General features: G+C 72.8%; 114 protein-coding genes, 1 pseudogene and 1 riboswitch (1 of these 116 running past the window's edge). Of the genes and pseudogenes, 59 read left to right on the top strand and 56 right to left on the bottom strand.

Annotated features, from left to right (window positions below; translation table 11 throughout):
- The 4 genes from ABZ272_RS12490 to ABZ272_RS12475 form a co-directional block, all read right to left on the bottom strand.
- Nucleotides 1–292, bottom strand: the 5' portion of a protein-coding gene (locus ABZ272_RS12490; RefSeq protein ID WP_355050028.1) for a VOC family protein. The gene continues 89 nt to the left of window position 1, outside the view; 292 of the gene's 381 nt are visible here — the first part of the coding sequence; its start codon is at nt 290–292; its stop codon lies beyond the left edge, outside the window.
- Nucleotides 293–315: 23 nt separating this feature from the next.
- Entirely contained in the window at nt 316–921 is a 606-nt protein-coding gene (locus ABZ272_RS12485; protein ID WP_355050027.1) for a DUF4291 domain-containing protein, read from the bottom strand.
- 50 nt (nt 922–971) lie between these two features.
- Nucleotides 972–2,009, bottom strand: coding sequence for an L-dopachrome tautomerase-related protein (locus tag ABZ272_RS12480; RefSeq protein WP_355050026.1), 1,038 nt, complete (start codon nt 2,007–2,009; stop codon nt 972–974).
- A 111-nt stretch (nt 2,010–2,120) separates the two neighbouring features.
- Nucleotides 2,121–2,531: an MmcQ/YjbR family DNA-binding protein gene (locus tag ABZ272_RS12475; protein WP_355050025.1), complete on the bottom strand. Its 411-nt coding sequence runs from the start codon at nt 2,529–2,531 to the stop codon at nt 2,121–2,123.
- A 144-nt stretch (nt 2,532–2,675) separates the two neighbouring features.
- Between ABZ272_RS12475 and ABZ272_RS12470 the strand changes: the two genes are divergently transcribed.
- Complete coding sequence (locus ABZ272_RS12470; RefSeq protein ID WP_355050024.1) at nt 2,676–4,478, top strand: acyl-CoA dehydrogenase; 1,803 nt, start codon at nt 2,676–2,678, stop codon at nt 4,476–4,478.
- A gap of 3 nt (nt 4,479–4,481) precedes the next feature.
- On the opposite strand, the gene ABZ272_RS12465 is transcribed toward ABZ272_RS12470, so the two are convergent.
- Together ABZ272_RS12465 and ABZ272_RS12460 are read right to left on the bottom strand one after the other, a co-directional pair.
- Entirely contained in the window at nt 4,482–4,658 is a 177-nt protein-coding gene (locus tag ABZ272_RS12465) for a hypothetical protein (protein WP_355050023.1), read from the bottom strand.
- A 233-nt stretch (nt 4,659–4,891) separates the two neighbouring features.
- Nucleotides 4,892–5,605 carry a spermidine synthase gene (locus tag ABZ272_RS12460; protein ID WP_355050022.1) on the bottom strand — a complete coding sequence of 238 codons (714 nt, stop codon included), beginning with the start codon at nt 5,603–5,605 and terminating at the stop codon, nt 4,892–4,894.
- A gap of 126 nt (nt 5,606–5,731) precedes the next feature.
- Between ABZ272_RS12460 and eccB the strand changes: the two genes are divergently transcribed.
- Nucleotides 5,732–7,102, top strand: a complete 1,371-nt coding sequence (gene eccB, locus ABZ272_RS12455; protein ID WP_355050021.1) for a type VII secretion protein EccB — start codon at nt 5,732–5,734, stop codon at nt 7,100–7,102.
- 45 nt (nt 7,103–7,147) lie between these two features.
- Here eccB and ABZ272_RS12450 read toward each other — a convergent pair whose 3' ends face one another.
- From ABZ272_RS12450 to ABZ272_RS12435, 4 genes are all read right to left on the bottom strand, one after another.
- Nucleotides 7,148–7,753 carry a class I SAM-dependent methyltransferase gene (locus tag ABZ272_RS12450; protein WP_355050020.1) on the bottom strand — a complete coding sequence of 202 codons (606 nt, stop codon included), beginning with the start codon at nt 7,751–7,753 and terminating at the stop codon, nt 7,148–7,150.
- A 61-nt stretch (nt 7,754–7,814) separates the two neighbouring features.
- Nucleotides 7,815–8,681: a carbohydrate ABC transporter permease gene (locus tag ABZ272_RS12445; protein ID WP_355050019.1), complete on the bottom strand. Its 867-nt coding sequence runs from the start codon at nt 8,679–8,681 to the stop codon at nt 7,815–7,817.
- The gene (locus tag ABZ272_RS12440; RefSeq protein WP_355050018.1) at nt 8,681–9,631 is read right to left on the bottom strand and encodes a sugar ABC transporter permease; all 951 of its coding nucleotides are present in this window, start codon (nt 9,629–9,631) and stop codon (nt 8,681–8,683) included. The genes ABZ272_RS12445 and ABZ272_RS12440 overlap by 1 nt, the downstream gene beginning before the upstream one ends.
- Entirely contained in the window at nt 9,628–11,022 is a 1,395-nt protein-coding gene (locus ABZ272_RS12435) for an extracellular solute-binding protein (protein ID WP_355050017.1), read from the bottom strand. The genes ABZ272_RS12440 and ABZ272_RS12435 overlap by 4 nt, the downstream gene beginning before the upstream one ends.
- Nucleotides 11,023–11,138: 116 nt before the next feature.
- Here ABZ272_RS12435 and ABZ272_RS12430 point away from each other — a divergent pair, with 116 nt between their 5' ends.
- Genes ABZ272_RS12430 through ABZ272_RS12410 form a run of 5 tightly spaced genes read left to right on the top strand, consistent with a single transcriptional unit; the run spans nt 11,139 to nt 15,355 of the window.
- Nucleotides 11,139–12,176 (top strand): zinc-binding alcohol dehydrogenase, encoded by a 1,038-nt coding sequence (locus ABZ272_RS12430; protein WP_355050016.1) that lies wholly within the window; start codon nt 11,139–11,141, stop codon nt 12,174–12,176.
- Nucleotides 12,177–12,998, top strand: coding sequence for a sugar phosphate isomerase/epimerase family protein (locus tag ABZ272_RS12425; protein ID WP_355050015.1), 822 nt, complete (start codon nt 12,177–12,179; stop codon nt 12,996–12,998).
- Nucleotides 12,995–14,335, top strand: coding sequence for a hypothetical protein (locus ABZ272_RS12420; protein ID WP_355050014.1), 1,341 nt, complete (start codon nt 12,995–12,997; stop codon nt 14,333–14,335). The genes ABZ272_RS12425 and ABZ272_RS12420 overlap by 4 nt, the downstream gene beginning before the upstream one ends.
- A gap of 57 nt (nt 14,336–14,392) precedes the next feature.
- Nucleotides 14,393–14,791, top strand: a complete 399-nt coding sequence (locus tag ABZ272_RS12415) for an NUDIX domain-containing protein (RefSeq protein WP_355050013.1) — start codon at nt 14,393–14,395, stop codon at nt 14,789–14,791.
- A 60-nt stretch (nt 14,792–14,851) separates the two neighbouring features.
- Nucleotides 14,852–15,355: a DUF2267 domain-containing protein gene (locus ABZ272_RS12410; RefSeq protein WP_355050012.1), complete on the top strand. Its 504-nt coding sequence runs from the start codon at nt 14,852–14,854 to the stop codon at nt 15,353–15,355.
- A 22-nt stretch (nt 15,356–15,377) separates the two neighbouring features.
- Here the strand turns inward: ABZ272_RS12410 and ABZ272_RS12405 are convergent, their stop codons facing one another.
- Nucleotides 15,378–16,691, bottom strand: a complete 1,314-nt coding sequence (locus ABZ272_RS12405) for a hypothetical protein (protein ID WP_355050011.1) — start codon at nt 16,689–16,691, stop codon at nt 15,378–15,380.
- A 49-nt stretch (nt 16,692–16,740) separates the two neighbouring features.
- A complete protein-coding gene (locus tag ABZ272_RS12400; protein ID WP_355050010.1) occupies nt 16,741–17,256 on the bottom strand; it encodes an NUDIX domain-containing protein in 516 nt (171 codons plus the stop codon).
- A gap of 64 nt (nt 17,257–17,320) precedes the next feature.
- Here ABZ272_RS12400 and ABZ272_RS12395 point away from each other — a divergent pair, with 64 nt between their 5' ends.
- A complete protein-coding gene (locus ABZ272_RS12395; RefSeq protein ID WP_355050009.1) occupies nt 17,321–17,812 on the top strand; it encodes a type II toxin-antitoxin system PemK/MazF family toxin in 492 nt (163 codons plus the stop codon).
- 27 nt (nt 17,813–17,839) lie between these two features.
- On the opposite strand, the gene ABZ272_RS12390 is transcribed toward ABZ272_RS12395, so the two are convergent.
- Nucleotides 17,840–18,490 carry an NAD(P)H-dependent oxidoreductase gene (locus ABZ272_RS12390; protein WP_355050008.1) on the bottom strand — a complete coding sequence of 217 codons (651 nt, stop codon included), beginning with the start codon at nt 18,488–18,490 and terminating at the stop codon, nt 17,840–17,842.
- A 152-nt stretch (nt 18,491–18,642) separates the two neighbouring features.
- Between ABZ272_RS12390 and ABZ272_RS12385 the strand changes: the two genes are divergently transcribed.
- The 4 genes from ABZ272_RS12385 (at nt 18,643) to rox (ending at nt 22,102) form a co-directional block, all read left to right on the top strand.
- Nucleotides 18,643–18,987 carry a metalloregulator ArsR/SmtB family transcription factor gene (locus ABZ272_RS12385; RefSeq protein ID WP_355050007.1) on the top strand — a complete coding sequence of 115 codons (345 nt, stop codon included), beginning with the start codon at nt 18,643–18,645 and terminating at the stop codon, nt 18,985–18,987.
- Nucleotides 18,971–19,444, top strand: coding sequence for an SRPBCC family protein (locus ABZ272_RS12380; protein WP_355050006.1), 474 nt, complete (start codon nt 18,971–18,973; stop codon nt 19,442–19,444). Before ABZ272_RS12385 ends, ABZ272_RS12380 begins: the two co-directional genes overlap by 17 nt.
- Before the next feature lie 149 nt (nt 19,445–19,593).
- Nucleotides 19,594–20,532: a phosphotransferase gene (locus ABZ272_RS12375; protein WP_355050005.1), complete on the top strand. Its 939-nt coding sequence runs from the start codon at nt 19,594–19,596 to the stop codon at nt 20,530–20,532.
- 142 nt (nt 20,533–20,674) lie between these two features.
- Nucleotides 20,675–22,102 (top strand): rifampin monooxygenase, encoded by a 1,428-nt coding sequence (gene rox / locus ABZ272_RS12370; RefSeq protein WP_355050004.1) that lies wholly within the window; start codon nt 20,675–20,677, stop codon nt 22,100–22,102.
- Nucleotides 22,103–22,106: 4 nt separating this feature from the next.
- On the opposite strand, the gene ABZ272_RS12365 is transcribed toward rox, so the two are convergent.
- On the bottom strand, nt 22,107–22,754 hold the full coding sequence (locus tag ABZ272_RS12365; protein ID WP_355050214.1) for a GGDEF domain-containing protein: 648 nt from the start codon (nt 22,752–22,754) through the stop codon (nt 22,107–22,109).
- A gap of 270 nt (nt 22,755–23,024) precedes the next feature.
- Here ABZ272_RS12365 and ABZ272_RS12360 point away from each other — a divergent pair, with 270 nt between their 5' ends.
- The 7 genes from ABZ272_RS12360 (at nt 23,025) to ABZ272_RS12330 (ending at nt 28,823) form a co-directional block, all read left to right on the top strand.
- Nucleotides 23,025–23,264 (top strand): DUF397 domain-containing protein, encoded by a 240-nt coding sequence (locus tag ABZ272_RS12360; RefSeq protein WP_355050003.1) that lies wholly within the window; start codon nt 23,025–23,027, stop codon nt 23,262–23,264.
- Between the two features lie 139 nt (nt 23,265–23,403).
- A complete protein-coding gene (locus ABZ272_RS12355) occupies nt 23,404–24,291 on the top strand; it encodes a helix-turn-helix transcriptional regulator (RefSeq protein ID WP_355050002.1) in 888 nt (295 codons plus the stop codon).
- A gap of 124 nt (nt 24,292–24,415) precedes the next feature.
- Nucleotides 24,416–25,459 carry a LacI family DNA-binding transcriptional regulator gene (locus ABZ272_RS12350; protein WP_355050001.1) on the top strand — a complete coding sequence of 348 codons (1,044 nt, stop codon included), beginning with the start codon at nt 24,416–24,418 and terminating at the stop codon, nt 25,457–25,459.
- Nucleotides 25,460–25,461: 2 nt separating this feature from the next.
- Entirely contained in the window at nt 25,462–25,656 is a 195-nt protein-coding gene (locus ABZ272_RS12345; RefSeq protein ID WP_355050000.1) for a hypothetical protein, read from the top strand.
- Nucleotides 25,657–25,751: 95 nt separating this feature from the next.
- Nucleotides 25,752–27,230 carry a protein kinase gene (locus tag ABZ272_RS12340; RefSeq protein ID WP_355049999.1) on the top strand — a complete coding sequence of 493 codons (1,479 nt, stop codon included), beginning with the start codon at nt 25,752–25,754 and terminating at the stop codon, nt 27,228–27,230.
- A gap of 14 nt (nt 27,231–27,244) precedes the next feature.
- Complete coding sequence (locus ABZ272_RS12335) at nt 27,245–28,120, top strand: alpha/beta hydrolase (RefSeq protein ID WP_355049998.1); 876 nt, start codon at nt 27,245–27,247, stop codon at nt 28,118–28,120.
- A gap of 58 nt (nt 28,121–28,178) precedes the next feature.
- On the top strand, nt 28,179–28,823 hold the full coding sequence (locus tag ABZ272_RS12330; protein ID WP_355049997.1) for a histidine phosphatase family protein: 645 nt from the start codon (nt 28,179–28,181) through the stop codon (nt 28,821–28,823).
- Between the two features lie 27 nt (nt 28,824–28,850).
- Here ABZ272_RS12330 and ABZ272_RS12325 read toward each other — a convergent pair whose 3' ends face one another.
- Genes ABZ272_RS12325 through ABZ272_RS12315 form a run of 3 tightly spaced genes read right to left on the bottom strand, consistent with a single transcriptional unit; the run spans nt 28,851 to nt 30,565 of the window.
- Nucleotides 28,851–29,348 carry a DinB family protein gene (locus tag ABZ272_RS12325; protein WP_355049996.1) on the bottom strand — a complete coding sequence of 166 codons (498 nt, stop codon included), beginning with the start codon at nt 29,346–29,348 and terminating at the stop codon, nt 28,851–28,853.
- Between the two features lie 48 nt (nt 29,349–29,396).
- Nucleotides 29,397–29,840: a VOC family protein gene (locus ABZ272_RS12320; RefSeq protein ID WP_355049995.1), complete on the bottom strand. Its 444-nt coding sequence runs from the start codon at nt 29,838–29,840 to the stop codon at nt 29,397–29,399.
- Nucleotides 29,841–29,884: 44 nt separating this feature from the next.
- Nucleotides 29,885–30,565: a carbon-nitrogen hydrolase family protein gene (locus ABZ272_RS12315; RefSeq protein WP_355050213.1), complete on the bottom strand. Its 681-nt coding sequence runs from the start codon at nt 30,563–30,565 to the stop codon at nt 29,885–29,887.
- A gap of 100 nt (nt 30,566–30,665) precedes the next feature.
- On the opposite strand from ABZ272_RS12315, the gene ABZ272_RS12310 reads away from it, so the two are divergent.
- From ABZ272_RS12310 to ABZ272_RS12290, 5 genes are all read left to right on the top strand, one after another.
- Entirely contained in the window at nt 30,666–31,457 is a 792-nt protein-coding gene (locus ABZ272_RS12310) for a DedA family protein (RefSeq protein WP_355049994.1), read from the top strand.
- A 534-nt stretch (nt 31,458–31,991) separates the two neighbouring features.
- On the top strand, nt 31,992–32,576 hold the full coding sequence (locus ABZ272_RS12305) for a hypothetical protein (RefSeq protein ID WP_355049993.1): 585 nt from the start codon (nt 31,992–31,994) through the stop codon (nt 32,574–32,576).
- Between the two features lie 111 nt (nt 32,577–32,687).
- On the top strand, nt 32,688–33,107 hold the full coding sequence (locus tag ABZ272_RS12300; RefSeq protein WP_355049992.1) for a protein-tyrosine phosphatase family protein: 420 nt from the start codon (nt 32,688–32,690) through the stop codon (nt 33,105–33,107).
- Nucleotides 33,108–33,170: 63 nt separating this feature from the next.
- Complete coding sequence (locus ABZ272_RS12295; RefSeq protein WP_355049991.1) at nt 33,171–34,403, top strand: D-alanyl-D-alanine carboxypeptidase; 1,233 nt, start codon at nt 33,171–33,173, stop codon at nt 34,401–34,403.
- Between the two features lie 91 nt (nt 34,404–34,494).
- A complete protein-coding gene (locus ABZ272_RS12290) occupies nt 34,495–35,343 on the top strand; it encodes a peptidylprolyl isomerase (RefSeq protein ID WP_355049990.1) in 849 nt (282 codons plus the stop codon).
- Nucleotides 35,344–35,469: 126 nt separating this feature from the next.
- Here the strand turns inward: ABZ272_RS12290 and ABZ272_RS12285 are convergent, their stop codons facing one another.
- Nucleotides 35,470–36,492, bottom strand: coding sequence for a LacI family DNA-binding transcriptional regulator (locus ABZ272_RS12285; protein WP_355049989.1), 1,023 nt, complete (start codon nt 36,490–36,492; stop codon nt 35,470–35,472).
- 214 nt (nt 36,493–36,706) lie between these two features.
- Between ABZ272_RS12285 and ABZ272_RS12280 the strand changes: the two genes are divergently transcribed.
- Together ABZ272_RS12280 and ABZ272_RS12275 are read left to right on the top strand one after the other, a co-directional pair.
- The gene (locus tag ABZ272_RS12280; RefSeq protein ID WP_355050212.1) at nt 36,707–37,726 is read left to right on the top strand and encodes an acetylxylan esterase; all 1,020 of its coding nucleotides are present in this window, start codon (nt 36,707–36,709) and stop codon (nt 37,724–37,726) included.
- Nucleotides 37,727–37,804: 78 nt separating this feature from the next.
- The gene (locus ABZ272_RS12275) at nt 37,805–38,677 is read left to right on the top strand and encodes a M15 family metallopeptidase (RefSeq protein ID WP_355049988.1); all 873 of its coding nucleotides are present in this window, start codon (nt 37,805–37,807) and stop codon (nt 38,675–38,677) included.
- A gap of 10 nt (nt 38,678–38,687) precedes the next feature.
- Here the strand turns inward: ABZ272_RS12275 and ABZ272_RS12270 are convergent, their stop codons facing one another.
- Nucleotides 38,688–39,875, bottom strand: a complete 1,188-nt coding sequence (locus tag ABZ272_RS12270) for a spore photoproduct lyase family protein (RefSeq protein WP_355049987.1) — start codon at nt 39,873–39,875, stop codon at nt 38,688–38,690.
- Nucleotides 39,876–40,076: 201 nt separating this feature from the next.
- Here ABZ272_RS12270 and ABZ272_RS12265 point away from each other — a divergent pair, with 201 nt between their 5' ends.
- Together ABZ272_RS12265 and ABZ272_RS12260 are read left to right on the top strand one after the other, a co-directional pair.
- A complete protein-coding gene (locus tag ABZ272_RS12265; RefSeq protein ID WP_355049986.1) occupies nt 40,077–41,357 on the top strand; it encodes an RICIN domain-containing protein in 1,281 nt (426 codons plus the stop codon).
- Nucleotides 41,358–41,907: 550 nt separating this feature from the next.
- On the top strand, nt 41,908–43,107 hold the full coding sequence (locus ABZ272_RS12260; protein ID WP_355049985.1) for an RtcB family protein: 1,200 nt from the start codon (nt 41,908–41,910) through the stop codon (nt 43,105–43,107).
- Between the two features lie 43 nt (nt 43,108–43,150).
- Here ABZ272_RS12260 and ABZ272_RS12255 read toward each other — a convergent pair whose 3' ends face one another.
- The 6 genes from ABZ272_RS12255 to ABZ272_RS12230 form a co-directional block, all read right to left on the bottom strand.
- Nucleotides 43,151–43,942, bottom strand: a complete 792-nt coding sequence (locus ABZ272_RS12255) for a maleylpyruvate isomerase family mycothiol-dependent enzyme (RefSeq protein ID WP_355049984.1) — start codon at nt 43,940–43,942, stop codon at nt 43,151–43,153.
- Nucleotides 43,943–43,989: 47 nt separating this feature from the next.
- The gene (locus tag ABZ272_RS12250) at nt 43,990–45,483 is read right to left on the bottom strand and encodes an MFS transporter (RefSeq protein WP_355049983.1); all 1,494 of its coding nucleotides are present in this window, start codon (nt 45,481–45,483) and stop codon (nt 43,990–43,992) included.
- Between the two features lie 33 nt (nt 45,484–45,516).
- On the bottom strand, nt 45,517–46,152 hold the full coding sequence (locus tag ABZ272_RS12245) for a TetR/AcrR family transcriptional regulator (RefSeq protein WP_355049982.1): 636 nt from the start codon (nt 46,150–46,152) through the stop codon (nt 45,517–45,519).
- A gap of 109 nt (nt 46,153–46,261) precedes the next feature.
- Nucleotides 46,262–47,197, bottom strand: coding sequence for a Gmad2 immunoglobulin-like domain-containing protein (locus tag ABZ272_RS12240; protein ID WP_355049981.1), 936 nt, complete (start codon nt 47,195–47,197; stop codon nt 46,262–46,264).
- Between the two features lie 15 nt (nt 47,198–47,212).
- Entirely contained in the window at nt 47,213–48,646 is a 1,434-nt protein-coding gene (locus ABZ272_RS12235; protein WP_355049980.1) for a HAMP domain-containing sensor histidine kinase, read from the bottom strand.
- Nucleotides 48,647–48,659: 13 nt separating this feature from the next.
- Nucleotides 48,660–49,340, bottom strand: coding sequence for a response regulator transcription factor (locus ABZ272_RS12230; RefSeq protein ID WP_355049979.1), 681 nt, complete (start codon nt 49,338–49,340; stop codon nt 48,660–48,662).
- A gap of 161 nt (nt 49,341–49,501) precedes the next feature.
- On the opposite strand from ABZ272_RS12230, the gene ABZ272_RS12225 reads away from it, so the two are divergent.
- On the top strand, nt 49,502–49,825 hold the full coding sequence (locus tag ABZ272_RS12225) for an L-rhamnose mutarotase (protein WP_355049978.1): 324 nt from the start codon (nt 49,502–49,504) through the stop codon (nt 49,823–49,825).
- Between the two features lie 55 nt (nt 49,826–49,880).
- Here the strand turns inward: ABZ272_RS12225 and ABZ272_RS12220 are convergent, their stop codons facing one another.
- Nucleotides 49,881–50,489, bottom strand: a complete 609-nt coding sequence (locus tag ABZ272_RS12220) for a hypothetical protein (protein WP_355049977.1) — start codon at nt 50,487–50,489, stop codon at nt 49,881–49,883.
- A 230-nt stretch (nt 50,490–50,719) separates the two neighbouring features.
- On the opposite strand from ABZ272_RS12220, the gene ABZ272_RS12215 reads away from it, so the two are divergent.
- Complete coding sequence (locus ABZ272_RS12215) at nt 50,720–51,388, top strand: hypothetical protein (RefSeq protein ID WP_355049976.1); 669 nt, start codon at nt 50,720–50,722, stop codon at nt 51,386–51,388.
- Between the two features lie 9 nt (nt 51,389–51,397).
- On the opposite strand, the gene ABZ272_RS12210 is transcribed toward ABZ272_RS12215, so the two are convergent.
- The gene (locus ABZ272_RS12210) at nt 51,398–52,219 is read right to left on the bottom strand and encodes a DUF3152 domain-containing protein (protein ID WP_355049975.1); all 822 of its coding nucleotides are present in this window, start codon (nt 52,217–52,219) and stop codon (nt 51,398–51,400) included.
- Nucleotides 52,220–52,359: 140 nt separating this feature from the next.
- Here ABZ272_RS12210 and ABZ272_RS12205 point away from each other — a divergent pair, with 140 nt between their 5' ends.
- Together ABZ272_RS12205 and ABZ272_RS12200 are read left to right on the top strand one after the other, a co-directional pair.
- Nucleotides 52,360–52,860, top strand: a complete 501-nt coding sequence (locus ABZ272_RS12205) for a SigE family RNA polymerase sigma factor (RefSeq protein WP_355049974.1) — start codon at nt 52,360–52,362, stop codon at nt 52,858–52,860.
- On the top strand, nt 52,857–53,606 hold the full coding sequence (locus tag ABZ272_RS12200) for a hypothetical protein (protein WP_355049973.1): 750 nt from the start codon (nt 52,857–52,859) through the stop codon (nt 53,604–53,606). Before ABZ272_RS12205 ends, ABZ272_RS12200 begins: the two co-directional genes overlap by 4 nt.
- A gap of 79 nt (nt 53,607–53,685) precedes the next feature.
- On the opposite strand, the gene ABZ272_RS12195 is transcribed toward ABZ272_RS12200, so the two are convergent.
- Complete coding sequence (locus tag ABZ272_RS12195) at nt 53,686–56,505, bottom strand: ATP-binding protein (protein ID WP_355049972.1); 2,820 nt, start codon at nt 56,503–56,505, stop codon at nt 53,686–53,688.
- 204 nt (nt 56,506–56,709) lie between these two features.
- On the opposite strand from ABZ272_RS12195, the gene ABZ272_RS12190 reads away from it, so the two are divergent.
- Both ABZ272_RS12190 and ABZ272_RS12185 read left to right on the top strand, forming a co-directional pair.
- Nucleotides 56,710–58,467, top strand: coding sequence for a M28 family peptidase (locus ABZ272_RS12190; protein ID WP_355049971.1), 1,758 nt, complete (start codon nt 56,710–56,712; stop codon nt 58,465–58,467).
- Nucleotides 58,468–58,599: 132 nt separating this feature from the next.
- Nucleotides 58,600–59,106 (top strand): hypothetical protein, encoded by a 507-nt coding sequence (locus tag ABZ272_RS12185; RefSeq protein WP_355049970.1) that lies wholly within the window; start codon nt 58,600–58,602, stop codon nt 59,104–59,106.
- Nucleotides 59,107–59,212: 106 nt separating this feature from the next.
- Here ABZ272_RS12185 and ABZ272_RS12180 read toward each other — a convergent pair whose 3' ends face one another.
- On the bottom strand, nt 59,213–59,911 hold the full coding sequence (locus tag ABZ272_RS12180) for an SDR family oxidoreductase (RefSeq protein ID WP_355049969.1): 699 nt from the start codon (nt 59,909–59,911) through the stop codon (nt 59,213–59,215).
- A gap of 191 nt (nt 59,912–60,102) precedes the next feature.
- Between ABZ272_RS12180 and htpG the strand changes: the two genes are divergently transcribed.
- On the top strand, nt 60,103–62,019 hold the full coding sequence (gene htpG / locus ABZ272_RS12175; protein WP_355049968.1) for a molecular chaperone HtpG: 1,917 nt from the start codon (nt 60,103–60,105) through the stop codon (nt 62,017–62,019).
- 222 nt (nt 62,020–62,241) lie between these two features.
- A riboswitch (cyclic di-AMP (ydaO/yuaA leader) is annotated at nt 62,242–62,412 on the top strand.
- Nucleotides 62,412–63,080, top strand: a complete 669-nt coding sequence (locus ABZ272_RS12170; RefSeq protein WP_355049967.1) for a transglycosylase family protein — start codon at nt 62,412–62,414, stop codon at nt 63,078–63,080. (Overlaps the previous riboswitch by 1 nt.)
- A gap of 75 nt (nt 63,081–63,155) precedes the next feature.
- Here ABZ272_RS12170 and ABZ272_RS12165 read toward each other — a convergent pair whose 3' ends face one another.
- The 6 genes from ABZ272_RS12165 to ABZ272_RS12140 all read right to left on the bottom strand — a co-directional run bounded on the left by ABZ272_RS12165 (nt 63,156) and on the right by ABZ272_RS12140 (nt 69,169).
- Nucleotides 63,156–63,512, bottom strand: a complete 357-nt coding sequence (locus ABZ272_RS12165) for a hypothetical protein (RefSeq protein WP_355049966.1) — start codon at nt 63,510–63,512, stop codon at nt 63,156–63,158.
- Nucleotides 63,513–63,615: 103 nt separating this feature from the next.
- Nucleotides 63,616–64,803 carry a DNA polymerase IV gene (gene dinB / locus ABZ272_RS12160; RefSeq protein ID WP_355049965.1) on the bottom strand — a complete coding sequence of 396 codons (1,188 nt, stop codon included), beginning with the start codon at nt 64,801–64,803 and terminating at the stop codon, nt 63,616–63,618.
- A gap of 57 nt (nt 64,804–64,860) precedes the next feature.
- Nucleotides 64,861–65,298 carry a VOC family protein gene (locus ABZ272_RS12155; RefSeq protein ID WP_355049964.1) on the bottom strand — a complete coding sequence of 146 codons (438 nt, stop codon included), beginning with the start codon at nt 65,296–65,298 and terminating at the stop codon, nt 64,861–64,863.
- 90 nt (nt 65,299–65,388) lie between these two features.
- A complete protein-coding gene (locus tag ABZ272_RS12150; protein ID WP_355049963.1) occupies nt 65,389–66,054 on the bottom strand; it encodes an N-acetyltransferase in 666 nt (221 codons plus the stop codon).
- A gap of 273 nt (nt 66,055–66,327) precedes the next feature.
- The gene (locus tag ABZ272_RS12145; protein WP_355049962.1) at nt 66,328–67,902 is read right to left on the bottom strand and encodes an FMN-binding glutamate synthase family protein; all 1,575 of its coding nucleotides are present in this window, start codon (nt 67,900–67,902) and stop codon (nt 66,328–66,330) included.
- A 136-nt stretch (nt 67,903–68,038) separates the two neighbouring features.
- Entirely contained in the window at nt 68,039–69,169 is a 1,131-nt protein-coding gene (locus ABZ272_RS12140) for an N-acetylmuramoyl-L-alanine amidase (protein WP_355049961.1), read from the bottom strand.
- A 172-nt stretch (nt 69,170–69,341) separates the two neighbouring features.
- Here ABZ272_RS12140 and ABZ272_RS12135 point away from each other — a divergent pair.
- Nucleotides 69,342–70,064, top strand: a pseudogene (locus ABZ272_RS12135) (hypothetical protein); the annotation flags it as partial.
- Nucleotides 70,065–70,783: 719 nt separating this feature from the next.
- A complete protein-coding gene (locus ABZ272_RS12130) occupies nt 70,784–72,103 on the top strand; it encodes an MFS transporter (protein WP_355049960.1) in 1,320 nt (439 codons plus the stop codon).
- A gap of 78 nt (nt 72,104–72,181) precedes the next feature.
- Here the strand turns inward: ABZ272_RS12130 and ABZ272_RS12125 are convergent, their stop codons facing one another.
- The gene (locus ABZ272_RS12125) at nt 72,182–72,601 is read right to left on the bottom strand and encodes a YchJ family metal-binding protein (RefSeq protein ID WP_355049959.1); all 420 of its coding nucleotides are present in this window, start codon (nt 72,599–72,601) and stop codon (nt 72,182–72,184) included.
- 97 nt (nt 72,602–72,698) lie between these two features.
- Here ABZ272_RS12125 and ABZ272_RS12120 point away from each other — a divergent pair, with 97 nt between their 5' ends.
- Entirely contained in the window at nt 72,699–73,406 is a 708-nt protein-coding gene (locus tag ABZ272_RS12120; RefSeq protein WP_355049958.1) for an MBL fold metallo-hydrolase, read from the top strand.
- 12 nt (nt 73,407–73,418) lie between these two features.
- Here the strand turns inward: ABZ272_RS12120 and ABZ272_RS12115 are convergent, their stop codons facing one another.
- The gene (locus ABZ272_RS12115) at nt 73,419–74,525 is read right to left on the bottom strand and encodes a magnesium and cobalt transport protein CorA (RefSeq protein ID WP_355049957.1); all 1,107 of its coding nucleotides are present in this window, start codon (nt 74,523–74,525) and stop codon (nt 73,419–73,421) included.
- A 70-nt stretch (nt 74,526–74,595) separates the two neighbouring features.
- On the opposite strand from ABZ272_RS12115, the gene ABZ272_RS12110 reads away from it, so the two are divergent.
- Together ABZ272_RS12110 and ABZ272_RS12105 are read left to right on the top strand one after the other, a co-directional pair.
- The gene (locus ABZ272_RS12110; protein WP_355049956.1) at nt 74,596–75,126 is read left to right on the top strand and encodes a hypothetical protein; all 531 of its coding nucleotides are present in this window, start codon (nt 74,596–74,598) and stop codon (nt 75,124–75,126) included.
- Between the two features lie 24 nt (nt 75,127–75,150).
- Nucleotides 75,151–75,618, top strand: coding sequence for an NUDIX hydrolase (locus tag ABZ272_RS12105; protein WP_355049955.1), 468 nt, complete (start codon nt 75,151–75,153; stop codon nt 75,616–75,618).
- A gap of 227 nt (nt 75,619–75,845) precedes the next feature.
- Here the strand turns inward: ABZ272_RS12105 and ABZ272_RS12100 are convergent, their stop codons facing one another.
- Together ABZ272_RS12100 and ABZ272_RS12095 are read right to left on the bottom strand one after the other, a co-directional pair.
- Nucleotides 75,846–76,460 (bottom strand): class F sortase, encoded by a 615-nt coding sequence (locus ABZ272_RS12100; RefSeq protein ID WP_355049954.1) that lies wholly within the window; start codon nt 76,458–76,460, stop codon nt 75,846–75,848.
- 88 nt (nt 76,461–76,548) lie between these two features.
- Entirely contained in the window at nt 76,549–77,043 is a 495-nt protein-coding gene (locus tag ABZ272_RS12095; protein WP_355049953.1) for a hypothetical protein, read from the bottom strand.
- Nucleotides 77,044–77,346: 303 nt separating this feature from the next.
- On the opposite strand from ABZ272_RS12095, the gene ABZ272_RS12090 reads away from it, so the two are divergent.
- Nucleotides 77,347–78,591, top strand: coding sequence for a lycopene cyclase family protein (locus ABZ272_RS12090; protein ID WP_355050211.1), 1,245 nt, complete (start codon nt 77,347–77,349; stop codon nt 78,589–78,591).
- 10 nt (nt 78,592–78,601) lie between these two features.
- Here the strand turns inward: ABZ272_RS12090 and ABZ272_RS12085 are convergent, their stop codons facing one another.
- Nucleotides 78,602–79,711, bottom strand: coding sequence for a serine hydrolase domain-containing protein (locus ABZ272_RS12085; protein WP_355049952.1), 1,110 nt, complete (start codon nt 79,709–79,711; stop codon nt 78,602–78,604).
- Nucleotides 79,712–79,760: 49 nt separating this feature from the next.
- Entirely contained in the window at nt 79,761–80,489 is a 729-nt protein-coding gene (locus ABZ272_RS12080) for a tyrosine-protein phosphatase (protein ID WP_355049951.1), read from the bottom strand.
- Between the two features lie 83 nt (nt 80,490–80,572).
- Here ABZ272_RS12080 and rnhA point away from each other — a divergent pair, with 83 nt between their 5' ends.
- Nucleotides 80,573–81,037 carry a ribonuclease HI gene (rnhA, locus tag ABZ272_RS12075; RefSeq protein WP_355049950.1) on the top strand — a complete coding sequence of 155 codons (465 nt, stop codon included), beginning with the start codon at nt 80,573–80,575 and terminating at the stop codon, nt 81,035–81,037.
- On the opposite strand, the gene ABZ272_RS12070 is transcribed toward rnhA, so the two are convergent.
- From ABZ272_RS12070 to ABZ272_RS12060, 3 genes are all read right to left on the bottom strand, one after another.
- Nucleotides 81,034–81,276 (bottom strand): preprotein translocase YidC, encoded by a 243-nt coding sequence (locus ABZ272_RS12070; RefSeq protein WP_355049949.1) that lies wholly within the window; start codon nt 81,274–81,276, stop codon nt 81,034–81,036. The genes rnhA and ABZ272_RS12070 overlap by 4 nt on opposite strands.
- A 165-nt stretch (nt 81,277–81,441) precedes the next feature.
- A complete protein-coding gene (locus tag ABZ272_RS12065) occupies nt 81,442–82,317 on the bottom strand; it encodes a pentapeptide repeat-containing protein (protein ID WP_355049948.1) in 876 nt (291 codons plus the stop codon).
- A gap of 74 nt (nt 82,318–82,391) precedes the next feature.
- The gene (locus ABZ272_RS12060; protein WP_355049947.1) at nt 82,392–83,492 is read right to left on the bottom strand and encodes a DUF5919 domain-containing protein; all 1,101 of its coding nucleotides are present in this window, start codon (nt 83,490–83,492) and stop codon (nt 82,392–82,394) included.
- A gap of 150 nt (nt 83,493–83,642) precedes the next feature.
- On the opposite strand from ABZ272_RS12060, the gene ABZ272_RS12055 reads away from it, so the two are divergent.
- From ABZ272_RS12055 to ABZ272_RS12045, 3 genes are read left to right on the top strand one after another with little or no spacing between them, the layout of a single operon-like run.
- A complete protein-coding gene (locus ABZ272_RS12055; RefSeq protein ID WP_355049946.1) occupies nt 83,643–84,272 on the top strand; it encodes a hypothetical protein in 630 nt (209 codons plus the stop codon).
- Between the two features lie 22 nt (nt 84,273–84,294).
- Nucleotides 84,295–84,639 (top strand): MBL fold metallo-hydrolase, encoded by a 345-nt coding sequence (locus ABZ272_RS12050; RefSeq protein ID WP_355049945.1) that lies wholly within the window; start codon nt 84,295–84,297, stop codon nt 84,637–84,639.
- Nucleotides 84,587–84,886, top strand: coding sequence for a hypothetical protein (locus ABZ272_RS12045; protein ID WP_355049944.1), 300 nt, complete (start codon nt 84,587–84,589; stop codon nt 84,884–84,886). The genes ABZ272_RS12050 and ABZ272_RS12045 overlap by 53 nt, the downstream gene beginning before the upstream one ends.
- A 29-nt stretch (nt 84,887–84,915) precedes the next feature.
- Here the strand turns inward: ABZ272_RS12045 and ABZ272_RS12040 are convergent, their stop codons facing one another.
- Complete coding sequence (locus tag ABZ272_RS12040) at nt 84,916–85,731, bottom strand: helix-turn-helix transcriptional regulator (protein ID WP_355049943.1); 816 nt, start codon at nt 85,729–85,731, stop codon at nt 84,916–84,918.
- A 69-nt stretch (nt 85,732–85,800) separates the two neighbouring features.
- Between ABZ272_RS12040 and ABZ272_RS12035 the strand changes: the two genes are divergently transcribed.
- Both ABZ272_RS12035 and ABZ272_RS12030 read left to right on the top strand, forming a co-directional pair.
- The gene (locus ABZ272_RS12035; RefSeq protein ID WP_355049942.1) at nt 85,801–86,517 is read left to right on the top strand and encodes an SDR family oxidoreductase; all 717 of its coding nucleotides are present in this window, start codon (nt 85,801–85,803) and stop codon (nt 86,515–86,517) included.
- 163 nt (nt 86,518–86,680) lie between these two features.
- A complete protein-coding gene (locus ABZ272_RS12030) occupies nt 86,681–87,712 on the top strand; it encodes a PHB depolymerase family esterase (RefSeq protein ID WP_355049941.1) in 1,032 nt (343 codons plus the stop codon).
- Between the two features lie 12 nt (nt 87,713–87,724).
- Here the strand turns inward: ABZ272_RS12030 and ABZ272_RS12025 are convergent, their stop codons facing one another.
- The 7 genes from ABZ272_RS12025 to ABZ272_RS11995 all read right to left on the bottom strand — a co-directional run bounded on the left by ABZ272_RS12025 (nt 87,725) and on the right by ABZ272_RS11995 (nt 96,985).
- Entirely contained in the window at nt 87,725–89,155 is a 1,431-nt protein-coding gene (locus ABZ272_RS12025; protein ID WP_355049940.1) for a DUF6297 family protein, read from the bottom strand.
- On the bottom strand, nt 89,152–89,775 hold the full coding sequence (locus tag ABZ272_RS12020) for an ABC transporter ATP-binding protein (RefSeq protein ID WP_355049939.1): 624 nt from the start codon (nt 89,773–89,775) through the stop codon (nt 89,152–89,154). The genes ABZ272_RS12025 and ABZ272_RS12020 overlap by 4 nt, the downstream gene beginning before the upstream one ends.
- Nucleotides 89,776–89,847: 72 nt before the next feature.
- Nucleotides 89,848–92,247: a tetratricopeptide repeat protein gene (locus ABZ272_RS12015; RefSeq protein ID WP_355049938.1), complete on the bottom strand. Its 2,400-nt coding sequence runs from the start codon at nt 92,245–92,247 to the stop codon at nt 89,848–89,850.
- The gene (locus tag ABZ272_RS12010; RefSeq protein ID WP_355049937.1) at nt 92,244–94,010 is read right to left on the bottom strand and encodes an ABC transporter permease subunit; all 1,767 of its coding nucleotides are present in this window, start codon (nt 94,008–94,010) and stop codon (nt 92,244–92,246) included. The genes ABZ272_RS12015 and ABZ272_RS12010 overlap by 4 nt, the downstream gene beginning before the upstream one ends.
- Complete coding sequence (locus ABZ272_RS12005; RefSeq protein ID WP_355049936.1) at nt 94,007–95,287, bottom strand: extracellular solute-binding protein; 1,281 nt, start codon at nt 95,285–95,287, stop codon at nt 94,007–94,009. Before ABZ272_RS12005 ends, ABZ272_RS12010 begins: the two co-directional genes overlap by 4 nt.
- Entirely contained in the window at nt 95,284–95,916 is a 633-nt protein-coding gene (locus ABZ272_RS12000) for an ATP-binding cassette domain-containing protein (RefSeq protein ID WP_355049935.1), read from the bottom strand. Before ABZ272_RS12000 ends, ABZ272_RS12005 begins: the two co-directional genes overlap by 4 nt.
- 91 nt (nt 95,917–96,007) lie before the next feature.
- Complete coding sequence (locus ABZ272_RS11995; RefSeq protein WP_355049934.1) at nt 96,008–96,985, bottom strand: WYL domain-containing protein; 978 nt, start codon at nt 96,983–96,985, stop codon at nt 96,008–96,010.
- A 44-nt stretch (nt 96,986–97,029) separates the two neighbouring features.
- On the opposite strand from ABZ272_RS11995, the gene ABZ272_RS11990 reads away from it, so the two are divergent.
- From ABZ272_RS11990 to ABZ272_RS11970, 5 genes are read left to right on the top strand one after another with little or no spacing between them, the layout of a single operon-like run.
- The gene (locus ABZ272_RS11990) at nt 97,030–97,509 is read left to right on the top strand and encodes a hypothetical protein (protein ID WP_355049933.1); all 480 of its coding nucleotides are present in this window, start codon (nt 97,030–97,032) and stop codon (nt 97,507–97,509) included.
- A complete protein-coding gene (locus ABZ272_RS11985) occupies nt 97,509–97,970 on the top strand; it encodes a hypothetical protein (RefSeq protein ID WP_355049932.1) in 462 nt (153 codons plus the stop codon). Before ABZ272_RS11990 ends, ABZ272_RS11985 begins: the two co-directional genes overlap by 1 nt.
- Nucleotides 97,971–97,980: 10 nt before the next feature.
- Nucleotides 97,981–98,508: a PH domain-containing protein gene (locus ABZ272_RS11980; RefSeq protein WP_355049931.1), complete on the top strand. Its 528-nt coding sequence runs from the start codon at nt 97,981–97,983 to the stop codon at nt 98,506–98,508.
- Between the two features lie 58 nt (nt 98,509–98,566).
- A complete protein-coding gene (locus tag ABZ272_RS11975; protein WP_355049930.1) occupies nt 98,567–100,075 on the top strand; it encodes an NAD(P)/FAD-dependent oxidoreductase in 1,509 nt (502 codons plus the stop codon).
- The gene (locus tag ABZ272_RS11970; RefSeq protein WP_355049929.1) at nt 100,062–100,934 is read left to right on the top strand and encodes an SDR family oxidoreductase; all 873 of its coding nucleotides are present in this window, start codon (nt 100,062–100,064) and stop codon (nt 100,932–100,934) included. Before ABZ272_RS11975 ends, ABZ272_RS11970 begins: the two co-directional genes overlap by 14 nt.
- Here the strand turns inward: ABZ272_RS11970 and ABZ272_RS11965 are convergent, their stop codons facing one another.
- The 3 genes from ABZ272_RS11965 to ABZ272_RS11955 form a co-directional block, all read right to left on the bottom strand.
- Nucleotides 100,935–102,404: a cryptochrome/photolyase family protein gene (locus tag ABZ272_RS11965; RefSeq protein ID WP_355049928.1), complete on the bottom strand. Its 1,470-nt coding sequence runs from the start codon at nt 102,402–102,404 to the stop codon at nt 100,935–100,937.
- A gap of 75 nt (nt 102,405–102,479) precedes the next feature.
- A complete protein-coding gene (locus ABZ272_RS11960; RefSeq protein WP_355049927.1) occupies nt 102,480–103,655 on the bottom strand; it encodes a low temperature requirement protein A in 1,176 nt (391 codons plus the stop codon).
- A 70-nt stretch (nt 103,656–103,725) separates the two neighbouring features.
- Nucleotides 103,726–104,145, bottom strand: coding sequence for a hypothetical protein (locus ABZ272_RS11955; protein ID WP_355049926.1), 420 nt, complete (start codon nt 104,143–104,145; stop codon nt 103,726–103,728).
- A 183-nt stretch (nt 104,146–104,328) separates the two neighbouring features.
- Here ABZ272_RS11955 and ABZ272_RS11950 point away from each other — a divergent pair, with 183 nt between their 5' ends.
- The 5 genes from ABZ272_RS11950 to ABZ272_RS11930 all read left to right on the top strand — a co-directional run bounded on the left by ABZ272_RS11950 (nt 104,329) and on the right by ABZ272_RS11930 (nt 108,600).
- On the top strand, nt 104,329–105,414 hold the full coding sequence (locus ABZ272_RS11950) for an S-(hydroxymethyl)mycothiol dehydrogenase (RefSeq protein ID WP_355049925.1): 1,086 nt from the start codon (nt 104,329–104,331) through the stop codon (nt 105,412–105,414).
- Nucleotides 105,414–106,043 carry an MBL fold metallo-hydrolase gene (locus tag ABZ272_RS11945; RefSeq protein WP_355049924.1) on the top strand — a complete coding sequence of 210 codons (630 nt, stop codon included), beginning with the start codon at nt 105,414–105,416 and terminating at the stop codon, nt 106,041–106,043. Before ABZ272_RS11950 ends, ABZ272_RS11945 begins: the two co-directional genes overlap by 1 nt.
- An 83-nt stretch (nt 106,044–106,126) precedes the next feature.
- On the top strand, nt 106,127–106,558 hold the full coding sequence (locus tag ABZ272_RS11940) for a VOC family protein (protein WP_355049923.1): 432 nt from the start codon (nt 106,127–106,129) through the stop codon (nt 106,556–106,558).
- A complete protein-coding gene (locus tag ABZ272_RS11935; RefSeq protein ID WP_355049922.1) occupies nt 106,555–107,655 on the top strand; it encodes a DUF3626 domain-containing protein in 1,101 nt (366 codons plus the stop codon). Before ABZ272_RS11940 ends, ABZ272_RS11935 begins: the two co-directional genes overlap by 4 nt.
- A gap of 231 nt (nt 107,656–107,886) precedes the next feature.
- Entirely contained in the window at nt 107,887–108,600 is a 714-nt protein-coding gene (locus ABZ272_RS11930) for a hypothetical protein (RefSeq protein ID WP_355049921.1), read from the top strand.
- Between the two features lie 59 nt (nt 108,601–108,659).
- Here the strand turns inward: ABZ272_RS11930 and ABZ272_RS11925 are convergent, their stop codons facing one another.
- Complete coding sequence (locus ABZ272_RS11925) at nt 108,660–110,045, bottom strand: hypothetical protein (RefSeq protein WP_355049920.1); 1,386 nt, start codon at nt 110,043–110,045, stop codon at nt 108,660–108,662.
- Nucleotides 110,046–110,149: 104 nt separating this feature from the next.
- On the opposite strand from ABZ272_RS11925, the gene ABZ272_RS11920 reads away from it, so the two are divergent.
- Complete coding sequence (locus ABZ272_RS11920) at nt 110,150–110,572, top strand: MazG-like family protein (RefSeq protein WP_355049919.1); 423 nt, start codon at nt 110,150–110,152, stop codon at nt 110,570–110,572.
- The last annotated feature ends 493 nt before the right edge of the window (nt 110,573–111,065 follow it).

Below are 111,065 nucleotides of genomic sequence, written 5' to 3'. Positions count from 1 at the left end.
GGATGCGGCACTCCATCCACCGCGTCACCTCGGTGGCGCCCAGGCCGACCAGCCGGTCGGTCTCGGCCGGCACGTCGTCGGTCTCGATGTCGAGGTGGTAGCGCGGCGCGTCGTCGACGGCCTGGACGGCGGTGACCAGGCCCGGCAGCGCCTCGTGCAGACCCACGAACTGCGGCTCCTCCGGGTGGGACCGGGTCCCGACGCCCAGGGCCGCCGACCAGAACTCCGCCGCCCGCGCGGCCTCGGCCTCGGGCGCGTCGATGAGCAACGCGTACACACGACTTCGATGCATGCGAGGCAGGATATCGACGACTCCTACCCTCTGCTGGTCGCGCCGAGGTGAGCGGCGATCTGGGCCGGTATCGGGTAGGGAGTCTCGACCGGTAGAAGGTCGGTCGCCGCCCGCTCATCGCCGGCCCGGACCAGCTCGTGTACACGGTGGACGGTGGGGGTGATGTCGGTGACGGCGACGATCCAGTCGTCGACGTACCGGGCGACCGCCGCACCGGACAACCCGACCTGCAGCGACCGGTAGGGCAGAGCCGCCATGCGCACCGTCCGTTCCGGGTCCCACTGCACCCGTACCGGGCTGCTCCTCAACTGCTGCGACCAGGCCGCCCGGTCACTGTGCACGTCCCGGTCGTAGTGGCTCAGGCAGGCGCGCGTCAGCGCCCACTCGAAGCCCTCCCGGGCGATGTCGATCGACAGCACGCGCTCCTGGCCGGGCTTGGTGGCCCAGCCGCAGCGGTACATCATCCACCGGAACGACGGCTTGATCCAGGTCATTCGGTCCCGCTTGAAAGGGGCCACGAAGCGCCCGGCGGCCACCGCCGGTAGCGCGACCTCCGGAGGGTACGCCTGGTACACGGTGATGGTGTCGGCCGAATGTTGAGCGCGGATCTGACGGGCGGGAACGGACACGCCGCGATCCTCGCCCATCGGGCCCGGCCCGCTCCACCGGAATACCGCCGTCAGGCGTGGTCCGTCGGTGGCGGGCCGGCGTCGACCGGCATCCGGTAGATCCGGATGGGGTAGGCGACGGCCGGGTGCCCGCCGTTGAACCCGGCCGTCAGGTGCAGCTGTGCCGCCGGCAGCCAGAGTTGCCCCTCGGTGTCGAGCCACATCGCGTCCACCCAGTTCAGGCGTGGGTCCGCGACGAGCGTACGGACGCTGCGGTCCGGCCCCACCGCGAGGATGCGGCGGTTCTCGACGTCGCTCACGTAGATGGTGCCGCGCGCGTCGATGGCCGTGCCGCCGGTGCTCGGGGTGTCCGACCAGGGCTCGACCCGCCGGGCCAACTCCTCGGCCGACAGCGTCGGGTCGTCCAGCCACCGGGTGCCGATCCGGGACATCCCACCCGAGGCCGGCTGGTAGTACAGCCACCGACCGTCCGGCGACACCTCCAGTTGGTCGGTGTGCAGGCGCACCTCGGCGCCGCCGGGATTCCGTAGTGCCCGGCCGTCGGCGACCACCGGCCCGCCCACCGTGCTCGGGTGCCCGTCCAACACCCGTCGGCACCCACCCGAGTCGAGATCCACGACGATGAGACCGGGAGCGCCGGCGTCGGTGACGTACGCCGTGCGGTCGTGGAACCGGACGTCGTCGACGTAGCTGTGCGGACGTACCGCGCCGTCGAGGTGATAGACCCGGTCCACCCGGTCGCCGTCGACGTCGACGACGAGCAGCCGCGCCCCACCGGGCAGCTGGTCACCGCCGAGCTGCGGCGCGCCCGAATCGACGATCCACAGTCGACCGTCCGGGCCGGCGCGCAACCCGTTGACGTGCACGAAGGTCCCGTCCGGCGGTTGGTCCGGCGCGTTCCACGCGGCGTCCGGGTACGGGTTGCGACGGCCGTCCGGCAGCGCCTCCACCACCTGCACACCCGGCCTGTCCGCCGACGGGTAGCTCAGGAAGATCCGCCCCCGCAGCGTGGTCACACCAGTGCACACCCGATCCTCGGCGAGCACCGGTGTCAACCGGGGGTCCTCCTCGGTTCCCCGCAGAGACATGGGTCCGCTCCTCGCGCCACGGGCGACGTCGCCGTAGCCGTCGATGGTCCGCCGTTGGCGCGGTATCCCCGTGCCGGCCCCGGCGAAACTCCGGCCTCGCGCCGGGTGCCCTCAGCCGGGCCGGTCGACAAGTGCGACGAGCCGCTTGGGCGCCTGCACGCAGTAGCTCTCGGTGAGTAGCTCGCCCACCTCGTCCCAGTCGGTGTCCGCGTCCAGGACCATGCCCAGCACGTTCGGGCTCCAGTCCGGCTTGTAGAAGGGATGGCCGATGCTCAGGAGACCAGCGATCTCGTCGAGCGGCGATCGGAAGACCAAGAGGCAGGCCGGACGGTCGAGCGCGGCGGCGCGCGCGTGCACCGCCTGACGGTCGGGGTCGACGGTGAGCACATGGGCGAACGTGCGTCGTCGGATCCGCCAACGCGTGCCCACCCAGGCCGGCTCCTCGTACGTCTCCGGCAATCCGCGGCAGACCGGGCGCAGCCGGTCGAGAACCTCGGGGTCGACGTCTCCGGGTGCGGTCACGGGCAGGGACCCTAGTCGGCGGGTACGACAACGACGCCCGCCGTGGGGCGGCGGTGGTGTGCTCCCGGCGCATCGGTCAGGATGGGTCGGGGTCGACGCCGGCCGCCCCCGACCCGACACCCCCGAACCCCGCCGAGGAGTTTCGTGCCCTCCACCCTGCTGTCCCGCCGTGACCTGGACTTCCTGCTGCACGACTGGCTGCGGGTGTCGCACCTCGTCGAGCGTCCCCGCTACGCCGAGCACTCCCGGGAGACCTTCGACGACGCCCTGGACCTCGCCGAGCGGGTGGCAACCGACCAGTTCGCCCCGCACAACCGGGCCGCCGACCTCGCCGAGCCCACGGTCGACGGGAACCGGGTGCGGACGATCCCGGAGATCGCGGCGGCGTTGCGCAGTTTCGCCGAGACGGGCCTGCTCACCGCCGCTATGGACGACTCCGTCGGTGGTCTGCAACTGCCGCATGCCGTCGCCGCGGCCTGCTTCGCCTGGTTCCAGGCGGCCAACGTGGCCACCTCCGCGTACCCGCTGCTGACCCTGGGCAACGCCAACCTGCTGCTGGCGCACGGCAGCGCCGAGCAGGTCGACACCTACGTCCGGCCGATGCTCGAGGGCCGGTTCTTCGGCACCATGTGCCTGTCCGAGCCGCACGCCGGCAGCTCACTGGCCGACATCGTCACCCGGGCCGAGCCGCAGTCCGACGGCACGTACCGCCTGTTCGGCACCAAGATGTGGATCTCCGGTGGCGATCACGAGCTGGCCGAGAACATCGTCCACCTGGTGTTGGCGCGGATACCCGGCGGTCCGCCCGGGGTGAAGGGCATCTCGCTGTTCGTCGTACCCAAGGTGCTGGTCGGCCCGAACGGCTCGCTGGGGGAGCGCAACGACGTGGCGCTGGTCGGACTCAACCACAAGATGGGGTTTCGCGGCACCACCAACGCGCTGCTCAGCTTCGGCGACGGCGGGCACGCCCCGGGCGGCCAGTCCGGCGCGGTGGGCCACCTGGTCGGCGCGCCCCACCAGGGACTGGCCCAGATGTTCCACATGATGAACGAGGCCCGGATCGGCGTCGGGGCCGGCGCCACCGCGCTGGGCTACACCGGCTACCTCAAGAGCCTGGCGTACGCCCGGGAACGGCCGCAGGGCCGACCGGTCGGCGCGAAGGACCCGGCCACGCCGCAGGTGCCGATCATCGACCACCCCGACGTACGCCGGATGTTGCTGGCGCAGAAGAGCTACGTGGAGGGGGCGCTCGCCCTGGTGCTCTACTGCGCCCGGCTGCTCGACGAGGAGAGGACCGCGCCGGCCGACACCGACCGCGAACGGGCGCACCTGCTGTTGGACGTGCTCACCCCGATCGCCAAGAGTTGGCCGTCGCAGTGGTGCCTGGCGGCGAACGACCTGGCCATCCAGGTCCTCGGCGGCGCCGGCTACACGCGCGACCACGACGTGGAGCAGCACTACCGCGACAACCGGCTCAACCCGATCCACGAGGGCACCCACGGGATCCAGGCGCTGGACCTGCTGGGGCGCAAGATGACCATGCGCGGCGGCGCGGGCCTGCTCCTGCTGACCGAGACGATGGGGGCCACCGTCGCGCGGGCGCGGCTGGCCGGCGGCGAGGCCGCTGAACTGGCCGAGCGGCTGGACACGGCGGTGCGACGGATCACCACCGTCACCCGGCGGCTCTGGGCCGGCGGCGACCCGGTGCTCGCCCTGGCCAACGCCAGCGCGTACCTCGAGGCGGTCGGGCACGTGGTGGTCGCCTGGATCTGGCTCGAACAGGTGCTGGCGCTGCCGCCCGCCGACAGCGGCGATTCCTTCCACGCCGGGAAGCGACAGGCCGCCGGCTACTTCTTCAGTGTCGAACTGCCCCGCACGGGACCCCAGTTCGACCTGCTGGACAGCCTCGACCGCACCGCGCTCGACATGCGCGCGGACTGGTTCTGACCGTCAGCGTCGACGGCCCTGGTGGTGCATGGCCTGCCGCCCCTTGACCACACCCAGGATGATCACGATCACCAGCGCGATCAGACCGATGATGATCAGCCAGCGGACGGCCTCAAGAATCAGCCCGAGCAGAATCAGCACGCCAGCCACCACGCCGACGACCCAGAGCAGGGCACGCATCGCGACCTCCCGTAACTCGGCCGCGGCGCGAGATGCGGCGACCCCAGGCCCGACCTTCCCGCCCCCGCGAAACCCAAACACGCCCCGGACGCCCAGCCCGCCGCGATCTTGCATTTTCTGTCCCGACGAAAGGGACTTAAGCCCGCAGATCACCAACAGAATCTGCAAGATCGGCGGGGCGAGGGCGAGGGCGAGGGCGGCGCGGCGGCGCGGCGGCGCGGCGGCGGTGGGGGTCAGGTGCGGGCGACGTAGACGGTGTTGGCGGACTGGCCGCCGGTCAGCGGGTTGGCGAACGGCACGACGTGCGCCCGTACGGTCGTGAACACCTTCCCGAGCGCCGTGGTGAACCCGTCGTCCGGTGGGTCGTCGGACCAGAGCGCGAAGACACCCTCCGGACGGAGCAGCGCGGCGAGCCGACGGAGCCCGTCCGGTGTGTAGAACGGCGCGTGGCTCGGGTGCAGGACGTTGCGCGGTGAGTGGTCGACGTCGAGGAGGACCGCGTCGAAGCGTCGCCCGGGCGCTTCGGCGTCGAACCCCTCGTCGCCCGCCACGGCGGCGAAGAAGTCGGCCCGCACGAACCGGGTCCGCGGGTCCTCGGCCAGCCCGGCCGCGAAGGGCAGCAGCCCTCGCCGGTGCCAGTCGATGACGTCCTCGATGGCCTCCACGACCAGCAGCGCCCGTACCCGTGGGTCGGCCAGCGCGGTGCACGCCGTGTAGCCCAGTCCGAGGCCGCCGACCACCACGTCGAGCGTGTCACCGGCCAGTTCGGCGAGGCCGAGGCGGGCCAGCTCGATCTCGGCGACGGGGAAGAGGCTGGACATCAGGTACTCGTCGTCGAGCTTGACCTCGTACACCTCGACCTGGAGCGCCGGGTCGCGACGCCGCCGCAGGCTGATCGCGCCGATCGGTGTCCCCCGCCAGGCCAGTTCCTCGAAACGCGCGCCCACGGTGCCCTCTCGCCGCCGGATTCGTCCCCGAATGGTACCGACCGGGTTCCGCCCCGCCACGCAGGGTCCACGGGACATCGACGCAGCGCATATCCTGTGCCCGGTCGAACCAGCGGAAGGGACCCCATGCCGTCGCGGCAGGATCAGCTGCACTCCTACCAGTTCAGCGTCCAGCGGGCGGTCGCCGCGCTGGTGATGCGGGAGACCGACCCGGCCCAGTCGCCGTTCCGACGGCTGGCGGGCGCGGGCCTGGCCAGCGTCCTCGTCGCGGTGATCGGGCTCGGGGGTGCGGCGCTGTACGGCCTGTTCGCCGGTGGTGGCAAGGGCTGGCGGGACCCGGGCGCGGTGATCGTCGAGAAGGAGTCCGGCGCCCGTTTCGTGTACCGCGAGGAGAAGCTGCACCCGGTGCTCAACTACGCCTCGGCGTTGCTGATCGTCGGGGCGGACCGGTCGAAGACGGTACTGGTCTCCCGGCGGTCGATCGACGGAGTGCCGCGCGGCCTGCCACTGGGCATCGCCGACGCGCCGGACTCGTTGCCCGCACCGGGTCGCCTCGCGAAGTCGCCCTGGACGGTCTGCTCGACGACGGCCGACGCGGACTCCCGTTCGGCGCTGCTCATCGGCGTCGACCCCGACGGCGGCCGGCCCCTCGGCGACGAGGCGCTGCTGCTCCGCCATCCGGATGGCGACCTGCACCTCGTGTGGCACCAGCGTCGTTACCTGATCCGCGATCCCAACCGGGTGCTGGCCGCGCTCGCGACCACCCGGACGCGGGCGGTGCCCGTCGCGCCGGCACTGCTCAACGCCCTCCCCGCCGGGGTCGACCTGGCCCCGCCGCAACTGCCCGGCGAGGGACGGCCCTCCGCCCGGGTGCCGGGCGCCACCATCGGGCAGGTCTACCTGGTCCGCAACTCCGGCGGCGGCCGGCAGTACGCGGTGGCGCTCGACGACGGGTTGGCCGGGATCACCGAGTTGCAGGCCGGGCTGCTGTTGGCCCGGACCGGGCAGGGGGAGTCGGAGCCGATGACGTTGGGTCGGTTCGCCGCGCTGCCCACGATGCCCGATCTCGCCCCGAGCGGCCCGACCGCTCCGCCGCCCGCCCCGCCCCGGCTCGCCGCCACCGACGAGGCGGCGATCTGCGCCCGTGTCGGCGACGACGACGCGGGCGAGGTGCGGTGGGGCGTACACCTGCCGGACCTGGCGGCCGTTCCGCGGACCGCGCCGTCCGGCGGCGCGGCGCTGGCCGACCACGTGGTGGTGCAGCCCGGTGGCGGCGCGGTGGTCGAGGCCGCCGCGGCGCCCGGCGCGTCCGGAGGGGCGGTGTCCGTGGTCACCGACCTGGGCCGGCGGTACGTGCTGGCCGACCGGGAGGTGCTGGCGATGCTCGGCTATCGCGACGTGCGACCGGTGCGGCTGCCCGCCGGCCTGGTCAGTCTCGTGCCGGCGGGGGCGACCCTCGACCCGGCCGCGGCCCGGGCCGTCGCCGCTCCGTCCTGACGCCGCTCGGGCCGTTCGCCGCGCCGTCCCGACGCCGCCCGGGCGTCAGGTTGCCGGCCGGCGCAGGACACTGACCGCGAAGGGCGCGTCGTCCCGCCACGGGCGCAGATCCCAGGTGGCGAAGCGGTGTTCGAGGCGCAGCCCGGCGGCGACCGCGTCGGCGTCGAACGCGGTCAGCGGGTAACCGCGTTCGGTGCCGAAGCCCACCGCCAGGACGCCGTCCGGGCGCAGGTGCCCGGCGAGGCGGCGCAGCACCTCCGGCTCGGTGCCGACGGCGACGAACGCGAGCACGTTGCCGGCGAGTACGGCGGCGTCGAACGGCTCGCCCTCTCCCATGGCCGGCAGGTCCAGGTCGGCCAGGTCGGCGACGAGCCAGCGCGGACCGGGATGATCGGCGCGGGCGGCCTCCACCAGGACGGGGTCGGCGTCCACCCCGACGACGGTGTGCCCGCGCTGCGCCAGGGCCGCGCCGACCCGACCGGTGCCACTGCCGGCGTCCAGGATCCGGGAGCCGGGCTCGACCAGCGTGTCCACCAGTCGGGCCTCGCCGGCCAGGTCGGCGCCCTCGGCGGCGAGTTTGCGGAACCGGTCGACGTACCACTGCGAGTGCTCCGGACCGGTGTCGGTCGCCCAGCGGGTCGGATTGGCCATACGGCCCACGGTAACCGGGTCGGCCGGGGCCGGGCTGGCGGGTGCGCCGATCGGTGGCGGCTCAGCCCTTCTCCGCGCCGCTGGTCAGGCCCTCGGTCAGCAGCCGTTCACTGGCGAAGAAGAGGATCACGATGGGCAGGGTGAGGACGACCGACCCGGCCATCAGCACCGTCTTGGGCACCTCCACGCCGTCGGAGAGCAGCGACAGGCCGAGCGAAACCGTCCAGCGGTCGGGTTTGTCGACCAGGAACAGCAGGGCGAACAGAAACTCGTTCCAGGCGATCATGAAGTCGTAGAGCGCGACCGCCATGATCGACGGCATCGCGAGGGGCAGGCTGACCCGGCGGATGATGCCGAGCCGACCGGCGCCGTCGATGGCCGCGGACTCCTCCAGGCTGACCGGGATGGTCTCGAAGTAGTTCTTCAGCATGTAGACCGACACCGGCAGGGTCTGCGAGACGTAGACCAGCACCAACCCGAACAGCGAACCGCGCAGCCCGGCGAGGCTGAACACCACGAACAGCGGGATCGCGATGACGATCGAGGGGAACAGGTAGACCGCCAGGAACAGGAAGTCGACCTGCCGCCGACCGAAGAACCGCAGCCGGGCCACCGCGTACGCGCCGGGGATCGCGACGAACAGCGTGAGGACGGTCGCCGCGACCGCCACCAGGGCGCTGTTGCGGATGAAGGTGAGGAATCCCTGGCCGCCGTCGTCGGTGGCCTTGAGGACCTCGGCGTACGTGGCCACGGTCAGCTCGCCGAAGCCGACGACCAGCGCGCCCGGGTCGAGCAGCAGCCGCTCGATGGGGCGTACCGAGAGCACGAGCATGTAGTAGAAGGGGAAGACGGTGACCACCAGGAACGCGGCGATCACCAGGCGGCGCAGCCAGCGCAGGCTCACCGTCTCGACCATGTCCCGGTCCATCAGCCGACCCTCCGTCCGAAGAAGCGCAGGTAGATCAGCACGAACACGATGAGCACCACGGCCAGCACGACCGCCTGCGCGGCAGCGGCCCCGACGTCGGTACGGGCGGTGAGGAACTCGTAGACCCGGACGCTGACCACCTCCGTGCCGGCGGCCCCGCCGGTGAGCAGGTAGACGTCGTCGAACTTGTTGAACGTCATGATGAAGCGCAGCACGCCCAGCAGGGCGATCACCGGCAGCAGCTGCGGCAGCAGGATGTGCCGGAACCGCTGGGTGGGGGTGGCCCCGTCGACGCGGGCGGCCTCCTCCAGGTCGCCGGGCACCGCCTGGAGACGGGCCAGCAGGAACAGGAACGCGAACGGGAAGTACCGCCACGCCTCGAAGGTGATGACCGTGGCCAGCGCGGTCGATTCCTGGGTGAGGAACGGCACCGGCGCGTCCCAGCCCAACAGGCGCTGCCCCCAGTGGTTCACGATGCCGAGCTGCGGGTCGAGCATCACCTGCCAGACGAAGGTCACCGCGACCACCGGCGCCACGTACGGCAGCAGCATGGAGGCCCGTACGAGGGTGCGACCGCGGAACGGCCGGCGGACGACGAGCGCGGCGATCAGGCCGAGCACGATCGACCCGACGGTGCCGCCGACGCTGTAGAGCAGCGTGACCCAGAGCGTGTCGGCGAAGCCGGGGGTGTGCAGCACCCGGTCGATGTTGTCCAGGGTCAGCTCGCCGAACAGGCCGGTCTTGCGCAGGGTGGCGAGCCGGACCCGCTGGAAGGCGAGCACCACGGTCCAGACGATCGGGATGCCGATGACGACGATGGTGACGAGCAGGGTCGGCGCGACCAACGCCAGCCCGGCGCGGGACTCTCGGCGGCGCAGCGTCAGCGGTCGACGACGCGCCCGCTCCGGCCGCTCGTCGGTGGGGGAGCGGCCGGGCGCGGTGGTGGTCAATTGACGCCTGCCTTGATCGCCTCGACATCCTTCCGGGCCCGACCGGCGGCGGCCGCCGCGTCGGTCTTGCCGGCGGTGAGGTCACCCAGCACCTTGGGCACCGGAAGTTCACCGAGCATCGCGCCGACCAGCTTTCCCTGGCCCTGGCTGAGCCCCCAGCGCCCGAACGTGTCCGGGCTGCGCCGCAGGGTGGCGAGCACGTCGTCGCCGTACACGTCGGTGAGGGGCTTCTTGGTGTCCACGCCGGCCGGGCTGGTGGTCCAGGCGGTCAGGAACGCCTCCGGCTCGGCCGGGGTTCCCTTGCGCACCGGGAAGCGGCCCTCGGGGGACATGCCGAACCAGCGAGGGTATCCGTCGCCGAGCAGGTACTCCACGAAGGACTTGGCCGGGTCGGTCACCGCGCCGTCCAGCACCGCCCACGAGCTGATCTCGCCGTACTGCGCGGGTTCGGTGCCGTTCGGACCCATGATCGCGGTGACGAACCCGCTGTTCTTGGCGAGGAACGCCGGGTCGCCCTGGCACTGCGGGCACGTCGGCTTGGCGTCGTTCCGCAGCCCGGCCAGCTCGTCGAGGATGAACGGCGACCAGATCACCATGGCCGCCTTGCCGGCGAAGTAGGTGGCCCGGGTGGTGTCGACGTCCTGCGCGCCCTTGACGGAGCTGGTGCGGATGAGGTCGCCGTAGAAGCGGAACGCCTCGACGCACTGCGGGGAGTCGAGGGTGACGGCGCCGGAGTCGTCGGTGAGCTGGCATCCGTTGGCCAGGGCCAGGTGCTCGAAGGTCTGTTGGGTGAACACGTCGCTCGCCGAGGTGGCGGCGGTGATGCCGGCGACCCCGCCGGTGTTGAGCTTCGTCGCGGCGGTGGCGATCCGCTCGTACGTGTCGGGGGCGGGCAGGCCGGCGGCGTCGAACAGGTCCTTGCGGTAGACCAGCAGTTGCCCCCACCCGTCGCTGGGCACGGAGAGCTGCTTGCCGTCGTCGGAGGTGAGTTCCAACGCCCGGGGGGAGAACGTCTGCCGGCCCAGCGCGTCGACGACCTCCGCGTTCGCCGAGGCGTGCAGCAGCTCGTTGCCCGCGAGCGTACGGATGCCGGCCAGGGAGACCGAACCGACCACGTCGGGCAGCTCACCGGCGGCGGCGTTTGCGGCGATCAGCGAGGGGAACTGGTCCTCGTTGACGGTGACGAGGTCGACCTGGATCCCGGTCTTGGTGGTGAAGTCGGCGATGATCGCCTTGGTGGCGGTGACGCGGTCGGCGACGTCCTCCAGGCTCCACACGGTGATCTTCTTGCTGTTGCTGTCGGACCCGTCGTCTCCGCAGGCCAGCAAGGTGGACGTGGTCAGTGCCAGGATCAGGGTGGTGGCGAGTATCCGCCTCGGAGGTGCTGACATCGGTGGCACTCCTCTCGAAGGGTACAAGAGGGATCCAACACCTTCGATTGATCAATAGCAAGACATATGGCTATTTTTTGGTTATCCTGGAGCCCAGTGCTACCGGGATGTGACACATGGGCAACTGGGTGGTCTCCCTCGCCGGGCCTCGACAGATCAGTCTCGAGCCCTGCCCGCCAGATCCGCTCGGTCCCGGCCAGGTCCGGGTCCGCACCTGCTACTCGGGCATCTCCGCCGGCACCGAGCTGACCCTCTACCGGGGCAGCAATCCCCGGCTCCGCAAGGACTGGGACGACACCGCCCGCATGTTCGTCCCCCGTCAGGCCCCCGTGCCGTACCCGTTGGTCGGCTTCGGCTACGAGGAGGTCGGCGAGGTCGTCGAGGTGGCCGCCGAGGTCGCCGACCGGTATCCGGGCCAGCTCGTGTGGGGCATCTGGGGGCACCGCGCCGAGGCCGTGCTCCCCGCCGACGCGGTCCGTCCCCTGCCCGTCGGGCTGGACCCGCTCGCTGCGGTCTTCGCCCGGCCCGGGGCCATCGCGTTGACCGCCGTGCTCGCCGGCGACCTGCACCTGGGCGACTGGGTCGGCGTCTTCGGGCAGGGCGTCATCGGGCTGCTCGCCACCCGCCTCGCGGCGCTGTCCGGCGCCCGGGTGGTGGCCGTCGACCGGGTGCCCGGCCGGCTGGCCCACGCCACCCAGTACGGCGCACGGACCACCGTGGACGCCGAGGTCCGGTCCGCCGCCGCCGTGCTGCGCGAGGCCACCGGCGGCCGGGGCGCGGACGTCTGCCTGGAGCTGTCCGGGGCGTACCCGGCGCTGCACGAGGCGATCCGCTCCACCGCGCACGCCGGCCGGGTCGTGGCCGCCGGCTTCTACCAGGGCCAGGCCGACGGGCTCGGCCTCGGCGAGGAGTTCCACCACAACCGCATCCAGCTGGTGGCCGCCCAGGTCTCCGGACCCACCCCCGCGCCGAGCATGGCCGGCCGGTGGACCGGTGACCGGGTGGCACAGACCTTCATGGAGCTGGTGGCCGACCGCAGCGTCGACCCGCTGCCGCTGGTCAGCCACATCGTCGACGCCAGCGCGGTCGCCGACGCCCTCGCGCTGCTCGACCGCGGCGCCGGTGACGTCCTCCAAGTGGTGTTGAGGTTCTAGATGACCACCATCGCGCTCGCCTGCCAGGAACAACTCCTGCCGGGCACCAACCTGATCCAGAAGTACGCCCTCGCCACCGCGCTCGGCTACCAGGGCATCGAGCTGCGCGGTCGCGGTGACCTCGCGTTCGCCCGCCGCCTGCCCGAGCTGCGCCGGGCCCGCGCCGCCGGCGTGGTGATGCCCACCGTCTGCGTCGAGATGACCCACTTCATCGGCGACTTCGACCCCGCCCGGTCCGCCGACGCGGTCCGCAACCTGCGCTCCCAACTCTCGGTCATCGCCGAGCTGGGCGGCATCGGGGTGATGACCCCCGCCGCGTGGGGGATGTTCTCCCGGCGGCTGCCGCCCTTCGAACCGCCACGCCCGCCGGCCGGCGACCGGCAGGTGCTCCTGGACGCCCTCGGCGAGCTGGGCGAACACGCCCGGGCCGAGGGGGTCACCCTGTTCCTCGAACCCCTCAACCGGTACGAGGACCACATGGTCAACCGGCTCGACGAGGCGGTCGCCCTGTGCGCCGCCCTCGGGCTGCCCTCGGTCCGGGTGGTCGCCGACACCTTCCACATGAACATCGAGGAGGACGACCCACACCGGGCGCTGCGCGCCGCCGCGCCGTACCTCGGACACGTGCAGGTCAGCGACTCCAACCGGTACCAGCCCGGCGCCGGGCACCTGGACTGGCCGGGCCTTGTGCGGACCCTGCTGGAGCTGGACTACTCAGGCTGGCTGTCCCTCGAATGCCGGCTACGCGGCGACCCCGTCCGCGCCCTCGGCGAGGCCGTCACGGTGCTGCGGCACGCGCTGCCCCGCCGGGCCGCCGCATGACCGCCGACGCCGTACCCGCCCGCATCGGTGGTACGGCCGAGCCGGCCGGGCTGAGCCGGCTGGCCGTCGCCACCCTCGACGCGAACTGGGAACACGACCACACGGTGCCGTCGCGCACGCTCTACCCGCACCAGTGGAGCTGGGACTCGGCGTTCATCGCGATCGGGCTGGCCCACGTCCGGCCCGGGCGGGCCTGGCGAGAGCTGGCGAGTCTGTTCCGGGCGCAGTGGGCCGACGGACGGGTGCCACACATCGTGTTCAACCCGGCGCTGCGGGTCGGCGCGTACTTCCCCGGCCCGCAGCTGTGGCGCTCGGCCGACGTGCCGGGCGCCCCGGGGGTCGACACCTCCGGCCTCGTCCAGCCGCCGGTGCACGCGCTCGCCGCGCTGCTGGCCTACCGGCGGGCGCCCGACCAGAGTGGCCTGGCCGCCCTGCGCCGGCTCTACCCGGCGCTGGTCGCCCAGCAGCGCTATCTGGCCGAGCGTCGGGATGTGGCCGGCGGCGGGCTGGTGTGCGTCGTGCACCCGTGGGAGTCCGGTCTGGACAACAGCCCCGCCTGGGACGAGCCGATGGCCGCGGTCGACGCCGAGGCGGCCGTCATGCGCGCGTACCGCCGGCACGACACCGCGCACGCCGACGCCGCGCACCGCCCCACGGACCTGGACTACGCGCGCTACCTGGCGATCGTCGCGGCCTACCGCGACCACGGCTACGCCGACCGCCAACTGGCCGACGACCATCCGTTCCTGGTGGAGTGCCCGCTTTTCAACGCCGCGTTCGGCTCCGCCGAGCACGCGCTTGCCGACATCGCCACGCTGATCGGCGTCGACCCGGGCCCACACCGGGTCCGCGCGGACCGTGTCACCGAGGCGTTGGTACGACGGCTGTACGACCCGGTCACCGGCACGTTCCAACCCCGCGACCTGCGCACCGGCCGGCTCGTCGGCGCGCGTACCGTGCTCGGGCTCGCGCCGCTGCTGCTGCCCAACCTGCCTGCCCGGCAGGTCGACGCGCTCGTGGCCGAGGCGACGTCGGCGCGCTTCGGGGTGGCCGAGCGGATGGATCGGCCGCTGCCCAGCCACGACCGCACCGCGGCCGACTTCGAGCCGCTGCGCTACTGGCGGGGGCCGAGCTGGCTGAACATCGGCTGGCTGGTGCGGCGCGGGCTGACCACCCACGGCCACCCGGAGCTGGCCGCCGGCCTACGCCGTTCGATGATCGATCTGGTGGCCGGCGCGGGCTGCCACGAGTACTTCCACCCCGATACGGGGGCCGGGCTGGGCTCACCGTCGTTCGGTTGGACCGCCGCGCTCCTGCTCGACCTGCTCGCCGCGTGAATGTTCTCACCGGCGTCAGGTGGTAGCGTGCGCGCTCCCAGCGGGACGGGAGGCGGCGTGCGCGAGATCGACAAGGTGGCGTGGATCCTCATCGAGGACGGCCAAGTGCTGAGCACTCGGTCGCAGGGCAAGGACGTGTGGTACCTGCCCGGCGGCAAGCGCGAGCCCGGGGAGAGCGACCTGGAGACCCTGCGCCGGGAGATCGGCGAGGAGTTGAGCGTCGAGGTGGAGGTGCGCGGGGCGACGCACCTGGGCACGTTCACCGCGCAGGCGCACGGGCACGCGGCCGGCGTCGCGGTGCGCATGATCTGCTACCAGGCCGGATATCGGGGACGGTTGCAGCCGGCCAGCGAGATCGCCGAGATGGCCTGGCTCGGGTACGCCGACCGGCACCGCACCTCCCCGGTCGACCAGCTCATCTTCGACCACCTGTTGGCCGCCGACCTGCTGCGCTGACGGTCGCTGGCCCGCTTCCGGCGCTGTTTGCCCCCGTCGGGCGCGGGTAACCGCCCGGGCGTGACCGACAGCGCGGGCGGCGACGGGTTTGGACACTTCATCGACGCGGTGTCCCGGCGCTCCGGCCTGCCGACCGGGCAGGCTGCCGCTCTCGCCCGCGCGGTGCTCACCACGATGGCGGAACGCGTCACCGGTGCCGCGCCCGACCCCGCCGGGCACCTCCCCGACCAGGTCGACGGCTACCTGTACGACTTCGCGCCGGATGCCCACCCGACCGACCCGACCCCGGCCGTCACGACCGGCGGCGACGAGTTTGACACCGGTGTGGGCCTCGACGTCGGTGGGCCGCTCACGCCGCCACCCATGGACGCCGGTCCGGTGGACTTCCTGCGCCGGGTGAGCCAGCGTGCCGGAGTCGACGCGGCCACGGCACGGTTGGGCACGGGCGCCGTCTTCGCGACCCTGCGCGAGGCGGTGACCGTACGGGAGTTCCACGAGATGGTGGCCCGACTGCCCCGCGACGGGAGCGAGCCCGATCCCGTCTGGCCGACGAGCGATTGGTGATATCCGGTGCGGATCGACGGCGTCACCTCTCGGCGTCGGGCAGCTCCTCGGGCTCGGCGACCCAGGCCGAGAAGACCGGCACCCCGTGCCAGGGCCCGGCGCTCCCGTCCGCCCTGCTGTCGGTGGCGACGGCCACCACGGCGTACGGGTGGCCGAAGCGCAGCTCGGCAGTGCGGGCGACCCCCTCCGGTGGCAGGCTGACCGTGCCGAACATCCCGGTCACCGCCGCCGCCTCGAACCCGTACCGGCCGTACCGGGCCATCGCCACCTGACCGGCCTCGAAACCCTGGACCGGTTGGCCGAGTGCCCGAGCCAGTGTGACGACCGCGGCCTCGAAGCCCAGCGTCTCGGCCGTGAGATCGTGCTCGCTCCGCGCCGACCAGCAGGGGAGTACCGCCTGATGCCGCTCCTCGCGGCCATCGCGCGCACGGGTCCGTACCCGCTCCTCGCGCAGCGTCCACAGCGGGGTCTCGCCGAGGGGCAGGTCGAACAGTGACCGCCGGCCCGCCGGTTGCGCGCCGTCGGCCGCGCCGGCGCTGAGACGGTACGCGGCGGCGAGCACATCGCCCGCCGGCACGTCCGGCGCGGCGGCCACCGAGAGGACCACCAGCCCCGCGCCCTCGCTCGCCTGGGCGCGGGCGGCGTGCACGATCACGTCACCCGCCCGTTCGGTCGCGACGATGGCGCCCCGGTGCCCGTGGCTCGGGCTGCGCAACGCCTGACGGAGGTCGCCGGCCCAGGCGCTACCGGGACCGAGTGCGCGGGCGTCGGTGACGTCGAACGGCTCGGCCCACGAGATCCGGGTGGCCAGCGCGCTGGCCAGGGCGAACACCACGTCCGGGCGGACCTTCAGGGGGAACGTCTCGATCAGGCCGTCGGTGTGCTCGCGCGCCCAGGCGTCCAACCCGGCCTGTTCGGGGAGCGCCCCGACCTCGGTCGTCGCCGGGAGCGTGGCCCGCCATCCGGCCGACTCGTCGACTCCTCGAACCGCTCGGAGCCACAACGCCGTGGCGGACGCGACCAGCGGGTGCGGCGCGTCCAGCAGCGTGCGGGCCACGTCGGCCGCGCTGGCCAGGTCGGTGCCCAGGGCCGCCGCCAGCCCCTCGCCCGTCGCGTACCGGGCCGCCGCGTCTGACGCGGTCACCGCTTCCGGCCCGCTCGCCGCGTCCGCGTCGGCCGTGTGCGGGCCGGTCGCCTGGGCGGCTTCGGTCGTCGCGGCGCTGACGGCGAGCAGCAGCCAGGCGCCGAGCGGGGAGGCGACGTGGTGCCGATCGCCGATGGTGGCGTGCAGCCGTTCGGCGTACGCGGACAGCGGGCCGTGCAGGTCGGTCGTCATGCCCCCACTCTGCCCGGCGCGACCCGGTCCGGCATCCGCACCGACCCGGTCACGACCACAGCTCGAACGGCTCGTCGATCCGCTCACCGGCGAGGAAGGGCGTGATCAGCCGGGGGAGCTGACCGGGATAGAAGCGTTCGGCGCTGGTCACCACGTCGGCCAGTGGCCACCAGCGGAAGCCGAAGTAGTCCTCCCGCTCGTAGTCGAGCCGGTCCGTCTCGTCCACGTCCGGTCCGGGAACGGCCAGTCGTACGGCGACGATCACCTCGTCCTGGACGTGGCGCAACTGGCGGTGCAGGAAGCTGGCCCGCCGTCGCCAGGTCGGCGCGCCCAGCTGGCCGGCGGTGACGATGATGCCGGTCTCCTCGCGTAGCTCCCGCACCGCGGTCTCGCGGTACGTCTCGCCCGGGTCCATGCCGCCGCCGGGCAGCTCCCACCAGGTGCCGAGCCGAGGATGGTCCGGGTCGCGGGTGTGGAACAGCAGCACCCGGTCGGAGTCGTCGATGACGACCACGCGCACCGCGCGTCGCTCGAGGATCGGCAGGTCGTCGGGCAGTTGGTCCATCGGCTCAGTCTGCCGCAGCGCTCCGGCTCCGGGGGTCCGCGCCGGGGCCGGTAGGCTGCCCGCCGTGGCTGGTCTGTTGAGGAACGTGGCGCAACGCATCTCCCGGGTGGGCGCGGCGATTCCGTCGCCCCGGCGTACCGGGCCGTCTCCGGCGCGGGTGGCCCGCCCCCGCCAGGTGAACGCGTTGCAGCGGCGCGAGCTGAGCTACGCGCCGGAGGTCGACGGCCAGGCCGACCCGGGTGAGATCGTCTGGACGTGGGTGCCGTACGAGGACGACCCCCGTCAGGGCAAGGACCGCCCGGTGCTGGTGGTGGGGCGGCACAGCCGGACGCTGTTCGGGCTGATGCTGTCCAGTCAGAGCGAGCGGGACGGGCAGCGGCACTGGTTCGCGCTCGGCCCCGGCGAGTGGGACCGGGACAAGCGGCCGAGCTGGGTCCGGCTGGACCGGGTGCTCACCATGCGCGAGGACAGCATCCGCCGCGAGGGCGCCGTGCTGGATCGGCCCCGGTTCGACCGGGTCGGGCAGGCGCTGCGCGCCGGCTACGGCTGGCGCTGACCGTACCCTCGGCGGCCGGACGGACCGTCAGGCCGGCTCGCGGCTCGGGCCGACCGCGGCGCCCTGCGCGTCCGGCGGCGGGTACGGCTGCTCGGCGAGCAACCGGGCAAGGTGGGCGCTGTTGAGCGCCAGGGCCTTGGTGGTGCGGCCGGTGGTGTCGGTCTTGGGGCCGGCGTCGCGGTAGTCCACCTTGTGCAGCGCCTCACCGACCCAGTAGGTCGCTCCGGCGGCGGCGACGGTGAAGCCCACCTCGTTGAGCGCTCCCTGGACCTCGGCGATGGTGTGGTGCGCGCCGTCCTCGTTGCCGACGACCGCGACGCCGGCCACCTTGCCGTAGGTGAGCAGTCGTCCCTCGTCGTCGGTCTCGGACAGTTCGGCGTCGAGGCGTTCGAGGACCATCTTGGTGACGCTCGCGGGTTGGCCGAGCCAGATGGGCGTGGCGATGATGAGGATCTGGGCGGCGAGGAGCTTGGCGCGGATGGCGGGCCAACCGTCGCCGTTGCCCTCGTCGGTCGACACCCCGAAGCGCACGTCGTGGTCGACCACCCGGACGACCTCGCCGTCCACGCCCTGACGGGCCAGTTCGACCAGCACCTCCCGGCCCAGTTGCTCGGAGCTGGAGGGGGCCGGCGACGGCTTGAGGGTGCAGTTGAGTACCAGGGCGCGGACGCTCACCACGAGGGCTTCCTCTCGTCGGTCGTATCGGGCTGTTCTCCTCGTACCCGTGTGTCGGGTCGAATCACGGTCTTGTTGCGGTGAAACCGTTGACAGTCGGCGGTCGAGCTGTAGATTCAACCCGACGGTTAATTAGCTAGGTGGTTGAAAGCGACATGACAGCGGACCCGGTAAGCGCCGTGTTCGGCGCGCTCGCCGACCCGACCCGCCGCGCCATCCTGGCCCGGCTCGCCACCGGTGAGGCGACGGTCAACGAACTGGCCGCGCCGTTCCCGATCAGCGTCCAGGCCATCTCCAAGCACCTGGGCGTGCTGGAGCGCGCCGGGCTGATCGTGCGGACCCGTGACGCCCAGTGGCGGCGGTGCCGCCTCGACCCGACGCCGCTGCGCACCGTCGCCGAGTGGGTCGACCAGTACCGCCGGCTCTGGGCCGAACGCTACGACGCCCTCGACGACTATCTACACGACCTGAAGGAGACCAGCCATGACCGAGACCCGTGACCTGACGGTCGACGTTTCCTCCGAGCGGGACATCACGATGGTCCGTTCGTTCGACGCCCCGCGAGACCTCGTCTTCGCCGCGCACACCCAGGCCGAGCACCTCAAGCAATGGTGGTGCCGGGGCAATCCGGCGGACGTCGAGATCGACTTCCGCGAGGGTGGCCGCTATCGCATCGTCGAGCACGCTCCGGACGGCAACGACTACGCCTTCCGGGGTGAGTTCCGGCAGATCGCCGCGCCGGAGCGGATCGTGCAGACCTTCGAGTTCGAGGGCATGCCCGGCCAGGTGGCGGTGGAGACGCTCGTCTTCACCGAGCAGGACGGCGGCACGCTGCTCACCAGCACCACTCGCTTCGACACCGCCGCCGAGCGCGACGGCATGATCGAGACCGGCATGGCGCAGGGCGCCGCCGAGTCGTACGCGGCCCTCGACCGGCATCTGTCCACCCTGCACTGACGGACCGGACCACGTTGATCAAGAGGTTCGCGTCAGAATACGAGCCGATCGTGACGCGAACCTCTTGATCGACACGGGTGGGGTGTGGGGTGCGGGGTGCGGGGGTTGTGGGGTGGGTTGAGGAGGCGTTCGGGCTTTGGTTGTCCACCATGGACCCGGTTCCGTATGGGGCTGATCCGCGGGCTCGGCTCTGGCGGGGTGGGACGGACGACCGCTCGCGGTATGCCGTCAAGGTCAGTGGTGGCGGTACGCCGGCCGGCCTGATCGTGGCCGCGCACCTGGCCGAGCGGGGCGTGCCGGGTGTCGCGGCGCCGGTCCGCACCCGTGCTGGGCGTCTGTACGCCGAGCGCGACGGGGTACGCCTCTCCGTGGTCCCGTGGGTGTCCGACCTGCGGGCGCTGGACGGCCCGATGAGCGAGGCGCACTGGCGTGCCTACGGGGAACTGCTGGCCGCCGTGCACGCGGTCCCGGTGACCAGTGAACTGGAACGGCTGCTGCCGGGCGGCGGTGACGCGTACCCCTCGGTTCTGGCCGCGACCCGGGACGTGGCCGGACGGCTTCGTGACCAGGCCGACTCGGGCGATCCGCTGGTCGCCGACCTGGCCGCGACCTGGGCGGCGGACGCCGTCCGGGTGTCCACGCTGCTCGCTGGGGTCGAACGGCTCGCCGGCCGCCGTGCGGGGCCGACAGTGGTCTGCCACGGCGATCCGCACCTGGGCAACCTGCTGCTCGGCCCGGACGGCCAGGTCTGGTTGATCGACTGGGACGACGCGGTGCTCGCCCCGCGCGAGTGTGACCTGATGTTCGTCGTGGGCGGGGTGCTCGCCTTCGCGCCGATCACCCCCGGGCAGGAGAGGGCCGTGCGCGCCGGGTACGGCGCGGTCGACATCGACGCGGCGCGGCTGGCCTGGTTCCTCGCGGTACGCGCGCTCGACGACCTCAGCGACTGGACCCGTCAGGCGTTGGACCCCTGCGGCAGCCCCGACGATCGCGCGACGGCCGCCCGGATCGTCCGTGGGCTGGTGTCGCCGGTCGGCCTGGTCACCCTCGCCGACGTGGCACTGCGTGACCTCGACGAACGGCGCTGAGCGGCCCGGAAACGCGAAACGGCAGGGAGATCCAGCTCCCTGCCACCTCTAACGTATATCGCACCCGGGGTCTTGCGGCAAGACCCCCGTCGTGCCGCAGAATCGTCACCCGAAGCCCAAACCTGGGAAAATCGGGGGAATCGTGATCGATGTCGTCATTGCCGGCGGCGGACCGACCGGTCTGATGCTCGCCAGTGAGTTGCGACTGCACGACGTACGCGTGGTCGTGCTGGAGAGGGATGCCGAGCCGACCCGCTTCGTCCGTTCACTCGGCCTGCACGCGCGCAGCATCGAGATCATGGACCAGCGCGGACTGCTGGAGCGCTTCCTCGCCCTGGGTACGCGGCATCCGCTCGGGGGCTACTTCGCGGCGATCCCCAAGCCGCCGCCGGGCGGCCTCGACAGTGCCCACGCGTACGTGCTCGGTATCCCGCAGACCACCACGGACCGCCTGTTGGAGGAGCACGCCGTGGAGGTCGGCGTCGAGGTCCGGCGCGGCTGTGCGGTCGTCGGGCTGAGCCAGGACGACGGCGGGGTGACGGTGGAACTGGCCGACGGCACGCGGCTGACGTCGCGGTTTCTCGTCGGCTGCGACGGCGGTCGGAGCACCGTCCGTCGGCTCCTCGGCGTCGACTTCCCCGGCGAACCCAGCCGGGTCGATTCGCTGTTGGGCGAGATGGAGGTGGGGGTACCCCCGCAGACGGTGGCGGACGTGGTCGCCGAGGTGCGCAGGACCCACCTCCGCTTCGGTCTCGGGCCACTCGGAGACGGCGTGTACCGGGTCCTCGTGCCCGCCGACACAGTGGCCGAGGACCGCGATGTCCCGCCGACGATCGAGGATTTCCAACAGCAACTGCGGGCGTACGCGGGCACCGACTTCGGCGTGCACTCGCCGCGCTGGCTGTCCCGCTTCGGCGACGCCACCCGGTTGGCCGAGCGGTACCGGGTCGGCCGGGTGCTGCTGGCCGGCGACGCCGCGCACATCCACCCACCGACCGGCGGGCAGGGCCTCAACCTCGGCATCCAGGACGCGGTCAACCTCGGTTGGAAACTGGCCGCCGAGGTCGCCGGCTGGGCGCCCGACGGGCTGCTGGACAGCTACCACGCCGAGCGGCACCCGGTGGCCGCCGACGTCCTCGTCAACACCCGTGCGCAGATGTTCCTGCTGTCACCGGATCCGGGGCCGCAGGCGGTACGCCACCTGTTGTCGGAGCTGATGGACTTCGAGGACGTGAACCGGTACCTGATCGAGAAGGTCACCGCGATCGGCGTCCGCTACGACTTCGGCACGGGTCACGAGCTGCTCGGGCGGCACCTGCGGGACGTCCGGCTGACCCGGGGACGTCTCTACGAACTGATGCGGGCCGGCCGCGGGCTGCTGCTCGACGCGACCGGTCGCCTCTCGGCCGCCGGGTGGGCGGACCGGGTCGACCACCTCGTCGACGTCGGTGACGGGCTCGACGTACCCGGTGTGCTGCTGCGTCCGGACGGCCACGTGGCGTGGGTCGGCGACGATCAGGGCGACCTGGTGGGCCAGCTGCGCCGGTGGTTCGGCGCGAGCGCCGCCTGATCCGCTACTCCCGGAAGAGGGCGCTGTCGACCAACTGTCGCGGCGCCCGCGGGCCGGAGAGGCTCTTCGCCTGGTACATGGCCGCGTCGGCGCGGCTGAGCGCGTCGGTGAGTTGGGCCGGACAGGTCACCGGGGCGAGCCCCACCGACGCGGTGACCCGGACGCTGCACCCGGTCAGCCGGATCGGCGCGGCGACGGTCTCGCTGAGGCGTCGGGTGGCGTGCTCGATCCAGCGTCGGTCGACGGTCGGGCTGGCGAGCAGCCCCGCGAACTCGTCGCCGCCGAGGCGGGCGACGAGGTTGTCGCCCGCGAACCCGGCCAGTCGTTCCGCGACGCTGATCAGCACCTGGTCGCCGGCGGCGTGCCCGTACCGGTCGTTGATCTGCTTGAAGTCGTCGAGGTCGAGCACGATGGCGATCAGCGGCTGGCCGTCGGCGTTGGTGAGCAGGGCGGCCGCGAGACGGTAGAAGGCGCGGCGGTTGGGCAGCCCGGTGAGCGGGTCGTGACTGGCGGCGTGGCGTTCGGCGGCCAGCTCGGCCTGGAGGTGCTCGATCTCGGCCTCGGCGCGTACGGCGCGGCGGCGCAGTTGCCAGGAGGAGAGCAGGGCACCCGCGGCACAGACGCCGGAGGCAACGCTCATCGGATCCGGCAGGAGACCTCCCATCGCCGCGACCGCCTCCCGCCTTCGGTCTGCGCGGCGCGCCTGCCGCGTCGGGGTCAGTTTTCCCTGGTCATCACCCCGCTCGGGGTAACGCAAAGTGAACGGATAAGCACCGATCACGTGCGTTATCATGCTCGCCATCCGGTGCAGATGCAATAGCAGATGCACGTGCATAACGGCCCGACCCCGATACCGCACCCTCGCCGCGTCACCGCTCCTCCCACGGGCACCGGCGGGCTCGTGAGCAGAAAGACGCCTCTCATGCAGCAGCCACCCAATGGCGTTCCGATCCCTCAGTTGCCCCATTTGACCTGGCAGAAGAGTCGCCGTAGCAACCCGAGCGGCAACTGCGTCGAACTCGCCGAACTGCCCGGAGGGGCCGGCATCGCCGTCCGCAACTCGCGTCACCCGGAAGGGCCGGCGCTGATCTACACAGTGGACGAGATTGCCGCCTTCGTGCTCGGCGCCCGCGACGGGGACTTCGACCATCTGATCAACTGACCGGCCGCGCGGGGCGGTCCCAGCGATGGGACTGAATCGCCGGTCCGGAGGAGTTCACCTCACTGTCGGTCCATGGCATGCTTACACGTCGGTCGGGCTCGGTGCCCGACCACGTGGTCGGTATCCGGAGGTCCGCACAGTGACGATGGTTCCCGCCGAGGGCGGCCCGACAACCGGGCCGACCGTGCTGCGCATGCTGCTCGGCGCCCAGCTTCGTCGGCTGCGGGAGTCCAGCGGGGTGACCCGGGAGGGCGCCGGGTGGGAGATCCGCTCCTCCGAGTCGAAGATCAGCCGGATGGAGCTGGGCCGGGTCGGCTTCAAGGAACGTGACGTCTCCGATCTGCTCACCCTCTACGGCGTCAGCGACGAGGGGGAGCGCGAGGCGCTGCTCAAGCTCGCGCGGGACGCCAACAGTCCTGGTTGGTGGCACCGTTACGGCGACGTACTGCCCAGTTGGTTCCAGTCCTACCTGGGCCTGGAGGCGGCGGCGGCACTGATCCGCAGCTACGAGGTGCAGTTCGTCCCCGGCCTGTTGCAGACCCGGGAGTACGCCCGGGCGGTCGTGTTGCTCGGGCACGGCGGCGCCGGTGTCGCCGAGATCGACCGCCGGGTGGATCTGCGGATGCAGCGTCAGCAACTGCTGCTCCGGGACAAGCCGCCGCTGCTCTGGGCCGTGGTGGACGAGGCGGCGCTGCGCCGCCCGATCGGCGGTCCCGAGGTGATGCGGGGCCAGCTCACCGCGCTCATCGAGGCGACCAAGTCGCCCACCGTCCGACTTCAGGTCATCCCCTTCGCCGCGGGTGGTCACGCGGCGGCCGGTGGCGCCTTCACCATCCTGCGCTTCGGTGACCAGGAGTTGCCCGACATCGTCTACATCGAACAGTTGACCAGCGCCCTCTACCTGGACAAGCGCGACGACCTCGACTACTACGCCGTGGCCATGGAACGGCTCTGCGTCGAGGCGGAGCCGCCGGAGCGTACGCCGGAGATCCTGGGCCGGTTGCTGGAGGAGACCTACCCGCAGTGACGGTGCCCTGAGGCGCGCGCGGGTTCGTTCGCATTGACCGCTGCCGACGTGTCGGGCTAGTCTCTGTATCGATCCAGTCTGAATCGATACAGAGGGGCGTCGAGTGAAGCCGACACTGCAAGCCGTGGCGGACGCCGTCGGTGTCTCCCGCAGCACCGTGTCCAATGCCTACAGTCGCCCCGACCAGCTCTCCTCGGCCCTGCGCGAGCGGATCCTCGCCGCCGCGCGCCAGCTCGGCTACCCGGGACCCAACCCGACCGCCCGCTCCCTGCGCCGCGGCTTCGTCGGCTCGATCGGCGTGCTGTTCACGTCGCAGCTGTCGTACGCCTTCACCGATCCCTTCGCCGTCCGCTTCCTCGCCGGAGTGGGCGCCGCGACCGAGCGACACGGCACCAGCATGCTGCTCGTGCCCCTGCCGCGGGCGCAGACCGACGCCCGGCGAGCCGTGGAGAACGCCGCCGTGGACGGCTTCTGCGTGTACTGCGTGGCCGACGAGGAGTGGGCGCTGGACGTCATCCGGGCGCGCGGCCTGCCGTACGTCAGCACGGCCGTACCCGAGGACGCCGCCGCCGACAAGCGGTTCGTCGGCATCGACGAGCGGGCCGCCGCGCGCAGCGTCGCCGCGCACGTGGCCGGTCTCGGCCACCGGCGGGTCGCCCTGCTCGTGGACTCCGTCCTGCCCGACGCGCCCGCCGGTCCGGTGACCCTGGCCGGGTTCGAGCACGCCCGGCACCCGACGACCCGTGGCCGGCTCGCCGGATTCGCCGACGCGTTCGCCGAGGTCGGCGTCGCCTGGTCGGAGCTGACACTGCTCAACGCCCCCGGCAACAGCGGCCACGCCGCGTCGGCCGCCGTCGCCGGGCTGTTCGACCGGCCAGAGCCGCCCACCGCCGTGCTGGCCGGCTCCGACGTGCTCGCCCTCGGCGTGCTCGACGCCCTGGCCCGGCGACCGAACGGCACCCACCCGCCGGTCTCGGTGACCGGGTTCGACGACGTGCCCGAGGCGGCGGCCGCCGGCCTCACCACCGTTCGGCAGCCGGCGCAGGAGAAGGGCCGGATCGCCGCCGAACTGCTGCTCGACCCGCCCACGGACGCTGCCGCAGGTCACGTGCTGCTTCCCACCGAACTTGTCGTCCGGGCCTCCACCGGACCTCACGTCAGGAGTTGACCATGGAATTTACGACCGGATACGTCACTGCCCTGGACGCGATGAACCGCCACGTCTCCTCGGCCCGAGCGGACGCCCCGGTCGTCGTCGAGCGCGCCCGCCGGCCGCTGCTCGCCCCGACCCGGCAGCTGACCGCCGTCGCCCTGCGTCGGCTCGCCGACCGGATCCAGCCCCGACCGGTGCCCCGCTGCTCCTGAACACCCCGCCCATTCCGGCACTCCGAGGACGAACGGTGCCGGTCCGGACACGTAGGGTGGTCGATCGGGCACTCGCCGGGCAGACTGGTCTGGCCATGTCACCCTTCACGCCCACCCTCCGCCTCCACGACCGCTACGTGCTGCACGAGCGGATCGGTCTCGGCGGCATGTCCGAGGTGTGGCGGGCCGACGACGACGTGCTCGGCCGGCCGGTGGCGATCAAGGTACTCGCCGGCCAGCTCGCCGCCGACCCGCACCTGCGGGCCACCATCCAGCGCGAGGCACGCGCGGCCGCCCGGTTGACCCACCCGCACGTCACCCAGGTGTACGACTACGCCGAGGCGACCCTGGCCGACGGTGTCGTCGTCCCGTACCTCGTGATGGAGCTGGTCGAGGGCCACAACCTCGCCGACCGGCTGCGCTCCGGCCCGCTGCCCTGGCCCGAGGCGGTCCGGGTGGCCGGGCACATCGCCGCCGCGCTGGCCGCCGCGCACCGCATCGGGGTGGTGCACCGCGACGTGAAGCCGGGCAACGTCATGCTCACCGACACCGGGGCCAAGGTGCTCGACTTCGGCATCGCCGCCCTCGGTGGGCTCGACAGCCAGTCCGGCGAGCCGGTGATGGGAACACCCGCGTACTTCGCCCCGGAACGCCTCGCCGCCGGCCCACCCGACCCGGCCAGCGACGTGTACGCCCTCGGTGCGCTGCTCTACCGCATGCTCACCGGCGAGGCTCCGCTGCCCGTGCAGACCTGGGAGGACGCGATCGAGGTGCACCGGCGGGGCACGCCGGTGCCGCCGCTGCGGGTGCCCGGCCTACCCGCCGACATCGCCGAGCTGACCCGCGCCTGCCTCGCCGCCGACCCGGCCCGTCGGCCCAGCGCCGCACAGCTCGCCCGCCGGTTCGGCGCCGGCCAGCCGGTCGAGCCCCCCACCGAGCTGCTCCGGATCGTCCCGGCCGCCCACCCGCCCACCCTGATCGACCGCTCAGCCGTGATCGACCGCTCCGCCGCCCGGCCCGCGCCGGTCGTGTCCGCGCCGGTTCGACGCCGTCCGCGCCGGCCCCTGGCGCTCGCCGTCGCGGCCGGTCTCGCCGTGCTGGTCGGCGTCGGCGCGTTGCTCACCCAGGGTCTCGGCGCACCCGACACGTCCGGCCCCGGGCCGGTGGCCGCCCCGTCGTCGCCCTCCACCACGGCGCCCCCGCCCCGGACGCAGTCGCAGTCGCCGAAGCCGGCGACGTCGACCTCCCTGTCGCCCCGCCCCAGCAGCGCCGTGCCGTCGGCCGTCGGGCAGCAGGTGCCGGTCAGCTTCCGCCAGGTCAGCGACGAGTTCGACCAGGTGCTCGCAGCGGCGGTGGCCCGTGGCGACGTGGACCGCAGAACCGCCGAGGAGCTGCGCGACGACCTCGCCGACGTGAACCGACGGACCCGGGACCGCGAGCGGCGCATCGCCGACCTGCGGGACACCATCGGCGAGCTGGTGGACCGTGGCCGGCTGCCCCGGCAGACCGCCGTCCAGCTCGACGCGTTGCTGGCCCAGACACGTGAGCTACCCACCGATCGCGCCAACGACTGAGTAGTCTCACCGGCATGACGACGACGCAGACACACCGCCTCGCCGTACCCGGCGCTGACCTGGTCTACGACGTCCGAGGTCCACTGCCTCCGACCGGCGTGCGTCGCGCGTTGCTTCTGATCGGCCAGCCGATGACGGCGGAGGGTTTCGACGCGCTCGCCCCGCACCTCACGGACCGGACCGTCATCACGTACGACCCGCGCGGTCTCGGCCGCAGCACCCGGAGCGACGGTCGGTCCGACCAGACGCCACAGCAGCAGGCGGCCGATCTGCACCTGCTCGTCGAGGCCCTCGGCGCCGGGCTGGTGGACGTATTCGCCAGCAGCGGCGGCGCGGTGACCGCGCTCGAACTCGTCGCGACCCACCCCGGCGACGTCGGCACGCTGGTGGCGCACGAGCCGCCGATCAACGCGGTGCTTCCGGATGGCGCCGCAGCCGAGCGCGCTCGGAACGCGTTCTACGAGGCGTACCAGGCCAAGGGATTCGGCGCCGGCATGGCCGCCTTCGTCGCGATGACGTCGTGGCAGGGCGAGTTCACCGACGCCTACTTCGCCCAGCCCGCGCCCGACCCGGCGATGTTCGGCCTGCCGACCGAGGACGACGGCAGCCGAGACGATCCGTTGCTGTCCAACAGCTCATGGGCGATCACCGACTACCGCCCCGACGCGAACGTCCTCACGGCGGCGTCGACTCGGATCGTGGTCGCGGTCGGCGCGGAGTCGGCCGGTACCTACACCGCACGCACGGCCCTCGGCACGGCGGCGCTGCTCGGCCAGGAGGCCGTGGTGTTCCCGAGTCACCATGGCGGCTTCCTCGGCGGCGAGCACGGATACGCGGGCAAGCCGCAGGAGTTCGCCGCGCGGCTGCGCGAGGTCCTGGACGCCGACTGACGCCGTCGTCGATCCGGACGGCTGATCCATCCGCCGGCGTCGCTGGCATGATGGGCCGATGCGAACACGGCTGATCTTCGTGCGTCACGGTGAGTCGGTCCACCAGGTCGACGGGATCGTGGGCGGACCGCACGGTTGCCGAGGGTTGACGTCGCTCGGCCACGACCAGGCCCACCGGCTGGCCCAGCGGCTCGTCGACGACTACGCCGTCGAGGGGTCGGTAGCGGTGTACTCGTCGGTGCTGCGTCGCGCCGTCGAAACCGCGCAGCCCATCGCCGCGGCGCTCGGCGTCCGGCCGCTGGCCGACTGCGGCCTCTGCACCTGGCACACCCCGCCGTACGCCGACGGGCTGCCGGTCACCCGCTTCCGCACCGAGCACGCGGTGGCCGGTGGGGGAGTGTTCCGCCCGTTCGAGGACGGCAACGAGAGCTGGGCCGAGTTGGTCGTCCGTGTCAGCCGCGCCGTCATGGAGATCGCGCACCGGCACCGGGGCGGCACCGTGGTCCTGGTCGGCCACAGCGAGACCGTGGAGGGCGCCTTCCACGCGCTCGCCGCGCAGCCGATCTTCCGGGCGTTCGACCTGGAGGTGCCCCCGGCGTCGATCAGCGAGTGGGTCACCGACCACGACACCGGCGGCTGGCCGCCGGCCCGCTGGACCCTGCGCCGCTTCGGGGACACCGTCCAGGGTCGGCTGGCGCTCTGATCCGTCGACGCCCGCCGGGCCGGGGCGTCAGTCGCGCAGGATCTGCTCGCGCAGGATCTCCGCGTGCCCGCAGTGCTGCGCCAGCTCCCGCAGGACGTGCAGGTACATCCAACGCAGTGGCAGCGGGCCGCGCCGGTTGCCGTGCAGCACGTCGTCCAGACCCAGCGACGCCGTCGCGCGGCGCGACGCCTCGCACGCTTCGCGGTGGGCCTGCTGGATGCTGGCGATGGTGTCGCCGTCGTCGAGGATGAACGACTCGTCCGGCGTCGCCGGGATGCCGATCTCGGCGCGCGACCGGCACGTGATCGCCTCGTCGAACCAGACCTTCTCCACGAAGGCCGCGTGCTTCACCAGACCCAGCAGTGTCGTCCGCGACGGCACCAGCGAGCGTCGTGCCTGCTCCTCGGTCAGCCCGTCCAGGGATTCGTTGAGCGCGCGGCGGTGCTCGTCGATGAAGGCCTCGATCTGCGTCTGGGCTGGCTGGTCGACGACGTCGTCGGCGAAGGTGGGCGGGAAAACGGTCATGGACCGAAGCATGTCAAGGGCGTCGCCCGGGATCAACCACGGCACGGCTCACCCGCCGAACGAGACGAGTGCGCCGCGTTCGTCGAAGACCGCCGTACCCGCCCAGGCGATCTCCCACCGGTTGCCCTCCGGGTCGGCGATGTACGCCGAGCGGCCACCCCACGAACGGTCGGTCGGCCCCGCCACGACCGACGCCCCCACCGCGACAGCCGCCTCGAAGGCCGCGTCGACCTCCGCGCGGTCGTCGACGTTGCAGGCCAGCGTCACGCCGGACCAGCCACCGGCCGGATCGGCGACACCCGGCGCCGCCTCGGCCGCCAGCTCGGGCAGCGGGTAGAGGGCGAGCAGAACGCCTCCGAGGAGGAAGGCCGACCAGCCGTCGTCGCTGGCGGGCAGGTCCGGCCAGCCCAGGGACCGGTAGAAGGATCGCAGTCGGCCCAGGTCGCGGGCGCCCAGGGTGACCACGGACAGTCGAGCAGGGATCGCGCTCATCGTCCGATCCTGCCGCACCCGTACGACAGGAAACGCCGGCGGCCTCAGTGGATCGAGGTCGCCGCCCACTCGCCCGGTGTCGTGCCGACCCGGGCGGCCACGTCACCGTTCGGTGTCCAGATGGCCGAGCGGCCGGCCGCCTCGCGGTAACCGCCGCCGGTCGACCCGGCGAAGCTCGCCATCGCCACCCAGACCCGGTGCGTCGCGACGATCCGCTGCGCCCGCTCGTCCGGCACTGCGGCGTCCCGGGCCGACTCCAGCACCCCCGCCACGTACACGTCGATCCCCAGGGCCGCCATCGCCCGCGCGTGCGCGGCGACACCGGTGTCCTTACAGACCGCCAGCCCGATCCGCCATCCGTCGACGTCGAGCACGCCCGGTGCGTCGCCCGGCCGGAACCGCTGCGGCTCCACGCCGCCCAGCCACATCTTCCGGTACGCCACCGTCACCCCGTCACCGGTCACCGCCAGCACTCCGATGTGGTCACCGGTCACCGGCGCGCCGGCCAGCGCCACCGTGCCCACCTCGGCGCACGCGTCGACAAGTGGCGTCAACCGCCGGTCGTCGAGCGGCACGATCGGCCCCTGCAACTCGTACCCCGTCAGGGACAGCTCCGGGAAGACCACCACCCGGGCGCGCGCCGCGCGGACCGCGTCGGCGTGCGCCCGCGCGTTCTCCGCGACGTCCAGGGGTACGCACGGCGGCTGCGCCACCGCGAGCCGCAGCGGGGTGCGGTTTTCCGCACCTTGACCGGTGGGGGCGACCCGCGGCGTCGGATGGTCCGCCTCATGGTCGATTCTCAGGATCGGTTCGTAGCGTGGGGACATGATTCGAACGTCGCACGCCGTCCTCGCCACCGGAACCCCCGCCGCCGCGGCCGAACCGCCGCAGGGCGGGATCGTCGGGTACGTCAGCGATCTGGTGGAACGGCTCGGCGGGCCGGGGGCCGGTCTGGCGGTGGCGTTGGAGAACCTGTTTCCGCCGATCCCGAGCGAGGTCATCCTGCCGTTGGCCGGCTTCGTGGCCGCGCAGGGTCGGATCAGCCTGGTCGGCGCGATCTTCTGGACCACCCTGGGTTCGGTGGTCGGCGCGCTGGCGCTCTATCTGATCGGCGCCTCCCTTGGCCGCGACCGGATGCGTGCCATCGTGGCCCGACTGCCGCTGGTGAAGCTCAGCGACGTCGACCGGACCGAGGCGTGGTTCCTGCGGCACGGGGTGAAGGCGGTGTTCTTCGGCCGGATGATCCCGATCTTCCGAAGCCTGATCTCCATCCCGGCCGGGGTGGAGCGGATGCCGGTGCGGACCTTCCTGCTCTACACCACGCTGGGCAGCCTGATCTGGAACAGCGCCTTCGTGCTCGCCGGCTACCTGCTCGGTGACAACTGGCACCTCGTCGAGGGCTACGTCGGCACGCTCCAGAATGTGGTGATCGTCGCGTGCGTCGCGGCCGTCGCCTGGTTCGTCGGCTCGCGGGTGCTGAAGGCCCGCCGCGCCGCCGGAAGCCCCGAATCGGACCCGGATCTCTTTCGCCGCGGTGCGCCCCCGGCGGGAACGCCGGATCCCGACGGGCGGGGCACCCTCTACCGGGGCGCCTCCTGGGCCTCGGACGAGCGCTAGCCCTTCGCCTGCCATGCGACGCCCCTCGTGTGGCGGACCCGATCTCGCGCGGCACCTGCGGTCGACCCGGCAGCTCTCCGATGCCAGGGGGCGGCGACCACTGCTGCGGCGTTGATGCCTGTGAGTCATCTTGATGACTCACAGGCATCACAGCTACAACGGCCGTCCCCCGCCGTAGCCGCCCGACGCACAGCGGAACAGCCGCGCCGTATCGTCCGTTTCCGGGCGGAACGTCGCACGATGGCAGCGCCGGGTGGTGCGTCTCGGGCATGATGTCCGGTTTCGGGCGGCGACAGGGTGTGACCGGGTGCATCCCCGGGCCGGAATCGTGGCCGGCCCGGGGTCGTTACACACCCTGACGATCGCAGGACCACGGCCACCCCGCCAGGGGAATGGTCGGCCGGACCCGGTCGTTGCAGACCCCCGGAACGAAGACCTCTCCCCGTTTGTGCAGCGCCGGACGAGGTGCGCACATCCGCGTCGCCGTTCCCTGTGGTGAGGCGGGTGTTTCCTACCCCCGAAGGAGCTACCCCCATGAACACGATCTTCCGTAAGAGCATGCTGTCCGTTGCCGGTCTCGCGTTCGCCGGTGGTGTCTTCGCCGGCCCGATCGCCCATGTCGCCGCCCCGAGCACCGACGCCCGGCCGGTCGCCGTGGTGCAGGCCGACAAGCCCGACCCGAGCAAGCTGATCCCGCACGGCACCCAGGGCGACCAGTCGCACATCGACCTGAACGACGAGCAGACCGCCAACGCCAAGGCCATCATCGCGGCCACGAAGAAGGCGGGTCTGCCCGAGCGGGCCGCGGTCATCTCGATCGCGACGAGCTTGCAGGAGTCGAAGCTGGAGAACCTGGGCCACCTCGGCGACGCCAACGACCACGACTCGCTGGGCTTGTTCCAGCAGCGCCCGTCGAGCGGTTGGGGTACGCCGGAGCAGATCACCGACCCGGAGTACTCCACGACGGCGTTCCTCAAGGGCCTGCGCCAGGTTGACGGCTGGCAGGACATGCCGCTGACCGAGGCCGCGCAGACCGTGCAGGTCTCGGCCTACCCGGACGCGTACGCCCAGTGGGAGCAGCAGGCCGCCGACCTGGTCGGCCAGTACTGGAACAGCTGACCCACCGCACGACCCGACCGATGGCCGGCGCCCCCGGGGGCGCCGGCCATCGGCGCGCTTCTGTGCCCGCCGGGCACGATGACCCGCCCTCGGTCGCGGCACAATGTGCCGATGGATGCCGCGCAGACCTGGCCGCAGGAGCCCGGTGTGCTCGTACTGCCCAGCGGGGCGCGGGTACGAGGACGCCGCATCGCCGCGACCGCCTCGCCGGCCGACTTCGCGCTGTTGCTGGCGCCCGGTCCGGAACCGACCTGGCCACACCGGCGGATCCGCTGGCCCGACTTCTGGGTACCGGTCGACCGTGCGGACGCGCTCGACGCGCTGCGCGAGGCGCTGCGGAGGGCACGCGACGGCGAACGCGTCGAGGTGGCCTGCCGGGGCGGGATCGGCCGCACCGGCACGGCGCTGGCCGCGCTGGCGATCCTCGACGGACTACCGGCCGAGCGGGCGGTGCCCTGGGTCCGGGCCGGCTACCACCCGAAGGCGGTCGAGACACCCTGGCAGCGGCGGTGGCTACGCACCATCGCCTGAGCACCGCACCGCCGACCCGCCAACCGCCCCCGCCGGGCGATCTTGTTGACTAGGGTCGGGCACATGAGAGCTGCTGCGCTGCTGGCGGTCACGGCGTCCGCCGTCCTGCTCGCTCCCGCGCCGGCTGTCGGCACGGCGGCTGCGGCCACCCGTACCGCTGCCGCCCCGCCGGCCGTGCGGTGTCCGCGGGCGTCGGCGCCGACGGTGTCCCGGCCGCCGCGCCCGTCGCCCCCGCCCGCCGTTCCCGAGGCTCGGGTGGTCGGCGGCGTCGCACTGGCGACCAGCGGCTTGGTCGTGCCGCCCGGCGTGGACGCGCCGCCAGCGATCACCGCCACGTCGTGGCTGGTCGCGGACCTCGACTCCGGCCGGGTGCTCGGCGGCTGCGGCCCGCACGAGTACGGCACACCGGCCAGCGTCCAGAAGCTGTTGCTGGCGGCCACGATGATGCCCCGACTCGACCCCGCCCAGACGGTGACCGTCACCGCGGCGGACATGAACATCGAGCCCGGCTCGTCCGCCGTCGGTCTGGTCGAGGGTGGCCGCTACACGATCGAGACGATCTGGCTGGGGCTGCTGCTGAACTCCGGCAACGAGGCGGCGAACGCGCTGGCCCGCCTCGGCGGAGGCCCGGACGGAGCGGCCGGGGGAGTGCGCGCCATGAACGAGCAGGCGCACCACCTCGGCGCGCTCCAGACACACGCCGTCACCCCGTCCGGTCTGGATGGCAAGGGCCAGTTCACCAGCGCGTACGACCTGGCGCTGATCGCCCGGGCCTGCTTCGCGCAGCCGACGTTCCGCCGGTACGCGCTCACCGACCTGGCGACGATCCCCGCGCAGCCGGCACAGCGGACGAAGGGCTTCCAGATCCAGAACGAGAACCAGCTCATCTACCGGTACCCGGGCGCGTTGGGCGGCAAGACGGGCTTCACCGACCTGGCGCGGCACACGTACGTCGGCGCGGCGCAACGCGACGGTCGCCGACTGGTGGTGACGTTGCTGGGTGCCGAGCCGACGCCGAAGCGGGGCTGGGAGCAGGGCGCGGCCCTGTTGGACTGGGGTTTCTCGCTGCCCCGCGACGCCGGTGTCGGTCGCCTGGTCGAGCCGGGAGAGCTGACCGCCACACCGTCGGCCACCCCGTCCGTGCTGGCCGCGCCCGGTCCGCCCCGCCCGGCGGCGGCCAGCGGTCCGGCGCACACCGGTTCCGGCTGGCTCTGGTCGGTCTCCGCGCTCAGTGGCGCGGGGGTGCTGGTGCTGCTCGGCGGGCTGCTGTGGCACCGTCGCCGCCGGCTGTCCTGAACGGCCGGCAACCGGCCGCAGCGATCGACAACCGGCCGCGGCATCCATAGACTCCGGTCTTTCTGGCAGCGCGAGTCCCAGGAGGATCCCTGTGTCGAGTGAACGCGAAACGCCCTCCGGCGCGGCGGCACCCCGCCCGTCGGTACGTGCGCTGACCCGCCTCGCGGGCGTGACGGCGATCGCCGCGGCGCTGGTCGTCGGCGCTTCGGCCACCGCGCTGGCCGCGCCGGGCGCGACCGTCGACGCGTCCGGCGTCGCCAGCGTGGCGCACGCTCCGGCGCCGCCCGCCGCTGACCGCCCGCCGCGCACCACGCACGGCCCGTGCGCGTACACCGAGACGCCCGACGAGCCGGCCGCCCGACCCGTGCCGCTGCCACCCGACCCGCGCCGTACGCCGGACCGGGGCACCGTCCGCGTGACGCTCTCCACCAACCAGGGGCCGATCGGGTTGACCCTGGACCGGGCTGCCGCGCCGTGCACGGTGCAGAGCTTCCTGCACCTGGTCGGTAAGCGGTTCTACGACCGCACCCCGTGTCACCGGCTCACCGCGTACCCCACGCTCAGTGTGTTGCAGTGCGGAGACCCGTCCGGCACCGGCGAGGGCGGACCGGGGTACCGGTACCGCGACGAGCTGCCCACCGACCTGCCGCCCGCGCCCACCGACCCGACCGGCGTACGCCGGCTCTACGCGCGGGGCGTGCTGGCGATGGCCAACGCCGGTCCGGACACCAACGGCAGTCAGTTCTTCCTGGTGTACGCGGACTCGGCGCTGCGCCCCAACTACACGATCTTCGGGACGGTCGACGCGGCCGGGCTGGACACGTTGGACCGGATCGCCGCCGGAGGCATCGCGCCGACGGCCGAGGATCCCGCGCCGGTCGACGGCGCGCCCGCCCTGCCGGTGACCATCTGTCGGGCCGTACGCGCACACCACCACTGATCCGCTGGGCGCGGTGGGCGGCGAGGGCCGCTCACCGCGACGCCGGTTGCCGGAATTTCCGGTATCCCGACCGGTAGCGGCGGAACCAGGTATCCGACCCGGTTCAGGCCGTTGGAACGACGGGGGTCACCCGGTCGACGGCACGGTGGTGCTGTCCCGGACGACCAGTTCGGTGGCGAGCTCCACCCGGGGGGAATCGATGCCCTCACCCTGGGCCAGCCGCAGTACCGTCCGCGCCGCGAGGCGGCCCATCTCCACCAGGGGCTGCCGGACGGTGGTCAGCGGCGGGGACGCCCAGCGGGCCTCCGGCAGGTCGTCGAATCCCACCACGCTGACGTCGTCGGGAACCCGCAGCCCTCGCCGGCGGATGGCCTCGTAGACGCCGAACGCCATCTGGTCGCTGGCCGCGAAGATGCCGGTCGGCGGATCGGCCAGGTCGAGCAGCGCCGTGCCGCCCGCGAAGCCGGAGGCGTGGTAGAAGTCGCCCGGGTAGATCAGCGCGTCGTCCACCGGCACTCCGGCGGCCTCCAGCCCGGCCCGGTAGCCGTCGAGTCGGGCCCGACTGCACAGCAGGTGTGTCGGTCCGGCCACGAATCCGATCCGGCGGTGACCGACCGCCAGCAGGTGCTCGGTCGCGGCGAGCCCGCCCGCCCAGTTGGTGGCGCCGATGGTCGGCACGTCCATGGCCGGCACGCCGGCCGGGTCGACGACCACCACCGGCACGTTGAGGCGGCGTAGCTGTGCGTGCAGCGGCGGGCTCAGGTGCGACGTCACGAAGATGACCCCGTCGGTGGCCCGGGTGCGCAGGTTCTGCAACCACTGCCGGGCCGCGGTGGGCTGCCGGTGGATCGCGGAGACGACGGTGCCGACACCCGCGCCGTGCCCGACGTCCTCGACGCCCCGGATGATCTCCACGGCCCAGGGGCTGTCCAGGTCGTTGAAGACCAGGTCGACGAGGCCCGCGCGGCGGACGCTGCGGCTGCTGCGACGTCGGTAGCCGTGGTGGCGCAACAGCTCCTCGACGCGTTCCCGGGTGTCGGGGGCCACATCGGACCGGCCGTTGAGCACCCGTGACACGGTCGGCACCGAGACGCCGGCCTCCCGTGCGATCGCGGTGATGGTCACCCTGCGTCCGTCGTCCGCGTCCACCCGTGTCTCCTTCACCGCTCCGGGAGGGGCCACCGCCCGCGTCGCCCGTCCCGTGTCCCGGAACGGCACGCCCGCTCCTCGGGTCATCTTGCCTCACCGAGGGGGGTTGACGACACGCCAGGTCGGTCATAGCGTTCGGCAGAGTTGCGGAAATATTCCGGTAATTTGTCGGATGCGTCTCGCCGTACCGTCCCGCGTGACAGACAAGGACGCCATGTACACGGACCTGCCCGAGGAGCAGCTACGCGAGTACCGCGGCGTGGTGCGCGAGCCCGCCGACTTCGACGATTTCTGGGCGCGCACCCTGGTGCAGGCGCGCGAGGCGGCGTGGCCGGTCCGGCTCGAACCCGTGGTGACCGGCCTGACCGCCATCGACGTGTACGACGTGACATTCCCCGGCTTCGCCGGACAGCCCGTACGGGCCTGGCTCCGGGTTCCCCACGGCACCGGCACCGCCCTGCCGACAGTCGTGCAGTACGTGGGCTACGGCGGCGGGCGCGGGCACCCCCTGGAGAACCTGCTCTGGGCGACCGCCGGGTTCACCCATCTACAGATGGACACCCGAGGGCAGGGCTCCGGCTGGAGCCGGGGCGACACCGCGGACCTGGGCGCGACGGGCGCGCAGGCGCCCGGCGTGGCGACGCGCGGCATCGCCGACCCACGCACGTACTACTACCGACGGTTGATCACCGACGCGGTACGGGCCGTGGACGCCGCCCGTACCCTGCCCATGGTCGACCCGACCCGACTGGCGGTGCTCGGGCACAGCCAGGGCGGGGCCATGGCGCTCGCGGCCGGCGCGTTGGCGCCCGGTGTGCGGGCGGTGGTGGCCCTCGTGCCGTTCCTGTGCGACATCCCCCGCGCCGTGGTGGTCACCGACGCCCACCCGTACCGGGAGATCCGTGACTACCTGGCGATCCACCGCGACGCCGAGGAGCGGACGCTGACGACTCTGTCGTACGTCGACGGGGTCAACTTCGCGCGGCGCTGTCGCCGGCCAACCCGCTACTCGGTGGCGTTGATGGACGACATCGTGCCGCCCTCGGGTGTCTACGCCGCCCACAACTCCCACGCCGGGCCGACGGAGTTGTCGGTGTGGCGCTACAACGGCCACGAGGCCGGGGGTATCGACGACGACGAGGCGGCCCTGCGCTTCCTCGCCGCCCAGTTGGTCGAGACGCCCGAGGCGACGAAGACCGCCGTCCACCCGGTTCCGCTGACGCGCGGCGCGTGAGCGGGCCCGCTGGACCAGGCGCGGGACGCGCCGACCGATCTACCGCGCGTCACCGACCGGCTTTGGTAGACAGGACCTGTGCGCAGGTCAGGACGGTTGGGTGGCGTCGCCGTGCTCGCGCTCGCCGCGGCGCTCGGCGGCTGCTCCTCGCCGCCACGCCCCACGCCGACGGTCGCCACCCCGGTCTCGGCGAGCCCTCGACCGACGCCTGACGCCCCTACCACCCGCCCGAGCGCGACCCCGCCCGGCGCGGGCGGGTTGCCGGGCTTCGTGGTGCTGACCGACGTCGACCCGCGCATCCACGCCGACATCCGGTACGCCACGGCGCACAACTTCGTGGGGCGGCCGATCGCCGGCTACCGCGAACCGCTGTGCCTGCTCACCCGGTCGGCGGCCGAGGCGCTGCGCCGGGTCCAGGACGCCGCGCTCGCCGGGGGCCACCGCCTCAAGGTGTACGACTGCTACCGCCCGCAGCCGGCGGTGGACGACTTCGTCGCCTGGTCGAAGCGTCCCGGTGAGCAGCAGACCAAGGCCGAGTTCTACCCGGACCTGGCGAAGGACCGGCTCTTCGCCGACGGCTACATCGGCGCGCCGACCGCGCACAGCCGGGGCAGCACGATGGACCTGACCCTCGTCGACGAGCCCGCCGCCAGCCAGCCCCCGTACCGGCCCGGCCAGTCGCTGGTGGCCTGCACCGCGCCCCGGGCGCGACGCTTCCCGGACAACAGCATCGACATGGGTACGGGCTTCGACTGCTTCGACGCCCGAGCGCACACCGACGACCCCCGGATCACCGGGACCGCCCGGGACAACCGGCGGTTGCTGCGACGGCTGATGACCGACGCCGGATTCGTGAACTACGACCGGGAGTGGTGGCACTACCGCCTCCGTGACGAGCCGTACCCGGACACGTTCTTCGCCGCGCCGGTCGCCCGTTCGTCGGTCGGCTGAGTCCCGGCGGTCAGGTCCAGTAGAGGACGCGGCAGGCGGGTATCCGCGTGGCCAGCTCGTCGGTGAACCACCCTCGCAGCTCGGCCATCGTGTCCCGGGGGTAGACGTACTTCACCGCGCCGAATTTGCCGTGCTTGCGGCTGCGTGCCGCCACGTCCATCTCCAACCGGGTACGCGGGTACCAGCCGAGCAGCACCTCCCGGCTGCCGGGCGTGAACCGGTGGGTGATCAGCTCGGCGGTCAGGTCCAGCTCCGGCACCCCGTCGACCGCCGCGCGGACCTGGTCCAGCAGGTCGCCGTACGCCTCGCGCCAGTCGGGCAGCGCGATGATGGGCGCGATGGTCAGCCCGACGGGATAACCGTCGAGCGCGAGCCGGCGCAGGGCGGCGAGCCGGTCCGGCACCCGGGCGGTGCCGCCCTCGAACCGTTGGCTGACCGGCGCGCAGTTGACGCTGAACCGGACCCGGGTGCGCCCGTGGTGGGGCAGGCCGACGAAGCTGTCCACGTCGGCGTACTTGGTGGTCCAGCGCAACTGCACGGGGGCGTCCCAGTCGGCGAAGTGCCGCACCGCCCGTTGCCAGCTGCCGGTCAGGTGCTCGAGCGCCAGCGGGTCGGTGTAGCAGGACGCCTCGAACGTGGTGCCCTCGTCGGCGCGACGGGCGTCGCGGCTGGTCACCGTGCCGCGCCCGGCGTACGGAGTCAGTCCGGCGAGGATGTCGTCGAGGTCCGCGTACACCCGGGTCACCGGCGGGCCGGAGAGCGAGCCGGCCAGGTAGCAGTACTGGCAGTGCGCGGGGCAGCCCTCGGCGAGGTCGACGCGCCAGTCGGCGCTGGGCGCGATGGGTTGCAGGTCGCGGCGGGACGGCGGGCTCACCACGATCGCCATGGTCGCCTTGGCCCGGGCGTACGTCTCGCGGTCGGTCTGCCCGCGTACTCCGCTGAGTCGGTTGGAGCGGAGCCGTTCCACCTCGATGCCGAGCGCCTGAACCCGGTCGACGATCCGTTGTCCGTGCGGGTGGTCCAGGGCGGCGGGGGTGGCCACCACCCGACCGGGGGTCCAGCGACGCGCGGGTCGCGCCGCCGGGGCGAGGGCGGCCAGGTCGCGGATCGGCACCCGCTCGCCGCTGGCGTCGTGCGGCGCGGCGGGTACGTCCACGGCCAGCGGCGTGTCGACGTCGACGGCGTCCGGGCTGGTCATCGGGCCGGAGTACCCGTTGCCGCAGGAATCCCACCCGATCGCCGTCCTGGCGATTGACGCCGCACGTCGGGAACGCATAACCTTTCGTCTATCTGTAAACCTTGTAAACAGATATACGTCTGACGCGGCGGCGCGCGTCCCGACCGAAGGGACGATCAGGTGATCGCAGAACTCTCCGTTCGTACCAGAAGGATCTTGTCCGTGTTCGTCGCCCTCGTCGTGGCCGTGAGCGCTGGCGTCGGCCTCGGCGTCGCCCGCAGCGCGCAGGCCGCGCCGACGTTCAAGGTCCTGGCCTTCTACAACGGCACCTGGGACGACGCGCACATCGACTTCGTCAAGGACGCGCGCGCCTGGTTCCCGCAGGCCGCCGCCCAGTACGGCTTCTCCTGGGAGGCCACCAACAACTGGAGTCTGCTGAACACGTCCAACCTGGCCCAGTACAAGGTCGTCATGTTCCTGGACGACGCGCCGCCCGCCGCCCAGCGCCCCGCCTTCCAGCAGTACATGCAGAACGGCGGGGCGTGGATGGGCTTCCACGTGAGCGCCTGGACCGACAACCCGTCGAGCTGGAGCTGGTACTACAACACGTTCCTCGGCTCCGGCTCGTTCCGGACCAACACCTGGCTCCCGACCCGGGTCACCATGCGCGTCGACAACCGCACCCACGCGGCCACCCGGAACCTGCCGGCGACGTTCTCGTCGTCGTTCAGCGAGTGGTACTCGTGGAGCAACGACCTGCGGCAGAACTCGAACATCGACATCCTGGCCTCGGTCGACCCGTCGAGCTTCCCGGTCGGCACCGATCCCAACCAGTCCTGGTACAGCGGTTACTACCCGTTGGTCTGGAGCAATCGGCAGTACAAGATGATCTACGCCAACTTCGGGCACAACAAGATGGACTACGGCACCAAGACCGGCCTGTCGTCCACCTTCGACAGCGCCCAGCAGAACAAGCTGCTGATCGACGGGCTGCACTGGCTCGCCGGCGTCGGCACGTCGCCGACCCCGACCCCCACGCCCACCCCGACCGGCAGCGCCGGCCCGATCTCGCCGACCGCCTGGCACACCGTCGTCAACCGGGGCAGCGGCAAGTGCGTGGACGCGCGGGCCGCCGGCACCGCGAACGGCACCGCGATCCAGCAGTACGCCTGCAACAACAGCACCGCCCAGCAGTACCAGTTCGTCCCGACCAGCGACGGCTACCTGCGGGTCAACAACCGGAACAACAGCGCGCAGGTGCTCGACGTCACCGACCGGTCCACCGCCGACTCGGCCCCCATCCAGCTCTGGTCCTACAGCGGCGGCGTCAACCAGCAGTGGCGCGCGGAGTCCGAGGGCGGCGGCTACTACCGCCTGGTCAACCGGAGCAGCGGCAAGTGCCTGGACGTGCCGGGAGCATCCACGGCGGACAGCGTCCAGCTCATCCAGTACACCTGCAACGGCACCGCGGCGCAGTCGTTCCGGCTGGTGGCCGCCGCGTAGGGCCAGTACGACGACGGTCGGTTCGTCGGCTCCGTCACCGTCCCGCCCCGGAGGAGGCCACCTGCGCGTCGGATCCTTTGCACTGCTTCAGCGGAGGAAACACCGGGTGTCCGACTATCGGACGTCAGGGTGTTGCCTGGATTGAAGCAGAGCAAAGGTGGACTCGACCACCATCGCCCGCCCGCGGTCGCTCGGGGCGGCGGCGATAATCCATTGCGGACTCGCCGCCGCCCCTTCTAGGCTCATCGGCGCACGGCCAACTGATCAACCCCGGAGGGAGTACGCCATGTCGCGCCGCGTCCGCACCGACGCCCGCCGGTGTCTGCTCCCCACCGGCGCCCTCGCGCTCGACATCACTGTCCCGCGTGCCTATCGCACCTTGCGGGGCAACGGGTCGGGGTGGCGCGACTGACGCCGACGCTCAGCGCGTCCGCCGGCCGCCCATCCCACCGGGATCGGGCGGCCCTTTCGTATCCGCGTACCGCCGCCGGGCCGCCGCCGGCCGGCGCATGATCGATATCGGTCACCCGCACGACAGAAGGAGACCATCATGGGATTCACCCCGCTCGCCGGGACCCGGGCGCCGGTCCGGGTCTGGACCGACCCGTACGCCATCGAGCCGCAGGCCGCGAAGCAGCTGCGGAACATCGGCGCGCTGCCCTGGGTGCAGGGTGTCGCCGTGATGCCGGACGTGCACTTCGGCAAGGGCGCGACGGTCGGCTCGGTGATCGCCATGCGACAGGCTGTCTCGCCGGCGGCCGTCGGCGTCGACATCGGTTGCGGCATGTCGGCGGTACGCACCTCGCTGACCGCCGTCGACCTGCCCGACGACCTGGGCGGGCTGCGGTCCGCGATCGAGGCCACCATCCCGGTCGGCTTCGCCCAGCGGCCCGAGGCCGTCAACCCGCGTCGGGTCCGTGGGCTGGAGCAGGCCGGCTGGGACGACTTCTGGGGTCGCTTCGCCGGCCTGGACCGTCGGGTGGCGCAGCTCGAGACGCGGGCCCAGCGGCAGCTCGGGACGCTCGGCGGCGGTAACCACTTCATCGAGGTCTGCCTCGAGCAGGGCGGCGACGACGAGGGCCGGGTCTGGCTGATGCTGCACTCGGGGTCCCGCAACATCGGCAAGGAACTGGCCGAGCGGCACATCGGCGTGGCCCGGCGGTTGCCGCACAACGCCGACCTGCCCGACCGGGACCTCGCCGTGTTCCTCGCCGGCACGCCGGAGATGGACGCGTACCGGCGGGACCTGTGGTGGGCGCAGGAGTACGCGCGGCGCAACCGGGCCGTCATGCTGGCCCTGCTCTGCGACGTGGTGCGCGAGCAGTTCCCGCAGGTCGGCTACGACGAGCCCATCTCCTGCCACCACAACTACGTCTCCGAGGAGAGCTACGACGGCGTCGACGTGCTGGTCACCCGCAAGGGCGCGATCCGGGCCGGCCGGGGTGACCTGGGCATCATCCCCGGCTCGATGGGGACCGGGTCGTACATCGTGCGGGGTCGGGGTAACCCGGACGCGTACTGCTCGGCGTCGCACGGTGCCGGGCGGCGGATGTCGCGGGCGCAGGCGAAGCGGACGTTCAGCACCGCCGACCTGGCCGCGCAGACCGCGGGCGTGGAGTGCCGCAAGGACGCCGGGGTGGTCGACGAGATCCCCGGCGCGTACAAGGACATCACCGCCGTGATGGCCCAGCAGGAAGACCTGGTGGAGGTGGTCGCGCACCTCAAGCAGGTCGTCTGCGTCAAGGGCTGACGAGGGTACGCGCGGGCCGGGAGCACCGGCCCGCGCGTCATCCTCAGAAGCCGACGAAGACCCGACGCAGGTCGTCCAGGGTCACCGGGCCGTTCACCTGCACACCGTCCGGCGTGTAGCGGGACCCGAGCCGGCCGACCACCAGCCGCAGCCACGCCTCGGCCGGCAGGGACAACTCGCCGTCCGGCTGCTCCGGCGCGTCGGTCAGCGTGATCGGCTCGCCCAGCCGCAGCCCGAACGTCCGCTCCGGGTCCCGCAGGCGTACCAGCAGGGTCGCCTCGCGGCCGGCCAGTTCGGTGGGCCGGCTGGTCCAGCTCAGCATGCCGCCGATCTGGTCGAGGAGCAGCGGCACCGCCTCCGGCGTCACCGCCGCGAACGGGTTGAACGCCACCTCGGCGTCCCACTGGTGAAAAGCGAACTCGCTGAGCCGGAACCGGGCGGCGGTGGCCACGTCGACCGGCTCGGGAAGGAAGCCGAGGTTGATCCGCAGCGACTCGCGGGTCTCGGCGTCGAGCGCCTCGTACGCCTCGACCAGACGCTCGTTGGACGCCAGGAAGCTGGCGGCGTGTTCCTCGGGGGACATGGCGTCCCAGCGCTGCCACACGCCGCGGTTGAAGTCGCCGTCCGGGGCGGGCGTGCCCTCGATCGAGGCGTTCAGCCCCGCGAGGCCGATCTCGGCGCCGCTGCCCAGGTGGCTGAGCACCTGGGAGACCTGCCATTCGCTGGCCCCCGAGGGCTGGCGCAGGTCGTCGTCCTTCAGGTCGCGCACGAGCGCGGCGAGCTCCTCGTGGCCCGCCCGTAGCGCGTGGATGATCTGGTCGGCAGCCGTGGACATGTGTCTCCTCAACGGATCTTCGACGATGGTCGGGACGCTACCCGATTTCAGCCCATGTGCACGGCGTTGCCGGCCGGGATGTCCTCCTTGCGGACCTTCACCAGGACCAGGGTGACCAGCCCGGCGAGCACGATCAGTACCGCGCCCCAGGCGAACGCGACGCGGTACCCGTGCACCAGCGCCTCCACCTGGGTGACCGGGTTCGGCGCCTTACCGACCAGGTACGCGGTGACCGCGCTGGTGTAGAAGGTGTTCAGCAGCGCGGTGCCGAGTGAGCCACCGACCTGCTGGGTGGCGTTGAGCGTGGCGCTGGCCGCGCCGGCGTCGTGCTCCGGCACCCCGACCAGCGCGAGGCTGGACAGCGGGACGAAGGTGAAGCCGAGCCCCAGGCCCAGGACGACCTGGGCGGGCAGCAGGTGGGTGAGGAACGAGGTGTCGACGTCGATCTGGGTCAGCACCAGCATGCCCGCGGCGGCGAGCACCGCACCGGCGACCATCAGCGGCTTGGCGCCCAGTCGCGGCATGAGCTGGCTGGCGCCACCCGCGGCGATCAGCACACCGGCGGTGACCGGCAGCGACGCGAGGCCGGCCTCCAGGGGCTTGTACTGCAGGACCACCTGGAAGTAGAAGGTCAGGAAGAGGAACGCCCCGAACAGGCCCGCGCCGATCAGCGTCGAGGTGAGGTACGCCCCGCCCCGGTTGCGGTCCAGGATGATCCGCAGCGGCAGCAGCGGGTGGTTGGTGCGCAGCTCGATCACCACGAAGGCGGCCAGCAGCACCACACCGGCGGCGATGAAGCCGAGCGTGGCGGTCGCGTCCCAACCGTCCTCGGCCGCCTTGGTGAAGCCGTAGACGAGGGAGACCAGACCGGCGGTGACGACGACCGCGCCGGGCACGTCGTAGCGGGTGTTGCCGTGCGCCCGACTCTCCGGCACGAGCGGGAGGGCGAAGGCGATCGCGACGGCGGCGACCGGGATGTTGACCAGCAGGCACCAGCGCCAGTCGGCGTACTCGGTCAGCACCCCGCCGAGCAGCAGCCCGACCGCGGAGCCGCCACCGGCGATCGCGCCGTACACGGCGAACGCCTTGGCGCGCTCGGTGGCCTCGGTGAACAGCACCGTGAGCAGGGCCAGGGCGGCCGGCGCGAGCAGCGCGCCGAACGCGCCCTGCAACGCGCGGGCGGCGAAGAGCATCCCACCGGTGGTGGCGAGGCCGCCCAGCGCGGAGGCCAGCGCGAAGCCGGTCATGCCGACCAGGAAGGTGCGCTTGCGCCCCCAGTAGTCGGCGATCCGGCCGCCGAGCAGGAGCAGACCGCCGAAGGCCAGCGTGTAGGCGGTGATCACCCACTGCCGGTTCGCGTCGGTGATCCCCAGGTCGGCCTGAGCCTGGGGGAGCGCGATGTTCACGATGGTGGCGTCGAGGACGACCATCAGCTGCGAGACCGCGATGACCCCCAGGGCGATCCAGCGCCGCGGGTGCGGGGCGCCTGTCGACGTCCCGGCGCCGGGGGCGCCGGGGGCGGTCGAGGTGGTTCCGGGCATGGTGAAGCCTTCCGTGGTGCGGATGTTGATGGATCAGGCCTGGGACGGGCGGTCGTGCCGGTAGGTCAGGACCGGGATCAGCACCTGGTCGACGACCTGGGTGAGGAACGCGTCGTCGGCGGGTAGACCGTGCGCGACCAGTCGGGACATGAGGAGCGCGGGCGCGAGATCGTGGAACAGGTCCCGTTCGCCGGCCTCCGGGGGGATCTCCCCACGGGCGGCGGCGCGGACGAGGACGGCGGTGCTGGCCACCCGACCGGCGGGCAGCACCTGGTGGCGTACCAGACGCTCCAACTCCGGACTGGTCCGCATCGCGAAGGTCAGCGCCTGCATCAGGTCGCAGTCGGCGACGCAGATGGCGGCCGTGGCGCGGAGCAGCTCGAGCAGGTCGCCCCGCAGCGAGCCGGTGTCGGTTGGGTTGAGCACGCCGACCTGGCGGTCGCTCAGGGCGGCGACGACCAGCTCGGCCTTGCCGTCCCACCGTCGGTAGATGGTGGCCTTGCTCACGTGGGCGCGGGCGGCCACGGCGTCGATGGTCATCCGGTCGTAGCCGACCTCGCGCAGCAGGTCGATCACCACGCTGAACAGGTCGGTGCTCGTGCACCGGGCCGACCGCGCGGCCGGCACGCCGACGCCCGCGCTCACCTGCTGACCCTCCAGCACTGGCACCCCCCCCCGGTGAAACGATGTCGTACTGACCCTAGTTCGCTCGGAGCCCTTCCTGCAGGCTTTTATGAGGTGCGTCGCATCGAGCGAGCAAAACGGTCGCGTTTTGCGCTCAGCTGTCGGGCAGAGCGAGGAGCACCGGCACGGCCACCGTGTTGATCCGTGTGCCGTCGCGGGCCGACACCTCGTACACCTCGATCGTGCCGTGCTGCTGCCTGGTCGTACGCCAGTTCACCACCACCCGGTAGTCGCCCCGGCAGCCACTGCCGCAGCTCGCCGTGCCGAAGGCGGCGGCCACCTGGCGGCCGGCGTCGTCCAGCACCCGGACGCTGACCGTGGCCTCGAACACGTCCGCCGTGCCGCTGACGGTGAGCGGGGCGGTGACCCTCTCGCCGACGCTCGGCCCGGTGACCACGATCGGCGCGAGCAGTCCCGGGTAGTCGGCCCGACCGACCGGTGCGCCACCGGGGAAGCGGACCCGCCGGACGGTGGGGAACTGGGTGAGCGTCCACACCACCTGCGCCTCGCGCAGCCGCCGACGGTCCGGCGGATCGTCGGCGAGTGGGACGGGACCGAGCGTCGCCACGCCGTCGGCGATGCGGGTGACCTCGACGGTGCTCGGCAGCAGGGTGACCATCCCGGTGGCGGCCTCGGCCGGCGTCGGCCCGGCGGACAGCTCAGTCAGGGCGAGCCGGGACGTCGCGACGGTGGCCGGTCGGGTGCGCCGGGTGGGCACGAGCCGCCCGGAGCGGACGTACCACAGCTCGATCGTCACCGGGTCCGGCCGGCGGGTCCCGGTGACCGCCGGCGTCGGCGGACGCGGCGGGGTGGCGCTGGTCGGCGGCGGGGTTCCCGGCTCCGACGCCGGAGCCGGGGCGTTGGACGCCCTGCTTGCGGTGGGCGCGACCGTCGGTGGCGACACGGTGGGCGCCGCGCCCAGGACACCGGAACGGGGGGTGCCACAGCCGGCGAGGACGAGCGCGGCGACGAGCATCGCGCCGCCCGCCGCACGGCACCCGTCACGCCCCTTCGCGCCGAAGCGGCTCATCCCGCCTCCCCTCCTTCACGCTCTCGTCGGGTCGGGTCGGGTCGGGTCGGGTCGGGTCGGGCTCGGCGGGCCGAGGCCGTGGGCGGGCAGTTCCAGGCGGAACCGCGTGCCGACGCCCGGCGCGCTGTGCAGGCTCAGCACCCCGCCCAGCACCGCCGCGTGTTCCCGGGCGATCGCCAGACCGAGGCCGCTGCCCGAGGCCGAGCGCGCGGCGTCGACCTTGTGGAATCGGTCGAACACCAACGGCAGGTGCGCGTCCGGGATGCCAGGCCCCTGGTCGGCCACCTCGAACACGACGCCGGGGCCCGCCGCGCGCACGCTCGCGCAGATCTCACCGCCGCCGTGCTCGACCGCGTTGGCGACCAGGTTGGCCACCACACGCTCCAGGTGGCGAGGGTCCGTGCGCAGTGCGACGGGATCGCCGGTCACCAGCACCCGGTCCGACCAGCCGCGCGCCGCGACGATCGCGTTTAGCAGCGCCAGCGCGTCCACCGGTTCGACGCTCGGGCGGTCCCGCCCGGCGTCCAGCCGCGAGATCTCCATCAGGTCCTCGACCAGGCGGCGCAGCCGGACCACGTCCCCGACCAGCAGCCGTGCGGCCGGCCGGGCGTCGTCGGGCAGCCGGTCCAGCTGCTCACGCAACAGCGAGGCCGCCGCCACCAGGGCGGTCACCGGGGTACGCAGCTCGTGCGCGACGTCGGCGGTGAACCGTCGTTCCCGGGCCTGCGCGGCCGACAGGGCGGCGATCTTCGCCTCCAGCGCCTCGGCCATCTCGTTGAACGACGCGGCCCACGCGCTGAACTCGTCCCGCCCGCGTACCGGCAGACGGGTGGCGAGCAGCCCCTCGGTGAGCGCCCGGGCGGCGCGGCTGGCCCGGCCCACCGGTTCCAGGGCGCGGCGGGCCAGGAGGTTACCCACCGTGGCGGCGACCAGGACGACCACCACCCAGCCGGCCAGCAGCGCGGCGTACACCTGGTTCAGGTCGGCCGCGATGTCGTCCTCCACGGTGATCACGTACAGCTCAGCGGTCGAACCGGGGACACGCCCGCCCACCACCAGCAGGCGGGGGCGCTGCGCCGACGTCGACCGCTGGTACGCGAGCTGCCCGTCCGCGACCGACGCCCGCAGGCGCGCGCCCAGGGCGGGGGCGTACCCGGGATGGGAGGGACGAATGACGCCGTCGACGAGGACCACGTGCCGACCGCTGCCCTCGAAACTGGTGAGCAACTCGGCGTCGCGCTGTTCGGTCAACGGCGGGAACTGTCCGGCGAGCACGAGCTGGTAACGGGCGTCGGCGGCGGCCTGCCGCAGCGACGCGTCCCACCAGGACTGCCGCAGCAGCAGCCCGGTCCCGCCGGCGAGCAGGCCGGCGGACACCCCGGCGACCAGCACGAACGCGATCGTCAGTCGGCGCCGCAGCCGGCCGGGCGGCACCGGGCGTACGGCCATCACCGACCTCCCGTCAACCGCCGGACAGTTTGTAGCCCGCGCCGCGTACCGTGCGGATGCGCCGCGGGTGCGCCGGATCGTCCTCGACCTTCGCACGCAGCCGCTGCACCGCCACGTCGACGAGCCGTGAGTCACCCAGGAAGCGGTGGTTCCAGACCAGGTCCAGCAACAGCTCCCGGGTGAAGACCTGGCCGGGGCGTCGGGCCAGCTCCAGCAGGAGCCGGAACTCGGTCGCGGTCAACTCCACCTCCCGGCCGTCGCGGCGTACCACGAATGCGCCCGGGTCGATCTCCAGGTCGCCGACGGCGATGGTGCGCGACGGCGTCGGCGCGCTCACCCGCCGCAGCACCGAGCGGACCCGGGCCACCAGCTCCGGCAGGTCGAAGGGCTTGCGCAGGTAGTCGTCCGCGCCGCACTCCAGACCGACCACCACGTCGAGCGTGTCGGTGCGCGCGGTCAGCATGAGAATCGGCACCTGGCTCGTCCGCCGGATCTCCCGGCACACCTCCAGGCCGTCCAGTTCGGGCAGCATGACGTCGAGCACGATCAGGTCGACCGGGTGCGCTCGCCAGGTCATGAGCGCTTGTCGTCCGTCGGTGGCGGTGTCGACCCGGAAGCCGGCGCGGCGCAGACCGAGGGCGGTGACCTCCCGGATGGAGACGTCGTCCTCGACCACCAGTACGCGGCCCTCCATCAGTCGAGGGTAGACCCGTGACCACTGTGCGTAACCCTGGCGGAACGGTCGTCATCGGCGGCCGGTCGGGTCCTCATCTGAGCACCGTCCAACCGCTACGGTCAGGTGCCTCCGGGCATCCCCCTCACACGAAAGGGCACGACGTGCGACGTCATGGCTGCGTGATCCGACTCCGCCCCGAGCAGCGGGAGACCTACCTGCGGTTACACGCCGCCGTCTGGCCGAGCGTCGAGCAGACGCTGCGCGAGGCGAACTTCCGCAACTACACGATCTTCCTTCACGACGACCTGCTCTTCGGCTACTACGAGTACGTCGGCGACGACTACGAGGCCGACCTGCGGCTGATCGCCGCGGACCCGCAGACCCAGGAGTGGTGGAAGCTGACCGACCCGTGCCAGGAGTCGCTGGCCGAGCCCGGCTCGGGGGACTGGTGGGCCCCGATGCGCGAGGTCTGGCACCTGGCCGACGAGGCCCCGCAGGGCTAGCCGGTCGACGCTGGCCGGCGCCCGCCGGAACGTGGTGGGCGCCGGCCCCCGTCGGTCACCACTGGTGGGCGACGTCGAGCACGATCCGGCTGTGGGTGCCCGGACCGCTCAGCACGACGGCGCGGAACGGCAGCCGGGCCCGTACGCCGACGGCGAAGGTGGTGTAGCCCTCGAAGCTGCCGCCGAACACCACGTCCCGCAGCGTCGGGTAGCGCAGCAGGTTCGTGACGTGCGTGCCGACCGGGTACGGCACCGTGCCGAGGTGATCGGCGTCGTACGCCGGGGCCCGCAGCGAGACCCGCAGCAGCGCGCCTCCGGCCGTGTACGGCGACAGCGCGAGCCCCTCGCCCTCGGTCCAGGTCTCGCCGTAGCCGATCGTGTACCCGTCGACCGGGCCGGCGAACTCGAACACCACCCGGTCGTAGCAGTCGTGCCGGCCCGTGCGGACGTCGACAAGTGGGGCGTCGCTGAGCGCGCCGGCCGACTTCTCCCCGCTGCCCCAGGTGATCCCGCAGTACGCCTCGGTGGCGGCGCGCGCCGAGCCGGCACCCGTCGCGCTGCTGATGCTCGCCGCGCTGCTGGTGCCCGCCGCGCTGCTGCCCGCCGTGGCGAGCACTCCGGCGAGGACGACCGCTGTCGCGGTCAGTGCGCTCCTGATCCTCATCGTGGTTCTCCGTTCGGTGTCCCGGGGTCACGTCGCGGCGGCTCTGCCGGTGACCCTCTGTCGTCACCGTCGTCCCGCCCCGACACGGGCACCTCGCCGCCGCGTAACCGCTGGGTAACAGCCGACGACGCGCCGCTATCGGCGTTAGCTGCGGCGTGGCGTGGCGTGGCACCCCAGGGCGTCCCACCTTGCGATACGGTGCCTCGCATCGGCACATCGGAGGTGGATGGATGCCTGCCGTCGTCGTCCTCGCGTTGACCCTCGCCCTCGCCCTCGCGCCCACGCCCACACCCGCGCCGACGCCGACGGTGTCCGCCACACCGGGTCCGCTCGGTGAACTGGTCGGCGGTGTCGGCCGGATCGTCGGCGACCTACTGGGCGGCGGTGGGACGACCACACCGATCCCGACGCCGAGCGGCACCCGTGCCCCGACCTCCGGCCCGAGCCGACCACCCGCGACCGCGCCCAGCCGGTCGACGCCCGGCGCGAACCCCGGGCCCGCCGAGTCGTCTGCCGGTGCCCGGGCGACGGTCCCGCCCGATCGCCCCGACGGGCGCGCGGGCACCAACGGACGCGACCCGGCCGTGCCCCCGCGCGGCGGCGACACCCCGGCGCCGATCGTCGCGCCGGCCATCACCGACCCCGTCCGCGATGGCTGGCCGCCCGTGTCCTATCTCCTGGTGGCGGCGGTCCTGGTCGGGCTGGCGGTGCTGCTGCTGCGCCGCCGTGGCGCTGCCGGTCCCTCGGCCGGTCCCGCACCGACTCCCGACCCGACGCCATCTTCCGATCCCGATCCCGGGCCGGACAACGTCCGCCGCCTGCCGACCAGCCTCAACGCCATCTACGAGCTGGGTCGGCTGGACGAGCGACTCGAGCAGGAGCGCCGCCGCCGACCCTGACCGGCGGTGTCAGTGCTTCGGGTACGCGCCCTCGCGCCGGGGGATCGCGTCGTCGTACGCCCCGGACGGGCCGTGGTAGCGGGTCGCGCCGTTCGGGTACGGCCACGCGTTGGCACGGCAACCGTGCAGGCCCAACGTCTGCTGCTGCATCACCGGCGCCGGCCGGCCCGATCCCGGGCAGCGTTCGTGGCCGAACCCGAGCCGGTGCCCTACCTCGTGGTTGACCATGTACTGCCGGTAGGTGGTCAGGCTCGCACCGTAGTCCGGCACGCTCGACACCCAGCGCGCCACGTTCAGCACCACCTTGTTGCCGCTGCGGCAGGACGTGTAGCCGTCCGGTACGTCCTGGCAGAGAGTGTCGCGGGTGCCGGGGGTCGCCAGGTAGATGGTGAAGTCCGCCGGATCGTCGGCGCCCACCCGCCGCAGCCTCCAGTCCCCGCCCGCCGTCCATCCGCGCGGGTCGTTCAACGTCGCGGTGATCGCGGTGGCGATGTCACCCGCCGCGAGACCATGGATGTCGCGTTCCACGGCGACCCGGTAGCGCAGCAGGGTGCCGCTCTCCGCGCCACCGCGCGTCGTCTCGGCCGCGGCGATCGTCCAGCGGTTGCCGCCGGTCGCGGGATAGCTGACCGGACGGTTGGGCGTGCTGCGGGTGCCGAGGATTCCGACGCCGGTCGGCCGGTTCGAGGCCTGGTCACCAGGTCGCGGTCCGGTGGCGGGGTCTCCGGCGGGCTGCCCGGCCGCTGGCCCCGTGCATCCGGTGAGCAGCGCCACCGCCAGCAGTGACGCCGCCGAGGCCAGATGCCACCGGCGGGTACCCTTCGTCGACATGTCTCTCCCCTCGCGCGTCGCCTGGAGGCGGGCGCACAGGAGAAGACGGGTCGTGGCGACGAAAAGTTGAAGTGATCCGGATCTCAACCTTTCGGCGGCCGCACCCGTCTGAGGTGATGTGGCACGGGGGAGGGTTCGCGGTGGCGCGGGGTGACGCGGAGTTCGTCGAGTTCGCGCGGGCGGCGTCCGCGCGGCTGGTGCACGCCGCGTTCCTGATGACCGGCGACCACCACCAGGCCGAGGACGCCGCGCAGACCGCGCTGGTCCGCACGTACGCGTCGTGGTCGCGGATCCACGACGACGACGCCTACGGGTACGCGCGTCGCACGTTGGTCAACCACCTGGTGGACCGGTGGCGACGGCCGATGCGGGAGTACCCGACCGACGAGGTGCCCGAGCAGCGACACGGTGACGTGGCCGACGACGTGGCCACCCGGCGCTGGTTGGTCGCCATCCTCGGCGCGCTGAGCCCTCGGGAGCGGGCCATCGTCGTGCTGCGCTACTACTTCGACCTGCCGGAGGTGCAGGTGGCCCGAGAACTCGCCGTGTCCGTGGGCACCGTCAAGAGCACCAGCTCACGGGCCCTGGAGAAGCTGCGCACCGCCGCGCCGCGTACCACCGACGAGGGGGCGCGCCGATGAGCGAGCTGGATCGGCTGCGGGACGCCATGCGGGCGACCGAGCGCCCCGACGCCATGATCGACCTGGCCCGGGTGATGCGCGACGGGCGACGGTTGCGGACCCGTCGGCGGGTCACCGGAGCCGCTGCGGCGACACTCGCGGCCGGGCTGGTCGCCGTCACCGCGGTGACGGTCGACCCGAGCGGTTCGCGCGATTCCGCGCCGACGGAGCCCGCGTCCCCGGTCGCCGTGGCCTCGTCGCCGACCGGTGTCGCGGCGACGTCGGACGAGCCGACGCCACCGCCCACGAAGGCTCGTGGCGTGCCGGATCCCAAGCCCCTGGGTCAGGTGATCGACTCGGGAATGGGGCACGGCACCGACCGGCGGGTCTACTTCTTCGTCGCGGTGACGGTCCCGGCGGCACCCAGGGTGAGCATCGGGTTGGCCGCCGGTCGCCGTGCCGCGGACGGCACGGTGCGTACGGACATCCTGGTCAACGACGTCGAGGGCAGCGACCGGAGCCCCGGCTTCCACCAGATCGGGTACGACGAGAGCGAGTCGGTCTTCCCGGTGCCCACCTTCGGCTACTTCGTCGGCCCGGCGACGCGGATCATCGGCAGCGTCGACGGTCGACAGGTCGACGCCACGGTGGCGCGCTGGAGTCTCGACAAGCAGGTCGTGATCTTCTGGTTCGACCCGACCACTCTCGCTCCCGGGCAGCGCCTCGACGGCATCGTCGCCCGCGACGGCGCGGGTCGCCGGCTCTGACCACGGGCCGGCGCGGGTCGCCGGTACCTGGTGCCGGGGCGGCCGTAGCCCGGACCCGGGAGCGGGCCGCTCCGGTAGATCAGAGCAGCCGGCGTTCGATGGTCACGGTCGTCCCCTCGCCGGTGGAGACGAGCCGTACCTCGCCGTAGGCGTTCATCAGCAGGGCGCCCCGGCCACGGTCCATGGCCGGTCGACGGTCCCGCCAGGTGCCGAAATCGCGTACCGAGATCCGGACCAGCGTGTCGCCCACCTGGAGCCGGACCCGCACCTCGGGGCGGCTGGGTCGTTGCGCGTGCTCGACGGCGTTGTTCATCGCCTCGGAGGCGGCGAGCAGCAGATCCTCCGCCACGTCCCCGTCGACGTCCAGGTCGTCCAACGCCAGCCGGACGTCCCGTCGCATCGCGGCCGCCGAGGTGGGCACGGACGGGTACGTCCACTGCGCGTCCAGCCGGTCGCCGAGCCCGTCGTCGTCCGGGGTATCGGCCGTGGACTCGGCGGCCGGATCGCCGGTCACGCGATCCGCGCGGGGCGCGCTCGGACCGGGCTGGACCTCGACCGCCGTGGGTCGGGCGGAGGTGGTCGGCGTCGGGGCGTCGGCGGGGGCCGGGTCGCCAGGGGCGCTCGGCGCGGGGGCGGCGTCGCCGGGTACCTCGGTGCGCGCGCGGCGGATGGCGGTCCGGATCCGGGCGATCAGCTCGGCGGCGGCGAACGGCTTCACCAGGTAGTCGTCGGCGCCCAGGCTCAGACCCGCCACGCTGGCCTCCTCGCCGGCTCGCGCGGAGAGCACGAGCACCGGCAGCGATCGGGTCGCGGGGTCCGCGCGCAACCGGCGGACCAGGTCGAAGCCGTCCAGCACGGGCATCATCACGTCGGTGAGCACCAGGTCCGGTAGCTCCCGGTGAATCGCGTCGAGGGCCTGCCGGCCGTCGGTGACCGACCGCACCCGCCAGCCCTGCGCGGCGAGCAGCCGACTCAGGTACGCGCGCATGTCGCTGTTGTCGTCGGCGAGCAGGATCCGTGCGCCGGCCAGCTCGTCGGCGGCCGGACCGGGCGCCGCGGCGGGCTCGGCGACCTCTCCGGTCGGGTCGGTCAGCCAGCCCGTCGCCTCCTGGACGGCGGCGCGTGCCGCGTCGCCCCGCCCCTCGAGGGACGGACCGGTCGCCGCCACGCGCCGTGCCGCCGACCAGGGCAGGGCCACGGTAAAGGTGGTGCCGGCGCCCACCTGGCTGGTCACCCGCACCTCGCCGCCCTCCAGCCGGGCCAGCTCGTTGACCAGGGCCAGGCCGATTCCGGTGCCCTCGTGGCTGCGCGACCGCGCGCCCTGCACCCGGTGGAAGCGTTCGAAGAGCTTCGGCAGGTCCGCCTCGGCGATCCCGATGCCGGTGTCGGCGACGGTCAGGCGTACCTCGTCGTGGTCGGCGTCCACCGCGACGCGGATGCCACCGATGAACGTGTACTTCAGGGCGTTGGACAGCAGGTTGGTGACGATGCGTTCCCAGTTGACCGGATCGACGGTGACCGGGTGGGGCAGCGGCGGGCAGTCGACGTCCAGGGTCAGCCCGGCCCGCTCGACGGCGGCGCGGAAGACGCTGGCCAGCTCGGCGGTGAGCGCCGGCAGGTCGACCTCGTGGGCGTCGCTGCGAGCCCGGCCGGCCTCCAGGCTGGAGAAGGTGAGCAGGCTGTTGACCAGCGTCAACAGCCGGGTCGCGCTGCGCCAGGCGGTCTCGACCCGCTCGCGCTGCGGAGGCGTCAGGGGCGCGGCGGTGTCGGCGAGGGCGTCGGCCAACGGCCCGAGCATGAGGGTCAGCGGGGTACGGAACTCGTGGCTGACATTGGTGAAGAAGGTGGTCTTCACCCGGTCCAGCTCGGCCAGCGTCTCGGCCCGGCGTCGCTCCCGCTCGTACTCCTGGGCGTTGCGCACCGCCGTCGAGACCTGCTGCGTCAACAGTTGGTAGAAGGAGCGGTACGCCTCGTCCAGCGAGCGGTTGGGGCTGACGCCGACCAGCAGGACGCCGAGCGGCTGGTCCTCGGCACCCGACGGCAACGGCAGCGCCAGCGCGGCGCGGGCCGGATCGCCCCACGGGCCGGCGGGCAGTGACAGCCACTCGTCGAGGCCGGTCACGTCGGTGGGCCGCCCCGCCGCCGCGTCCGGCAGCCCCCAGGCGCGGGCCGTCGGGCCCGGGTCGGCCAGGTCGACGACGGTCGGCAGCGACCCGGTGATGGTCGCGTCGCGCGGGTCGCCGCCCGCGTGGGCGATCCGCCGCAGGGTTCCGCCGTCGCGCAGGTAGATCGCGGCGAACGGCACGTCCAGCGGGTGGCCGTCGATCGCGTCGATCAGCCGCGCGCAGGTCGCGTCCACGTCGACGGTGCGCCCGTCGCCGCGCAGGGACAGGTCGCGCAGCAGCCGCAGTCGCCGTTCGCCGACGACCTGTTCGGTGACCTCGCTGCACACCGTCAGCACGCCCACGGTGCGGCCGTCGTCGTCGCGGGCCGGGGCGTGCGAGACGCTGAAGTAGGCCTCCTCGCGGTAGCCGGCGCGCTCCAGCAGGAGCTGGAGGGCGGGTACCCAACTGGCCACCCCGGTCGCCATGGCCTGCTCGATCAGGGGTGCGAGGACGTCCCAGCCCTCGGCCAGGGTCACCCGTACGTCGTCGCCCAGCGCGCCGGGGTGCTTGTCGCCGATCAGCGCCGAGTACGCGTCGTTGTAGAGCTGCGAGAGGCGGTCGCCCCAGAGCAGCAGCATCGGGTAGCGGGAGGAGAGCACCATCCGTACGGCGGAGCGCAGGCTCTGCGGCCAGTCGGACACCGCGCCGAGCGGTGTGTCGGCCCAGTCCAGCTCCGCCATCAGCCGTCCGGTGGCCCCGCCGCCGTCGAACAGGTCGGTGCGGGGTCGTGTCACGCTCGACCCGGCCTCATCGCTAGCCCCCCGTTCCGGGCCCGACGACCCCTGCTGGTGTTACCTACCCATCCTGGCACCTCTACTCACCTGTGCCGACGCCGGTACCCACCGTCTAACGGGCGGGGGTTCGGGACGAACGTCCGATGTCACAGACATAGATATCTGTAAGTGTCTCGGTTATCTCTCCGACCCCGAGGAGCCCCCATGAGAGGTAGAACGCTGAGCGCGGGAATCGCGCTCGCCGTGTTCACCGGGATGACGGTGACGCTGGCCGCCCAGCCGGCGACCGCGTCACCTTCCGCCGCGACGACAGCGGGCCGGCCGATCGCCGCGTCCGCCGCCGTCCTGGCGGCGCCGGACATCTCCGTCACCAACGTCCAGGCGCACCTGACCCAGTTCAACTCCATCGCCAGCAGCAACGGCGGCAACCGGAGGGCCGGGTCCGCCGGCTACACCGCCTCGCTCAGCTACGTCAAGGGCAAGCTCCAGGCGGCCGGCTACACCGTCAGCGAGCAGTACTGCTCCAGCTGCACGTACCCGTCGAACAACCTCATCGCCGAGTGGCCCGGCGGCCCGGCCGACCAGGTGGTCATGTTCGGCGCCCACCTGGACAGCGTCTCGGCCGGTCCGGGCATCAACGACAACGGGTCCGGCTCGGCCACCCTGCTGGAGAACGCCCTGGTCCTCGCCGCGCAGAACCCGACCGTAACGAAGAAGGTCCGGTTCGCCTGGTGGACCGACGAGGAGCAGGGCCTCAACGGCTCCCGCTTCTACGTCAACTCGCTCAACTCCACCCAGCGCGGCTACATCAAGGGCTACTACAACTTCGACATGGTCGGCTCCACCAACGGCGGCTACTTCATCAACCGGGTCAGCTCCACCACGGCGGCGCCGCTGAAGGCGTACTGGGACTCGCTGGGGCTGCAACCGGAGGAGAACGTCGAGGGCCAGGGCCGGTCCGACGACTACTACTTCCAGCAGGCCGGCATCCCGACCTCCGGGTACGCCGCGGGCGCGAGCGCCCGTAAGACCAGCAGTCAGGCGGCCAAGTGGGGCGGCACCGCCAACGCGGCGTACGACGCCTGCTACCACCGGTCCTGTGACACCACCGCCAACGTCAGCGCCACCGTGCTGAACCGGGCCGCGGACGGTGTCGCGTACGCGCTGTGGCAGCTCGCCGTGGGCACCGGCACCCCGACCAACGACTTCTCGGTCGCGGTCAGCCCCACCGCGCTCAGCGTGGCCCGGGGCGCCAGCACCAGCGCCACGGTCAGCACCGCGACCACCTCCGGCTCGGCGCAGACGGTCAGCCTCAGCGCGTCCGGCGCGCCCAGCGGGGTGAGCGTCTCGTTCAGCCCGTCGTCGGTGACCTCCGGCGGCTCGGCCACGATGACGCTGACCGCGTCGTCCAGCGCCGCCACCGGCACCGTCACGGTCACGGTCACCGGCACCGGCTCGGTCACCCGGACCGCCAGCCTCACCCTCACGGTGACCGGTTCCGGGGGCTGTGCCGGTGGGCAGGTGATCGGCAACGGTGGCTTCGAGAGCGGCAGTACGCCGTGGACCGCCTCCTCCGGCGTGATCACCAGTTCCAGCGGCCAGGCGGCCCGGACCGGGTCGTACAAGGCGTGGCTCGACGGGTACGGCAGCACCCACACCGACACCCTGTCCCAGTCGGTGACCGTGCCGGCCGGATGCGCCAGCTACACGCTGTCGTTCTGGCTGCACATCGACACCGCCGAGACGACCAGCTCCACGGCGTACGACAAGCTCACCGTGCAGGTGGGCTCGACCACCCTGGCGACGTACTCGAACCTGAACGCCGCCTCGGGCTACACCCAGCGCACGTTCAACGTGGCCGGGTTCGCCGGGCAGACGGTGACCCTGAAGTTCACCGGCACCGAGGACTCGTCGTTGCAGACCAGCTTCGTGATCGACGACGTGACGCTGCAGGCCAGCTGAGGGCGTCGGGTGGGGGCGTGCTGTCGGGCGCCCCCACCCGACATCTGGTCACGCCCGTCTATCTCTGGTAGAAATCCTTCAAGGCCGGCCCCTGATTCGCAGAATTCCGCCCCTCACGCGAACGGGAGTGCCATGTCACCCACTCGATCCACCCTGCGCCGCCGCGTGCTCACGCTGCTCGTGGCCACCCTGGCGGCGGTCTGCGCCACGTTCGGCCTGGCCGCTCCGGCCTTCGCCATCAGCCATTCCAGCGCCACCTCGCAGCTGCGCGCCGCCGGCATCTCCTGGACCTCCAGCGGCAACTGCAGCGACCGCAACGTGTCCACCTGCACCTCGTTCGACGGGGTCCGGCAGGCCACCATCGACGGCATCATCACCTTCAAGCGGGCCAGCGGCTGCGCGGTCACCATCACCGCGGGAACCGAGGTCGGGCACGCCGGGGGCACGTACAGCCACTGGAACGGCTACAAGCTCGACATCGCGCTGAGCACGTGCATCCAGAACTACATCTCCGCGAACTACGCCTATGTCGGCTACATCTCCGGCTTCGGTTACCAGTACCGCGCGCCGTCGGGCAACCTCTACACCAAGGAGGGGAGCCACTGGGACATCCTCTTCTACACCTGCGGTGGCTGCTGACCGCGAGTGTGACGGCGTACGCGGCGGGAGCTGACCGCGTACCCGATCAAGGGCCGCCGCCGGTGCATCCCGGCGGCGGCCCGTCGCGTTCCCGGTGGGGCAGCGGTCAGGGGAGCTGCGGGTAGAGGGCGGCGACGCCGCCCGCGAGCCCGGCCTGCACCTGCCGGCTGATGTCGTCGGTGACGATCTCGTACGCGTCGGCCTCGATGCCGTCGACGCCGATCCGGGCGATCTCCGCCGGGTCGGACTTGGGGCCGGTGACCGTCGCGGCCATGTCGGTGTCCATGTAGCCGACGTGCAGGCCGGCGACCCGGACGCCCCGCTCGGCGAGCTGGAGGCGCAGCGCGTTGGTCATCGCCCACTCGGCCGACTTCGCCGCGCCGTACGACCCGTGCAGGGGGAAATTCACCCAGGACAGCACGGACAGGACGTTGAGGATGGTTCCGCCGCCGTTGCCGGCGATGACCGGCGCGAAGGACCGGATCATCGACAGGTTGCCGACGTAGTGCGTCTCCAGCTCGAGCCGGATCAGGTCGAGGTCACCCTCGAGCAGGTCCGCCCGGCTGTCGATGCCGGCGTTGTTGACCAGCAGGTTCACGTCGCCGGCCAGCTTCGCGGCGGCGGCCACCGAGGCCGGGTCGGTGATGTCCAGCCGGACCGGCGTCACGCCGGGCAGGTCGACGCTGTCCGGGTTGCGCGCGCCGGCGTAGACCGTGGCTCCGCGGGCGACGAGCTCGGCGGCCAGGTGCCGGCCGAAGCCCCGGTTGGCGCCGGTGACGAGGGCGGTGCTTCCAGCGATCTTCATGGAGTGCTCCAGGGTTCGTGGCGGCTTCTCGACCGGAACGTTATCCGGCTGACTTCTGTTAAGCAAAGTCAGGTAGGTCACGCGACGGACGGACGGGAATCGGGAATACGACCCGGAGGCGCACACACCTGCGCCCGTGACGACTCGTATCCTTTGCGCGAACCTCCGTACGAGCCGAGAAGGGAGACGGTGTGAGCAACCAGGCCGAGACGTTGGAGTTCCAGGCCGAGGCGCGTCAGCTCCTCCAGCTGGTCGTCCACTCGATCTACTCGAACAAGGACGTCTTCCTGCGGGAACTCATCTCGAACGCGTCCGACGCCCTGGACAAGCTGCGGCTGGCGACGCTCGTCGACAAGGACCTCGTCGCCGACACCGACGACCTGCACGTCGCCATCGAGGTCGACCGGGACGCGCGCACGCTGACCGTGCGGGACAACGGCATCGGGATGACCCGTGACGAGGTGGTCCGGCTGATCGGCACGATCGCCAAGTCGGGCACCGCCGAGCTGCTGCGCCAGCTCCGCGAGTCGGCCGACGCCCGCGCCTCGCAGGAACTGATCGGGCAGTTCGGCGTCGGCTTCTACGCCGCGTTCATGGTCGCCGACCGGGTCACCCTGCTGACCCGTAAGGCCGGCGAGACCGGCGGCACCCGCTGGGAGTCCACCGGCGAGGGCACCTACTCGATCGAGTCCGTCGACGAGGCGCCGGCGGGCACCTCGGTGACCCTGCACCTCAAGCCGGCCGACACCGAGGACAACCTGCACGACTACACCGCCGAGTGGACGATCCGCGAGATCGTCAAGCGCTACTCCGACTTCATCGCGTGGCCGATCCGCATGAGCGTCGAGCGCTCGGGCGCCGAGGGCGAGCCGCCCACCAGCGAGGTGCAGACCCTCAACTCGATGAAGGCGCTGTGGGCGCGTCCCCGCGACGAGGTCGACGCCGCCGAGTACAACGAGTTCTACAAGCACGTCAGCCACGACTGGGCCGACCCGCTCGAGGTCGTGCACATGAAGGGCGAGGGCACCTTCGAGTACGAGGCGCTGCTGTTCCTGCCCAGCCACGCCCCGCTGGACATGTTCTCCCCGCAGGGCCGCCGTGGCGTGCAGCTCTACGTCAAGCGCGTGTTCATCATGGACGACTGCGAGGCGCTGGTCCCCACCTACCTGCGCTTCGTCAAGGGTGTCGTCGACGCCCACGACCTGTCGCTGAACATCTCCCGCGAGATCCTCCAGCAGGACCGGCAGATCCAGATCGTCCGCCGCCGCCTGGTCAAGAAGGTCCTCGCCACCGTCAAGGACCTCAAGGCCAACCACGCCGAGCGCTACCGCACCTTCTGGACCGAGTTCGGCGCGGTGGTCAAGGAAGGGCTGATCGACGACGCCGACAACCGCGACACCCTGCTGGAGATCCTGTCGGTCGCGTCCACCCACGACGCGGCGGAGCCCACCGACCTGGCCGGCTACGTGTCGCGGATGAAGGACGGCCAGACCGATATCTGGTACGCCACCGGCGACTCCCGGACCACCATCGAGAACTCCCCGCACCTGGAGGCGTTCCGGGCCAAGGGCCACGAGGTGCTGCTGCTCACCGACCCGGTCGACGAGGTGTGGGTCGAGCGCGTCGGCGAGTACGACGGCCGGCCGTTGCGCTCGATCGCCAAGGGCCAGGTCGACCTGGACACCGACGAGGAGAAGCAGCAGGCCGAGGCCGAGCGTGAGCAGCAGCGGCAGGAGTTCGCCGCGCTGGTGGACTGGCTGGGCACGACCCTGGCCGACAGTGTCCGGGAGGTCCGCCTGTCCTCGCGGCTGACCACCTCACCGGCCTGTGTGGTCGGTGACGCGCACGACCTCACGCCGACGCTGGAGAAGATGTACCGGGCGATGGGGCACGAGGTCCCCTCGACCAAGCGGATCCTGGAGATCAATCCGGGTCACCCGCTGGTCGCCGGGCTGCGCAAGGCCCACGAGCAGGGCGACTCCGGCCCGGCCCTGACCGAGACCGCCGAGCTGCTGTACGGCCTGGCGGTCCTCGCCGAAGGCGGCGAGCTGGCCGACCCGGCCCGGTTCACCCGTACCCTCGCCGACCGGCTGGCGCGCACCCTCTGATTGTCCCCGGCCGGCGGCCCCCGATCCGAGGGTCCGCCGGCCGGTCGGGACGCGGACGTCGGACCTGATCGGAAACGGTCCATCATGGTCAGTGCACAGGTGGACGTCGTCCGCAACCGCTGGCCGGAGCGCCCCGCGTGAGCCGGTGAACAACTTCACAAGCGTTGGGCGACGGTCACCCACCGTGCCTACCGTCGGTCGGGTCCACCACCGTGGACGCCGCGACCGGCAACGCCTAATCCTGCCCCCGGTCGTCGGAAACAGAACCCGGGCAGGAGCGGGGGACCCAACGTTCCTCGGTGCATGTCACCTCGGGGTGAAGCCGCCAGCGCGCGGCCGGGCTCCTCGGCCCGAACCCGACAGCTCACCTCGCCGGCGTGGAGGAACGATCCATGACGTCTACGTACACCCCCCGTCATCGACGGGTCACCACCCGCCGCGTCGCCGTCGGTACCCTGGCGGTCGGCGCGGTCACCGGCGCCGTCGCCCTCTTCGGCCCGGCGGCGCCGGCCCAGGCCGGTGTCAACTGGGACGCGATCGCCCAGTGCGAGTCCGGTGGCAACTGGAAGATCAACACTGGGAACGGCTACTACGGCGGGTTGCAGTTCTCCCAGGGCACCTGGGCCGGCTACGGCGGCAAGAAGTACGCCGCCCGCGCCGACCTGGCCAGCCGTGGCGAGCAGATCGCGATCGCCGAGAAGGTGCTCGACGGGCAGGGCATCGGCGCGTGGCCGACCTGCGGCCGCAAGGGCGGTTCGTCGGGCGGTACCTCGACGAAGTCCACCGCGAAGTCCCCGACGAAGTCGACCTCCAAGTCGTCGACGTCCACCTCCGGCAAGGAGCGGCCGTCCCGCGGCGACCAGCCGGCCACCCGTGGTCACGAGCGGACCGCCCCGGCGGCCAGCGGCGACACGTACGTGGTCGCGCCGGGGGACACCCTGTCGGAGATCGCCGAGCGGCACCCCCGCGGCGGCGGCTGGCAGGCCCTGTACGAGCGCAACCGTCAGCTGATCGGCGCGGACCCGGGCCTGATCTTCCCGGGGCAGCGGCTCGCTCTCTGACGTAGGTACCGACGAACGCTCGGCCGGGTCACCGGCCGAGCGTTCGTTCGTCTGGCGCTGTCCTCGCGGGACGGGTCACGCCGCCGAGGCGGCCGACCTCGCCTCGCGGCGGGCCATCACGTCGCCGTTCCAGCCCCAGCGCTGCGCCGGTGCGGCGGCCTCGGCCGGCCAGCCGGTGCCGCGCCCGCCACCGTCGATGGCCGTCTCGACCGAGTCGGAGGTGCTGCGGGCAAGTCGCAACGACTGCTCGGCGGTCGTACGCGCCGCACACGGCCAGGACTGCCCGGCGCACTGGAGGTTGCGGCAGTGACCCTCGTCGTCGGCCTCGTGGGCCTCGAGCACGTCGACCGCGAGCTGCCAGAGCAGCGGGTCGGTCACGTCGTCCGGGCGTTCGGCGCTACGGCTCGGTCGGTTGCTGGTCTCGTCGGACATGGGCCCCCCTCGTCAGGCATTCCCCTCAAGATTTCACCTGTGTGCGGTCGGCTAAACCGCCGACCTGCTGTGATGTGTCTCCGGTCGCAGCAACCAGGGCGTTCTAGTCCGGCAATAGCGGCATCTCGACACCGGGAGCGCGGCCGAGCAGCACCGCCCGGGTGAGCGCCGTCGAGCCGAAGCGGTCGCGGACCGCGTCCACGGCGGCGTCCAGGTCGGCTCCGGTGTCGGCCTGGAACGGCAGTTCGGGCTGCACCGGGTTGTCGTCCAGGTTGCCGACCGAGACGCCGAGCAGGGTGACACCACGTCGGTCGATTTCCGGTAGGGCGGCCCGCAGCAGTGTCCGGGCGGCGGCGAGCAGCGGGGTGGTGTCCGCGGTCGCCTTGCGCACCGTGTGCGAGCGGGTGGCGCGGGTGTAGTCGCCGAAACGTAGCCGCAGCACCACGGTGCGTCCGGACCGTCCGGCCGCCCGCATCCGCCGGGTGACCCGGTCGACCAGGCCGGCGAGGATGGCGTCCAGCTCCGCCGGCGCATGGGGGGTACGCCCCAACGCGTGCTGCGCGCCCATCGAGCCCCGGCGGCGGCCCACCTGCACCGCCCGGGGGTCCCGGTTGTGGGCGAGAGCGTGCAGGTGTCGGCCGGCGCCCGCCCCGAGCAGGGACACCAGCGCGGCCTCGCCGAGCCGGGCCACGTCCGCGACGGTGCGGATCCGGCGGTCCCGAAGCTTCGCGGCGGTGACCGGGCCGACGCCCCAGAGCCGTTCCACCGGCAGCGGGTGCAGGAACGCCGTCTCGGCGTCGGGGGCGACAACAAGCAGCCCGTCCGGCTTCGCCACTCCGCTGGCGACCTTCGCCAGGAACTTCGTCCGGGCCACGCCCACCGTGATCGGCAGGCCGACCCGGTCGCGGACCTCCCGGCGCAGCCGCTGGGCGATGTCGGCCGGTGTGCCGACCAGCCGGCGCAGCCCGCCCACGTCGAGGAACGCCTCGTCGATGGAGAGCCCCTCGACCAGCGGCGTGGTCTGCCGGAAGATCTCGAACACCGCCCGGCTGGCCTGTGTGTACGCCGACATCCGGGGCGGCACCACGATCGCGTCCGGGCAGAGCCGTCGTGCCTGCTGACCGCCCATCGCGCTGCGCACGCCCCGCGCCTTCGCCTCGTAGCTGGCCGCCAGCACCACGCCACCGCCGACGATCACCGGTCGCCCGCGCAGGCGCGGGTCGTCACGCTGCTCGACCGACGCGTAGAAGGCGTCCAGGTCGGCGTGCAGGATGTGGGCGTCGTGCGACACGTACACATGTTCGCATGGCGGCCGATCGTCGCGGCAGTGAGCTGGGAGAACGCCCGCTCAGTCGAGGCAGAACTCGTTGCCCTCCGGGTCTGCCATGACGATGTGGCCGGCGCCGAGCGGGGGAGCGGGCTCGTGTCGGGCGAGCCGCCTGGCGCCCCGAGCGGTGAGCCGGTCGGCCTCCGCCTCCAGGGCCGCCATCCGGTCGTCGCCTGTCAGCCCCGGCGCGGCCCGCACATCGAGGTGGACGCGATTCTTGGCCTGCTTGCCCTCCGGCACCCGCTGGAAGAACAGCCGTGGCCCGGCGCCCGCGGGGTCGACCACCGCCGACGTGTCGTTGCGGCGCTCGGGAGGCACGCCCATCGCGTCCAGCGCGGCCTCCCACGAGTCGAAGCCCCCGGGCGGGCCCTGCAACTCGTAGCCGAGGGTGTCGGCCCAGAACGCCGACAGAGCGGCCGGATCGGCGGCGTCGAACGTAATCTGCACTTCACGGGCCATGGCTGCATCCTCGTTTCCGGTCTGGTCGGTAATGCCGCCATCCTCTCGTGACGGACCGACAGGATCGGTGCGACAGCGGGTGCGGTCCGGTCACAGGTCGTCGAAGGGGCGGGCGTAGCGGAATTCGCCCCGGATCGATCCGTCCCAGGCGGTCAGCGGTCGGGCCATGAAGTACTGCGGGCCCCACGGCTGCGGCGGGGTGACGCCCAGCTCGACGGCCGGCCGGAACCCGAAACGCGGGTAGTACTCGGGGTGCCCGAGCAGCACCACGAGCGCCTCGTCTCGGGCGTCGGCCGCGCCCAGGACCGCGTGCATCAAGGCGCTGCCGACCCCGCGCCGCTGCCGGCCGGGCAGCACGCCGAGCGGTCCGAGGCCCAACGCCACCGGCGCGTCGGCCACGCGGCCCCGCGTGGCCACCACGTGACCCACCACCAGGCCGTCCGTATCGACCGCCACCAGGGAGTACGCGGGCAGCCACCCGTCGTCGACGCGCAACGCGTCGACCAGCGTGGCCTCGACCGGCAGGCGACCGTCGCGACCGTCGTCGGCGCTCCCGATGGCGGTGTCCGCGCTAGGCCCGTGGCCGGGTTCGTCGTTCGGCCCGTGGCCGGGATCGTCGTTCGGCCCGTGGCCCGGATCGCGGTCCGGTCCGTGATCCGGATCGTCGGCAGGGCCGTGGTCGGCGGCGGAGAAGGCCGCGGCATGCACGGCCCGGATGGCGTCGACATCGGCGGGGGTCTCGCGTCGGATCAGCACCGCGCCACCATAGGCCGGCCGGGAACACCACTCCAGAGTTATTCGCGCGGCACCGGACGACGCCACGGGAGACTCTGGCCGACCCGCTTCCAGGGTGGCATCGGATGGCCACCGCAGAGGCCTCGGGACGGAAGCACCACAAGAAGCCTGATGCCTGTGAGTCATCTTGTTGACTCACAGGCATCACGCTCATTGGGGCCCTGGGCCCTGGGCCCTGGGCCCTGGGCCCTGGGTCCTGGGCCTAGGGCCGTGGCCCGTGGGCCGTGGGCGAGATCAGCCGACGGCGGTGGGTGACGGCGGGGCGCTGCCGCCCTGGGGCGCCTCCGGGGTCATCAGCCGGATGATCTCTTTCTGGTCGGTAGGGGAGGGCAGGCCCCAGTGCGGCCGGTACCCGTACACCTCGTGCAGTGGGGTGGAGCCGGTGCGGCCGTCCAGGATCTCCACGGCGTCCGTGCCGATCAGGCCGGGGTGTTCCACACCGCAGGCCTCGGCGACCTTGGTCAGGTCCCGGCGCAACGTCGCCAGGTAGTTGGCCGCCCGGACCGACTTGAGCGTCGGGTCGAGGCCTCGGGCCAGCCACGCGTTCTGTGTCGCCACCCCGGTGGGGCAGGTGTCGGTGTGGCACTTCTGCGCCTGGATGCAGCCGATCGACAGCATCGCCTCCCGGCCCACGTTGACCATGTCGCAGCCGAGTGCGAACGCCACCACGGCGTTGTCCGGCAGGCCGAGCTTGCCGCTGCCGACGAACACCACCTGCTCGTGCAGGTCGTGCTCCGCGAAGACCTTGTAGACCCGGGAGAAGCCCTGTTGGAACGGGAGCGACACCGAATCGGTGAAGATCAGCGGGGCGGCGCCGGTGCCTCCCTCGCCGCCGTCGACCGTCACGAAGTCGACGCCCCGGCCCGTGTCGCGCATCAGGCCGGCCAGTTCCTGCCAGAAGCTCAGGTCGCCGACCGCCGACTTGATGCCCACCGGCAGGCCCGTCTCGGCGGCCAGCAGCTCCACCCAGTCCAGCAGGCTGTCGCAGTCGGAGAACTCGGCGTGCCGCGATGGACTCACGCAGTCCCGCCCAGCGGGGATGCCTCGGGTGGCCGCGATCTCGGCGGACACCTTCGCTCCGGGGAGCAGGCCGCCGAGGCTCGGCTTCGCCCCCTGGCTCAGCTTGATCTCCAACGCGCGCACGGGGGCGCCGGCGACGAGGTCCCGGAGCCGGTCGAGGCTGAACCGGCCGTGTTCGTCGCGGCAGCCGAAGTACGCCGTACCGAGCTGGAAGACCAGCTCACCGCCGTTGCGGTGGTACGGCGAAAGGCCACCCTCGCCGGTGTTCTGCAGACACCCGGCGAGGGCGGCGCCCTTGTTCAACGCGGTGATGGCGTTGCCGGAGAGCGAGCCGAAGCTCATCCCGGAGATGTTGACCACCGACTCCGGCCGGAAGGCGCGCGCCCGACCCCGGGCCGCGCCGAGCACCTTCGCGCACGGCAGGCGGACGTCGTGCCCGGCCGTCGGCGACGACGGTGGCACGGCCCGGCCGAACGTGCGGTGTTTGATGATCGGGTAACCGGGAGTGAACTCGATGTCGTTGTCCGTACCGAAGCCGAAGTAGTTGTTCTCCTGCTTGGCGGACGCGTACACCCAGCGGCGCTGGTCCCGGGTGAACGGGCGCTCCTCGTCGTTGCCCGCCACGATGTACTGCCGCAGCTCCGGCCCGATCGCCTCCAGCAGGTACCGGGCGCGGCCCAGCACCGGGAAGTTGCGCAGCAGCGCGTGGTCGCGCTGGATCAGGTCGCGCGCGGCGAGGGCCGCCACAGCGGCGGCGACGGCGGGTACGGCTCGACGGGCCCAGGTCATGCCGGGCAGTCTTTCCGCCGGGGCCGTAGGCCAAACCGGTCGGCCGCCGACATCGCGCTGCTCAGCTCGCAGGCTGGCTGATGTTGACTGGCGGGCCTGGTGCGGTGCGGGTTCAACCCGCACCGCACCCGGTGGCTCAGCGGTGTCGGAACGACTCGCGCACGGACCCGCCGACGATCGTGCACCACGTGCTGGTGCTGAGCTTGCCGTTGCGGGGCAAACCGTGCAGCGCCTGAAGGTCCTGCACCGCCGTGCGGGTGGCGTGGTCGTAGGCCCCGGTGACGGTGACCGCGTACCCCTTCTTGGCCAGGATCTCCTGCACCGCGGTGACCGGCGCTCCGCTGGCGTGCTGGTCCAACTCGGGCGCCAGCGTCTCCCAGGTCGCCGTGGTGAGCGTGGCGTCCACGTCGACCGGGATGCCGTTGCGGGCCTGCCAGTCCTGCACGGCGGCCACGGTCGCGTCGTCGAACGTGCCGCTGACCGTCACGGCATAGCCCCGGAAGGCCAGCAGGTGCTGCACCACCCGGACGGACGGCGAGCCGACGAACCGCCACAGGTCGGGCCAGCGACGTGCCGGCACGTCACCGAGCGAGGTGCCGAGGGCGGCGTGCACGCGCCGCCGCAGCTCGGGGAACTGCCGGTAGAAGGCCGCGCCCGGGCAATCGGTCGTGCGGAAGTCCCAGTGGCCGAAGATGTCGTACGCGTGCAGGCCGTACTGCCGGCAGATCGTTACGCAGAGTTTGACCAGCGAGTCGGTCAGCGCCTGCGGCGGGGTCTCGGTGACGTAGGTGCCCTCGTTCTCGATACCGATGGCCCGGCCGTTCTCGCCCGGGCAGTGCGCCGCGATCATCTGGCGGTCGCCGGCTTCGAGGCGTTCCAGGCTGCCCCGGCGGCCCTCCAGTACGTAGCCGCCCCGGCTCACCGTGAAGTGCTGACCGGTGTCCGACCAGCCATTGCCGTCCATATGCAGGTCCTGGCAGTCGTGGGCCAGCTTGACCGCCTGCTCGCGGGAGTAGTCCGTGACGTTCGGGAACGCCATGTGATGCACGATGATCTTGTTGGTGGCGATGGCGCTTACCGACAGCGGGTCCGCCGGTGGGCGGGCGCCCCACTCGTCGCAGCCGATGATCCAGTCCAGGTCCGTGCCGGGGGCGGCCTGCGCCGCGCCCGAAAAGGCGAGTTCGCTTCCGACGACGGCGACCGCGGCCGCGCCGAGACCGGCGCGCAGCAGTGTCCGGCGGTCTACTTCGGAATGCTCGACGTGCATGACAGCTCCTCCTGCGGCCGACGGCGGGGGATGAAAAGTAGCTCCAGTGGCCGCACGCAACACGGAGAATATTGCCAGACCCGCCGGCGCGCCAGGGGTCGGCGGCGTTTCCCTGCGCGCTGGTGGGGGTAGGTGGGGCGGACTATCCCCGCTGCCCCTAAGGAATGACCAGATGAGTGACAACGTCAGCGACGCGGTGGGCGACGCCCTCCGCTCGGTGATGCTCTTCCTGCCTAAGGCCGTCGCCTTCGTGGCGATCCTGGTGGCCGGATGGCTGATCGCCAAGGCCGTGTTGAAGATCGTGGAGAAGGTCCTCGAACGGGTCGGCTTCGACCGGGCCGTCGAGCGCGGCGGCATCCGCCGGGCCCTCAACCGTTCCCGCTACGACGCCAGCGACATCGTCGCGAAGCTCGCGTACTACGCGGTGCTGCTGCTCACCCTCCAGCTGGCCTTCGGCATCTGGGGACCCAACCCGATCTCCGACCTCATCACCGCCGTGGTCGCGTGGTTGCCCCGCGCCTTCGTCGCGATCGTCATCGTCGTGGTCGCCGCGGCCATCGCCAACGCCGTCAAGGACATCATCGGCGGCGCGCTCGGCGGGCTGTCGTACGGCCGGGCCCTGGCCGGCATCGCCTCGGTGTTCATCCTCGGCCTGGGCGTCATCGCCGCGTTGAACCAGATCGGCGTGGCCACCGCGGTCACCACCCCGGTGCTGATCGCCGTGCTGGCCACCGTCGGCGGCATCCTCGTGGTCGGAGTCGGTGGTGGCCTCATCCGTCCGATGCAGAGCCGCTGGGAGTCGTGGCTGACCCGCGCCGAGCAGGAGTCGCAGCTGATCGCCACGCACGCCCGCGCCTACCGGGCCTCCCGCGCCGAGGCCGAAGCCGAAGCCGCCCGCGCCGAGGCTGCTCGTGACGAGGAGGCTCGCGCGGCAGAGGCCCGTGCCGAAGCCGCTCGTGTCGAGGCCGAAGCGGCCCGCTCGACCGCCGCCCGCGCCGACGCGGACCGCACGTCGGCCGTCGGCCGCCCCTTCGAGGCGGACCGCACGTCGGGGAGCACCCTCCCGTCGGATGCCGACGTCACGCAGGTGACCACCCGACCCTCCGACCCCGACGCCACGCAGATCGTGACCCGGCCGTCCGACGCGGACGCCACGCAGATCGTGACCCCTCGTCAGTCCGATCCCGAGGTCACGCAGGTGGTCACCCGGCCGTCGGACGCGGACGTCACGCAGGAGCGGCCGTCGACCGACGACACGACGCAGGTGGTGGCCCCCGGCCGGGACGCCGACACGACCCAGGTGATCAGCGGCGGTGCGGTCCCCGGTCAGCGCACCAGCGACGACAGCGAGACCACGACGGTCATCCCGCCCGTGGATTCCGACCGGCGCTGAGCCGGGTCGGGCCCAGCGGCGGTCCAGCGGGGCGGGATCCACCGGGATCCCGCCCCGCTCCCGTCTCGCCGGCCCGTCGAAACGCCTGGCCGGCGTCGGCGCGGCCGGTTTACCATCGCCGACATGACCTGGCGACATTGATCCCGTCCCGTAGGCCACACCCGTGGGCCACCGCGGACACCGCACGTCCGGTGTCCGTCCACTCCCACGGGAAGGCCCTCATGAACCATCTCGCCGCGCGCGTGCCCGACCCGGCGGTGCGCCGCTTCTCGGCGACCCTCTACGGGTACGCGTTCCTCAGCGACCTCGTTCTGCTCTATCCGCTGTACGTGGTGCTCTTCGCCGACACCGGCCTGTCGGTGGGGCAGATCTCGTCGCTGTTCGTCATCTGGTCGGGCGCCGGAATCCTGTTCGAGGTGCCGTCCGGCGCGTGGGCCGACGTGGTGTCCCGCCGGCTGCTGCTCTGCCTCGCTCCGCTGGTGACCGCCGCCGGCTACGCGCTCTGGGTGCTGCTCCCGTCGTACCCGGCCTTCGCGGTCGGTTTCCTGCTCTGGGGCGCCGGTGGCGCGTTGGTCTCCGGCGCGCTGGAGGCACTGGTCTGGACCGAGTTGGCCCGTCTCGACGCCAGCGACCGGTACGCCCGGGTGCTCGGCCGCGCGCGCACCGCGGGCGTCCTGGGCGTGGTGGTCACGGGGGTGCTCGCCGGCCCGGTGTTCGCCGTCGGTGGGTACCCGGCGGTCGGCGCGGGCAGCGTGCTCGCCTGCCTGCTCGCCGCGACCGTCGCCACCCGGTTCCCCGAGCACCGTCCGCCGCCGGAAGCGCCGCCGCCTGTCGCCCCGTCGGGGTTCGTCGCCACGGACGGCGACGCGCCGCCGGTCGTGATGTCCAGCCCGGACGACCACGACGACGAGCTGACCTGGACCGAGACGCTGCGGGCCGGTGTGCGGCAGGTTCGTACGCGGCCACCCGTGCGAGCCGCCGTGCTGCTGGTCGCCGTGGTGGCCGCCGACTGGGGAGCGCTTGACGAGTACACACCGCTGCTGGCCCTGGACACCGGCGCTGGCGCGCGGGCGGTACCGCTGCTGCTCCTGCTGCTGTGGGCCGGCGTGAGCGTGGGCGGGCTGCTCGCCCCGGTGGGCGAACGGCTCGGCCGTCGCGGCTACGCCGCGCTGCTGGGGCTCGTCGCGGTCGCGCTGGCCGGGGGCGCACTCGTCCGGCATCCGGCCGGTTTCGCGCTGCTCGCGGTGGCGTTCGCGGCCGCGCAACTGGCCACCGTCCTGGCCGACGCGCGACTACAGGCCCGGATCACCGGCGGCAGCCGCGCCACCGTCACCTCGCTGGCCGGGATGCTCACCGACGTGCTGATCATCGGGACGTACGCCGGGTACGGGCTGGTCGCCACGGCGGCCGGCAACGCGGTCGCGTTCGCGGTGGCCGCCGGGGCGTACCTCATCGTGGGCCTGGCGCTGCTGATCCGCCGCCGGCGCCCCGCGGCCGTGCGCGGCGGCGTCGCCGCGGCCGGCGCGCGCGGCCCGGGCTGAGGGTGTGGCCCGACGGCGGTCGCCCGGGCGGGTCGGCGGACCATCCGGTACCCGCGCTCGGCCGCCCCGGCGCCCCCGTCAGGACTGGTCGCCGTGGAGGTAGACCCAGCGGCCGTCCTCGCGGACGAAGCGGCTGCGTTCGGTGAGCGTGCCGGGCTGGCCGGCCGCGCGGTAGTGGGCGTGGAACGTCACGGTGCCGGTGGCGTCGAGCAGGCCACCGCGTTCGGTCTCGACGATCTCCAGCCGCGTCCACCGCTGCGCCGGGTCCAGATCCAGCTGCTCCGGCCGGGTCAAGGAGTGCCAACTGCGCAGCAGGTAGTCGGTGTCGCCCAGCGCGAACGCGCTGAACCGCGAGCGCATCAACGCCTCGGCGGTCGACGCCGGGGCGGCGCCGCCGTGCGCGGGGGAGCAGCAGTCGGCGTACGCCCGGCCGGTGCCGCAGGGGCAGAGTTTGCCGGTCGTCGCGTTCGCCCGCCGGCCTCGTCCCGCTTTGCCCACCCGGCCATCCTGCCGCACCACCGGCTGGCCCCGGCGATCGGCCGCCCGGTCGTCGACGGGCACCGATGGTTGACGGTCGTCTCTAGACTCCCGGGGCATGACGCGTTCCCCGGCGGTGTCGCTCGCTCCGAACGTCTGGCGCATTCCCACCGTGGGGCGCTCGGCCGTCAACTCGTATGCCTTCGTGGACGACGACGGCAGCGTGACGCTCGTCGACTGCGGGCTGGCCAAGGCCCCGGCCCGGATCGTGCGCGGACTGGCCGCGATGGGCAAGACGCCGGCGGACGTCACCCGCATCGTGCTCACCCACGCACACCCCGACCACGCGGGCGGGGCGGCCGAGATGTCCCGCCGCACCGGCGCGCCGGTCGCCGCGCACGCCGCCGACGTCGAGTACGCCGAGGCCGGCCACAATCCGCCCCCGGACCCGGCGGTGACCGGCGGGCGGTTCTTCGCCCGGGTTGCCGGCGGCAAGTTTTCAGCCGTGCGGGTGGCGCAGCCGCTCGCCGACGGCGACGTGCTCGACGTCGGCGGCGGCCTGCGGGTGGTGCACACCCCCGGGCACTCACCCGGTCACGTGTCGCTGCTGCACGAGCCGACCCGGCTTTTGATCACCGGGGACGCGCTTTTCAACGTGCTCGGCGTGCGCTGGGCGCCGAAGCTGTTGTGCAGTGACTTCCGGATGACGCAGCAGACCGCCCACGTGCTCGGGGAGCTGGAGTACGACGTCGCGGCGTTCACCCACGGGCCGGAGTTGACCGAACGTCCCCGCGAACGGATCCGCGCCTTCCTCGCCCGCCGCTGATCCGCTGCCTCTCTACAGCCAGCCCGAGCGGCGGAACAGGCGGTACAGGGCGAGCGCGGCCACCGCCATCAGGGCCAGCGCGCCCGCGTACCCGTAGCGCCAGGCCAGCTCGGGCATGTGATCGAAGTTCATGCCGTAGACGCCGGCGATGCCGGTCTGCGTGGCGGCGATCGCGGCCCACGCCGCGATCTTTCGCATGTCGTTGTTCTGCTCGACGGCGAGCTGCGCCAGGCGGGACTGGACGATCGAGGTGAGTAGATCGTCGTACGCGGCCACCCGGTCCACGGCCCGAGCCAGTCGGCCGTCGACGTCCACGAACCAGCGGTGCAGGGCGCGCGGCGGTCCGTCGCCGGTCGGGTCGAGCAGTGTCCGCAGGGGCGTCTGGAGCGGGAGTACCGCCCGCTTGAACTCCACGACCTCCCGCTTGAGCTGGTAGATGTGCTGGATGTCGGCCGACCGGTCGCGGGCGAAGACCGCCTCCTCGACGCGTTCCAGATCGCGCTCCACGTGCCCGGCCACCTCCAGGTACGTGTCGACCATGCGGGCGCAGACCGCGTACGCCACCGCCCAGGGACCCGCGGCCAGCAGCGCGGGCCGGCGTTCGATGTCGGCGCGGACGTCGCGCAGCGCCCCGGCCGCGCCGTGCCGCACGGTCACGGCGAACCGGTCACCGAGCAGCACCATCACGTCACCGGTGTCGATCACCTCGGACGTGTCGGTCAGCTCGGCGTGCTCCACGTACCCCGCCGTGCGCAGCACCAGCACGGTGACCGGACCGTGTCGCTGCACGGTGGGACGGTGCCCGTCGGCGAGCGCCTGCTCGACGGTCAGCTCGTCCAGGCCGAAGGTGCGCCCCACCGCGGCGAGCACCGCCGGCCCCGGCTCGTGCAACCCGAGCCACACGAAGGCGTCGCGGCTCCGCCGGGCGCTCGCGTACGCGTCGTCGTAGTGCGGCCGGCCCGGCTCCCGGCGACCCCTGACGTACACGGCGCAGTCGACCACCGCGTCCGGGTTGGACCGGCGGGGTGCGGGAGTGTCACCGCCGGGGCGACCGAGCAGTCGACGGGCCAGGGCGCGTACGCCCCGACCGGCCCGGTCCCGTACCGCTCGCTGATCCACGATGCGCCCCCTCCCGCGCACCGTCGCGGCCACGGTGCTCGCAGGGCATGGTGCCACCGGATTCTGCCCAGTGGCGTCCGGCGTCCGACAACCGGGCCTGAAGCACGCCACACCAGCGCTCCTCTCCGTCTACGGGACGCTGTTCCTGTCCGGCGCGATGGCCGCTGCCCGCGCCAACGACGCCACCACCACCCGCACCTTCCTCGCCACCGCCGACCAAGCCGCCGGCAAGCTGGGAGGTGACGCCAACCATTTCCTTACCGCGTTCGGCCCGACCAACGTCGCCATCCACCGCGTCGCCACCGCCGCCGAACTCGGCGACCTACAAGTCGCCGTCGACCTCGGCCCGCGCGTCAACACCGCTGGCCTACCGATCGAGCGCCGGGTACGACACGCCCTCGAAGTCGCCCGCGCCTACAGCTCATGGAACCGGGTCGACGAAGCCCAAGCCGCCATTCTCGACGCCGAACAGATCGCACCCGAGCAGGTCCGCCATCATTTCCTCAGCCGCCAGCTCGCGCTGACCTGGATCCGCCGTCAGCGCGGCAAACCCTCAGCCGAACTGGTCGGCCTAGCCCAGCGACTCAAGGTGCTCGACTGAACCCAGTCCATCTAGGCTGCCCTGGTGACGGCCAATGAGATGCCACCCGTGGCAACCCCACGCGTCGCCGCCGGTGCCCTCTTCTTGGACAACGAAGGCAGGGTGCTGCTCGTACATCCGAGCTACAAGGAGCACTGGGACATCCCGGGCGGCTATGTCGAACCCGGCGAATCTCCTCGTGCTGCGTGTATACGTGAGATTCGCGAAGAGCTCGACCTCTCCCCGGCGCTCGGGTCGATGCTGGTCTTGGACTGGGCACCTGCAGAACACGAGGGCGACAAGCTGCTCCTCATCTTCGACGGCGGATCACTCAGCCCGGAGCAGGAGCGCGACATCCGCTTCGCGGACGGCGAACTGACCGAGTGGCGTTATGTGAGCGCAGAGTCCCTGGAAGGGTACGTGCTACCCCGCCTCGCCCGCAGGATCCGCATTTCGATCGCAGCTCTGGAAAACGGCACGCCCTCGTACGCGGAACACGGCAGCGTGGTCTAGACGAGTAATTACCGACCTTTGCTGGGGTGGTGGGCGCAGCCGGCGGCCGGCGGTGCCCCTCGGTCACCCCCGTGGGCGGCGAATGCGGCCGTCAGCGGTATACCTCGGAGTCATATTCATACCTCTGAGGTATACCGCTCACCAGCACATCGACGTGGCGGGCAGCCAAACCGGATGGCCAGCGCCCTTATCCCAGCCCGAGTCCCCTTGTTGAGCCAGGACCAAATTCAGGCGGTACGGGTGGCGAAGACGACGATGTTGTCCACGTAGTTGCCGGTCGCGTCGTCGAACCGGCCGCCGCAGGTGATCAGGCGCAGCCCGGCGACGTCCGCCGGGCCGTAGACCAGGCCGCTGGGGAAGCGGTCCTTGGGATACGCGTGGACGCCGTCCACGGTGAACGTGGCGACCCGCGCGTCGGCGCGGGTGACCTGGATCTCCTGCCCGGCGCGCAGCCGACCGAGGTCGAAGAAGACCGCCGGGCCGGCCGGGGAGTCGACGTGTCCGACCAGGACGGCGTTGCCGGTCTCGCCGGGGCTCACCCCGTGCCGGTACCAGCCGGCGAGGGTCGGCCGGTCCAGGGGTGGCACCTCCAGCACCCCGGCGGAGTCAGCTCCCACGGGGACGATCTCGGCGCGTACGTCGATGGCCGGTATCTGCACCCTGACGGGCGCGGCGTGGGGGAGTGGGGCCAGGTCCGGCGCGGGACGGGTGCGGGTCGGCGCGTCGGCCGACGGCCCGGGTGGCCGTTCCGGGTCAGCGGTCAGGCCGACCGTGATCAGCCCCAGTCCGGACACGCCGAGCAGGGCGACCACCGCCGCCAGAGTGTGTCGCCGCCACCACACGTGCCCACCTCCGTACGCGATGGTCAGGGTGCCCGCGCCGGTCGTACCGGCACGGGCACCCGACCTCTTGGGATGGAGCGGTCGCCGGTCAGGCGACGGTGGACACCGGTCGGCGTCGGCGTACCAGCAGCACCGCGCCCGCGGCGGCCGTGCCGAGCAGGGTGCCGCCGGCGGCGAGCGCGCCCGCGTCGCGTCCGTCCCGGCTGTCGCCGCCCGACCCGGCCGGGGCGCCGCCGATCGGGGTGACGGCGAAGGTGGCGCTGCCCGCCGAGCTGCCGTCGCCGCAGGTCGCGGCCACCGTGTACGTGCCCAGGGTGAACCCGGCGGTGAACAGTTCGGCGCTGAGCCCGCCGCCTGCGGCGGCCGTGGTGGATCGGACGTTCTCGTCACGGTTGGGTCCGGTGACCCGGAAGATGACGTCACCCGACTTCGGGTTGCAGGTCGTCGCGGTGAGCACGACGGTTCCTCCGACCGGGGTGGTGGCCGGTGACACGACGGTGTCGGCCAGTGCGGCACCCGGCAGCAGGAGCGTGCCGAGACCCACGCCGAGCGCCGCCGAGCAGAGTGCTGTTGAGACCTTCATACGCGTCTTCCCTCACTTTTCGTCCGCTGACTGCGTGGGACGTCGTTCGGGTGGCCAACTCCGTGACTAGCACCGGTGTGCCCAACACTAGGTGGGTTGGGACCCCGATCAGGTGAAAATGAGAAACCTTCGTTGCCGTCACGTGTCCACCCGAAGGCGGGTCCTGGTGCGGGCCGACAAGATTGCGCCGATCTTGCACTTTCGGTCGCCGACATGCGTGCCATGCCCCGTATGTCGCCACAGCAACTGCAAGATCGCGGTGCGAAGGGTGCCGTGGCAGTGGCGTGTGGCAGCGTGGTGGGGGTGACCCACCTCGACGTCGACCTCGCGCTTCTTGGCGGCGGGGGCGCCGCCTCGTTGGTGCTCGCCGCGCTGGAACGGCACAGTGTCCGCGATCTGCGGATCGCCGTCGTCGACCCGGTCCGTCGGCGCGGTCAGGACCGCACCTGGGCGTTCTGGGGCCATCCCGACACCGACCTCGACCCGCTGCTCAGCGCGAGCTGGCACCAGGTCGAGGTGGTCACGCCCGCCCGGCGTCGCGTTCTGGACCTGACCCCCCTGCGGTACGCCATGCTGCGCTCCGGCCCGGTCTACGACCGGGCTGCCGAGGCCGAGCGCCGGCTGGACGCGACGCGGATCGCGGCACCCGCCGACGTGGTCCGCGACGACGGCACCGGGGTGGTCGTGCGCACCGGCGACGGGCGTGAGATCCGGGCCGGCTGGGCGCTCGACTCCCGCCCCCGGCCACCGGCCCGCGCCGGCCGAACGACCTGGTTGCAGCACTTCCGTGGCTGGTGGCTGGAGGCCGACCGGCCGGTGTTCGACCCGCGACGGGCGGTGCTCATGGACTTTCGCACCCCGCAGCCCGCCCGGGGCGTCTCCTTCGGGTACGTGCTCCCGGTCAGCGACCGGTACGCCCTCGTCGAGTACACCGAGTTCTCGCCCGACCTGCTCACCGACGCCGGGTACGACACGGCGCTGGCCGGCTACCGCGACCTGCTCGGGCTCGACCCGGGCGGGCTGCGGGTCCGCGAGGTCGAGAACGGGGTGATCCCGATGACCGACGCGCCGTTCCCGGCCCGGCCCTCCCCGCGCGTCGTACGCCTCGGCACGGCCGGTGGCGCGACCCGCCCCTCCACCGGCTTCACCTTCTCCGCCATGTACCGCCAGGCCGACCAGGTGGCCCGCGCGCTCGCCGCCGGCCGGCCGCCGGTGCCGGCCCCCGCCTATCCGGCCCGGCACCGCTGGATGGACGCGGTGGCGCTGCGGGCGCTGGATTCCGGTGGCGTGGGCGGACCCGACTTCTTCGACCGGCTCTTCGACCGCAACCCGGCCGAGCGGGTCCTGCGCTTCCTCGACGGTGTCACCACCCCGGCCGAGGAGATCGCGATCATGAACTCGACCCGGCTCGGACCGATGATCGCCGCCACGGCCGGCGACGCCGCGCAACGCCTACGCGATCGCCTGCGGCCCGCCCGTTCGGCTCCGGCCATCCCGGCGGCCGTGGTGGGCGGTTCGCAGCGATCTGTCCCCGACTCGGAGAACTGACCCGACCCGGTCAGCGCCGGGCCGACACCGCGTCGCGAATCAGCACCCGCAGGTCCTCCATCGGGTCACCGTCGCCGGCCGCCAGCAGGGTCTTCGTCGCCGCGACCGTCAACCCCAACTCCGGGTACGCGTACGCGAGGCTGCCGCCGCTACCGGCCGCGCCGAACGAGCCGTCGTCGTCCACCGCGTACCCGAGTCCCCACGTCGTCTCCTGCCCGAACACCCACTCCGGGCCGGGCGGCCCGTCCGGCGTCGTCACGGCCCGGAGCCGGGCCGGCGAGATCAGCCGGACGCCGTCGACCTCGCCGATCAGCGCGGCGAGCATCCGCGCCGCCGCGCGAGCGGTCATCGTGCCGGTGGCCGGCACCTCGGCGGTGAGGACGTCGGCCCGGCTGCCGACCTGCGCGCCCGGCCGGACGCCGGGCGGGGCGACCCGGTCGAAGTTCGGCAGGTTGGCGCTCGCGAAGTCGAACAGCGCCGACAGGTTGCGGTCCTCGACCCGGGCCAGCCGGTCCAGGTCGGCGGCCGGTACCGCGAGGTACAGCTCGTCCGCGACGCCGAGCGGCCCGGCCACGTCCTCGGCGAGCACCGCCGAGACGCGCCGGCCCGTCACCCGGCGGACCACCTCACCGACCAGCCAGCCGAACGTCCACGCGTGGTACGCCTTCACCGCACCGGGCGCGGCGATCGGCTCGGCGTCGGCCACGATCGCGCACATCCGGTCCCAGTCGGTGAAGTCCTCCGGCGTGACGTCCACCGGCAGGGCGGGCACACCCGCGGTGTGGGTGAGCGCGTGCCGCAGGGTGACCCCGTCCTTGCCGTGCCGGCCGAACTCCGGCCACACGTCGACGATCCGCAGGTCGTAGTCCAGCTCGCCGCGCTCGGCCAGCACGTGCGCCACGGTAGCGGTGAGGGCCTTACCGGTCGACACGCTCCAGATCGGCGTGTCGGCGGTCAGCGTGCGGCCGGTGGCCCGATCGGCGCTGCCGGCGTGCACGTCCAGGATCGGCGACCCGTGGAGGTACGCGGCGACCTGCACCCCGGATTCGCGCCCGCTGGCGATCAGCTCGTCGATCGTGCGCCGTGCGTCGGCCCGCAGGCCGTCCCAGTTTCCGTCCACGGCGAACGACTCTGACAGATCGGGCCGCGCCGGGGCGCGCGAATATCCCTCATCGGGTGAGGAGGCGGTCCCGTAGCTGGGCGGTCAACGCCTCGTCGACGCCGAGCCGGTCGGTGGCGTAGCCGACCACTGACCCGTACGCGGCGGTCAGGTCGGCCAGGACGTGTCGGATGACGGCCTCGGGAGCGCGACCGTACCCGGGCCAGAGCAGCTCACGGTCCGGGTTGAGGGCCTGCCAGTCGGCGATGAGGCGTTCGGTGGCCAGCTCGGTGCGCGCGAAGTCGGCGGCGATCTGGTCCTCGTCGACGCCCAGCAGGGCCAGCAACAGCGCGGCCAGCAGACCGGTGCGGTCCTTGCCGGACGCGCAGTGGAAGACCAGGGGCGCCTCGGCGGCGGCGACGACCTCCAACGCCTGGCGCAGCTCGGCGACCCCGTCCTCGGCGACCTCGGCGTACCGGTCGGCGAGATAACGCCATGGGTCGAGCTGCGGGTCGATCGTCGCCTGGTCGTAGGTGCGGTGCTCGATACTCAGGTTGTGCCAGGCCAGGCCGTCCACCTGGGGTGCTCGACCCCGCGCGGCGATCTCCCACGGATACCGCAGGTCGATCACCGTGCCCACACCGAGGGCGTGGAACCGGTCCAGGTCGGCGCCCGCCAGCTTGCCGAGCGAGTCCGAGCGGTAGAGCAACCGCCAGTGGACCGTACGCCCGTCCTCGGTGCGGTAACCACCAAGGTCGCGGAAGTTGTGCAGACGGTCGAACGCGACGTGCCGGTCCATCCGGCAGACCCTAGCGCCTGCGGTCCCGGCGTGGCGGCCCCCGTACGGCCGGCGCGGGGTCACCGCCCGGTAGGTTGCCTGCCATGGTGGAGGGCAGGGGCGTGCAGATCTGGACCGACGGGGCGTGCAGCGGCAACCCCGGGCCGGGCGGCTGGGGGGCGCTGCTGCGCTACGGCGACCACGAGCGCGAGTTGTGCGGCGGGGAGGCCACGCCCACGACCAACAACCGGATGGAGCTGATGGCGGCCATCCAGGCATTGGAGAGCCTGAACCGGCCGGTCACCGTCGAGTTGCACACCGACAGCACGTACGTGCGCAACGGCATCACGAGCTGGCTGGCGTCGTGGAAGCGCAACGGCTGGCGTACCGCCGCGAAGCAGCCGGTGAAGAACGCCGACCTGTGGCAGCGGTTGGAGGCGGCCTGCGAGCGCCACGAGGTCACCTGGCTGTGGGTCAAGGGGCACAACGGTCACCCGGAGAACGAGCGCGCGGACGGTCTGGCCAACAAGGGCATGACCGAGGCGCGCGCGGCGCTGGCGAGTCGCTAACCCCGGCGGGTCGCGTCGGGGTGCCCCGGCATGCTCGACCCGCCGCCGCTGCTGCCGGACGAGCCCCCGGCGACACCTGAATTGTCGCCCTCGGTCACGATGTCCGGCCGCTCGTCGGTGTCGGCCGGGGCGGGGACCTCAGTGTCCGCCTCGACCTGCACCAACGGCACCTGGCCGGCCTCGTCCTCGCTGTGCTGCGGGTCGCCCGGCAGCTCACCGTCGCGCTTTCGGTAGCCCACGCCGTGCCTCCCGTCGATGCCGATCCGCGTCGGCGGTGGCTACCCGGCGCGTCACCCACGAAACCTCGCCCGCCGGCAGCCGCCGGCTCGGTGACCGGGGTTATCGGCGACGGGGTGCTCGGCCGGCGCGGGGATCAGCCGGCGGACGCCGACCTCGTACCGTCGTCAGCGTCGCCGCCCACGGCGGCTCGCGGCGGGGGCGCGCACCGGGGTGAGCGCGAGCGCCGTCCAGTGCGGCGGCCGGGTCAGCGTCGCCGGCAGGGCCGTGCGCGCGTCACCGCGCGCGGCGTCGAGCTGCGACTGGTGCAGGAACAGCGTCGTCCGCAGGTCCGTGCCGCGCAGGTCGGCCCCGCGCAGGTCCGCACCCGTGACGTCGGCCAGGCCGAGGTCCACGCCGCGCAGGTCGGCGCCGATCAGCAGCGCGCCGCGCAGGTTGGCCCGGCGCAGGTCCGTCCGGCGCAGGTCGATGCCGAGAAGGTGGGCGCCCCGACGGTCGATGCCTCCGGGAGCGCGCGCCGCGTCGCTGGCGCGCGACAGCAGCGGGTTGACCCGGGCCCGGTGCGCGTCGACGTCCACGGCGCGAAGGCCTGTCGGATCGCCCTCGGTGAGACCGGTGATCTCGACGCGGGCGCGGTCCAGCTCGGCGCGCAGCCCGGCCGAGGGGCCCAGCGACAACGCCTCGGTGAGATACCAGAGCAGTTCGTGCAGCGGGCGCAGCACCCGGAAGGCCTCGGCCATCACGGGCAGGGTCTCCGGAGCGTCCCGCCAGTCCCGCCCACCGAAGGTGACCTGCGCGACCTGCTGCCCCGCGCCGAAGCAGTCGAAGACGGTGCAGCCCGCGAATCCGCGCTCCCGCAGCTCCGTGTGGATGCCGCAGCGGTGGTCCGGGCGCAGGTTCGGGCAGGCCCGCCCGGCCGGCTTGTCGATGGCGAAGTCGGCCGACGCGGCGAAGGCCGGCACCACGCAGCACAACCCGAAGCAGCGCGCGCAGTCGGCGGCGAGACGCGTCGGCCCGGGCGGCCCCGCAGGGTGCGTCGACACGTGAGCGGTCCTCCTGGCGATGGGGGCGGCGTACCCCCATTGTCGCGGGGGTCGTGTCCCCGCCGGGGACGGGGTCACCGTCCGTGCGCGTCGCTGGCCGCCGCGGAGCGAGGATCGGGGGTACGCGGACCGCCCGGTGGCGGCACCAGCCGGTGGATCTCCCGCTGGCCCCCGCCGTACTTCTGATCGAAGTGCCGGCGCACGGTGGCGGCCGGGGTGGGGTCCTCCTCGACGAGTTCCGCCAGCGCGAACACCGCCGGGGTGCCACCCGGGGCGCGCGGTGGCAGCACGGCCCGCACGGTCAGCGGACCGTTCACCTGGACCCCGCCGCAGTCGACGTAGTGCTGCCCGTCCACGCTGACGTAGGGCACCTGCATGGTGACCACGTCGGAGTCGTCGTGGCGCAGCGTCACCGTGACCGACCAGTACCGCTCCAAGTTGACGGTTGCCTGCTCGTGCTCCCACAGCTCCTCGAAACGCGCGTGCACGAACCCACCCCAGGGGCTGTCCATGTCGACCTCGAGTTGCGGCACGTTGAACGACAGCTTCCCGATCGGGAAGAACGAGATCAGCGCCCGGCTGTCCCACTGGTAGAGCTGGATCGACGGGGACGCGTCGTACAGGCGAACCTGCAACCGGCGCTGCAACCGGGCGTCCAGGGTGTCCTGGAACAGCGCCAGGTGCCGCAGGTTGGTACGGATCTGGCGCGGCACGTCCACCCGCTGCCTCTCCAACTCCTCCGAGCGCTGCTGGGCGGCCGTGCAGTCCGGGTCGAGCAGGAGCAACTGCACCTGGGCGCCGTTCGCGAGGGCCGTTCGCACCGCCCGCAACGTCTCCTCCCGGTGGGTGTCCTCCAGCAGGATCGTCCAGGTGTCCAGGATGCGCACCCGGCGAGCGCAGCGGTGCAGCCGGGCCACGAACGCGTGCTGGTCGAAGCTCAGGTGCTCCTGCACCCGGGCCCGGCGGGCCTCCTCGAACAACGGGTCGAAGATGACGTACGAGATGGCGGCGAGGACCACGCTGGAGCCGATGTTGAGCAGCAGGTCGCTGAGGAAGCCGCTGCTGCGCCAGGCGGCCAGCAACATCACGACCGCGACGCCGAGCAGCGCTCCACCGACGACGAAGGCGCGTCGCTGCCGGCCACCACTCTCGCCCCGACCCACCCACTCGGGCATCCGGTCCCCTTCCGTCGTGGCCCCGCCGAGACTGCGGAGGATACGTGCCGGCTTTACCGATCGCTGTCCCGTTCGCTTTCGTCGGCCGGGCCCGCCGTGCCACTCGTAGGGTGACGGTATCGGAGTCGGGCGAACGCGGAAGGTGACGGTGTGGACGACGCGGAACGCGAGAAGGCGCTGTTGAGCGTCCTCAACACCGAGCACTACGCCCTGCAGACGTCCCGCGCCGGCACGATCGACGAGGCCACCGGCCGTGCCACCATCTTTCTGTCCGTGCTGTCGGCGGCCCTGATCGGCCTCGGCTTCGCCGCCGGCAACGACCAGGTGGTCCGGCCCTATCTGGGCGCGGTGCTGCCGATCCTGGTGGTCATCGGGCTCCTGACCTTCCTGCGGCTGGTCGAGACCATGGTGGAGAACTCGCTGGACATGAGGCGAATCCAGCGCATCCGTGCCTACTACCACCACCGTCTCGCCAGCGAGCACGACTTCTTCGCCGACGCGGTGGCGTCCGAGGACAGCGCGGATGCGGCCCGGATGCTGGTGGGCACCCGGCCCGGGCGCTGGGAGTTCCTGCTCACCACGGCCGCGCTCGTGGGCGCGGTCAACGCGGCGCTGGTCGGGTCAGCCGTCGCTCTGGTCCTCGGCATGGTCGGGGACTGGCACTGGCTGATGGTCGTCGCCGGGGTGGCGGTCGCGCTCGCGGCGTTCGGAGCGCAGTTCCTCTACATCGTCCGCATGTCGAGGGGACGTACCACCAGATCCGGCGCCGGTCGTCGCTGATGATCGCGGGTACCGTCACCGGATGCGGATCACCCGATTCACGCACTCCTGCGTCCGCGTCGAGCACGACGGCGCGGTGCTGGTGATCGACCCGGGCACCTGGAGCGAACCGCGTGCGCTGGTCGGCGCGGACGCCGTCCTGGTCACTCACGAGCACACCGACCACGTGGACGTGCTGCGGCTGGCCGGGCTCGGCGTGCCGGTGTACGCCCCAGAGGGGGCCCGGCTGCCCGACCTCGCCCCGCTGCCGGTGTCCGGGGCAGCGCTTCACCGCCGCCGGCATCCCGGTGAGCGCCCACGGCGGCCGGCACGCCGTGATCCACGACGGTCAGCCCGACTGTCCCAACCTCGGCTACCTGGTCGGTGACGGGCTCTACCACCCGGGCGACTCGGTGCACGTGCCGGACGAGCCGGTGCGCACCCTGCTCGTGCCCGCCCAGGGGTCGTGGCTCCGCCTCGACGAGGCGATCCGCTTCGCCCGCGCGGTGGACGCCGAGGCCGCGTACCCCATCCACGACGCGCAGCTCAACGACCGTGGCCTGGCAAGTGTGGCCGGCTGGTTCGCCGAGACCATCCCCGGCTACCGCCACCTCGCGCCGGGCGACACCGCCTGAGCGACGCGGCCGTCAGCGCGTCCTTGGTCTCACGTCGCCTGCGTGGCCAGCCTGCGCAGGGCCCGCGCAGCAGGTGATCCGGGGTCGGCCGTCATCAGGACGACCTCCTGGTCATCCTCGGGCACGAGCAGGACGTCGCAGTTCAACCGCAGCGCACCGGCCTCCGGGTGGTCCAGGGTCTTGGTGCGATGCCCGGGAGCGTGGACCGGACGCGCCTCCCAGATCTGTCGGAACTCCGCACTGCCGGCGTGCAGTTCGGCCAGCAGCGCGGCCAGCTGCGGGTCACGCGGGTAGCGGTCCGCGGCCCGGCGTAGCCGCGCCACCACGATGTGCCCGAATTCCTCGGCGCTGGAGCTCTCGTACATCTGCCCCTGGCCCAGGAAACGGCGTCGGGCCAGGTTCGTCGTCCCGCCTCCAGCATCGGCGCCGAGCAGCGCTCGGGCCAGCGGGTTCCAGGTGACAACGTCGTACGCCGCGTCAGTGACGATGGCAGCGGTCTCCGGCAGCCGCTCCAGCATCCGGGCCACGTGTGGGCGCACCCGCCGTACTGCGCTGACGCCGGGCGGCGCGCTCGAACCGGCCAGGCGGAACAGATGGCTGCGCTCGGCCGGCGTGAGCCGCAGTGAGCGGGCCAGCGCGTCCAGGATCCGGGCCGACGGCCGCGGCCCCCGGGCCTGCTCCAGCCGCGTGTAGTAGTCGACCGACATGTGGGCGAGTTCCGCCACCTCTTCGCGGCGCAGACCCGGCGTACGGCGGTCGGTGCCCGTCACCGCCAGGCCGATATCGGCCGGACGCAGGGCCGCCCGGCGGTCCCGCAGGTAGTGCGCCAGCTCCTGCCTCGCCATGTGGCCTCCTTGCCTGCCTGGTACCGGCTGTCCCTGCCAGGGCGCTCCCGACCAGGGAAAACTGGGGTCATGGAGAAACGCACAGCTCTGGTCACCGGTGCCAACAAGGGCATCGGCAAGGATATCGCCCGCCTGCTCGCGGCCGAGGGTCTCACCGTGTACGTGGGCTCCCGTGACCCCGGGCGCGGGCAGCGGGCGGTCGAGGAGATCGGAGCCGGAGCCCGTCCACTGATCCTGGACGTGACGGATCCCGACGCCGTCGCACAGGCCGCGGCTCAGCTCGACCGCTTGGACGTGCTGGTCAACAACGCCGGCATCTCGCCGTCCCTCGATCCGCCGACCGGCACCGGCGTCGAGGAGTACCGGCGCACCTACGAGACCAACGTGTTCGGTGTGGTGGCAGTGACCAATGCCTTCCTGCCCGCCCTGCGCCGGTCTCCGAGTCCGCGCATCGTCAACATCTCCAGTGGCACCGCGTCGCTGACCTGGAGCACCGCCCCCAACCCCCAGTTCACCCCGGGAAGCGGCGCCGCAGCCGCCTACCGGTCGTCCAAGGCCGCTCTCAATGCCCTCACCGTCCTTTACGCCCAGACGCTGGCGGAGGACGGCTTCAAGGTCAATGCGCTCGCCCCCGGCCTGCGGGCCACCGATCTCAACCCCCGTGCCGCCGCTTCCGGCGGTGACCCGGCCGAGGCCGCGCAGGGTGCCCTCCGCCTGGCCCTGCTGCCGGACGACGGCCCCACCGGTGGCTTCTTCTCCTGGGACGGAACGCCGGTGCCCTGGTGAGTCGTTTGGCGGCGGCGGGCGCGTCGCCATCACCCTCGTGGGTGGGCGGCGCACACAACGGCATCGACAAGCGTGTCGGTCGGGCTCATGTCGGGTGTGGTCCACGTCACGATAGCTTCGGCGCGCGTCGACGCCCCCGCCGGCGCTGCCGAGGAGAGCGTCCATGACCACACCGCGCAGAGCCGCCACCGCCCTGACCGCCGTCCTGCTGCTGATCCTGACCGCCGCTGCCCCCGCCCAGGCCGCCACCCCCGCCACCACGCCACCGGTGTCCGGCTCGCTGGGCACCTACAACATCTCCGGGGTGTACGTGGCCGGGGTGTCCTCCGGTGGTTACATGGCCACCCAGCTGCACGTCGCCTACTCGTCCCGGATCCGGGGCGCGGCCGTCTTCGCCGCCGGCCCCTACTACTGCTCCCAGAACACCGTCGCCCAGGCGCTCTACGGCTGCGGTGACAACATCTACCCGACGAACGTGTCGGCGCTGGAGACGTACACCCGCGCCTGGGCGTCGTACGGCTGGGTCGACCCGGTCGGCAACCTCTCCGGCGATCCGGTGTACGTGTTCCACGGCAACAACGACACCGCCGTCAAGAAGTCCGTCACCGACGACCTGGTCCGCTACTACCAACGCTTCGGTGCCAGCGTGCAGTACGACAGCGGCTCGGCCGCCGGCCACGCGTGGGTGACCCCGTACGGCACGCTGGGATGTACGGCGACCGCGTCGCCCTACCTCAACGACTGCGGCACCGACCCGCAGAACGCCCTGCTGCGCAAACTGCTCGGCGGCGTCAACGCGCGCAACACCGGAGCGCTGGGCGGCACGCTCGTGCGCTTCGACCAGAACACGTTCGCCGTAAACGGGTGGGCCAACGGGTTGAGCATGGACGCCAACGGCTACGCGTACGTCCCGTCGGCGTGCGCGGCCGGCCAGTCGTGCCGGTTGCTGGTCGCGCTGCACGGCTGTGTGCAGGGGGCCGGGTCGGTGGGCACGGCGTTCGTCGACCGGGCCAACCTCAACCAGTACGCGGACACCAACAACCTGGTCGTGCTCTATCCGCAGGCCGGCACGGCGCTGAGCAATCCCAACGGCTGCTGGGACTGGTGGGGCTACCTGGGCGCGACCAACTTCCCGATCAAGGGCGGCGCCCAGCTCGAAACGATCATGAACATGGTCCGCCGCCTGGACGGCTGACGGCGATTGCCCTCAGCCCAGGAACAGTTGGAGCAGGACGACCACGGCGAGCAGCGCCGGCCCCCGGGAACCCTGCCGCAGCAGGTCGACCGGGACCATTCCGAACGGCGTGTTGACCGTCGCGCCGCCGTAGTCGATCGCCGGGCGGGTGCCGGCCCGGAAGGCGGCGGCCACCACCCCGAGCACCAGCGTCGGCGCGAGCCAGGTCGGGCCCGCGTCGACGCTGGGCAGGCTCGGCAGGGTCAGCAGCCACCACAGGCCCGCGCCGATCGCCGGCACCACCACGTGGACGCCGCGCAGGAGGGCGTCGCCGCCGCCGAGCGCCCGGCGCAGCCCGGCCGACCGGCTGACCGCGCGCAGTCCGCCGGTGAGCCGGTCGACGGCGAGGTACGCGAAGACCACCTGCGCGGCCCCGGCCAGGCCGGGCAGGGCGAGCGCGGCCGCGTACTGGACACCGACGAGACCCGCCCAGATCAGCAGGGCGCTGGGGTGCCGGCGCAGTCGTCGGACGTCCGCCTGGGGGAACGCCCACCAGCCCGGACCGGGCAGGAATCGGCTGCTGCGGACCCGGCCGACCCGCCGCCAACGACGGCTCTCCACCAGGCCGGTCAACAGGCTCGGGTCGAGCAGGATCGTGGCCGTTGCGGCGGCGTTGGCGAACTGCGCGCCGGTGGTCAGGGTGGCCCGGTCGACGAGGGGCAGCGCGCGTACCGCCAACACCGTGGCGACGACCGCGAGCGGCACGGCGACGGCGACCAGCGCGATCGTCGGCGTCGACGACGGCCGGGGTAGTCCCTCGCCGAGGCGGCCGGTGAGCACCACCACGGCGGTGATGAAGGCCGCGGCCACCATCGGGACCGCGCCGGCCAGCGCCGGCCACCGCCGTCCCGTGCGGCTGCTCTGGGCGACGACGCTGAGCGCCAGCGTGGCGGCACCCCAGCCCGCGCCGGCGGCGGCCGCCCAGCCCAGGGTCGCCGGGTCGCTGACACCGCCGAGCGCCGCCACGGCCACCCCGAGCGCGGCCGTGCCGACCGCCGCGCCCGCCACCAGGACCGCGAGGCGCGGCGCCAGCCAGGCTCGCCGATCAATCGGCGCGCTGGTCACCCAGCTCTGGGTGGCCGGGGTGACCAGCAGCGGGCCGAACGCGCGCAGGCCGCGCCAGACGAGCCCGGCGCCGGCGAGCAGCGCGGCGAGGGCCAGCCACCACCGCACCCCCGGCTCGGCCTGGCCCACGGTGGGGGAGTCCAGCATGTTGCGACTGGCGCTGATCGCGAACCAGCCGTACATGCCCACGAACAGGACCATGACGTAGGCGTCGCCCAGCACATCGCCGAGCGAGTGCTCGTGGTGGCGGCGGCGGGCGCGGCGCAGGTGCGTACGGACCTGTCGGGCCGTGGGCAGCCCGGCGGGCGCTTCGGCGATCGTGGTCGGCGCGGCCGTCACCGGCCGATCTCGATCCGCTCGTCCACGACCGCGTCGATCAACTCCGGGTCGTGCGAGGCCATCAGCACGGTGGTGCCGGCGTCGCGTTCGCGCCGCAGCCGGTCGGCGAGCCACTGCCGTCCGGCGACGTCGAGGCGCTGCTCCGGCTCGTCGAGGATCAGCACCCGACGCGGCCGGACGAAGCAGGACGCCAGCGCGAGCCGGCGGCGCTGCCCGCTGGACAGGGTGACCGGGAGTTGATCACGGGCCGGTTCCAGGCCCAGCTCGGTGAGGACCTCCTCGACCGGCTCGGCGTTGCCCCCGTGCGCGTACGCGACCAGCTCCAGGTGCTCGACCACGGACAGGTCGGGGAAGAAGTCGATGTCGTCCAGGGCGGCGGCCACCAGTGAGCGCACCTGCGGGTCGGTCTCGTCGGCCCGGTACCCGTGCACCCGCACCTCGCCCGCGTCCGGCCGGTCGGCGCCCACCACGCAGCGCAGCAGCGTGGTCTTGCCACTGCCGTTGGGGCCTAGCACCACCGCGATCCGGCCCGGCGGCAACGTGAAGGTCACATCGTCGAGCACGACCAGGTTGCCGAAGTTGCGGCTGAGTCCCCGCACCGAGAGAGCGTCCACGGTCACACACTCTCCCAGACCGACGCCACCGACCACGACGAGCGATCGACATCACGCCGACCCGGGGGGACACACCGCTCAGTGGGTGGCCGGCGGCGCTTCGACGTCGTGTACCAGGCGTTCGTCGGCGGCGGCCAGCGCCCGATCGTCGCCGACCTCTTCGGCCACCGTCGCCGCGTCCGCCCACAGCCGCCGCGCGTCGGACCGGTCGCCCAGCGCGGCGGCGGCGTCGCCCAGGTAGAGCAGGGTACGCCCCAGCCCCGCCGTGGGCCGGACGTCCGCGCGCAGCCGTCGGCTCTCGGCCAGCAGCTCGTACGCCGTCCGCGCCTGCCCGGGCGCGTTGGTCAGCAGCGTCGCCCCGGCGTTCAGCAGCGCGGCGGCGCGGCTGGTCGGATCGTTGACCGACTCGTACTCGCGCAGGGCGGCCCGCCAGGCCTGCGCCGCGTCCAGGTGCTCGCCGAGGCTGGCGTGCACCAGCACCAGGTTGGTCAGCGCGGCGGCGTAACCGCGCGCGTCACCCACCGACCGGAACGTGTTCGCCGCCCGCACCAGATGGTGGTGCGCGGCGTCCAGCTCGCCCCGGGCCAGCTGTGCCGCGCCGAGGCCCAGCTGGGTGAGGGCGTGCCCGGCCCGGTCCGCGGACGAGCGGTGCCGGCGGGACAGCTCCAGGTGCTCCACCGCGTCGTCGAGTTGCCCCAGGTCGAGCAGGGCCAGGCCGAGGTTCATCCGCGCCTGGGCGGTGCCCCGCCGGCCGCGTTCGGCCACCGCGAGCGTGAGCGCCGCCGCCGCCCCCTGCGGGTCGTGCCGACGTCGGCGCAGCACGCCCAGCTCGTTGTGCGCCCAGCCGGCGATCTCCGGTCGGTCGTCGGCCGTCGGGGTGGCCAGGACCGTGCGGCACACCTGCTCCCACTCGTCGAGCCGTTCGACGTGGGCGAGCCACCCGCACAGCGCCACGGCCAACCGGAACCACCACCGGCGTACCCGTCGGGGCAGCGTCTCGGCCGCCCCGGCGGGCACCCGGACGACCGCGAGCAGCAACTCCTGGTGCAGGTCGAACCAGCCGTACGGGTCGTCGTCCAGCGGCAGCGACCACTCGCGGTCCGGCGGGGAGCCCAGCACGGTCAGGTTGGCGGCGTGCCGTTCCGCCCGCCGGGCCAGCTGCCGGGTGAGCCGGGCCTGCGCGGCGACCCGGGAACGGGCCGGATCGGCGTCGCGCAGGTGCAGGCGGGCGTTCGCGGCGAGCAGCGGACGGACCTCGTACCGGTCGCCGGGGGCGCCGACCACGAACGCGGCGGCGGCCAACTGGTCCAGCAGCCCGGTGATCCGCTCGGGGTGCCGGCGGGCCAGCGCGGCGATGGTCGGCCGGTCCACCGGGGCGGGCGCCAGGGACATCAGCCGGTAGAGCCGGCGGGCCTCGCGGGCCAACGCCCGGTAGGCGGTGTCCCGTTCGGTGACGAGCTGGGCGGCCGGCGAGACGGCGACCCGCTGGTGCGGCGGGGTGCGTACCGCCCGGCGCAGCGCGTCCAGGACGTCGACGTGCCGCCAGCCGTGCTGGGCCGTGCGGTAGCCCAGCGCGCGGACGGTGCGCGGCTGCCGGCCGCACAGGTCGACGATCTCGCGCACGGCCGGATCGGTACGCGGGTCGGCGCGACGGACCCGGGCGGCCGGGGCGGCGCCGCCCGCGGCGGCGAACAGCTCGACCGCCTCGTCCGGGCCGGGCTCGGCGATCCAGTGCTCCACCACTCCGTTCAAGCCGCTGAGCGCGGGACCGCCGGCCAGCAGCAGCCGGCAGGTACGCGCGGTCGGCGGTAGCAGCGCGCGGACCTGCTCGGGCCGGTCGACGTTGTCCAGGACCAGCAGGATCTTGCGCCCGTCGATCTTGCGGCGGATCGCGGCGGCCGCGGCCGCGAGGGCGTCCGGGCGGCCGGACACCGGCGGCGCGCTGCCCAGGACCCCCGCCAACGCGGTGAGCACCTGCCGGGGAGAACGGGGTCGACCACCCCGGCGCAGGTCGAAGTGGTACTGCCCGTCCGGGAAGTCCGCCCGGCACAGGTTCGCCGCCTCGATGGCACAGGCCGACGTGCCCACCGCCCGCCGGCCCAGCACCGCCACGGCATGCTCGCGCGCGAGCAGGTCCAGCACCGCCCGGACGTGCTCGTCGCGGCCGGTGAACCCCGCCGTGTACGGCAGGGTCGGCACATCGTCGACCGGCGTGCTGACCACCTCGGTGGGTTCCGGACCGGTCTCCCGCCCCGACCGGCGCTGATGCGCGTACACCCCGAAGCCGATCGCGCCGACGAGGCCGAGCACGATGCTCGCCGGACCGAGCAGCTCGGCGGCCGGGCCGAGCGCACTGCTCACCAGCTCGGAGAGCAGATTGATGCCCACGTTGCCGAGCACGCCGCCGAGCAGCGAGAAGACGGCGGCGAGCAGCGGCCACCTCGGCCCTCGACCCGGCGCCCCGGTGGGGCGGGTCACCGTACGCCCCCGGAGACCAGGCCGGCGACGAGTTGCCGCCGGGCGAGCACCATGAGCGCCACCGGCAGCACCGAGGCGAGCACCGAACCGGCGGCCAGGACCCCGCTGTTGGACACGAAGCCGCGGCTCTGCCCGGCCAGGAACAACCCGAGCGGAGTGGCCTCCGGGCCGCTGAACAGCAGGCCCACCGCCAGGTCGTTCCAGACCTGGACGAACTCCAACACGGAGACGGCGATCACGGCGGGCAGGTTGTGCCGGGCCAGTCGACGCAGCGTCCCCCACCAGCGCCGGCCGCCCAGCCGAGCACCGCGCACCTGGTCGGCCGGCAGGTCGGCGAACGCGTTACGCAGCACCAGCACCGCGAACGGCACCCCGAGCGCCACGTGCACCAGCGCCAACCCGCGTGCGGTGCCGGAGGAGAGCACCAGGCCGAGCACCTCGTTGACCGGCCCGGCGATCACCTGCACCGGGACGACGGTGGCGGCCATCAGCAGCAAACCGGTCGCCTGCGCGGCCGGCCCGGTCAGCCACGCCAGCGGGTACGCGGCCAGCAGCCCGACGACGAGAACCGTCGCGGTGACGACGGTGGCCAGCAGCAGGGTGAAGCCCAGTGCCCGCCACAGCTCGTCGCCGCCGAGCAGGGCCTCGTAGGAGCCCGCGCCCGGTGGGGCCGACCACCAGCCCTGCGCGGCGGCGTCGACCTGCCCGTGCGCGGAGGTCGCCAGCAGCACCACCAGCGGAAAGAGCCAGGCCACCGCGGCGGCGGCGGCGAGCACCCGGAACAGCCGGCGCGGCGGCAGCGTCGGAGCCGCGTCGGGCGTCGCCTCGACGCGCGGCGGCGGCCACGCCTGGCGGACGAAGAACGCCGCCACCAGCACTCCGGCGGCCACCGCCGCCAGCCAGACGACGCCGAGCGCGGCGCCCTGCCCGGTCGTGGTGCCGCCCGAGGTCTGCCAGACCCGCAGGGCGAGCACCGCCGCGTCGTCGCGGACCGACCCGGGCGTCATCACCAGGATCAGGTCGAAGGTGCGGCTCGTGCCGAGCGCCACCAGGGCGAAGACCACCGCGACGGTACGCAACAACAGCGGCCGCCACTGCGCGTCCCACAGGACGTGTCGCCGGCCGCCGCCGTAGGCGCGCACCGCGTCGGCCAGGCTCGGCGGTACGCGGTCCAGCGCGGCCCGGAAGACCAGCACGGCCAGCCCCACCCACGCCCAGACGAACGCCGACATCAACGCCACCGTCACCAGGCCCGGCCCGAGCAGTTGGGGGGCGTCCTCGGCCCAGCGGCCGGTCACCCGCGCCGCGAGCAGGGTCACCAGGCCACGGGTCGGGTCGGGGTCGTACATGAGCCGGAAGGTGACCCCGGTGACGACCAGCGGCAACGCCACCGGCACCAGCAGGATCAGGCGGACCAGGCCACCCTCCTGGGAGCGGCGCGACACGACGGCGAACAGGTAGCCCAACGCCGTCACCACGGCCGGCACCAGCACCGCCCACAGCACCGTACGGCCGACCACCGCGCCGGTGTGCGGCGCGTCGAGGGCGGCCCGGAAGTGCTCCGCGCCGACCCAGTGACCGTCGGTGGTGACGCTGGCGTGCAGCGTGCGCAGCACCGGCCACAGCACCAGCGCGCCGAGCAGCAACGCGGCCGGCAGCAGCAGCGCGGAGGTCGCGCCGGCCGCCGGGTAGGCCCGGCCCCGGCGCGGCGGGCCCACGTCGTCGAGCACCGCCAGCTCGCCGAGCACCCGGGTCTCGCTCACCGGTCACTGCCCGCGTCACGGGCCGCCGCGGCGAGCTGCGCGGTGGCGTCGTCGATCGCCCGACGGGCCGGCACGCCGCCGGTGACGTCGGCGAAGAAGTCCTGCATGATGCGCCAGATGCCGACGCCGTCGGAGCCGGTGAATGCCCCCGGCAACTGGTCGGAGAGGTCGAAGTGCAGGGTGTCCGGTCCGCGCATCTCGCGGGCCAGTTGCCGGCGGACCGGGTCGTCGTACCTGTCCAGCGGGATGGTCGTGTTCGGCGACAGGTAGCCGCCGGCCTGCAACCAGGGAGCGAACGAGTCGGCCCGGGTCAACCACTCGACTAGCTCCAGGCCGCCCCGGTCGTGGTCGAACGCCACCGCGACGTCGCCGCCGACGATCAGCGCGCCGCTGCCCGCCCCCGCGCTCGGAAAGCGGAAGGTGACCGGCTCCTCGGTGCCGCCGCGGAACCGGCCCACCACCTCGGCGGTGAAATCGGCCTCGAAGACCATCACCGCCCGCCGTGAGCGCACCACCTGGATCACCGACTCCTCGTACTGGGTGAGCAGGGCACGTCTGCCACCGCCGGGGAACGCGCCGTCGATGCTCCACAGCTCGGCGAGCCGGTCCAGGGCATCGCGCACCGCCCGGCCCTGCCAGTCACCCTCGGCGGCGGCGAGAGCGTCGTACGCGGTGGGCGCGAGGTCGGCCAGCACGTTCTCGAACCAGTCGGTGAGGACCCAGCCGTCCGCCGCGCCGATGGCCAGTGGCGCCGGGCCGCCGTCGCGGGCGAGCGCGCCGAGACGACGGGTCAACGAGACCAGCTCGTCCCAGCTCGTCGGCGGCTCGGGCAGCATCGAGGGCAGATGCCAGATCAGGGACTTGTGCGCCGCCTTGACCCAGAGGCCGTAGCGCTGCCCCTTGGCCATCAGCAGGTCGCCGAGGCCGATCGGCACCGCGTACTCGACCGACGGTCGTACCGGGCGGAGCCAGCCCTTCGCGGCGTACTCGGTGACCAGGCCGGGACGCGAGAGGATCGCCACGTCCGGCGAGGTGCCCGCGAGGTGTCGGGCGCGCAGGAACGCGTCGATGTCGTTGCCGGCGCTGACCACCCGCACCGGGGCGGGGGCGCGGTACGCGTCCACGACCTTCTGGAAGCGCTCCAGCTCACTGCCGCTCCAGACCACCGCCACCTGTATCGAGCGGGTGCCGCCGCCGCACCCGGCCGCCGTGGCCGCCGCGCCGACGGCGGCGGCGCGCAGCAGCGTACGGCGGGTGAGGCCGCCGGCCGGCGTCACCGTGGGACCTCGTCGGGCTCGGTGACCAGGTGGTGCCGCGTCGGGATCTCGGCCAGGGTGGACGGATCGGCGGTGCAGACGAGTGTGGCGACCCCCGGCGTCTCCGACGGGGCGAGTCGGGGCAGCAGGTCGCCGAGGCGGCTGCCGCCGGCCGGCTCGACGGGCAGGTCGACGACGAGCACCTCGGGTAGGCAGACGGCGGCCCGGGCCAGCGCGACCCGGAACCGCTGCGCGTCGGAGAGCACGTGCGGGAGCAGGTCGAGCGTCGGCGCCAGCTCCAGCCGCTCCACCACCGTCGCCGTCCAGTCGTCGGCCATCTCGTGCACCCGTTCGCGTTTGCGTTGGCCGTACTCGATGTTGCGGCGCACGGTGAGCTGCGGCAGCAGCGCGCCGCCCGCCGGCACGTAGCCGATCTGCCGGCGCGGCGGCGGCAGGGCCGTGACGTCCCGCTCGCCCACCATGATCCGACCGGTGACCGGGGCGGCCAGGCCGGCCAGCACCCGGGCCACGGCCGTGCCGACCCGGGGCGGCGCGACCAGCGCGGCCGTCTCACCGGCCGCGACGCCGAGGGTGACCGGGCCGGTGCCGGGGACGGCGACCAGCGCGCGTAGTCGTAACGTTGCCCTCACCTCCGGTGACCGCTGACGCGTCCCAGGGTGGCATACGTGGCCGACAGTCGATGTCCCGTGGATCTTCCAATGTGGTGGAAGGCGGCGGCGCCTACCCGGGGGCGTAGAGGGCAGCCAGGCCGGCGGCCGTGGCGGCCAGGCGTTCGCGCAGCGCGCCCGGGCTGAGCACCTCCACGTCGGCGCCGAGGCGCAACAGGTCACCGTGGGCGTGGGTCAACGACTCGATCGGCAGCACGGCGGTCACCCAACCCTGGGCGTCGGCGGGACCGGCGGTGGCGTCCACCGCGTCCACCACCGGATCACTGCCGATCTCCCGCAGCCGCTCCCGGCCGGCGGGGGACAGGCGTACGGTGGCCTCGTCCTGGTGCAGTTGGGCGCGGAACCGCACCACGTGCTCGCGCCACCAGGCCGGCAGGTCGAAGTCGGCCGGCCGGTCGAACTCCTCGGCCAGCGGGGTCAACGCGAGGATCTGGTTGACCCGGTAGGTGGCCGGCCCGGCCCGGCCCGGTTGCGTGGCCACCACGTACCACCGGCCACCCTTGAGCACCAGGCCGTACGGCTCCAGCACCCGGGTCACCTCGCCCCGCCAACCGCGGTAACGCACCCGCACGCGCTGCTGCCGCCAGACGGCCTCGGCCGTGCGGGCCAGTTCGGGGGAGGCGTCGCCGTCCGCGTACCAGCCAGGTGTGTCCAGATGGAAGCGTTGCTGAAGTTGGATGGCGCGGTCGCGCAACGGCGTCGGCAACGCCTCGTTCAGCTTGAGTCGCAGTGCCGCCACCACGTCGCCGTAGCCCAACTCGTCGGCGGGGCCGGGCAGCCCGGCCAGGAAGAGCCGCTCGGCCTCCTCGGCGGTCAGGCCGGTCAGCCGGGTCCGCCAGCCGTCGACGAGCTGGTAACCGCCGGCGTGCCCGGCCTCGGAGTAGAGCGGGATGCCGGCGGCGTGCAGCGACTCCACGTCGCGGTAGATGGTGCGTGGGGAGACGGACAGCCGCTCGGCGAGCTGCGCGGCGGTCAGCCGGCCGTGCGACTGGAGCAGCAGCAGGACGGAGATGAGTCGACTGGCCCGCACTTCACTGACACTAGCTGTCAGCGAAGTGGTCCTACCGTCCCGGCATGGCATTTCACGACAAGGATCTACGAACGCTGGAGCCGATCGTGGTGGACGGTTGGCAGCTCAAGCGTTACCACATCGACCAGCCGGGACAGCCGATCGAACCGGAGGTGGAGAAGGCCGCGTACGACGTACTGCCAGCGCTGCTGACCCACGCGGTTCGTGACGACACCCCGGCCGCCGGGTGGGTGGTGCTGCACCGGGGCGCGGACACCGGCGCCTACCTGCTGGCGTACACCTGGGTGTGGGACAACGCGTTGCAGGCGCACATCGCGGTGGCCGGTCAGCCGGTGCTGGACTGCCCGGACGACGACCCGACCCATTTCGTCGAGTTGGCTCGGCGCGAGGTCGGCTGCGTCTGGGAGCTGGCGGTGCTGGAGCACGAGCGGGCCGCCTGGGTCCGGCACCTGCTGGCCCCGGAGACCCCCGACCTGGTCGGTTATCTGGGCGACTCGCGAGCGGACGGGCCGGTGGGCCACTGATGGGCGACTTCGACTTCTACGTGGGCACCTGGAACGTGGTCAACCGGCGGCTGCGCGAACGGCTGACCGGCTGCGACGAGTGGGACGAGTTCCCCGGTGTGTCGGTGGCGCACAGCTTCTTCGGCGGCGGTGGCAACTTCGACGAGATAACCTTCCCGACCAGGGGTTTCTCCGGCGCCACGATCAGGATCTTCGACCCGGCGAGCGAGCAGTGGTCGATCTACTGGATGAACAGCGGTCGCGGCGAGCTGGAGCAGCCGCCGGTGGTCGGTCGTTTCGTCGACGGGGTCGGCCGCTTCTACGCCGACGACCAGCACGAGGGGCGTCCGGTCCGGTGCCGGTTCATCTGGTCCGGGATCACCGCGACGACGGCCCGTTGGGAGCAGGCGTTCTCGGTCGACGGCGAACGCACCTGGGAGACGAACTGGATCATGGAATCGACGCGAGCGTCCATGGACTAGCCTGCGGGTCGTGCGCAGATGGCGGCGGGTGGATCCGTGGGGCTTCCGGCAGGTGTTCACCGGATTCATGGTGCTGGCCGGGTCGACGATGGCGGCGGTCGTGGTGGTCTTTGCCGGGCGCGCGTTGGCCGCGGGCACGGTCGACGGAAGCGACGCCCTGAGCATGGTTGGCGCGTTGCCGATCCTCGGGGTGTGGCTGACGTTCGCGTTCCGGATGCACCTGACCGGGATCTACGTCAACGACGAGGGCCTACGGCTGCGGCACATCTTCCGCACGCGGACGTTCCGGTGGTCGGAGGTGACCGGGTTCGAGGCGCGTCCCGCGCTGTTCCTCGGCGAACCGACCGTGCGCGACGCCTGCTGGGTGCGCACGACCGGCGGAGACTTCGAGTCGGCGGTGCAGCGGCGTTCGCGGGAGATGGGTTGGCGCAAGGACATCGGGCCGGTCCTCTCCTCGGACGACTTCGAAGGGATGCTCGCCCAGCTCGACGCCGAGCGGGCCTCCCGCCGCTCCGGCCCGCAGGTGGTCCGGCGCTAGTTAACGGCCGTTCGGTCGCGGTGTTAGGGTCCGACCACCGCCCCGGATGGAGGAAGCCATGCCCTCCGACCATGTCGACGTGCTCATCGTCGGCGCCGGCCTGTCCGGCGTCGGCGCGGCCTGCCACCTGCGCCGCGACTGCCCCGACAAGACGTACGCGGTGCTGGAGGCGCGCGACGCGGTCGGCGGCACCTGGGACCTGTTCCGCTACCCGGGCGTCCGGTCCGACTCGGACATGTTCACCCTCGGCTACTCGTTCCGGCCGTGGACCGACGCGCGGTCGATCGCGGACGGCGCGAGCATCCTCGAGTACGTGCGCGAAACGGCCCGGGAGTACGGCGTGCAGCGGCACATCCGCTTCTCCCACCGGGTGACGCGCGCGGAGTGGGACAGCGTCGCCGCCCGCTGGACGGTGTACGCCGAGCGCACCGACACCGCCGAGCCCACCAACACCGCCGAGACGGTGGTGCTGACCTGCTCGTTCCTGTTCGCCTGCACCGGCTACTACCGGTACGACGAGGGCTACACGCCCACTCTGCCGGGCGTCGACGCGTACGCCGGGCGGTTGGTGCACCCGCAGCACTGGCCGGACGACCTGGACCACGCCGGCAAGCGGGTGGTGGTGATCGGCAGCGGCGCGACCGCCGTGACGTTGGTGCCGGCCCTGGCGCGGCGGGCCGCCCACGTGACGATGCTGCAACGCTCACCGTCGTACCTCATCGCCCTGGCCGCACGCGACCGGCTGGCCGACGCCCTGCGGCGTCGGCTGCCGGCGGGCGTCGCGTATCCGGTGGTGCGGTGGAAGAACGTGCTGCTGTCCACGGCCACGTTCCAGCTCAGCCGGCGCGCGCCGGGGCTGGTGAGACGGCTGCTGCGCCGGGCCGCGACGCGCCTGCTGCCGGTCGGGTACGACGTCGACCGGCACTTCTCGCCCCGGTACGACCCGTGGGACCAGCGCCTCTGCGTGGTGCCCGACGGCGATCTCTTCACCGCCGTGTCGGAGGGCCGGGCGTCGGTGGTGACCGACACCATCGACACGTTCACCGCCGACGGCCTCCGGTTGGCCTCGGGCGACGAGGTGCGCGCCGACATCGTGGTCACCGCGACCGGGCTCAACCTGCTCGCCCTCGGCGGCCTGACGCTGCGCGTCGACGGTGTCGACGTCGACCTGGCCGACACCGTCGCCTACAAGGGCATGATGCTCTCCGGCGTGCCGAACTTCGCGCTGACCATCGGCTACACCAACGCGTCGTGGACCCTCAAGGCCGACCTGGTCGCCGGCTACGTCTGCCGGCTGCTGCGCCACCTGGACCGGACCGGCCAACACGTCGTGACCCCGCTGCCGCCGCCCGGTGACGAGCGGGTGCCGCTGATCGACCTGCGCTCCTCGTACGTGCTGCGCGGTGTCGCCGCCCTGCCCCGGCAGGGCGCGCGGACGCCGTGGCGGCTGCACCAGAACTACGTCCGCGACGTGCTGCTGATGCGGCACGGCCGGCTCGCCGACGAGGGCGTGCGGTTCTCCCGCCGCGCCCGCCAGGGAAGGAGCACCGATCGTGCGGAGGTTTGAGTTCGCCGGCGCGACGGCCGTGGTGACCGGCGCGGCCAGTGGCATCGGCGCGGCGCTGGCGCACGCCTTGGCCGACCGGGGCGCCGACCTGGTGCTCCTGGACCGGGACGCCGAGCGGCTGGACGGCGTCGTCGCCGCCATCGGCCTCGCCCACCCGGACCGACGCGTGCACACGTACCGGGTGGACCTCGCCGACCCGGCGGCCACCGCGCGGGTGGCGGCCGAGATCGGCCAGCGTCATCCGCGGATCCGGCTGCTGGTGAACAACGCCGGTGTCGGCCTCGGCGGTCGGTTCGACCAGGTCACGTTCGACGAGTTCAGCTGGGTTATCGAGATCAACTTCCGGGCGGTGGCGCAGGTGACGCACGCGCTGCTGCCCGCGCTCAAGGCCGAACCGGGCGCGCACCTGGTCAACATCTCCAGCCTGTTCGGGCTGATCGCGCCGGCCGGGCAGGTCGCGTACGCGGCGAGCAAGTTCGCCGTCCGGGGCCTCACCGAGGCGCTGCGGCACGAGTTGGTCGACGACGGCATCGGCGTGACGTCGGTGCACCCGGGCGGGATCCGGACCCGGATCACCGAGAACGCCCGCGTCGGCAGCGGCGTGCCGGCCCAGGAGTACGCCGCCGGTCGGGCGCAGTTCGAGAAGCTGCTCACGATCGCTCCGGAGCGGGCCGCCGAGGTGATCCTGCGGGGTGTCGAGCGACGGCGGGGCCGGGTGCTCATCGGCTGGTCGGCGAAGGTGCCCGACCTGCTGGCCCGGATCATGCCGGCGTCGTACCACCGGGTGCTGATGGTCGGCCTGAACCGGGGCGTGACCCGGCCCGCGCCGGTCCCGCCGCCGGTCGCCGACCCCACCTGATCAGGGCGGGCTGCCGCCGCGCTTCTCCTCCTGGGCCAGCACCGCCTCCCGGTGTTCGGGCTCGTCGCGGCGGGCCAGCTCGGCGGCGAGTCGCGGGTCGGCCACCAACCGCTCCCGGTTGCGGTGCAGGAAGCTCTCGAAACCCCCGGTGTACGGGCAGGCCAGCTCGCCGAGCGCCCGCTCCGGCGCGTACCGGCAGCCGGCGCAGTAGTCGCTGATCTCGTCGATGTCGGTGCCGTCCACCGCGTACGGGCGCGTGTCCACCCTGGCCAGGTCGGCGTACTGGCTCATGCCGATCACGGTCGCGTTCATCACCCAGTCGGCGCCGTCGACGAAGCAGCGCTGGAACCAGTCCGCCACCTCGGCGGGACGCCAGCCGCGCTGCAACGCGTAGTTGCCCAGCACCAGCAGCCGGGGGCTCTGGTGCGTCCAGGCCCGGTCCCGGACGGCGGCGAGCACGTCGGCCAGACAGCGCGCCTCCACCGCGTCGGCGTCCAGGTCGGCGAACCACGCCGGCATCGGCTCGGTCGCGGCCAGCCAGTTCGCGCCCCGGAACTGCGGCTCGTGGTACCAGTACAACTGCCAGAGGAACTCCCGCCAACCGAGCAGCCCGCGGATGAAGGGCTCCACCGATGTACGGGGGGCGGCACCGGACCGCCACGCCTGCTCGGCGGCGCGCACGGCCGGCTCGGGGTGCAGCAGCCCCAGGTTGAACGACGACGAGAGCGTCGAGTGCGCGAACAGCGGGTCGTCGGCGCTCATCACGTCGGCGTAGCGGCCGAACCCGGGCAGCCGGTGCGCGAGGAAGTGCGCCAACCGGGCCCGCGCCTCGTCGTGCGTGGCCGGGTACCGCCGGGGGCCGTCCCGACCGACGAACCGCACCCCGTCGGCCGCCCACCCGTCGAGGTCGCGGCGGACCTGCGCGTCGATGTCGTCCTCGACGATGGGCGGTGGTGGTGGCGGGGTGGCGGGCACCGCGGGGGCCTCACCGCGCGGGCGGCGCGGCGTCGGGGCCGTGGCGGGGAGCCGGGCCGGCCCGGTCAGCACGTCGTGCCGGCGACGGGCCTGCCGGTAGTGGTCGGCCATGCGCAGCGGGCCGCGCCGGGTGCGGTCCGCCCAGGCCGCGAAGTCGGACTGGCTGGTGATGAAGCCGCGCGGCGGCAGCACGGTCAGGCCGGGCACCGAACGGGCGAACGCCAGCGCGGCCCGGGAGTGCGGGTGGCACACCTCCACCGGCTCGGCGACCTGTGCCAGCGCCTCACGGAACGTGTCGGTACGCAGCAGCAGCGCCCGGTCGCCCAGCTCGGCGGCGCGGTGGCGCAGGGCGGAGAGGATCAGGTGCGCCTTCTGCCGGTGCATCGGACGGCGGCGGAACAGCTCCCGGATCTCCACCAGGAGGACCGGTTGATCGGGGTCGTCGAGGAAATGTGGCCCGAGTTGATCGGCCAGCAACCATCGGCGGCGTAACATCCCGCAATTCTGCCCATTTTCGGGCCGTCCCGCGCGCCGGCAGGCCGGATGATCGATGTCTGATCCAGATCGATGTCAGGCGGCGCGGCTGGTGACGGCCCCGGCGTCACGTCTGCGCAGCACCACCGTCACGGCCACGAGAGCGACCAGCAGCAGCGCGAGCACCGGCACCGGGGCCGGTCCGAGGGGCACGAGCAGCGCCACCCCGGCGACGACCGGATAGGCGACCACCACCGCGCCGTGCTGCTGACGGCGGACGTGCAGCACCCAGACGGTGAGCAGGAAGACGGCCAACGGTACGGCCACCGCGTACGCGGCGGTCGTTCCGGACACGTGCGCGAGGTGCCGCTCGTGGTCCACCACCACGGGCAGGCCGGCGCCGACGGCGGCGATCGCGCCGAAGATGAGGTAGTGGCCGTAGCCCCAGACCAGGGAGTACGGCAGCCGGTCCGGCGCCTCGACCGGGCGGTCGAAGTAGAGCCACCAGAGCGCGTACACGATGACCGCGCCGGCCGCCGCGAGCGCCCAGAGACCGTGGTCGCCCGCGTCCAGCCCGGTCTGGATCGCCAGGGAGATCGCCAGCACCGCCTCGCCGAGCACGATCAGCGTGAACAGTCCGTACCGCTCCCCGATGTGCCCGGGGTGCCACGGGGTCATGCCCGGCCGCTCGGCCACCGCCGGCACCAGCAGGTCGGCGAGCGCCAGCAGCAGGAACGTGACCATGCCCCAGTCGTCGGGCAGCGCCAGCCGCAGCAGCCAGCCGAGCTGCACGACGGTCACGCCGATCGCGTACCTGCGCGCCGCGGCCCGGTGCGCCGGATCGCCGGCGGCGGCCCGGCTCCACTGCACGACGGCGGCCAGCCGCATGACCACGTACCCGTAGGTGATGACGGTGAAGTCGCCATCGGTGAACGCGCGCGGCACCCCGGCCGCCAGGATCAACGCCCCGGTGATCTGCACCAGCGTGGTGATCCGGTAGACGTCGTCGTCGGTGTCGTACGCCGAGGCGAACCAGGTGAAGTTCATCCACGACCACCAGATCGCGAAGAACACCATCAGGTAGCTGCGCAACGCGTGGTCGAGATGCCCCTCGGCGACGTCGTGGTGCAGGGCGGACGCCGCCTGCGCCACGGCCACCACGAAACACAGGTCGAAGAAGAGTTCCAGTGGAGTGGCCGCGCGGTGTGGCTCGTCCCGGCGACGGGGCCGCATGGGCCGGTAGAACGGCCGCACCGAACGACTGTGGGTCACCGCAGCTCCTCAGGCCGACCGTCGGGGTCGGCCACACGATAGCGGGTGCCGGCGGCGCGGTTCCGCCAGATCAGCCGCGCCGACGGCGGTGGGTCAGCCCCTCCAGCACGAGCGTCAGGCCGGCGCCGACCAGCCACACGTCCTTGGCCAGTCCGGCGCCCTGCTGCGTCGGTCGGATGCTGCCGGGCCGCCGCATCCCCGGCGTCTTCAGGTAGAGCTGCACGAGACCCGCGCCGAACGCGGTCAGACCGAGCCCCACCAGGGGCGTCGGCACGAACGGCGCGAGGAGCGCCGCCCCGAGGGCGATCTCCGAGTACGACAGCAGCTTGGCGAACCGGGGTGGGTCCAGTTGGCCGAGCTGCGGCAGCGCCGCCACCGCCATCCCGTGCATGGCCTGCGCGGCCTCGCCCTCCAGATTGCGCTTGCCGAGACCCGAGTCGAGGAAGTACGCGCCGATGCTGGCCCGCAGCGGCAGGTGCGCGATTTTCATGATCACTCCCGGTGGCCGTGGTCCGAATCGTGGCCCGCGTACCCCGCGTGACCCGCGATAACCCGCCCCCCGGCCGACTGGGCCGGCCGTGGTGATCGCGGTAGGTTCGCCCCGGGGCCCACCGCCGAGCCCGCTTCACCGCCCGGCCCCGGGTCCCGCCACCGACCACCACCAGGAGGCGCAGTGAGCCAGGAAGTCCGGGGAGTCATCTCCCGCAGCAAGGGCGCACCGGTCGAGGTCACCACCATCGTGGTGCCCGACCCCGGCCCCGGTGAGGCGATCGTCCGGGTCCAGTCCTGCGGCGTCTGCCACACCGACCTGCACTACCGCGAGGGCGGCATCAACGACGACTACCCGTTCCTGCTCGGCCACGAGGCGGCCGGCATCGTCGAACAGGTGGGGGAGGGCGTCACCGACGTGGCCCCGGGCGACTTCGTGGTGCTCAACTGGCGGGCGGTCTGCGGCGACTGCCGGGCCTGCCGTCGCGGCCGGCCCTGGTACTGCTTCAACACCCACAACGCGAAGCAGCGGATGACCCTCACCGACGGCACCGAACTCGCCCCGGCGCTGGGCATCGGCGCGTTCGCCGAGAAGACGCTGGTGCACGCCGGACAGTGCACGAAGGTGGACCCGGCGGCGCGGCCGGCCGCGGTGGGCCTGCTCGGGTGCGGCGTGATGGCCGGCCTCGGCGCGGCCATGAACACCGGCAACGTGACCCGCGGCGACTCGGTCGCGGTGATCGGCTGCGGCGGCGTCGGGGACGCGGCGGTGGCCGGCGCGGCCCTCGCCGGCGCCACGACGATCGTGGCCGTGGACACCGACAGCCGCAAGCTGGACTGGGCGAGGAAGTTCGGCGCCACCCACACCGTGAACGCGTCCGACACCGATCCGGTCGAGGCGATCCGCGCCGCCACCGGCGGTTTCGGCGCCGACGTGGTCATCGACGCGGTCGGCCGACCGGAGACCTGGAAGCAGGCGTTCTACGCCCGGGACCTGGCCGGCACCGTCGTGCTGGTCGGCGTACCGACCCCGCAGATGCGGATCGAGCTGCCACTGCTGGACGTCTTCGGGCGCGGCGGCGCGCTCAAGTCCAGCTGGTACGGCGACTGCCTGCCCAGCCGGGACTTCCCGATGCTCACCGAGCTGTACCGGCAGGGCCGCCTCGACCTGGACGCCTTCGTCACCGAGGAGATCGCCCTCGACCAGGTCGAGAACGCGTTCGAGCGGATGCACCACGGCGACGTGCTGCGTTCGGTGGTGGTGTTCTGATGACCGTCCGGGTCGACCAGGCGGTCACCGCCGGCACGTTCTCGCTCGACGGGCAGACCTTCGACGTGGACAACAACGTGTGGGTGATCGGCGACGACGACGAGTGCGTCGTCCTCGACGCGCCGCACGACGTGGCCGCGATCCTCGCGCTGGTGGGCGAGCGCCGGGTGCGGGCCATCCTCGCCACCCACGCGCACGACGACCACGTACGGGTCGCCCCCGAACTGGCCGAGGCCACCGGCGCGCCGATCCTGCTGCACGCCGACGACCGGGTGCTCTGGGACCTGGTCCACCCCCACCTGCCGCCGCACGGCGAACTGCACGACGGGCAGATCGTCAAGGTGGCCGGCACCGCCCTGGAGGTGCTGCACACCCCGGGGCACAGTCCCGGCGCGTGCAGCTTCCACGCCCCGGGCCTGGGCGCGGTGTTCACCGGCGACACCCTGTTCCAGGGCGGACCGGGCGCGACCGGGCGGTCGTACAGCGACTTCGACACCATCGTCGAGTCGATCCGTACCCGACTGTTGACCCTGCCACCGGACACGGTCGTGCACACCGGCCACGGCGACGACACCACCATCGGCGCCGAGGCCCCGCACCTGCCGGAGTGGCTGGCCCGGGGGCACTGACCCGAGCGGCCGGCGGACGCGTCAGCGTTCGTCGGCCGCGCCGCCCAGCACCGGAACCAGGCCCCGGGGTTACGATCCGGCGCATGGCCGCCGAGCACCCCGTACCCGTCGTCCGTCAGCTGCGCCTCGTCGTGGAGGCAGCCGACCACGAGGCCGCCGTGGCGTTCTTCCGGGACGCTCTCGGCCTGCCCGTGGAGGCCGAGTTCACCAGCGACGGGGACGCGCGGGTGGTGATCCTGGACGCCGGCCGGGCCACCTTGGAGATCGCCAACCCGGCGCAGAAGCGCCTGATCGACGAGGTCGAGGTGGGCCGCCAGGTCGCCCCGCGCATCCGGGTGGCCTTCGAGGTGGACGACGCCGCCGCCACCACGGCCCGGCTCGTCGACGCCGGCGCGAGCGAGGTCGCGCCGCCGACGCTGACGCCGTGGCAGTCCCTCAACGCGCGTCTCGACGCCCCCGCTGACCTGCACATCACCGTCTTCCAGGAGCTGGAGACGAAGCCGGACACGCCGTGACGGCGACGTCCGAGCGCGCCGGGTCTCTCACGCCGGCGCAGGCGGCTGCCCTCGCGTACGTGCGGTCGGCGGCGATGACCGAGCGGGCGGCGGCGCTCGCCACGATCACCCGCCACCTCGCCGCCGCCGCTGTCGACGAGCCGGCGCAGTGGTTGCTCGCCGCCGTCGAGCGCGGCCGGATCACCGTCAACTTCCACCCGGATCGACTGTGCGCGGACGGGCGTGCCGTGGCGACCGCCCTGGCCGAGGACGGGGTGTACCGCAGTCAGTTCGTCACGGGGATCTCCGCCGGTGGGCTCACCGCGTACCCCGGTGGCGACCGCGACCGCTGGGAGCGGCGGATGTTCGGCGGCGCGTACCAACAGACCGGGGTGACCCCGGCGGACCGCCCGATCTACGGCGGGTTGAACCTGCTCGACCACGCGGACGGCGCCTGCCCCCGCTTCGGCTCCTGCCATCTGCGGCTGCGCCCGGCGGTGCTGGCGCGGGCGACCTTCTGCCTCGGCGACAGCTACCTCGGCCCCGGGGTGGCGGGGACGGTCGACGCCTTCGAGGCGCTTCTCGCCGGGCTCCTGGCCGAGGTGGCCCGCACCGGCGTGTGCCTCGGCCGCGCCGGAACGGACGTCGCCTGCCTGACGCGGACGCTGCTCGACGGCCCGCCCACGCCGGGAACGGTCGGTCGGGCGCTCGACGACTACGTGGAGGCCCAGGTCCACGGCACCCTCGACCTCGCGTCCGACGTCGAGGAACTGGTGGCGGACCCGTCCTTCGTCGGCACCGCCACCGGCGAGCAGTTGGAATGTCTCGCGCGTCGGTACGGTTTCCCGCTGCGCTGGCACCCCGGCTTCGTGCTGCCCGTCGAGGAGGTCGACGCCGAGTTCCGGGGTCCCGCCATCCCGGTGCTCGCGGCGCGTCTGCACCGGGAGTTCGGCCAACCGGACGCGCCGGTCGACGCGGCGCTGATCGGCCGGGGCGCCGTGTCGCTGGTGACCGAGCCCCAGCGGTGGGCCGACCGGGGTCCGGTGGCCGACACCCTTGCGCACCTCAAACAGCTCTGGCACGTGCTCGTCCGGTTCGGCGTCGCCCATCCGGGCTGAACCGTCTGCGTCGATGGTCCGGTTCCGCCCACCGGTCACCCGGGTCCGGCCGGCCATCCGAATTCCCCGGAGTGACCGGGTCCGCAGCTCGGGGTGACTCCGGCATTTCCGGAATGACCGACTCGTCAATCCGGTTGTGTCCCCCGTACCGCCGGAGCCCAAACCCCTTTCCGCGGTCACTCCCGAGGGGCGTTCACCCCGGAGCGCTCCGCACGATCGAAAGGAACCATCGTGAAGCCCGACTTCACTCGATGGCTCCCCGCCATCGCCAAGGACTCGTACCGCAAGACCGCGCTCGGCGTGGTGGGTGTGGCCGCCCTCGGTGGTTTGGCGCTCGCGCCGACCGCGACCGCCGCCCCGGTCACCTCCGGGCCGCACCAGGGCGCCGTCGCCGCCATCGACCTCGCCACCGGCAAGGCCGCCACCGCCGTGCAGCACCAGGAGCAGCCCGTCGAATCCGGCCTGACCACCGGCTCCGCCACCGGCAAGCCGCCGGCCGGCAAGCCGGGCCGCGACGAGCTGATCCCGCACGGCATCGAGGGCGCGCAGTCGCGCATCCCGCTCGACAAGGCGCAGCTCGACAACGCCCGGTCGATCGTCGACGCGGCCAAGAAGACCGGCGTCGGCGACCGTGGCGCGGTGATCGGTGTCGCCACCTCGTTGCAGGAGTCGAAGCTCTACAACCTCGGCCACCTCGGCGCGTACAACGACCACGACTCGCAGGGCCTGTTCCAGCAGCGTCCGTCGTCCGGTTGGGGTTCGCCCGAGCAGATCACCGACCCGGAGTACGCCGCCACGGCGTTCTTCGACGCGCTCAAGAACGTGGGCGGTTGGCAGGACCTGCCGCTGACCACCGCCGCGCAGACCGTGCAGGTCTCCGCCTTCCCGTACGCGTACGCACAGTGGGAGGAGCAGGCGGCGGACATCGTCCAGCAGCTCTGGTGACCGCATCCTGAACACACCGGCCGGCCCCCGTCACGGGGGCCGGCCGGTCTCGTCTTTCGTCAGCAGGGGGCGTAGAGGCGGCGGGTGCCATCCCCGGTGGCGTACGCCTCCCGGTCGCTGAACCGGCAGCCGTAGTCGGGTCGGACCACCACCGCCGGATCGGTCACGGTGTCGCCGGCCGGGCGCTTGCCGGTGCGTACCCAGGACACCAGGTCGTCCCAGGCGGCGCCGGCCTCGGCCGGGCTGAACTCGCAGTGCTGCGCGGCCCGGATGGCCCGCTGCACCACCAGCCGGCTACGACCGTGCCGTGCCACGTCGGTGGCGTACGCCTGCTCCATGCTGAACGGTACGAACAGATCGCCGAGGTCGTGCAGGCTGACCACCGGCGCGCTGGGACGGCCGGCGATGCGCGGCACCTCCGTCAGCGTCGGCAGGAGCCGCTGCCGGATGTTCTCCGGCGCGACCCGCCGCACGGTCGAGTTCAGGTCGACCGGACTGTTCGGGCGGTAGCGGGTGAGCAGGTTCGTGGCGAGCTGTCCGGGCCGCTGGGCGGGGGAGTCGCCGCCGTCGGTCACCATGATCGAGAAGAGGAAGTCTTTCCACACCGCGAACGCCGCGTCAGCGCCGGGACGCGGCCCGCCCGAACGGTCCACCGTCACGGCCCGCAACTGTTTGCCCCGCTCGGTGGTCGTGTCCGGGCCGGTCGGCGAGAGCCCGGCCAGCCCCAGCGTCGCCTGGATGCGCGGCACGGCGTTGTTCAGGTAGTCGGCCGGCGTGGGATAGGCCGGCACCCCGGCGAGCGCCTGCGCGACCAGGTTGTAGTCCAGGTAGAAGTCGAGCAGCGTCTGGTCGCCGAGCACCCCGCCCATGGGCAGGGCGCCGTCGTAGTAGCCGGGATACTGCTCTAGGGAGCGACCGATGACGTATCCACCCATCGACACCCCGGCGAGATACGTGCGGTGCGGCCGACGCACCGTCCGTCCGAAGTGGTCCGCGAGATCCTTCGTGCCCAGCACCCCGGAGCGGATGTCGAAACCGTTGTGGTCGTACGACGACGACGCCCACGCGTACCCCTGGGTCAGCATCCGTTGGCGCAGTTCGAAGCCCGGCGGCTCCGGCGAGAGCACCGTGCCCTGACCTCGGTAGCCGTGCGCCCACAGCACCAGGTCGCCGTTCCACCGGGCGGGAACCTCGATGATGTACGCGGCGTGCCGGTGCGCGCCCTGACGTACCGTCGTCTGTTTGCCCCCGACCGTCAGCGGCGTCAGCGGCGGGTTCTGAAAGGTGTAGCCGGGCAGCGGCTGGTCGCCGTCGGAGCCGCGATCCGCTGCGGCGCCTGCCGCTGCGGCGGCGGTGGGTGCGGGGCCGATCAGCCCGACGGCCAGGGTCAGCGTCGCGGTGGCGGCGATCAGGCGGCGCAGGGTACGAACGGGTACGGACAGCATCGATGCTCCCCATCGGACGGATGTCGCCTGCGGGGCGACCAGGCGGGACGGTTGCCTACCGGCCGGTAGCGCCCTGAACCTAGGACCGCCGTCGACCGGAGTCAATGGATACGCTGACCGAACGGTCAGGCCGCGGTTGTCGGGCTGGTGCGATCCGGCTCTCGGCGCGGGTGCCGGTGTTCGGTTGGTCCGGTCCGCTGCGGTTGACTGTCGTCGTGGATGACTCGATCTGGGCGGCGGCCCGGGCTGCGCGGAACTGGCTGGACACCGCGAACGGCACCGGGGAGACGGAACTGACCTGCCGCATCCTCAAGCTGACCGAGGAGGTGGGCGAGGCGTCCGCCGCCTGGATCGGTCTGCTCGGGCAGAATCCGCGCAAGGGTGTCACCCACACGCGCGAGGACGTGGCAGCCGAACTGGCCGACGTGGTGTTCACCGGGCTGGTGGCGATCGAGAGCCTGGGACTCGACGCGCAGACCGTTCTGGAGTCTTGCGCGAACAAGGTCCGATCCCGCCTAGGGGAGTGAGGCCCGCCCGCCTACCCCCTGCCCCCTGCCCCCGGCGGTCGTGCGGTGCCGTGATCGACACGACTTCGCCGATGTGGGGGCATCAACCGGTCCGGGACACCCCGACTTCGGCGATCTGGGTCGACGCATCCGGTCCGATCGCCGCACGCGGGCGGTGTGTCCGATTGGCGGGGGCTGTCGTGATGGCCGGCTGCGCCGTGGCGGGTGTGCCGTGGCCGGCTGCGCCGTGGCGGGTGTGCCCGTGGCCGGGGAGTCGTTGGCACGCCCGGCGGTCGTGGCCCTCGGACGATCGCAGGAGCGCAGGTCACCGCCCGCCGCCCGTCGGGTCGGGCCCCATCACCTCGCGTCCTTTGCTCTGCTTCAACCCAGGAAACACCCGGTGTCCGATTATCGGACGACAGGTGTTTCCTCGGTTGAAGCAGAGCAAAGGCGGGTCACCGCCCCTCCGGCCCTCCGGGAATGACCCCGGACCGCCGGTCGCTATACCCCGGTC

The sequence above is a fragment of the Micromonospora sp. NPDC005979 genome (assembly GCF_040614415.1).
GTDB lineage: Bacteria > Actinomycetota > Actinomycetes > Mycobacteriales > Micromonosporaceae > Micromonospora.
Note: the sequence above shows the minus strand (reverse complement) of the source record. Positions and strands in the feature narration are given on the sequence as shown.

Bases quoted from the DNA above. Each gene is read 5' to 3' on its own strand.
- ABZ272_RS12480 (WP_355050026.1), bottom strand. From the start codon at position 2,009: ATGTCTCTGCGGGGAACCGAGGAGGACCCCCGGTTGACACCGGTGCTC.
- ABZ272_RS12465 (WP_355050023.1), bottom strand. From the start codon at position 4,658: ATGCGTGCCCTGCTCTGGGTCGTCGGCGTGGTGGCTGGCGTGCTGATT.
- eccB (WP_355050021.1), top strand. From the start codon at position 5,732: ATGCCGTCGCGGCAGGATCAGCTGCACTCCTACCAGTTCAGCGTCCAG.
- ABZ272_RS12450 (WP_355050020.1), bottom strand. From the start codon at position 7,753: ATGGCCAATCCGACCCGCTGGGCGACCGACACCGGTCCGGAGCACTCG.
- ABZ272_RS12445 (WP_355050019.1), bottom strand. From the start codon at position 8,681: ATGGACCGGGACATGGTCGAGACGGTGAGCCTGCGCTGGCTGCGCCGC.
- ABZ272_RS12435 (WP_355050017.1), bottom strand. From the start codon at position 11,022: ATGTCAGCACCTCCGAGGCGGATACTCGCCACCACCCTGATCCTGGCA.
- ABZ272_RS12430 (WP_355050016.1), top strand. From the start codon at position 11,139: ATGGGCAACTGGGTGGTCTCCCTCGCCGGGCCTCGACAGATCAGTCTC.
- ABZ272_RS12425 (WP_355050015.1), top strand. From the start codon at position 12,177: ATGACCACCATCGCGCTCGCCTGCCAGGAACAACTCCTGCCGGGCACC.
- ABZ272_RS12420 (WP_355050014.1), top strand. From the start codon at position 12,995: ATGACCGCCGACGCCGTACCCGCCCGCATCGGTGGTACGGCCGAGCCG.
- ABZ272_RS12405 (WP_355050011.1), bottom strand. From the start codon at position 16,691: ATGACGACCGACCTGCACGGCCCGCTGTCCGCGTACGCCGAACGGCTG.
- ABZ272_RS12400 (WP_355050010.1), bottom strand. From the start codon at position 17,256: ATGGACCAACTGCCCGACGACCTGCCGATCCTCGAGCGACGCGCGGTG.
- ABZ272_RS12385 (WP_355050007.1), top strand. From the start codon at position 18,643: ATGACAGCGGACCCGGTAAGCGCCGTGTTCGGCGCGCTCGCCGACCCG.
- ABZ272_RS12380 (WP_355050006.1), top strand. From the start codon at position 18,971: ATGACCGAGACCCGTGACCTGACGGTCGACGTTTCCTCCGAGCGGGAC.
- ABZ272_RS12375 (WP_355050005.1), top strand. From the start codon at position 19,594: ATGGACCCGGTTCCGTATGGGGCTGATCCGCGGGCTCGGCTCTGGCGG.
- ABZ272_RS12360 (WP_355050003.1), top strand. From the start codon at position 23,025: ATGCAGCAGCCACCCAATGGCGTTCCGATCCCTCAGTTGCCCCATTTG.
- ABZ272_RS12345 (WP_355050000.1), top strand. From the start codon at position 25,462: ATGGAATTTACGACCGGATACGTCACTGCCCTGGACGCGATGAACCGC.
- ABZ272_RS12340 (WP_355049999.1), top strand. From the start codon at position 25,752: ATGTCACCCTTCACGCCCACCCTCCGCCTCCACGACCGCTACGTGCTG.
- ABZ272_RS12335 (WP_355049998.1), top strand. From the start codon at position 27,245: ATGACGACGACGCAGACACACCGCCTCGCCGTACCCGGCGCTGACCTG.
- ABZ272_RS12330 (WP_355049997.1), top strand. From the start codon at position 28,179: ATGCGAACACGGCTGATCTTCGTGCGTCACGGTGAGTCGGTCCACCAG.
- ABZ272_RS12325 (WP_355049996.1), bottom strand. From the start codon at position 29,348: ATGACCGTTTTCCCGCCCACCTTCGCCGACGACGTCGTCGACCAGCCA.
- ABZ272_RS12320 (WP_355049995.1), bottom strand. From the start codon at position 29,840: ATGAGCGCGATCCCTGCTCGACTGTCCGTGGTCACCCTGGGCGCCCGC.
- ABZ272_RS12310 (WP_355049994.1), top strand. From the start codon at position 30,666: ATGATTCGAACGTCGCACGCCGTCCTCGCCACCGGAACCCCCGCCGCC.
- ABZ272_RS12305 (WP_355049993.1), top strand. From the start codon at position 31,992: ATGAACACGATCTTCCGTAAGAGCATGCTGTCCGTTGCCGGTCTCGCG.
- ABZ272_RS12300 (WP_355049992.1), top strand. From the start codon at position 32,688: ATGGATGCCGCGCAGACCTGGCCGCAGGAGCCCGGTGTGCTCGTACTG.
- ABZ272_RS12295 (WP_355049991.1), top strand. From the start codon at position 33,171: ATGAGAGCTGCTGCGCTGCTGGCGGTCACGGCGTCCGCCGTCCTGCTC.
- ABZ272_RS12280 (WP_355050212.1), top strand. From the start codon at position 36,707: ATGTACACGGACCTGCCCGAGGAGCAGCTACGCGAGTACCGCGGCGTG.
- ABZ272_RS12270 (WP_355049987.1), bottom strand. From the start codon at position 39,875: ATGACCAGCCCGGACGCCGTCGACGTCGACACGCCGCTGGCCGTGGAC.
- ABZ272_RS12260 (WP_355049985.1), top strand. From the start codon at position 41,908: ATGGGATTCACCCCGCTCGCCGGGACCCGGGCGCCGGTCCGGGTCTGG.
- ABZ272_RS12255 (WP_355049984.1), bottom strand. From the start codon at position 43,942: ATGTCCACGGCTGCCGACCAGATCATCCACGCGCTACGGGCGGGCCAC.
- ABZ272_RS12250 (WP_355049983.1), bottom strand. From the start codon at position 45,483: ATGCCCGGAACCACCTCGACCGCCCCCGGCGCCCCCGGCGCCGGGACG.
- ABZ272_RS12240 (WP_355049981.1), bottom strand. From the start codon at position 47,197: ATGAGCCGCTTCGGCGCGAAGGGGCGTGACGGGTGCCGTGCGGCGGGC.
- ABZ272_RS12235 (WP_355049980.1), bottom strand. From the start codon at position 48,646: ATGGCCGTACGCCCGGTGCCGCCCGGCCGGCTGCGGCGCCGACTGACG.
- ABZ272_RS12230 (WP_355049979.1), bottom strand. From the start codon at position 49,340: ATGGAGGGCCGCGTACTGGTGGTCGAGGACGACGTCTCCATCCGGGAG.
- ABZ272_RS12220 (WP_355049977.1), bottom strand. From the start codon at position 50,489: ATGAGGATCAGGAGCGCACTGACCGCGACAGCGGTCGTCCTCGCCGGA.
- ABZ272_RS12215 (WP_355049976.1), top strand. From the start codon at position 50,720: ATGCCTGCCGTCGTCGTCCTCGCGTTGACCCTCGCCCTCGCCCTCGCG.
- ABZ272_RS12210 (WP_355049975.1), bottom strand. From the start codon at position 52,219: ATGTCGACGAAGGGTACCCGCCGGTGGCATCTGGCCTCGGCGGCGTCA.
- ABZ272_RS12200 (WP_355049973.1), top strand. From the start codon at position 52,857: ATGAGCGAGCTGGATCGGCTGCGGGACGCCATGCGGGCGACCGAGCGC.
- ABZ272_RS12190 (WP_355049971.1), top strand. From the start codon at position 56,710: ATGAGAGGTAGAACGCTGAGCGCGGGAATCGCGCTCGCCGTGTTCACC.
- ABZ272_RS12185 (WP_355049970.1), top strand. From the start codon at position 58,600: ATGTCACCCACTCGATCCACCCTGCGCCGCCGCGTGCTCACGCTGCTC.
- ABZ272_RS12180 (WP_355049969.1), bottom strand. From the start codon at position 59,911: ATGAAGATCGCTGGAAGCACCGCCCTCGTCACCGGCGCCAACCGGGGC.
- ABZ272_RS12170 (WP_355049967.1), top strand. From the start codon at position 62,412: ATGACGTCTACGTACACCCCCCGTCATCGACGGGTCACCACCCGCCGC.
- ABZ272_RS12165 (WP_355049966.1), bottom strand. From the start codon at position 63,512: ATGTCCGACGAGACCAGCAACCGACCGAGCCGTAGCGCCGAACGCCCG.
- ABZ272_RS12155 (WP_355049964.1), bottom strand. From the start codon at position 65,298: ATGGCCCGTGAAGTGCAGATTACGTTCGACGCCGCCGATCCGGCCGCT.
- ABZ272_RS12145 (WP_355049962.1), bottom strand. From the start codon at position 67,902: ATGACCTGGGCCCGTCGAGCCGTACCCGCCGTCGCCGCCGCTGTGGCG.
- ABZ272_RS12140 (WP_355049961.1), bottom strand. From the start codon at position 69,169: ATGCACGTCGAGCATTCCGAAGTAGACCGCCGGACACTGCTGCGCGCC.
- ABZ272_RS12130 (WP_355049960.1), top strand. From the start codon at position 70,784: ATGAACCATCTCGCCGCGCGCGTGCCCGACCCGGCGGTGCGCCGCTTC.
- ABZ272_RS12120 (WP_355049958.1), top strand. From the start codon at position 72,699: ATGACGCGTTCCCCGGCGGTGTCGCTCGCTCCGAACGTCTGGCGCATT.
- ABZ272_RS12095 (WP_355049953.1), bottom strand. From the start codon at position 77,043: ATGAAGGTCTCAACAGCACTCTGCTCGGCGGCGCTCGGCGTGGGTCTC.
- ABZ272_RS12080 (WP_355049951.1), bottom strand. From the start codon at position 80,489: ATGGACCGGCACGTCGCGTTCGACCGTCTGCACAACTTCCGCGACCTT.
- rnhA (WP_355049950.1), top strand. From the start codon at position 80,573: ATGGTGGAGGGCAGGGGCGTGCAGATCTGGACCGACGGGGCGTGCAGC.
- ABZ272_RS12060 (WP_355049947.1), bottom strand. From the start codon at position 83,492: ATGCCCGAGTGGGTGGGTCGGGGCGAGAGTGGTGGCCGGCAGCGACGC.
- ABZ272_RS12050 (WP_355049945.1), top strand. From the start codon at position 84,295: ATGCGGATCACCCGATTCACGCACTCCTGCGTCCGCGTCGAGCACGAC.
- ABZ272_RS12040 (WP_355049943.1), bottom strand. From the start codon at position 85,731: ATGGCGAGGCAGGAGCTGGCGCACTACCTGCGGGACCGCCGGGCGGCC.
- ABZ272_RS12035 (WP_355049942.1), top strand. From the start codon at position 85,801: ATGGAGAAACGCACAGCTCTGGTCACCGGTGCCAACAAGGGCATCGGC.
- ABZ272_RS12030 (WP_355049941.1), top strand. From the start codon at position 86,681: ATGACCACACCGCGCAGAGCCGCCACCGCCCTGACCGCCGTCCTGCTG.
- ABZ272_RS11990 (WP_355049933.1), top strand. From the start codon at position 97,030: ATGGCATTTCACGACAAGGATCTACGAACGCTGGAGCCGATCGTGGTG.
- ABZ272_RS11985 (WP_355049932.1), top strand. From the start codon at position 97,509: ATGGGCGACTTCGACTTCTACGTGGGCACCTGGAACGTGGTCAACCGG.
- ABZ272_RS11975 (WP_355049930.1), top strand. From the start codon at position 98,567: ATGCCCTCCGACCATGTCGACGTGCTCATCGTCGGCGCCGGCCTGTCC.
- ABZ272_RS11965 (WP_355049928.1), bottom strand. From the start codon at position 102,404: ATGTTACGCCGCCGATGGTTGCTGGCCGATCAACTCGGGCCACATTTC.
- ABZ272_RS11955 (WP_355049926.1), bottom strand. From the start codon at position 104,145: ATGAAAATCGCGCACCTGCCGCTGCGGGCCAGCATCGGCGCGTACTTC.
- ABZ272_RS11945 (WP_355049924.1), top strand. From the start codon at position 105,414: ATGACCGTCCGGGTCGACCAGGCGGTCACCGCCGGCACGTTCTCGCTC.
- ABZ272_RS11940 (WP_355049923.1), top strand. From the start codon at position 106,127: ATGGCCGCCGAGCACCCCGTACCCGTCGTCCGTCAGCTGCGCCTCGTC.
- ABZ272_RS11925 (WP_355049920.1), bottom strand. From the start codon at position 110,045: ATGCTGTCCGTACCCGTTCGTACCCTGCGCCGCCTGATCGCCGCCACC.
- ABZ272_RS11920 (WP_355049919.1), top strand. From the start codon at position 110,150: ATGGATACGCTGACCGAACGGTCAGGCCGCGGTTGTCGGGCTGGTGCG.